Source organism: Limimaricola soesokkakensis (assembly GCF_900172345.1).
Classification (GTDB): domain Bacteria; phylum Pseudomonadota; class Alphaproteobacteria; order Rhodobacterales; family Rhodobacteraceae; genus Limimaricola; species Limimaricola soesokkakensis.
The window spans coordinates 1-109,925 of sequence record NZ_FWFY01000006.1 but is presented as its reverse complement, the minus strand read 5'-3'; the positions used below and the strand labels follow the sequence as shown (position 1 = coordinate 109,925).

The 109,925-nt window shown below is 66.0% G+C and carries 112 protein-coding genes, 1 tRNA gene and 3 pseudogenes (1 of these 116 running past the window's edge); 62 read left to right on the top strand and 54 right to left on the bottom strand.

Annotated elements, in window-relative coordinates:
• The 4 genes in view from mfd to LOS8367_RS11275 are tightly spaced (at most 35 nt apart) and all read left to right on the top strand, a layout consistent with a single transcriptional unit that may run on beyond the window.
• Positions 1-3,067: the 3' portion of a transcription-repair coupling factor gene (mfd, locus tag LOS8367_RS11290; protein ID WP_085896624.1), read on the top strand. The gene continues 398 nt to the left of window position 1, outside the view; the window shows 3,067 of its 3,465 coding nt (coding positions 399-3,465); its start codon lies beyond the left edge, outside the window; its stop codon occupies positions 3,065-3,067.
• A 35-nt stretch (positions 3,068-3,102) separates the two neighbouring features.
• On the top strand, positions 3,103-3,810 hold the full coding sequence (locus LOS8367_RS11285; RefSeq protein ID WP_085896623.1) for a glycosyltransferase family 2 protein: 708 nt from the start codon (positions 3,103-3,105) through the stop codon (positions 3,808-3,810).
• A 2-nt stretch (positions 3,811-3,812) separates the two neighbouring features.
• Positions 3,813-4,127: a lipid-A-disaccharide synthase N-terminal domain-containing protein gene (locus LOS8367_RS11280; RefSeq protein WP_085896622.1), complete on the top strand. Its 315-nt coding sequence runs from the start codon at positions 3,813-3,815 to the stop codon at positions 4,125-4,127.
• Positions 4,117-5,499: an ArnT family glycosyltransferase gene (locus LOS8367_RS11275; protein WP_165761453.1), complete on the top strand. Its 1,383-nt coding sequence runs from the start codon at positions 4,117-4,119 to the stop codon at positions 5,497-5,499. Before LOS8367_RS11280 ends, LOS8367_RS11275 begins: the two co-directional genes overlap by 11 nt.
• Before the next feature lie 3 nt (positions 5,500-5,502).
• On the opposite strand, the gene LOS8367_RS11270 is transcribed toward LOS8367_RS11275, so the two are convergent.
• The gene (locus LOS8367_RS11270; protein ID WP_085896620.1) at positions 5,503-6,144 is read right to left on the bottom strand and encodes a DsbA family oxidoreductase; all 642 of its coding nucleotides are present in this window, start codon (positions 6,142-6,144) and stop codon (positions 5,503-5,505) included.
• Between the two features lie 89 nt (positions 6,145-6,233).
• Here LOS8367_RS11270 and LOS8367_RS11265 point away from each other — a divergent pair, with 89 nt between their 5' ends.
• A complete protein-coding gene (locus tag LOS8367_RS11265) occupies positions 6,234-6,866 on the top strand; it encodes a helix-turn-helix domain-containing protein (protein ID WP_106535058.1) in 633 nt (210 codons plus the stop codon).
• 40 nt (positions 6,867-6,906) lie between these two features.
• Here the strand turns inward: LOS8367_RS11265 and LOS8367_RS11260 are convergent, their stop codons facing one another.
• The 3 genes from LOS8367_RS11260 to LOS8367_RS11255 form a co-directional block, all read right to left on the bottom strand.
• Positions 6,907-7,248, bottom strand: coding sequence for a hypothetical protein (locus LOS8367_RS11260; protein ID WP_085896618.1), 342 nt, complete (start codon positions 7,246-7,248; stop codon positions 6,907-6,909).
• 100 nt (positions 7,249-7,348) lie between these two features.
• The gene (locus tag LOS8367_RS19380; RefSeq protein WP_278247965.1) at positions 7,349-7,477 is read right to left on the bottom strand and encodes a hypothetical protein; all 129 of its coding nucleotides are present in this window, start codon (positions 7,475-7,477) and stop codon (positions 7,349-7,351) included.
• Entirely contained in the window at positions 7,474-9,375 is a 1,902-nt protein-coding gene (locus LOS8367_RS11255) for an extracellular solute-binding protein (RefSeq protein WP_085896617.1), read from the bottom strand. The genes LOS8367_RS19380 and LOS8367_RS11255 overlap by 4 nt, the downstream gene beginning before the upstream one ends.
• 355 nt (positions 9,376-9,730) lie before the next feature.
• Here LOS8367_RS11255 and LOS8367_RS11250 point away from each other — a divergent pair, with 355 nt between their 5' ends.
• Positions 9,731-10,504, top strand: coding sequence for a 3-hydroxybutyrate dehydrogenase (locus LOS8367_RS11250; protein WP_085896616.1), 774 nt, complete (start codon positions 9,731-9,733; stop codon positions 10,502-10,504).
• Positions 10,501-11,532, top strand: a complete 1,032-nt coding sequence (locus LOS8367_RS11245; protein WP_085896615.1) for a patatin-like phospholipase family protein — start codon at positions 10,501-10,503, stop codon at positions 11,530-11,532. The genes LOS8367_RS11250 and LOS8367_RS11245 overlap by 4 nt, the downstream gene beginning before the upstream one ends.
• Before the next feature lie 12 nt (positions 11,533-11,544).
• On the opposite strand, the gene LOS8367_RS11240 is transcribed toward LOS8367_RS11245, so the two are convergent.
• From LOS8367_RS11240 to LOS8367_RS11225, 4 genes are all read right to left on the bottom strand, one after another.
• Positions 11,545-12,270, bottom strand: a complete 726-nt coding sequence (locus LOS8367_RS11240; RefSeq protein ID WP_085896614.1) for a DUF502 domain-containing protein — start codon at positions 12,268-12,270, stop codon at positions 11,545-11,547.
• A gap of 85 nt (positions 12,271-12,355) precedes the next feature.
• The gene (locus LOS8367_RS11235; RefSeq protein WP_085896613.1) at positions 12,356-13,270 is read right to left on the bottom strand and encodes a pseudouridine-5'-phosphate glycosidase; all 915 of its coding nucleotides are present in this window, start codon (positions 13,268-13,270) and stop codon (positions 12,356-12,358) included.
• Positions 13,267-14,160: a PfkB family carbohydrate kinase gene (locus LOS8367_RS11230; RefSeq protein ID WP_085896612.1), complete on the bottom strand. Its 894-nt coding sequence runs from the start codon at positions 14,158-14,160 to the stop codon at positions 13,267-13,269. Before LOS8367_RS11230 ends, LOS8367_RS11235 begins: the two co-directional genes overlap by 4 nt.
• Before the next feature lie 32 nt (positions 14,161-14,192).
• Positions 14,193-14,993 carry a DUF4198 domain-containing protein gene (locus tag LOS8367_RS11225; RefSeq protein WP_085896611.1) on the bottom strand — a complete coding sequence of 267 codons (801 nt, stop codon included), beginning with the start codon at positions 14,991-14,993 and terminating at the stop codon, positions 14,193-14,195.
• Here LOS8367_RS11225 and LOS8367_RS11220 point away from each other — a divergent pair.
• Positions 14,983-16,137, top strand: a complete 1,155-nt coding sequence (locus LOS8367_RS11220; RefSeq protein WP_165761452.1) for a HupE/UreJ family protein — start codon at positions 14,983-14,985, stop codon at positions 16,135-16,137. The genes LOS8367_RS11225 and LOS8367_RS11220 overlap by 11 nt on opposite strands.
• 78 nt (positions 16,138-16,215) lie before the next feature.
• Here the strand turns inward: LOS8367_RS11220 and LOS8367_RS11215 are convergent, their stop codons facing one another.
• The 6 genes from LOS8367_RS11215 to LOS8367_RS11190 form a co-directional block, all read right to left on the bottom strand.
• Positions 16,216-17,514: a branched-chain amino acid ABC transporter permease gene (locus LOS8367_RS11215; RefSeq protein WP_085896609.1), complete on the bottom strand. Its 1,299-nt coding sequence runs from the start codon at positions 17,512-17,514 to the stop codon at positions 16,216-16,218.
• Positions 17,511-18,524, bottom strand: a complete 1,014-nt coding sequence (locus LOS8367_RS11210) for a branched-chain amino acid ABC transporter permease (RefSeq protein ID WP_085896608.1) — start codon at positions 18,522-18,524, stop codon at positions 17,511-17,513. Before LOS8367_RS11210 ends, LOS8367_RS11215 begins: the two co-directional genes overlap by 4 nt.
• A 1-nt stretch (position 18,525) precedes the next feature.
• A complete protein-coding gene (locus LOS8367_RS11205) occupies positions 18,526-19,239 on the bottom strand; it encodes an ABC transporter ATP-binding protein (RefSeq protein WP_085896607.1) in 714 nt (237 codons plus the stop codon).
• Between the two features lie 39 nt (positions 19,240-19,278).
• Entirely contained in the window at positions 19,279-20,064 is a 786-nt protein-coding gene (locus LOS8367_RS11200) for an ABC transporter ATP-binding protein (RefSeq protein ID WP_085896606.1), read from the bottom strand.
• A 100-nt stretch (positions 20,065-20,164) separates the two neighbouring features.
• Entirely contained in the window at positions 20,165-21,361 is a 1,197-nt protein-coding gene (locus LOS8367_RS11195) for an ABC transporter substrate-binding protein (RefSeq protein ID WP_085896605.1), read from the bottom strand.
• Between the two features lie 186 nt (positions 21,362-21,547).
• The gene (locus LOS8367_RS11190; protein WP_085896604.1) at positions 21,548-22,558 is read right to left on the bottom strand and encodes a GlxA family transcriptional regulator; all 1,011 of its coding nucleotides are present in this window, start codon (positions 22,556-22,558) and stop codon (positions 21,548-21,550) included.
• A gap of 220 nt (positions 22,559-22,778) precedes the next feature.
• Between LOS8367_RS11190 and LOS8367_RS11185 the strand changes: the two genes are divergently transcribed.
• Positions 22,779-24,149 (top strand): class II 3-deoxy-7-phosphoheptulonate synthase, encoded by a 1,371-nt coding sequence (locus LOS8367_RS11185; RefSeq protein WP_085896716.1) that lies wholly within the window; start codon positions 22,779-22,781, stop codon positions 24,147-24,149.
• A gap of 68 nt (positions 24,150-24,217) precedes the next feature.
• Here LOS8367_RS11185 and LOS8367_RS11180 read toward each other — a convergent pair whose 3' ends face one another.
• Complete coding sequence (locus tag LOS8367_RS11180) at positions 24,218-24,793, bottom strand: PAS domain-containing protein (protein WP_165761451.1); 576 nt, start codon at positions 24,791-24,793, stop codon at positions 24,218-24,220.
• Positions 24,794-24,974: 181 nt separating this feature from the next.
• Here LOS8367_RS11180 and gmk point away from each other — a divergent pair, with 181 nt between their 5' ends.
• Both gmk and LOS8367_RS11170 read left to right on the top strand, forming a co-directional pair.
• Positions 24,975-25,613 carry a guanylate kinase gene (gmk, locus tag LOS8367_RS11175; protein WP_085896602.1) on the top strand — a complete coding sequence of 213 codons (639 nt, stop codon included), beginning with the start codon at positions 24,975-24,977 and terminating at the stop codon, positions 25,611-25,613.
• Positions 25,610-26,131 (top strand): gamma carbonic anhydrase family protein, encoded by a 522-nt coding sequence (locus LOS8367_RS11170; protein ID WP_085896601.1) that lies wholly within the window; start codon positions 25,610-25,612, stop codon positions 26,129-26,131. Before gmk ends, LOS8367_RS11170 begins: the two co-directional genes overlap by 4 nt.
• On the opposite strand, the gene LOS8367_RS11165 is transcribed toward LOS8367_RS11170, so the two are convergent.
• On the bottom strand, positions 26,128-26,493 hold the full coding sequence (locus tag LOS8367_RS11165; protein WP_085896600.1) for a hypothetical protein: 366 nt from the start codon (positions 26,491-26,493) through the stop codon (positions 26,128-26,130). The genes LOS8367_RS11170 and LOS8367_RS11165 overlap by 4 nt on opposite strands.
• A 122-nt stretch (positions 26,494-26,615) precedes the next feature.
• On the opposite strand from LOS8367_RS11165, the gene LOS8367_RS11160 reads away from it, so the two are divergent.
• The 8 genes from LOS8367_RS11160 (at position 26,616) to LOS8367_RS11125 (ending at position 34,948) form a co-directional block, all read left to right on the top strand.
• Positions 26,616-27,683, top strand: a complete 1,068-nt coding sequence (locus LOS8367_RS11160) for an ATP-binding protein (RefSeq protein ID WP_242665570.1) — start codon at positions 26,616-26,618, stop codon at positions 27,681-27,683.
• Positions 27,684-27,830: 147 nt separating this feature from the next.
• Positions 27,831-28,874: a substrate-binding domain-containing protein gene (locus LOS8367_RS11155; RefSeq protein WP_085896599.1), complete on the top strand. Its 1,044-nt coding sequence runs from the start codon at positions 27,831-27,833 to the stop codon at positions 28,872-28,874.
• A gap of 126 nt (positions 28,875-29,000) precedes the next feature.
• On the top strand, positions 29,001-30,464 hold the full coding sequence (pstC, locus tag LOS8367_RS11150) for a phosphate ABC transporter permease subunit PstC (protein ID WP_085896598.1): 1,464 nt from the start codon (positions 29,001-29,003) through the stop codon (positions 30,462-30,464).
• Complete coding sequence (gene pstA, locus LOS8367_RS11145) at positions 30,461-31,825, top strand: phosphate ABC transporter permease PstA (RefSeq protein ID WP_085896597.1); 1,365 nt, start codon at positions 30,461-30,463, stop codon at positions 31,823-31,825. Before pstC ends, pstA begins: the two co-directional genes overlap by 4 nt.
• A 26-nt stretch (positions 31,826-31,851) precedes the next feature.
• Entirely contained in the window at positions 31,852-32,646 is a 795-nt protein-coding gene (pstB, locus tag LOS8367_RS11140) for a phosphate ABC transporter ATP-binding protein PstB (RefSeq protein ID WP_085896596.1), read from the top strand.
• Between the two features lie 13 nt (positions 32,647-32,659).
• Complete coding sequence (gene phoU, locus LOS8367_RS11135; protein WP_085896595.1) at positions 32,660-33,373, top strand: phosphate signaling complex protein PhoU; 714 nt, start codon at positions 32,660-32,662, stop codon at positions 33,371-33,373.
• Between the two features lie 4 nt (positions 33,374-33,377).
• The gene (gene phoB, locus LOS8367_RS11130) at positions 33,378-34,067 is read left to right on the top strand and encodes a phosphate regulon transcriptional regulator PhoB (RefSeq protein WP_085896594.1); all 690 of its coding nucleotides are present in this window, start codon (positions 33,378-33,380) and stop codon (positions 34,065-34,067) included.
• Between the two features lie 122 nt (positions 34,068-34,189).
• Positions 34,190-34,948, top strand: a complete 759-nt coding sequence (locus LOS8367_RS11125; protein WP_165761450.1) for a helix-turn-helix transcriptional regulator — start codon at positions 34,190-34,192, stop codon at positions 34,946-34,948.
• 355 nt (positions 34,949-35,303) lie between these two features.
• Here the strand turns inward: LOS8367_RS11125 and tsf are convergent, their stop codons facing one another.
• From tsf to LOS8367_RS11110, 3 genes are all read right to left on the bottom strand, one after another.
• A complete protein-coding gene (gene tsf, locus LOS8367_RS11120) occupies positions 35,304-36,179 on the bottom strand; it encodes a translation elongation factor Ts (protein ID WP_085896592.1) in 876 nt (291 codons plus the stop codon).
• A gap of 76 nt (positions 36,180-36,255) precedes the next feature.
• On the bottom strand, positions 36,256-37,032 hold the full coding sequence (rpsB, locus tag LOS8367_RS11115) for a 30S ribosomal protein S2 (RefSeq protein ID WP_085896591.1): 777 nt from the start codon (positions 37,030-37,032) through the stop codon (positions 36,256-36,258).
• A gap of 162 nt (positions 37,033-37,194) precedes the next feature.
• Positions 37,195-38,064 (bottom strand): NAD(P)-dependent oxidoreductase, encoded by an 870-nt coding sequence (locus LOS8367_RS11110; protein ID WP_085896590.1) that lies wholly within the window; start codon positions 38,062-38,064, stop codon positions 37,195-37,197.
• Between the two features lie 103 nt (positions 38,065-38,167).
• Here LOS8367_RS11110 and LOS8367_RS11105 point away from each other — a divergent pair, with 103 nt between their 5' ends.
• Positions 38,168-40,633, top strand: coding sequence for a penicillin acylase family protein (locus LOS8367_RS11105; RefSeq protein ID WP_085896589.1), 2,466 nt, complete (start codon positions 38,168-38,170; stop codon positions 40,631-40,633).
• A 56-nt stretch (positions 40,634-40,689) separates the two neighbouring features.
• On the top strand, positions 40,690-41,025 hold the full coding sequence (locus LOS8367_RS11100) for a DUF3140 domain-containing protein (protein ID WP_085896588.1): 336 nt from the start codon (positions 40,690-40,692) through the stop codon (positions 41,023-41,025).
• Positions 41,026-41,029: 4 nt separating this feature from the next.
• Here the strand turns inward: LOS8367_RS11100 and LOS8367_RS11095 are convergent, their stop codons facing one another.
• From LOS8367_RS11095 to dusB, 12 genes are all read right to left on the bottom strand, one after another.
• On the bottom strand, positions 41,030-41,389 hold the full coding sequence (locus tag LOS8367_RS11095; protein ID WP_085896587.1) for a VOC family protein: 360 nt from the start codon (positions 41,387-41,389) through the stop codon (positions 41,030-41,032).
• 43 nt (positions 41,390-41,432) lie between these two features.
• The gene (locus tag LOS8367_RS11090; protein ID WP_085896586.1) at positions 41,433-42,005 is read right to left on the bottom strand and encodes a helix-turn-helix transcriptional regulator; all 573 of its coding nucleotides are present in this window, start codon (positions 42,003-42,005) and stop codon (positions 41,433-41,435) included.
• Positions 42,006-42,082: 77 nt separating this feature from the next.
• Positions 42,083-42,847 (bottom strand): fibronectin type III domain-containing protein, encoded by a 765-nt coding sequence (locus LOS8367_RS11085; RefSeq protein ID WP_085896585.1) that lies wholly within the window; start codon positions 42,845-42,847, stop codon positions 42,083-42,085.
• Between the two features lie 94 nt (positions 42,848-42,941).
• Positions 42,942-44,225, bottom strand: a complete 1,284-nt coding sequence (hflX, locus tag LOS8367_RS11080; protein WP_085896584.1) for a GTPase HflX — start codon at positions 44,223-44,225, stop codon at positions 42,942-42,944.
• Entirely contained in the window at positions 44,222-44,455 is a 234-nt protein-coding gene (gene hfq / locus LOS8367_RS11075; RefSeq protein WP_017928544.1) for an RNA chaperone Hfq, read from the bottom strand. The genes hflX and hfq overlap by 4 nt, the downstream gene beginning before the upstream one ends.
• Positions 44,456-44,580: 125 nt before the next feature.
• Positions 44,581-46,101, bottom strand: a complete 1,521-nt coding sequence (locus tag LOS8367_RS11070) for a TrkH family potassium uptake protein (protein ID WP_085896583.1) — start codon at positions 46,099-46,101, stop codon at positions 44,581-44,583.
• Between the two features lie 5 nt (positions 46,102-46,106).
• Positions 46,107-47,483, bottom strand: a complete 1,377-nt coding sequence (gene trkA / locus LOS8367_RS11065; RefSeq protein ID WP_085896582.1) for a Trk system potassium transporter TrkA — start codon at positions 47,481-47,483, stop codon at positions 46,107-46,109.
• Between the two features lie 80 nt (positions 47,484-47,563).
• Positions 47,564-48,958, bottom strand: a complete 1,395-nt coding sequence (ntrX, locus tag LOS8367_RS11060; protein WP_085896581.1) for a nitrogen assimilation response regulator NtrX — start codon at positions 48,956-48,958, stop codon at positions 47,564-47,566.
• An 8-nt stretch (positions 48,959-48,966) separates the two neighbouring features.
• Entirely contained in the window at positions 48,967-51,249 is a 2,283-nt protein-coding gene (locus tag LOS8367_RS11055) for a sensor histidine kinase NtrY-like (RefSeq protein WP_375342209.1), read from the bottom strand.
• A 97-nt stretch (positions 51,250-51,346) separates the two neighbouring features.
• Positions 51,347-52,717, bottom strand: coding sequence for a response regulator (locus LOS8367_RS11050; RefSeq protein WP_085896579.1), 1,371 nt, complete (start codon positions 52,715-52,717; stop codon positions 51,347-51,349).
• Positions 52,717-53,793 carry a two-component system sensor histidine kinase NtrB gene (locus tag LOS8367_RS11045; protein ID WP_085896578.1) on the bottom strand — a complete coding sequence of 359 codons (1,077 nt, stop codon included), beginning with the start codon at positions 53,791-53,793 and terminating at the stop codon, positions 52,717-52,719. Before LOS8367_RS11045 ends, LOS8367_RS11050 begins: the two co-directional genes overlap by 1 nt.
• Positions 53,790-54,788 carry a tRNA dihydrouridine synthase DusB gene (gene dusB / locus LOS8367_RS11040; RefSeq protein WP_085896577.1) on the bottom strand — a complete coding sequence of 333 codons (999 nt, stop codon included), beginning with the start codon at positions 54,786-54,788 and terminating at the stop codon, positions 53,790-53,792. Before dusB ends, LOS8367_RS11045 begins: the two co-directional genes overlap by 4 nt.
• Positions 54,789-54,987: 199 nt before the next feature.
• Here dusB and LOS8367_RS11035 point away from each other — a divergent pair, with 199 nt between their 5' ends.
• Genes LOS8367_RS11035 through LOS8367_RS11025 form a run of 3 tightly spaced genes read left to right on the top strand, consistent with a single transcriptional unit; the run spans position 54,988 to position 57,118 of the window.
• Positions 54,988-56,139: a bifunctional 2-C-methyl-D-erythritol 4-phosphate cytidylyltransferase/2-C-methyl-D-erythritol 2,4-cyclodiphosphate synthase gene (locus LOS8367_RS11035; protein ID WP_165761449.1), complete on the top strand. Its 1,152-nt coding sequence runs from the start codon at positions 54,988-54,990 to the stop codon at positions 56,137-56,139.
• On the top strand, positions 56,136-56,633 hold the full coding sequence (locus tag LOS8367_RS11030) for a phosphatidylglycerophosphatase A family protein (protein ID WP_085896576.1): 498 nt from the start codon (positions 56,136-56,138) through the stop codon (positions 56,631-56,633). Before LOS8367_RS11035 ends, LOS8367_RS11030 begins: the two co-directional genes overlap by 4 nt.
• Before the next feature lie 2 nt (positions 56,634-56,635).
• Positions 56,636-57,118: a CinA family protein gene (locus LOS8367_RS11025; protein ID WP_085896575.1), complete on the top strand. Its 483-nt coding sequence runs from the start codon at positions 56,636-56,638 to the stop codon at positions 57,116-57,118.
• Here the strand turns inward: LOS8367_RS11025 and LOS8367_RS11020 are convergent.
• Positions 57,103-57,552: a type II toxin-antitoxin system RatA family toxin gene (locus LOS8367_RS11020; RefSeq protein ID WP_085896574.1), complete on the bottom strand. Its 450-nt coding sequence runs from the start codon at positions 57,550-57,552 to the stop codon at positions 57,103-57,105. The genes LOS8367_RS11025 and LOS8367_RS11020 overlap by 16 nt on opposite strands.
• A 122-nt stretch (positions 57,553-57,674) precedes the next feature.
• On the opposite strand from LOS8367_RS11020, the gene LOS8367_RS11015 reads away from it, so the two are divergent.
• From LOS8367_RS11015 to LOS8367_RS11005, 3 genes are all read left to right on the top strand, one after another.
• Positions 57,675-57,857, top strand: a complete 183-nt coding sequence (locus LOS8367_RS11015) for a hypothetical protein (RefSeq protein WP_085896573.1) — start codon at positions 57,675-57,677, stop codon at positions 57,855-57,857.
• A gap of 91 nt (positions 57,858-57,948) precedes the next feature.
• Positions 57,949-58,419: a c-type cytochrome gene (locus LOS8367_RS11010; RefSeq protein ID WP_085896572.1), complete on the top strand. Its 471-nt coding sequence runs from the start codon at positions 57,949-57,951 to the stop codon at positions 58,417-58,419.
• Positions 58,416-59,318, top strand: a complete 903-nt coding sequence (locus LOS8367_RS11005; protein ID WP_085896571.1) for a cytochrome c — start codon at positions 58,416-58,418, stop codon at positions 59,316-59,318. Before LOS8367_RS11010 ends, LOS8367_RS11005 begins: the two co-directional genes overlap by 4 nt.
• 30 nt (positions 59,319-59,348) lie before the next feature.
• On the opposite strand, the gene lipA is transcribed toward LOS8367_RS11005, so the two are convergent.
• Positions 59,349-60,305, bottom strand: a complete 957-nt coding sequence (gene lipA, locus LOS8367_RS11000) for a lipoyl synthase (RefSeq protein ID WP_085896570.1) — start codon at positions 60,303-60,305, stop codon at positions 59,349-59,351.
• Between the two features lie 203 nt (positions 60,306-60,508).
• Here lipA and LOS8367_RS10995 point away from each other — a divergent pair, with 203 nt between their 5' ends.
• On the top strand, positions 60,509-61,057 hold the full coding sequence (locus LOS8367_RS10995; RefSeq protein ID WP_085896569.1) for a peroxiredoxin: 549 nt from the start codon (positions 60,509-60,511) through the stop codon (positions 61,055-61,057).
• 83 nt (positions 61,058-61,140) lie between these two features.
• Here the strand turns inward: LOS8367_RS10995 and LOS8367_RS10990 are convergent, their stop codons facing one another.
• A complete protein-coding gene (locus tag LOS8367_RS10990; protein WP_085896568.1) occupies positions 61,141-62,067 on the bottom strand; it encodes a hydrogen peroxide-inducible genes activator in 927 nt (308 codons plus the stop codon).
• 106 nt (positions 62,068-62,173) lie between these two features.
• On the opposite strand from LOS8367_RS10990, the gene LOS8367_RS10985 reads away from it, so the two are divergent.
• Both LOS8367_RS10985 and LOS8367_RS10980 read left to right on the top strand, forming a co-directional pair.
• Complete coding sequence (locus tag LOS8367_RS10985) at positions 62,174-63,664, top strand: catalase (protein WP_085896567.1); 1,491 nt, start codon at positions 62,174-62,176, stop codon at positions 63,662-63,664.
• Between the two features lie 122 nt (positions 63,665-63,786).
• Positions 63,787-64,497, top strand: a complete 711-nt coding sequence (locus LOS8367_RS10980; RefSeq protein ID WP_085896566.1) for a glutathione S-transferase family protein — start codon at positions 63,787-63,789, stop codon at positions 64,495-64,497.
• Here the strand turns inward: LOS8367_RS10980 and LOS8367_RS10975 are convergent.
• Positions 64,494-65,492, bottom strand: coding sequence for a DUF6456 domain-containing protein (locus tag LOS8367_RS10975; RefSeq protein ID WP_242665569.1), 999 nt, complete (start codon positions 65,490-65,492; stop codon positions 64,494-64,496). The two genes, LOS8367_RS10980 and LOS8367_RS10975, sit on opposite strands and share 4 nt — an antisense overlap.
• A gap of 285 nt (positions 65,493-65,777) precedes the next feature.
• On the opposite strand from LOS8367_RS10975, the gene LOS8367_RS10970 reads away from it, so the two are divergent.
• Positions 65,778-66,065, top strand: coding sequence for a DUF6477 family protein (locus LOS8367_RS10970; protein WP_085896564.1), 288 nt, complete (start codon positions 65,778-65,780; stop codon positions 66,063-66,065).
• Here LOS8367_RS10970 and LOS8367_RS10965 read toward each other — a convergent pair.
• Complete coding sequence (locus tag LOS8367_RS10965) at positions 66,058-67,620, bottom strand: trimethylamine methyltransferase family protein (RefSeq protein WP_085896563.1); 1,563 nt, start codon at positions 67,618-67,620, stop codon at positions 66,058-66,060. The two genes, LOS8367_RS10970 and LOS8367_RS10965, sit on opposite strands and share 8 nt — an antisense overlap.
• Before the next feature lie 170 nt (positions 67,621-67,790).
• Here LOS8367_RS10965 and guaA point away from each other — a divergent pair, with 170 nt between their 5' ends.
• The 10 genes from guaA to LOS8367_RS10915 all read left to right on the top strand — a co-directional run bounded on the left by guaA (position 67,791) and on the right by LOS8367_RS10915 (position 78,028).
• The gene (guaA, locus tag LOS8367_RS10960) at positions 67,791-69,359 is read left to right on the top strand and encodes a glutamine-hydrolyzing GMP synthase (protein WP_085896562.1); all 1,569 of its coding nucleotides are present in this window, start codon (positions 67,791-67,793) and stop codon (positions 69,357-69,359) included.
• A gap of 196 nt (positions 69,360-69,555) precedes the next feature.
• Positions 69,556-70,713 carry an OmpP1/FadL family transporter gene (locus LOS8367_RS10955; protein ID WP_085896713.1) on the top strand — a complete coding sequence of 386 codons (1,158 nt, stop codon included), beginning with the start codon at positions 69,556-69,558 and terminating at the stop codon, positions 70,711-70,713.
• Between the two features lie 114 nt (positions 70,714-70,827).
• Positions 70,828-71,760 (top strand): DMT family transporter, encoded by a 933-nt coding sequence (locus LOS8367_RS10950; RefSeq protein ID WP_207569258.1) that lies wholly within the window; start codon positions 70,828-70,830, stop codon positions 71,758-71,760.
• Between the two features lie 51 nt (positions 71,761-71,811).
• On the top strand, positions 71,812-72,696 hold the full coding sequence (locus tag LOS8367_RS10945) for an ATPase (protein ID WP_085896560.1): 885 nt from the start codon (positions 71,812-71,814) through the stop codon (positions 72,694-72,696).
• A 29-nt stretch (positions 72,697-72,725) separates the two neighbouring features.
• Complete coding sequence (gene metA, locus LOS8367_RS10940; protein WP_085896559.1) at positions 72,726-73,649, top strand: homoserine O-acetyltransferase MetA; 924 nt, start codon at positions 72,726-72,728, stop codon at positions 73,647-73,649.
• On the top strand, positions 73,639-74,616 hold the full coding sequence (locus tag LOS8367_RS10935) for an alpha/beta fold hydrolase (protein ID WP_085896558.1): 978 nt from the start codon (positions 73,639-73,641) through the stop codon (positions 74,614-74,616). Before metA ends, LOS8367_RS10935 begins: the two co-directional genes overlap by 11 nt.
• A 36-nt stretch (positions 74,617-74,652) precedes the next feature.
• The gene (gene ppk2 / locus LOS8367_RS10930) at positions 74,653-75,525 is read left to right on the top strand and encodes a polyphosphate kinase 2 (RefSeq protein WP_085896557.1); all 873 of its coding nucleotides are present in this window, start codon (positions 74,653-74,655) and stop codon (positions 75,523-75,525) included.
• Position 75,526: 1 nt separating this feature from the next.
• Positions 75,527-76,144, top strand: a complete 618-nt coding sequence (locus LOS8367_RS10925) for a TetR/AcrR family transcriptional regulator (protein WP_085896556.1) — start codon at positions 75,527-75,529, stop codon at positions 76,142-76,144.
• Between the two features lie 141 nt (positions 76,145-76,285).
• Complete coding sequence (locus LOS8367_RS10920; protein ID WP_085896555.1) at positions 76,286-77,413, top strand: helix-turn-helix transcriptional regulator; 1,128 nt, start codon at positions 76,286-76,288, stop codon at positions 77,411-77,413.
• Positions 77,414-77,512: 99 nt separating this feature from the next.
• Positions 77,513-78,028: an acyloxyacyl hydrolase gene (locus LOS8367_RS10915; protein ID WP_085896554.1), complete on the top strand. Its 516-nt coding sequence runs from the start codon at positions 77,513-77,515 to the stop codon at positions 78,026-78,028.
• Here LOS8367_RS10915 and LOS8367_RS10910 read toward each other — a convergent pair whose 3' ends face one another.
• From LOS8367_RS10910 to LOS8367_RS10885, 6 genes are all read right to left on the bottom strand, one after another.
• Complete coding sequence (locus LOS8367_RS10910) at positions 78,029-79,105, bottom strand: ABC transporter ATP-binding protein (RefSeq protein WP_085896553.1); 1,077 nt, start codon at positions 79,103-79,105, stop codon at positions 78,029-78,031.
• Positions 79,102-79,911: an ABC transporter permease gene (locus tag LOS8367_RS10905; protein WP_085896552.1), complete on the bottom strand. Its 810-nt coding sequence runs from the start codon at positions 79,909-79,911 to the stop codon at positions 79,102-79,104. The genes LOS8367_RS10910 and LOS8367_RS10905 overlap by 4 nt, the downstream gene beginning before the upstream one ends.
• A gap of 11 nt (positions 79,912-79,922) precedes the next feature.
• Positions 79,923-80,798, bottom strand: coding sequence for an ABC transporter permease (locus LOS8367_RS10900; protein WP_085896712.1), 876 nt, complete (start codon positions 80,796-80,798; stop codon positions 79,923-79,925).
• Positions 80,799-81,006: 208 nt separating this feature from the next.
• Positions 81,007-81,498, bottom strand: coding sequence for a 30S ribosomal protein S9 (gene rpsI / locus LOS8367_RS10895; RefSeq protein WP_085896551.1), 492 nt, complete (start codon positions 81,496-81,498; stop codon positions 81,007-81,009).
• Positions 81,498-81,959, bottom strand: a complete 462-nt coding sequence (gene rplM, locus LOS8367_RS10890; RefSeq protein WP_085896550.1) for a 50S ribosomal protein L13 — start codon at positions 81,957-81,959, stop codon at positions 81,498-81,500. Before rplM ends, rpsI begins: the two co-directional genes overlap by 1 nt.
• A gap of 173 nt (positions 81,960-82,132) precedes the next feature.
• The gene (locus tag LOS8367_RS10885; protein WP_085896549.1) at positions 82,133-83,530 is read right to left on the bottom strand and encodes an aminotransferase-like domain-containing protein; all 1,398 of its coding nucleotides are present in this window, start codon (positions 83,528-83,530) and stop codon (positions 82,133-82,135) included.
• Between the two features lie 89 nt (positions 83,531-83,619).
• Between LOS8367_RS10885 and LOS8367_RS10880 the strand changes: the two genes are divergently transcribed.
• Complete coding sequence (locus LOS8367_RS10880; RefSeq protein ID WP_085896548.1) at positions 83,620-83,841, top strand: DUF1127 domain-containing protein; 222 nt, start codon at positions 83,620-83,622, stop codon at positions 83,839-83,841.
• Positions 83,842-83,910: 69 nt separating this feature from the next.
• On the opposite strand, the gene LOS8367_RS10875 is transcribed toward LOS8367_RS10880, so the two are convergent.
• Positions 83,911-84,348, bottom strand: coding sequence for a PaaI family thioesterase (locus LOS8367_RS10875; RefSeq protein WP_370737700.1), 438 nt, complete (start codon positions 84,346-84,348; stop codon positions 83,911-83,913).
• Positions 84,349-84,560: 212 nt separating this feature from the next.
• Here LOS8367_RS10875 and LOS8367_RS10870 point away from each other — a divergent pair, with 212 nt between their 5' ends.
• Entirely contained in the window at positions 84,561-85,268 is a 708-nt protein-coding gene (locus tag LOS8367_RS10870) for a cobalamin B12-binding domain-containing protein (protein ID WP_085896547.1), read from the top strand.
• 8 nt (positions 85,269-85,276) lie between these two features.
• Positions 85,277-85,903, top strand: coding sequence for a DUF1638 domain-containing protein (locus LOS8367_RS10865; RefSeq protein WP_085896546.1), 627 nt, complete (start codon positions 85,277-85,279; stop codon positions 85,901-85,903).
• A gap of 5 nt (positions 85,904-85,908) precedes the next feature.
• Here LOS8367_RS10865 and LOS8367_RS10860 read toward each other — a convergent pair whose 3' ends face one another.
• From LOS8367_RS10860 to purM, 4 genes are all read right to left on the bottom strand, one after another.
• Complete coding sequence (locus tag LOS8367_RS10860) at positions 85,909-86,319, bottom strand: SufE family protein (RefSeq protein ID WP_085896545.1); 411 nt, start codon at positions 86,317-86,319, stop codon at positions 85,909-85,911.
• A gap of 113 nt (positions 86,320-86,432) precedes the next feature.
• Positions 86,433-87,605, bottom strand: coding sequence for a ribonuclease D (gene rnd, locus LOS8367_RS10855; protein WP_085896544.1), 1,173 nt, complete (start codon positions 87,603-87,605; stop codon positions 86,433-86,435).
• Positions 87,606-87,694: 89 nt separating this feature from the next.
• Entirely contained in the window at positions 87,695-88,291 is a 597-nt protein-coding gene (gene purN, locus LOS8367_RS10850) for a phosphoribosylglycinamide formyltransferase (RefSeq protein ID WP_085896543.1), read from the bottom strand.
• The gene (gene purM, locus LOS8367_RS10845) at positions 88,288-89,328 is read right to left on the bottom strand and encodes a phosphoribosylformylglycinamidine cyclo-ligase (RefSeq protein WP_085896542.1); all 1,041 of its coding nucleotides are present in this window, start codon (positions 89,326-89,328) and stop codon (positions 88,288-88,290) included. The genes purN and purM overlap by 4 nt, the downstream gene beginning before the upstream one ends.
• A gap of 108 nt (positions 89,329-89,436) precedes the next feature.
• Between purM and LOS8367_RS10840 the strand changes: the two genes are divergently transcribed.
• The 4 genes from LOS8367_RS10840 to LOS8367_RS18830 all read left to right on the top strand — a co-directional run bounded on the left by LOS8367_RS10840 (position 89,437) and on the right by LOS8367_RS18830 (position 94,327).
• Positions 89,437-89,512 (top strand) — tRNA-Ile (locus tag LOS8367_RS10840).
• A gap of 402 nt (positions 89,513-89,914) precedes the next feature.
• Complete coding sequence (locus LOS8367_RS10835; protein WP_278247964.1) at positions 89,915-91,255, top strand: metallophosphoesterase family protein; 1,341 nt, start codon at positions 89,915-89,917, stop codon at positions 91,253-91,255.
• The gene (locus LOS8367_RS18835; protein WP_133056318.1) at positions 91,230-93,278 is read left to right on the top strand and encodes an ORC-CDC6 family AAA ATPase; all 2,049 of its coding nucleotides are present in this window, start codon (positions 91,230-91,232) and stop codon (positions 93,276-93,278) included. The genes LOS8367_RS10835 and LOS8367_RS18835 overlap by 26 nt, the downstream gene beginning before the upstream one ends.
• The gene (locus LOS8367_RS18830) at positions 93,275-94,327 is read left to right on the top strand and encodes a hypothetical protein (protein ID WP_133056317.1); all 1,053 of its coding nucleotides are present in this window, start codon (positions 93,275-93,277) and stop codon (positions 94,325-94,327) included. Before LOS8367_RS18835 ends, LOS8367_RS18830 begins: the two co-directional genes overlap by 4 nt.
• Before the next feature lie 498 nt (positions 94,328-94,825).
• On the opposite strand, the gene LOS8367_RS18825 is transcribed toward LOS8367_RS18830, so the two are convergent.
• From LOS8367_RS18825 to LOS8367_RS19475, 3 genes are all read right to left on the bottom strand, one after another.
• A complete protein-coding gene (locus tag LOS8367_RS18825; protein ID WP_133056316.1) occupies positions 94,826-95,215 on the bottom strand; it encodes a hypothetical protein in 390 nt (129 codons plus the stop codon).
• A 257-nt stretch (positions 95,216-95,472) separates the two neighbouring features.
• Positions 95,473-96,576, bottom strand: coding sequence for a tyrosine-type recombinase/integrase (locus LOS8367_RS10830; protein ID WP_165761447.1), 1,104 nt, complete (start codon positions 96,574-96,576; stop codon positions 95,473-95,475).
• A 37-nt stretch (positions 96,577-96,613) separates the two neighbouring features.
• Complete coding sequence (locus tag LOS8367_RS19475; RefSeq protein WP_370737702.1) at positions 96,614-96,787, bottom strand: helix-turn-helix domain-containing protein; 174 nt, start codon at positions 96,785-96,787, stop codon at positions 96,614-96,616.
• Positions 96,788-98,031: 1,244 nt separating this feature from the next.
• On the opposite strand from LOS8367_RS19475, the gene LOS8367_RS19055 reads away from it, so the two are divergent.
• Both LOS8367_RS19055 and LOS8367_RS18820 read left to right on the top strand, forming a co-directional pair.
• Complete coding sequence (locus tag LOS8367_RS19055) at positions 98,032-98,187, top strand: hypothetical protein (RefSeq protein WP_165761446.1); 156 nt, start codon at positions 98,032-98,034, stop codon at positions 98,185-98,187.
• A 27-nt stretch (positions 98,188-98,214) separates the two neighbouring features.
• Entirely contained in the window at positions 98,215-98,625 is a 411-nt protein-coding gene (locus LOS8367_RS18820; protein WP_133056315.1) for a hypothetical protein, read from the top strand.
• A 139-nt stretch (positions 98,626-98,764) separates the two neighbouring features.
• On the opposite strand, the gene LOS8367_RS10825 is transcribed toward LOS8367_RS18820, so the two are convergent.
• Positions 98,765-99,142 (bottom strand): winged helix-turn-helix transcriptional regulator, encoded by a 378-nt coding sequence (locus tag LOS8367_RS10825; RefSeq protein ID WP_085896539.1) that lies wholly within the window; start codon positions 99,140-99,142, stop codon positions 98,765-98,767.
• 128 nt (positions 99,143-99,270) lie between these two features.
• On the opposite strand from LOS8367_RS10825, the gene LOS8367_RS10820 reads away from it, so the two are divergent.
• The 6 genes and pseudogenes from LOS8367_RS10820 to LOS8367_RS19285 form a co-directional block, all read left to right on the top strand.
• The gene (locus LOS8367_RS10820; RefSeq protein WP_085896538.1) at positions 99,271-99,879 is read left to right on the top strand and encodes an NAD(P)H-dependent oxidoreductase; all 609 of its coding nucleotides are present in this window, start codon (positions 99,271-99,273) and stop codon (positions 99,877-99,879) included.
• Entirely contained in the window at positions 99,866-100,573 is a 708-nt protein-coding gene (locus LOS8367_RS10815) for a glutathione S-transferase family protein (protein WP_085896537.1), read from the top strand. The genes LOS8367_RS10820 and LOS8367_RS10815 overlap by 14 nt, the downstream gene beginning before the upstream one ends.
• Positions 100,574-100,628: 55 nt before the next feature.
• Positions 100,629-101,222 (top strand): DsbA family oxidoreductase, encoded by a 594-nt coding sequence (locus LOS8367_RS10810; protein ID WP_242665568.1) that lies wholly within the window; start codon positions 100,629-100,631, stop codon positions 101,220-101,222.
• Positions 101,219-101,518, top strand: a complete 300-nt coding sequence (locus tag LOS8367_RS10805) for a GNAT family N-acetyltransferase (RefSeq protein WP_085896536.1) — start codon at positions 101,219-101,221, stop codon at positions 101,516-101,518. Before LOS8367_RS10810 ends, LOS8367_RS10805 begins: the two co-directional genes overlap by 4 nt.
• Before the next feature lie 180 nt (positions 101,519-101,698).
• A pseudogene (locus LOS8367_RS18690) lies at positions 101,699-101,797 on the top strand (transposase); the annotation flags it as partial.
• 74 nt (positions 101,798-101,871) lie between these two features.
• Positions 101,872-102,242, top strand: a pseudogene (locus tag LOS8367_RS19285) (integrase core domain-containing protein); the annotation flags it as partial.
• Between the two features lie 99 nt (positions 102,243-102,341).
• Here LOS8367_RS19285 and LOS8367_RS18685 read toward each other — a convergent pair.
• Entirely contained in the window at positions 102,342-102,467 is a 126-nt protein-coding gene (locus LOS8367_RS18685; RefSeq protein ID WP_106535056.1) for a benzoate/H(+) symporter BenE family transporter, read from the bottom strand.
• Between LOS8367_RS18685 and LOS8367_RS18815 the strand changes: the two genes are divergently transcribed.
• The 5 genes from LOS8367_RS18815 (at position 102,445) to gcvP (ending at position 108,454) form a co-directional block, all read left to right on the top strand.
• Positions 102,445-102,630 carry a hypothetical protein gene (locus tag LOS8367_RS18815; RefSeq protein WP_133056314.1) on the top strand — a complete coding sequence of 62 codons (186 nt, stop codon included), beginning with the start codon at positions 102,445-102,447 and terminating at the stop codon, positions 102,628-102,630. The two genes, LOS8367_RS18685 and LOS8367_RS18815, sit on opposite strands and share 23 nt — an antisense overlap.
• Positions 102,627-103,946 carry a TRAP transporter large permease gene (locus LOS8367_RS10795; RefSeq protein WP_085896534.1) on the top strand — a complete coding sequence of 440 codons (1,320 nt, stop codon included), beginning with the start codon at positions 102,627-102,629 and terminating at the stop codon, positions 103,944-103,946. Before LOS8367_RS18815 ends, LOS8367_RS10795 begins: the two co-directional genes overlap by 4 nt.
• A gap of 149 nt (positions 103,947-104,095) precedes the next feature.
• Positions 104,096-105,217: a glycine cleavage system aminomethyltransferase GcvT gene (gene gcvT / locus LOS8367_RS10790; protein WP_085896533.1), complete on the top strand. Its 1,122-nt coding sequence runs from the start codon at positions 104,096-104,098 to the stop codon at positions 105,215-105,217.
• Positions 105,218-105,234: 17 nt separating this feature from the next.
• The gene (gcvH, locus tag LOS8367_RS10785; protein WP_085896532.1) at positions 105,235-105,594 is read left to right on the top strand and encodes a glycine cleavage system protein GcvH; all 360 of its coding nucleotides are present in this window, start codon (positions 105,235-105,237) and stop codon (positions 105,592-105,594) included.
• Positions 105,595-105,610: 16 nt separating this feature from the next.
• Positions 105,611-108,454 carry an aminomethyl-transferring glycine dehydrogenase gene (gene gcvP, locus LOS8367_RS10780; protein ID WP_085896531.1) on the top strand — a complete coding sequence of 948 codons (2,844 nt, stop codon included), beginning with the start codon at positions 105,611-105,613 and terminating at the stop codon, positions 108,452-108,454.
• 79 nt (positions 108,455-108,533) lie between these two features.
• Here gcvP and LOS8367_RS18810 read toward each other — a convergent pair whose 3' ends face one another.
• Positions 108,534-108,731 (bottom strand): hypothetical protein, encoded by a 198-nt coding sequence (locus LOS8367_RS18810; RefSeq protein WP_133056313.1) that lies wholly within the window; start codon positions 108,729-108,731, stop codon positions 108,534-108,536.
• A 95-nt stretch (positions 108,732-108,826) separates the two neighbouring features.
• Between LOS8367_RS18810 and LOS8367_RS10775 the strand changes: the two are divergent.
• Positions 108,827-109,680 (top strand): annotated as a pseudogene (locus LOS8367_RS10775) (IS5 family transposase).
• 72 nt (positions 109,681-109,752) lie between these two features.
• Here the strand turns inward: LOS8367_RS10775 and LOS8367_RS10770 are convergent.
• Positions 109,753-109,925: flagellar basal body rod C-terminal domain-containing protein (locus tag LOS8367_RS10770; protein WP_278247967.1), on the bottom strand; the 173-nt coding region annotated here is incomplete at its 5' end.

Sequence of the window (109,925 nt, the reverse complement as noted above, 5' to 3'; positions counted from 1 at the left end):
AGCGGCGCTGCGCGCCTTTCTCGTGCGCATGGGCTTCACCCAGAGCCCGACCGTGACCGAACCGGGCGATTACGCGATCCGTGGCGGCATCATCGACATTTATGCCCCCGGTCAGGGCGGCCCGGTGCGGCTCGACATGTTCGGCGACGTGCTCGATGGCGCGCGCCGCTTCGACCCGGCCACTCAGCGCACCACCGAAAAGCTCGACCGGGTCGAGCTGGCTCCGGTCTCTGAGGTGATCCTCGACGAGGAGGCGATCACCCGGTTCCGGCAATCCTACCGCATCGAATTCGGCGCGGCCGGCACCGACGACCCGCTCTACGAAGCGGTCTCGGCCGGGCGCAAGCAGGCCGGGATGGAGCATTGGCTCGGCTTCTTCCAGGACGATCTGGAAACGCTGTTCGATTACCTCCCCGGCGCGCCTGTGACGCTGGACGACCAGATCGCGCCGCAGCGTGATGCGCGCTGGACGCTGGTCTCCGATGCCTACGAGACCCGCCGTCACGCGCTGGCGCAGAAAGGACGGATGGATTCGGTCTACAAGCCGAGCCCGCCGCAGCTGCTCTATCTTGACGACGACGCCTGGATCAAAGCCACCGAGGGCCGCAGGGTGCTGCGCTTCGCGCCGTTGCCGCAGGCCACGGGGCCCGGCGTGATCGACGCGGGCGGGCGCATCGGCCGCAACTTCTCGCCGGAACGGCAGCAGGAGAGCATCAGCCTCTTCGCCGCGCTAGCCGCACATGTGAAGGATCGCATGAAGGCCGGCCCGGTGGTCATCGCCTCCTATTCCGAGGGCGCACGCGAGCGCTTGTCGGGGTTGATCGAGGATGAGGGTCTGGTCGAGACGATTCATGTGCGCGACTGGAGCGGCGTCGGCAAGCGTGGGCTGTATCTCGCGGTTTGGCCGCTGGAGCACGGCTTCCAGACCGAGGATGTCACGGTCATCTCCGAGCAGGACGTGCTGGGCGAACGGCTGATCCGCCGCGCCCGCAAGAAACGCCGGGCCGACAACTTCCTTACCGAGGCGCAGTCGCTGAGCGCCGGCGATCTCGTCGTGCATGTCGATCACGGCGTCGGACGCTATCACGGGCTCGAGGTGGTGACGGCGGCCGGCGCCGCGCATGAATGCCTGCTGATCGAATACGCCGAGAACGCGAAGCTCTATCTGCCGGTCGAGAACGTCGAACTCCTAAGCCGCTTTGGCCATGAAGAGGGGCTGCTCGACAAGTTGGGCGGCGGCGCGTGGCAGGCCAAGAAAGCCAAGTTGAAGGAGCGTATCCGTCAGGCTGCCGACCGGCTGATCCGCATCGCCGCCGAGCGCGCGCTTCGCACCGCGCCACGGCTCGAGCCGCAGGACAGCATCTGGGAGCAGTTCCTCGCGCGGTTCCCCTATGACGAGACCGAGGACCAGCTTCAGGCGATCGAGGACGTGCTCAACGACCTCGAATCCGGGCATCCGATGGACCGGCTGATCTGCGGCGATGTCGGTTTCGGAAAGACCGAAGTGGCGATCCGTGCCGCCTTCGTCGCCGCGATGTCGGGGGTGCAAGTGGCCGTCATCGCCCCGACCACGCTGCTGGCGCGCCAGCACTACAAGAATTTCGCCGAGCGTTTCCGGGGCTTTCCGATCAACGTGCGGCCGCTGTCGCGCTTCGTCTCCGCCAAGGAGGCCTCCGATACCCGCGCGGGCCTGACCGATGGCAAGGTCGACATCGTCATCGGCACCCATGCACTCCTGTCGAAAAGCGTGAAGTTCCGCGATCTGGGCCTGCTGATCATCGACGAGGAGCAGCATTTCGGCGTGAACCATAAGGAACGGCTGAAATCGCTGCGCACCGATGTGCACGTGCTGACGCTCACCGCGACGCCGATTCCGCGCACGCTGCAGATGTCGCTCACCGGGGTGCGCGACCTGTCGATCATCGGCACGCCCCCCGTCGACCGTCTCGCGATCCGCACCTATGTCAGCGAGTTCGACACCGTGACCGTGCGGGAGGCGCTCCTGCGCGAGCGTTTCCGGGGCGGGCAGAGCTTCTTCGTGGTGCCGCGCGTCAGCGATCTGCCGGAGATCGAGGAGTTCCTCAAGACCGAGGTACCCGAGGTGTCCTACGTCGTGGCGCATGGCCAGATGGCGGCGGGCGAACTCGATGATCGGATGAACGCCTTCTATGACGGCCGCTACGACGTGCTACTGGCGACCACCATCGTCGAGAGCGGTCTTGATATCCCGACCGCCAACACGATGATCGTGCACCGCGCCGACATGTTCGGCTTGGCGCAGCTTTACCAGATCCGCGGGCGCGTCGGCCGCTCCAAGACCCGCGCCTATGCCTATCTCACCACCAAGCCACGTGCGCCACTGACGCCCGGCGCCGAAAAACGGCTGCGGGTACTGGGCAGCATCGACAGCCTCGGCGCCGGTTTCACGCTGGCGAGCCAGGATCTCGACATCCGGGGCGCGGGCAACCTGCTAGGCGAGGAGCAGTCGGGGCAGATGCGCGAGGTCGGTTTCGAGCTGTACCAGCAGATGCTCGAGGAGCAGATCGCCAAGATCCGCTCCGGCGAGGCCGAAGGACTGGCCGAGGAAGAGGGCCAATGGGCGCCGCAGATCAATCTCGGTGTGCCGGTGCTGATCCCCGAGGAATACGTCCCCGATCTCGACGTGCGGCTCGGCCTCTACCGGCGCCTGTCGGAGCTGACCACCAAGGTCGAGCTCGAGGGCTTCGCCGCCGAGCTGATCGATCGCTTCGGGCCGCTGCCTAAGGAGGTCAACACGCTCTTGCTGGTGGTACGGATCAAGGCGATGTGCCTGAAAGCCGGGATCAGCCAGCTCGATGGCGGGCCCAAGGGCGCGACCATTCGTTTCCACAATGACAAGTTCGTCTCGCCCGAGGGGCTGGTCGAGTTCATCCAGGACCAGAAGGGCCAGGCCAAGGTGAAAGACAACAAGATCGTCGTCATGCGCGACTGGACCAAGGAGGCGGACAAGATCCGCGGCGCCTTCGGCATCGCTCGCGACCTCGCCGAGAAGGTCAAGGCGAAGAAGAAGGCGAAGGCCGCTGTCTGATGGCCGAAGTGACTTTAGATACGACTTCCAAGCGGATGATAAGCTTGGTCATTCCGGCCTTCAACGAGGCTGGAAACATTGAGGTTCTGGTGCAGGAGGCGCTTGATCTTCTGCCCGATGACCTGCTGGGCGAGGTGATCGTCGTGGACGATTGCTCCACCGATGACGGTGTGGCGCGTCTGCGGGCGCTGAGCGCGCGCGAGCCGCGGCTTCGGGTGCTGCGCCACGCGGTCAATGCCGGGCAGAGCGCCAGCGTGCGTAGCGGCGTCGCCGCCGCGCGCTATCCGTTGATTGCGACGCTGGACGGCGACGGGCAGAACCCGCCGGGCGACATTCCGGCGCTGGTCGCGGCCTATGATCCGGCCGGGCCGCAACTGGTGGGCGGTGTCCGCGCCAAGCGGCGCGATACCTGGTCCAAGCGCACCGCATCGCGGCTGGCCAACGCGCTGCGCCGCCGTATCCTGCATGACGACTGCCCGGATACGGGCTGTGGGCTCAAGGTGTTCGAACGCGACCGGCATCTTGCCTTGCCGTTCTTCCATGGCCAGCATCGCTATCTCCCGGCGCTGTTCCGCGCCTATGGCGCCGCCACCGCCTATGTGCCGATCGGCGACCGGCCCCGGCAGCACGGCGCGTCGAAATATACCAACTGGCGGCGCGGCCTTCAGGGCGTACCCGACCTGATGGGGGTGCGTTGGCTGGTGATGCGGGCGCGTCCCGTGGGCGCGCAGGAGGTATCGTGACCATGCTCTCCAACTGGTTCGCCCAGAACGGCTGGGCCGAGATCGTCTGGCTCACCATCGGCTTCATGGCGCAGGCGATGTTCTCGGCCCGGTTCCTCGTGCAGTGGATCGCAAGCGAGCGCGTGCGCAAGTCGATCGTGCCCGAAGCCTTCTGGTACTTCTCGGCGGCGGGCGGCGCGATGCTGCTGGCCTATGCGATCTATCGGCAGGACCCGGTCTTCATCCTTGGCCAGGCCTTCGGCCTCGTGGTCTATGCGCGCAACATCTACTTCATCTGGACCGAGCGTCGCGCCGGCGAGCCGGGGCATGAAGGCTGATCGCCACTGGATCGCGGCGATCCTGCTCTGGGCCGTCGCGCAGGTCGCGTGGCGATTTGCGCAAGGGCCCTCGCTCGAACTCGACGAGGCCGAAGCTTTCTATCACGCGCGCCATCTGGCACTTGGCTATAACGCGCAGCCGCCACTCTATTTCTGGCTGCAATGGGCGGTCTTCCAAGTGGCGGGCGAAGGCATCCTCGCACTTGCCCTCCTGAAGAACGCGCTCCTGGCCGTGGGCGGGCTGGCCCTCTACGCCATGCTACGGCGTTTGCGCCCGCCCTTCGAGGCCGGGCTCGCGGTGATGGCGCTTGGCCTTTTGCCGCAGGTGCTGTGGGAGGCGCAGCGCGCGCTGACCCATTCGGTGCTGGCGATCTCGCTGTCGCTCGTGATCCTCGCGCTGGCCGACCGGGCGCTGCGCGGTCCGGGGCGGGCAAGCCCGGGCGTCTGGCTGGCCTTCGGCATCGCCGCGGGGCTCGGCGTGATCTCCAAGTGGAACGTGGCGCTGCTGCCGGCGGCCATCGCGGTGGCGGCGCTGATACGAGCCGAATGGCGGGCCCGAATCTCGCCCGCTGGCGCGCTCCTTGCGATAGCGGCGGCGTCCGCCGTCGTGGCAGCGCCGCTATGGTGGGTGACAGGCAACCTCGCTACCGCCAGCGGTTCGCTACACAAGCTCGGGATCGAGGCGACGGCGCCGCTGCTGCGCGCGTTCGAGGGTCTGGGCAGTCTCGCGGCGGCGTGGCTGGCCTTTTGCGGCCTCGTGATCCTCGTGATGATCGGCATCGCGATCGCCACGCGCAGGCGACCATGTTGGCGACCGGACGAGCAGGCGCGGCTGATGATCGCGGTGATGCTGACCGGCGCGGCGCTGCTCGCGGTCGGGCTGGTCGCGGGCGGTGCCACGGAGGTCAAGGATCGCTGGCTGTTGCCGGTCGCGCTCTTCGCGGGGCCCTTGGCGGCGCTTTGGGCGATCGACCGGCTCGGCCCCTCAGGCCAGCGGCGCCTTGGTATCGGCCTGGCCGGGCTATGGACGCTAGCCTTCGCCTTGCTGCCGGTCTCCGGCTGGGTCGATCCGGGCTATCGGGGCGCCGATTTTCCCGACTGGGCCGCGGAGATCGAGGCGGCGCATCCTGATCTGCCGATCGTTACCGACAGCATGTGGGCCGCCGGCAATCTCGCAATGATGCTGCCCGGCCGCGAGGTTCGGCTCGCAGCCGATGCGGATGAGCGCGACGGCGCGCACCTGTTGATCTCGGAAGCGGACGAGGCGACGGCTTTGTCGCAGCGACTGGGGCGCGATGCGACTCCGCAGGGGCGTCGCGAGATCGCGCATGGTGACGAGATTGCGGTCTTCCGCCTCGCCATCGGCGAGTGAGGCTCAGCCCTCCGCGATCTGCTCGCGGATCTCGCCGATCACCTTGACCCACATCTCTTTCGTCTGGGCGCCGGGTACGGCGTGGCGTTGCGCCACGATGAAGGTCGGCACGCTGGTCACGCCCATCTCGCGGCTATGCGCGTCGCGCCGCTGGATATCCTCAAGATCGGCGTCGCTGCCCAGAAGGCGGCGCACCACCGCGGCGTCCATCTCGATCCCGTCGGCGATGTCGGCCAGCACGTCGTGGTCGCCGATGTCGCGGCCCTCGGTGAAATAGGCCTTGAACAAGGCGCTAACGGCGGCGGTCTGCCGCCCCTCGATCCCGGCCCAGTGGATCAGCCGGTGCGCGTCGAGCGTATTGGGCGTTGTCTCGATCTGGTCGAGATTGAGCGCGAGCCCCGCCTCTTCGGCGCGCTCGACGATCGGGGCATAGGCCCGCGCCGCGCCGTCGCGACCGCCGAACTTGGCTTCGAGATAGGCGCGCCGGTCCATGCCCCCGGCCGGCATGTCGGGGTTGAGCTGGAACGGGTGCCATTCGATGGTGAAGGGGTGGTCGGGAATTTCCGCCAACGCCGCATCGAGACCGGCCTTGCCGATCCAGCACCACGGGCAGATCGGGTCCGAGAGGATGTCGAGTTTCACCATTGGCCGCGCCCCTTCCTTGTGCAGCCCCGCAGCTAGCCCCCCGGGCGCGCTGTTGCAAGGCCGCGCCGCGCGCGTATATGTCCAGCGGCATGACCGCCTCCTCGAAAACCCGCCCCGGCTCCCTGATCCGCATCGCCCGAGAGAACGGCGCCACCGAGACCGCGCCGCCGCTCGATCTGGGGGCCCGCGTGCGCGAGTTGCGCCAGGCTCAGGGTTGGACGCTGGAGCAGGCGTCGATCCGCGCCGGGCTGGCGCGGTCGACGCTGTCGAAGATCGAGAACGGGCAGATGTCGCCCACCTATGACGCGCTCAAGAAGCTGGCGCAGGGCATGGGCATCTCGGTGCCGCAACTGTTCACACCGCCGCGTCGCGATCAGGTGATGGGCCGGATGGTGACCACGCGCTCGGGCGAGGGTACCGGGCAGATCACCACTACATACGAGCACGAGCTCCTGGCCGAGGGGCTGAGATCGAAGAAGATGCTGCCCTACCGCGCGCGGATCCGGGCGCGGGCCTTCGAGGAGTTCGATGGCTGGGTGCGCCATGACGGCGAAGAGTTCCTCTACGTGCTTACGGGCACGATCCGCCTGCTGACCGAGTTCTACGAGCCGGTCGAGATGAAGCGCGGCGACAGTGCATATTACGATGCCGCCATGGGCCACAACGTGATCTCGACCAGCCCCGAGGACGCGACCATCCTGTGGGTCACGTCGCTGGAGTGAACCGCCAAGCGGCGACTAAGAGAGGCTCCGAGAGCCGCCCTCAGCTGTCGTCGCGGCCCTCCTTGCTGTCGTCGTCGCCGAAGGCCGCGTCGTCGCTGTAGACGTCCTCCGAGGGGTGGATCGAGCGCGCCGAGGCGATGATGCGCTCGTTGTCGCGGGTCTCGTCCATCATCGCATCGGCGGGATCGGTTCCTTCGAGCCATTCCGACACCTCGTCGCGCGCATCCTCGCGGCTCATCCCGGTGACCTCGCAAAGATGGTCGAGGAACGGGCCCAGCTCACCCTCGGTGGCCTCGACCTCGTCGCTGTCGAGATCCGGCCACTGGGTAAGGATGTTGGGCACGAAGGCGTGCCAGTGCTTGGCCACATGGCTCCATTTCATTGCGGGTCTCCTCATGCTGCCCGATGTCTCGAAGCGGCAACGGAAAGGGGGCGGACCGGGTTCCGGTCCGCCCCCAAGGGTCGTCGCTGGCAGGGCCCGGTCAGAGCGCCATGTCGACCACGCCGAGGCCGAGCTGCGCGGTGCCCACCGCGGCGTTGCCCACGACCCGCACCGGTGTGCAAGCTGCGATCAGGCCCAGCGCCGCAAGGAGCAGGAGCGCGCGCCTCACTGGGCGGTCTCCTCGGGGGACTCGCCCGGCTCCGCATTCGCGGACGTCTCGTCCGCTTCGGCACCGGCCCGCGTTTCGCCCTCGGCCACCTCCTCGTACCACCAGACGTCGGGCTGCCAGCCCGGCCAGTCGCCGAAGACCGGGATGGTCTCGGGGTGGTGCAGATCGGCGTCATAGGCGATGCGGCTGATGTTCCACTGGTAGATCGAAATTGCGTAGCGCCCGGTGGTCAGCACCCGGTCCAGCGCCTTGGCGGCGGCGATAAAATCGTCCTGGCTCTCGGAGGTGAGCAGCAGGTCGATCAGACCGTCGACGGCCGGGCTCTTCACGCCCATGGCGTTGCGCCCGCCCGGCGTGTCGGCGGCCTCCGAGCCCCAATAGGCATACTGCTCGTTGCCGGGGCTGAGCGACAACCCGCGCCGGAAATAGGTCATGTCGAAATCATACGCGTCGGTGCGTTCCTTGAACTGGGCGCTGTCGACGGTGGAGATGGTCGGGGTGATGCCGATCCGTTCGAGCGCTTGCACATACATGTCGATGATCGCCGCGTTCTCCGAGCTCCCCTGTTCGAGCAGGATCTCGAAGGCGAAGGCTTCACCCGTGGCCTCGTTGGTGAGCACGCCGTTGTCGATCACCCAGCCCGCGCTCGACAGCAGCGACAGCGCCGAGGCGGTGCCGGCGCGGTTGCGCTCTGTGCCGTCGCCCACCGGCAGCGCGTAACCTTCGAGCGCGCCGGGCAGAAGATCCTCCTCCCAGCGCATCAGGAATTCCCTGACGCGGCCCTCGGCGGGGCCTTCCTCCATGCCCAGCGGCGAGTTCGAGAAATAGGAGGTGATGCGCGGCTGCGCACCGCCGGTCATCGCATCGTTGATGAATTCGAAGTTGAACGCCTCGATCATCGCCTGGCGCACGCGCCAATCCTCGAAGACCGGACGACGGGTGTTCATCACGAAGCCGGTCATGCCGGTGGGGCGGCCATGCGGCAGCTCCTCGAGCACCACCTCGCCATCGCGGGCGCGCGGGAAGTCGTACTGGCTCTCCCAGCGGGCGACGTTGAACTCGCGGGTGAAGTTGGTCTCGCCGGTCTTGAAGGCCTCGAAGGCGGCGGTCTCGTCGCCGAAGAACTCGAGCCGGATCTCGTCGAGCACGTTGGTGCCGCGCCGGAACGGGATGTCGGCACCCCAGTAATCCTCGTCACGCTTGAGCGAGATGTAGCGGCCCGCCTCGAAATCCTCGATCACGTAAGGTGCCGAGGTGATCGGGACGACGTCGAGGCCGCTCTCGGCAAAAGCCTCGCCCTCCCATTGTGCCTTCTTGAGGATTGGCCGAAGGCCAGCCAGCAGCGCCAGCTCGCGGTCCGGCGTGTTGAAGGTCAGGCGCACCTTGCGCTCGCCGGTTTCCTCGATGCTCTCGACCTTTTCCCAAAAGCCGAGGTAACGCGGGTGGCCTTCGGTGCCGAGCGTCTCGAAGGACCAGATCACGTCCTCGACCGTGACCGGGCTGCCATCGGAGAATTTCGCCTCGGGATGCAGGGTGAACTCGACCCAGGAACGATCCTCGGCGGTCTCTACCGATTCGGCGAGCAAGCCGTAAAGCGTGAAGGGCTCGTCGAGCGTACGCCCCAGCAGGCTTTCGCCGATCAGGTAGCTCAGCTGCCACGGCACCGAGCCCTTCAGGATGTAGGGATTCAAGCTATCGAATCCGCCGACTTCGGCGGTCGCCATCCGGCCGCCCGTGGGGGCCTCGGGATTGGCATAGGGCAGGGAGGTGAAGTCTGCGGGCAGGGCAGGTTCGCCATACATCGCAATGCCATGCGCAGGCTCGGCGAGGCCCGCCCCGGTGCCGAGCAGCAATGCAAGCGTGCCGTTACGCAAGCTGTTAAAAATAGATGAAGTCATCTCGACGGAAGCCCCCTGTCGGTTCGGTTTTCTGACCAGACTTATAGTTGAAGAAGACCGTATAGCCCCCCCTGATCTTTATCAAACTTTTAGCTTGGAGGAGCGCGGGGAAAGGCTTATAAGAGAGTCACTGCTCGATAGGTTTCTTGCCTGTATGAAACCTGCCTCATAACTCAGCGCCCGCCTTGTGCGGGCGTTTTTTTTGCCCTTGCATCGGGCGTATTCGGGGATGAGCGCGCAACGGGCGGTACCTTGCAAAAGCGTTTTTATCAAGGGTTTATCATCGATTACCCCTCGCTTTTCCGAGGTATCGCTGCACAATCCGGGCCAGACGCCAGAAGCGAGGACAAGCATCATGCAGCTCAAGGGCAAGACCGCGATCGTCACGGGATCGAATTCGGGAATCGGGTTGGGAATCGCCCGGGAGCTGGCGCGCGCCGGCGCCGACGTGGTTCTCAACTCCTTCACCGATCGCGATGAGGACCATGCGCTCGCGCAAGAAATCGCCGATGCCCATGGTGTGGGCGCCCGCTACATCGCCGCCGATCTCTCGGATGGCGACGCCGCGCGGGGGCTGATCGAGGCTGCCGGGCGCTGCGATATCCTCGTCAACAACGCCGGAATCCAGCACGTCGCGCCGATCGACGAGTTCCCAGCCGCCAAGTGGGAGGCGATCATCGCGATCAACCTCACCTCGGCGTTCCACACCACCGCCGCCGCGCTGCCGATGATGCGTAAGGCGGGATGGGGCCGGGTGATCAACATCGCCAGCGCCCATGGTCTCACCGCGTCGCCCTACAAGGGCGCCTATGTCGCGGCCAAGCACGGCATCGTCGGTTTCACCAAGGTGACCGCGCTCGAAACCGCGCGCGAACCGATCACGGCCAACGCGATCTGCCCGGGCTACGTGCTGACGCCGCTCGTTGAAGCGCAGATCCCCGACACCATGCAGAAATACGGCATGGACCGCGAGGAGGTGATCGAGAAGGTCATGCTTGAGCGCCAGCCCTCCAAGGAGTTCGCCACGACCGAGCAGCTCGGCGGGACGGCGGTGTTCCTGTGTTCAGACGCCGCGGCGCAGATCACCGGCACCACCATCAGCGTCGATGGTGGCTGGACCGCGCTGTGATCCGGATCAGCCTCGCGCTGCAGGGCGGAGGCGCGCATGGCGCCTTCACCTGGGGCGCGCTGGACCGCATGCTCTGCGAGGAGGATGTCGAGATCGCCGGGATCTCGGGCACCTCCGCCGGGGCGATGAACGCGGTGGCGCTCAAGGCTGGCCTGGTGCGGGGCGGGCGCGAGGGCGCACGGGAGAACCTTGCCTGGTTTTGGGGCCGCGTCGGGGCCGTCACGGATGCGCGCTGGTCCGACTGGATCTCGGCGCTGGCGCCGACGGCCCCGGCGCTGGCCCGCGCGATCGAATGGTCACCGGCCTTCCGTGCCATGGAGGCCGCGACCAAGCTGCTCTCGCCCTATGCCTACGGGCCGATGCTGCGCAATCCGCTGGAGCGCATCCTTGAAGAGATCCATTTCGAACACGTGCGCGACGCCGTCGGACCACAGATTTTCGTCGGCGCCACCAATGTCCGTTCGGGCAAGATCCGCGTGTTCTCGGGGCCGGAGTTGTCGGCAAAGGCCGTGCTGGCCTCGGCCTGTTTGCCGACGCTGTTCCGCGCGGTCGAGATGGACGATCCGGCCACTGGCCGGCGCGAGGCATATTGGGACGGTGGATACACCGGTAACCCCGCGCTTTTTCCGTTGTTCGAGAAGGGTTTGCCGGACGATCTTCTGATCGTGAACATCAACCCGCTCTACCGCGAAGACCTGCCGGATGACAGCCTCTCGATCCAGAATCGGATCAACGAGATCAGCTTCAATTCGTCGCTTCTGCGCGAACTGCGCGCCATCGATTTCGTGCGTCGCCTGATCGCGACCGACCGACTGCCGGAGGGCAGCATGAAGCGAGTGCTGGTGCACATGGTCGGGGACGATGCGCTGATGAACGATCTCAACACCGCGACCAAGACGATCCCGGCACCGGTGATCCTCGCCCGGCTGCGCGCCGCAGGCGAGGCGGCGATGGACAGGTTTCTCGCCGCGCACAAGGCGGATATCGGCAAGCGCGAGACGGTCGATCTGCGGGCGATGTTCAGTTGAGGACGGCGCGCTTCAGCGGCCGGTGCCGGTCAGGAGCGTTGGCTGTTCCCCCAGATCCTCGGGGCGGCCGCGATCGGCCGGCGTGACGAGGCCTGCCGAGATCACCAGCTTGGCCGCATCCTCGACCGTCATGTCGAGCACGATCACGTCCGAACGCGGCAGGAACAGCAGAAAGCCCGAGGTCGGATTCGGCGTGGTCGGCAGGAACACTGTGACGATGTCGCCATCGGTGGGCAACTTGCGCGCCACCTCGCCCTTGGCGGTGGTCGAGATAAAGGCGAGCGCCCAGAGCCCCTTGCGCGGATATTCGATCAGGCAGGCCTGGTCGAAGCTGGTCTCGGTCTGCGCAAACACGGTTTCGGCGATCTGCTTGAGCCCGGAATAGACAGAGCGCACCACCGGCATCCGCGCCACGAGGCTCTCGCCGATCCGCAGCAGGCTGCGTCCGACGAAGCCCTTGGCCAGCGCGCCGACCAGAAAGGTGAAGAGAATGAAGAAGATGACGCCAACGCCGCGCAGGTTGATGCCGATATACTGCTCGGGGTTGAAGCGGTCGGGAACGAAGGGCAGTACCCAGCCGTCGATCCAGCCGACCACGGCCCAGATCAGCCAGACGGTCAGGCCGATCGGCGCGATGACGACGACACCGGCGATGAAGTTGTTGCGCAGGATGCCGATCAGGCGACGGCGCCGCGGCGGTTCGTTCGGATTGGGCGGCAGGATCGGCGGGCGTGTCACGGGGGGCTCGTCCTAATAGCGCGGGGCTGCTGCCTATCTAGGCTCCCGCGCGGGTCCCGGCAATGGGGCACGCGCGGGCCGGGGCTCAACCCCGTCGCTTGCCCAGCGCCACGGCGATCGCCGCGCCAAGCCGCGCATTGTTGAGCACCAGCGCGATGTTCGCCTCGAGCGAACGGCCATCGGTCAACTCGAAGATCCGACCCAGCAGGAACGGCGTCACCGCCTTGGCGGCGATGCCTTGCGCCTCGGCCTCCGACAGGGCCTGCTCGATCACCGGACGCAGTTCTTCGGCGGGGATTTCTGCCTCTGACGGGATCGGGTTGGCGACCAACTGGCCGCCCTCGAGCCCCATCGCGGCGCGCATCCGGGCGGCGGCGGCAATCTCGGCGGCGCTGTCCATCCTGAGCGGCGCGGGCATCTCGGAGGTCGCGGACCAGAAGGCCGGCAGCACGTCCTGCCCATAGGCGATCACCGGCACGCCGAGCGTTTCCAGCACCTCGAAGGTCTTGGGCAGGTCGAGGATCGCCTTGGCGCCCGCTGCCACCACGGTCACCGGTGTCTTGGCCATCTCTTGCAAATCGGCCGAGATGTCGAAGCTGTCCTCGGCGCCGCGATGCACGCCGCCGATGCCACCCGTCGCGAAGACCTCGATGCCTGCGAGCCGCGCCGCGATCATCGTGGCAGCCACCGTGGTCGCGCCGTCGCCACCGCGCGCAAGGCAGGCCGCGAAATCGGCGCGCGACAGCTTGGCCACGTCCTGCGCCTGCCCCAGCCGGTCGAGCTGCTCGTCGGTCAGGCCGACATGCAAGCGGCCACCCAGCACCGCGATGGTGGCGGGCACGGCACCATGGGCGCGGATCTCGGCCTCGACCCGGCGCGCCGTCTCGACGTTTTGCGGAAACGGCATGCCGTGGGTGATGATCGTGCTTTCGAGCGCGACGAGCGGGCGGCCCTCGGCGCGCGCATCGGCAACCTCGGGCGAATATTGGATATCGATCACAGCGGGTTGTCTCCGGATACGTAGGTGGCGGCGGCGGCCAGCGCACGCGCGAGCGCCGCCTCGGGCGCCATGCCCTCGGCCTCGGACGCGATATGCGCCGCCATGAAGGTGTCGCCCGCGCCGGTGACGCGTGTGACCAGCACCTCCGGCGGGGCCTGGGTGAAGATGGCTTCGGCCGTGGCCACGGTCGCGGCGCGCCCGCCATCGGTGACAAGGGCGCGATGCGCGCCACGCGCGACCAATGCGCGGGCCGCGGCCTCCGAGGTCTCGAAGGTGGCGTGGCACAGCAGACCGGCCTCTTCGAGGTTCACGTAAAGCGTCGCCGTCGGGTGGCCCATCAGCGCCAGCAGCCGCTCGGCCTTGCCGGGGCTGGCCGGGGCTACACGCAGATCGGCGCGGGCGAAGAGCGGCGACCGGGCGATCTGCGCCAGCAGGTCGGTTGTCAGATTGCCATCGAGCGCGACCAGGCCGGTCCAGGGCGCCTCGGTCGAGCCCAGCCGCCCGTCCGCCAGCGGGCGCAGGATCTTGTCACCCGCCTGTTCGAGCGAATGCGCGTCGGCGATGGCCGCGATCAGGCCATTGGCGCCTTCAATCGCCATGTAGATGTCGGTGGGCAGATCGTCGGAGCGGTAGATGTGATCCACCTCCATGCCCATGCGCGCTGCCTCGGCGGCCAGCTCGTCGCCCTCGGCATCGCGGCCCAGCGCGCTCAGAAGCGACGGGCGCAGCCCGAAGCGCACCAGCGTCATAGCGATGTTCATGGCGACGCCGCCAGGCAGCCGGTGGATGCGGCCGGGCACGTCCGAGCCCACGCGCATGTGGCTCGCGGTGCGGCCGATCACGTCCCACAGCACGGAGCCGATGCACAGGATGTCAGGTGTCTTGTTCATGGGCTCCGGTCTGCCGCAGCCCCGCGCCCCGGTCAATCGGGGATGGTGAAGGTCAGCGCTGCCCAGAGGCTTTCCCAAACGGCACCCGTGGCGATCGCCATGGCGTTGTCGGGTTCGCGCAGCACCACCGCGTTGACGAGGTAGTCGTGCCCCGGGACGACCGGGAGCCGCGCCACGCCCTCGGCATCGGTGCGGTGCAGCGTCAGTTCGACGTCGCCATCGGCATCGCGGGCGAAGAGTTCGACCTGCGCGTTGGCGCGGGGCGCGTCATCATAGAAGAGCTGGACCCGCAGCCCCTGCGAGGGGTCGTCGGTATAGGGGTTGTCCAGCGCCACCAGCTCGGTCGCGAGGCCGAGGCGGCTATCCGCGCCCTGCGCCGCGCCGACGCCGAACAGGGCTTTGGAGTAGCGCGTGAAGACCTCCCTGAAGCCTGCCTCGGGCAGGCCCCGCGCTGCGTGAACGGCCGCGACCGCTCCGAGATCCTTGTGCGCGACGAAACGCTCGAACACCGCCCGATCGTCATATGTCACGATGCTCGGTTTGGAGACGTAGGACGCGACCAGCAGCCCTTCCTCGGGGGCGGACATGTCGAGTGCGGGGCGGGCGCCGAGCCGTCCCTCGACCGGGCGCGCCTCACCGTTCATGTGCAGATCGAAGCTTTCGAAGCGCTGCGGCAGATAGGCGTAGCGGATGCCTTCGAAGAGGTCGCCGTTGACAAGCTCGGCCCTGACCATATCGTCCGCCGCGATCTGCCATTCGAGCGGTTCGATCCAGAATTCATGCGCCGCGACAGGCGTGGACAGCAAGAAGAGGCAGGCAGTTATGACGCGCATTCGAAGGCTCCCGAAATTCGAGGGCAGGGTGATCCTTGGCCTCGTCTTGTCAAGCATCGCGATGTTCTGGGCGGCCTTGGCGACGGCGCATGAGGTGCTGCCCGCCATCGCCGATATGGAGAGGCGGGGCGATCGGCTCGACTTCGTGGTCGAGACGCCGCTCGAGGGGTTCGTTGCCGGGATCGACCTCGGCGAAGTCGCCGACACCGACGCCGCCCCCGAGGCCGAGGCCGAAAGCTACGACGCGTTGCGCGCGCTCGACCCCGAGGAGATGGGGGCAAGGTTCCGCGCCTTCTGGCCCGAGATGGCCGAGGGGATCGATATCCTCGTCGACGGGGCCCGCGTAGCGCCCGAACTGGAGGCGGTCGAAGTGCCCGCGCCCGGCGATGTGTCGCTGCCGCGCCCGGCGCTGTTGCGCTTTTCCGCGCCGCTGGCGGCGGGGGCGCAGACAGTTCAGGTTGGCTGGGACGCAGCTTATGGCACGCTGGTGCTGCGCCAGCAGGGGGTCGAGGCGCCCTATGACGGTTACCTGGAAGGCGGCGCGCTGTCCGATCCGATCCGCCTGTCGGGCGGCGATCAGGCCAGCAACTGGCAGTATTTCCTTCGCTACATCCCGGTCGGCTTCGACCACATCCTGCCAAAGGGGCTCGATCATATCCTTTTCGTGCTGGGGCTGTTCTTCCTCGCAGCGCGGCTCAAGCCGCTGCTGTGGCAGGTCTCGGCCTTCACGCTGGCGCATACGGTGACGCTGGCGCTCGCGGCTCTGGGCTACGTCTCGGTGCCCGCCGCGATCGTCGAGCCGCTGATCGCCGCCTCGATCGCCTTCGTGGCGCTGGAGAACATCTTCTTCCCACGCCTCGGCCTCTGGCGGCCGATCGTCGTCTTCGGCTTCGGCCTGCTGCACGGCCTTGGCTTCGCGAGCGTCCTGGGCGAATTCGGCCTGCCCGCTGGCTCCTTCGTCCCGGCGCTGATCGGCTTCAACATCGGCGTCGAGCTGGGCCAGCTCACCGTGATCGCCATCGCTTTCCTCGTGGTCGGGCTGGCCTGGAAGCGCAACTGGTACCGCCAGGTCGTCGCGATACCGGCCTCTGCGGCGATCGCCCTGATCGGCGCTTATTGGGTGGTCGAGCGGACGATGCTCTGATCCCGACGGCCAGCGCATGAAAAAGGGCGGCGACCATGTCCGGTCGCCGCCCTTTCTCGTTCTCGCGGACCCCGCCTCTCAGCGTTCCGGCATCAGGCCCTTGGGGCTGAAGCGCAGCACCGCCAGCAGGATGATCCCCATGGTCATCAGTCGCATCTGCGCCGCCGAGTCCGTGAGATGCCCCCGGAGCCAGCTGTCCGGCGACATGCCCGAGGTGATCAGCTCCATCGCCCAGAGGCCGAGCGGTTCGACCATCACCCAGAGCCACCAGATCAGGAAGCCGCCCAGCACGGCCCCGTAATTGTTGCCCGAGCCGCCGACGATCACCATCACCCAGACGAGGAAGGTGAAGCGCAGCGGCTGGTAGGAGCCGGGGGTGAGCTGCCCGTCCAGCGTGGTCATCATCGCGCCGGCGATGCCGCAGACGGCCGAGCCGAGGATGAAGACCTGCAGATGCCGCGCGGTGACGTTCTTGCCCATGGCGGCGGCGGCGACCTCGTTGTCGCGGATCGCGCGCATCATTCGGCCCCAAGGGGAGGCCAGCGCCCGCTGCGCGAGGAACAGGATCGCGATCAGAACCACGGCGAAGAGGCCGGAATAGAGGATCTTGACCCAGAGCGTCGAAGCGGTGACCGGGTCGAGCCCGTAGCCCGCCGCAGCCTCGACGAAGCCCGGATCGCGCTGCAGATCGACCTCGTAGGGCACGGGCCGGGGCAGGCCGACCACGTTCTTGACGCCGCGCGACAGCCAGTCCTCGTTCTTGAGCACCGCGATCACGATCTCGGCGATGCCCAGCGTCGCGATGGCGAGATAGTCCGAACGCAGGCCCAAGGCTGCCTTGCCGATGATCCACGCGGCACCGGCGGCCAGAAGACCGCCCACCGGCCAGGCGATGATGATCGGCAGGCCCAGGCCCCCCAGATAGCCCGAGAGCGAGGGGTTGATCGCCTCGATCGCGTTCACCGCCGGATCGAGCGACGCGCGGAACAGGAAGAAGCCGCCGATCAGCAGCGCCAGCATCACCAGCGCGCGCATCCGCCCGCCAATCTTGCGTTTCCAGACCTGCACGGCCGCGACGAGGATCGCGGCGCCCAGCGCCAGCGCGCCCAGAAGCCGCAGCCCGCCGGCGTTCCAGCCCTCGGCCACGGGCGGCATCGACACCAGTACCGCCGCGAGGCCGCCGAGCGCCACGAAGCCCATGACGCCGACGTTGAACAGCCCGGCAAAGCCCCATTGCAGGTTCACGCCGAGCGACATGATCGCCGAGATCAGCCCCATGTTGAGGATCGTCAGCGCCAGGTTCCAGCCCTGAACGAAGCCGGTCAGGACGATCAGCAGCGCCATCCCGGCATAGAGAAGATAGCCACGCGCGGTCATACGGACTGTCCCTTGAAGAGGCCGGTGGGCTTGAACAGCAGCACGATGATCAGGATCGCGAAGCTCACGGCGAATTTGTAGTCGGTGGAGAGGAGCTGCACGAGGCTGGAAGGCTCGAGGTTCTCAGGCAGCAGGTATTCCAGCACCTTCTTCCAGGCGTAGGTGACCAACACCTCGGAAAAGGCGATCACAAAGCCCCCCGCGATCGCGCCCAGCGGGTTGCCGAGGCCGCCGACGATGGCGGCGGCGAAGATTGGCAGCAGCAACTGGAAATAGGTGAAGGCCTTGAACGATTTGTCGAGGCCGTAGAGGACGCCCGCAGTGGTCGCCAGCGCCGCGATGATCAGCCAGGTCACGGCGACGACGCGCTCGGGGTTGATGCCCGACAGCAGCGCCAGATCCTCGTTGTCCGAGAAGGCGCGCATCGACTTGCCGGTGCGGGTCTTGTTGAGGAACCAGAACAGCAGCGCCACGGCGATCGCCGCAGTGATCAGCGTGATCAGCGTGGTCGAGCGGATCGCGAGACCCTCGTCGAGGCCGGTCATCTCCCTGAACTGGCGGGCGTTGATCACGAAGCGCGCGCCATCGGCGAAGTTGACGTCTCCGACGCCGATGATGAAGCGCACGAGGCCGTTCATCACGAACATCACGCCGATCGAGACGATCACCAGCACCACCGGCGCGGCCTTTTGCTTGCGATAGAAGCGATAGACCGCGCGGTCGGTGCCCAGAAGCAGCAGCCCGGTGATGGCGATGCCGACGGGCAGCGCGATCAGCGCGGTGGGCAGGAAGCCGAAGCTGACGCCCATCGATTGCAGCCCCCAGGTGACGAGGATCGTCGCCATCGTGCCGAAGGCCATGGTATCGCCATGGGCGAAGTTGGAGAACCGCAGGATGCCGTAGATCAGCGTCACCCCGAGCGCGCCGAGCGCCAGCTGCGCGCCATAGGCGGCGCCGGGGATCAGCACGAAGTTCGAGAGCGCGACGATGGCGTTGAGGATATCGGTCATGTCAGCCCCCCAGGAAGGTGCGGCGCACCTCGTCATCGGCCATCAGCTCGGCCCCGGTGCCGGTATAGGCGTTGCACCCCTGCACGAGCACATAGCCCTTGTCGGCGATCTCCAGTGCCTGGCGCGCGTTCTGCTCGACCATCAGGATGGTGATGCCTGCCCGGGCGACCTCGATGATGCGGTCGAACAGCTCGTCCATGACGATGGGCGACACGCCCGCCGTCGGCTCGTCGAGCATCAGCACCGAGGGCTGGGTCATCAGCGCCCGGCCCACCGCGACCTGCTGGCGCTGGCCGCCGGACAATTCGCCCGCCGCCTGCCTGCGCTTGTCGCGCAGGATCGGGAACAGGTCATAGACCTGCTCGATGGTCGGGCGGATGTCGTCGCGGCGCAGGAAGGCGCCCATCTCGAGATTTTCCTCGACCGTCATCGACGGGAAGATGTTCGAGGTCTGCGGCACGAAGGCCATGCCCTTGGCGACGCGGTCCTGCGGGCTCAGATGGGTGATGTCCTCGCCGCCGATGCGCACCGAGCCCGAACGCAGGTTCAGCATGCCGAACACGGCCTTCATCGCGGTCGACTTGCCGGCGCCGTTGGGGCCGACGATCACCGCGATCTGGCCCTTGTCGACCGAGAGCGTGCAGCCTTGCAGGATGTCGGCGCCGCGCCCGTAGCCGCCGGTCATCGCCTCGCCGATCAGATGCGGCTCAGCCATGGCGCGTCACCATTGAGTATATACGCAAATTTCGTCCCCTCATGCCGTCTCCCCGACGGTCTTGTTCTTGAGACCGGTGCCGAGATAGGCCTCGATCACCGCCTCGTTCTTCATGATGCTGTCGGCCGAGCCCTGGGCCAGCACCTTGCCCTCGGCCATGACGATCACCGGGTCGCAGAGGCGGCCGATGAAATCCATGTCGTGCTCGATCACGCAGAAGGTATAGCCGCGCTCCTTGTTGAGCCGGACGATCGCATCGCCGATGGTGTTCAGAAGCGTCCGGTTCACGCCCGCGCCGACCTCGTCGAGGAACACGATCTTGGCATCGACCATCATCGTGCGGCCCAGCTCCAGAAGCTTTTTCTGGCCGCCCGAGAGATTGCCCGCGCGCTCGTCCGCGAGATGCGAAATCGTCAGGAATTCAAGGACCTCATCGGCCTTCTTCGCAAGCTCCCGCTCCTGAGCGGCAATCTTGCCGCGACCGAACCACGCGTTCCACAGCGTTTCGCCATGCTGGCCCTCGGGGACCATCATCAGGTTCTCGCGCACTGTCATCGAAGAGAATTCATGCGCGATCTGGAAGGTGCGCAGAAGCCCCTTGTGAAACAACGCGTGCGGCGGCAGGCCGGTGATGTCCTCGCCGTCCATGGTGACGCGGCCCGATGTCGGTGGAAGTCTGCCCGCTATCACGTTGAACAGCGTGGTCTTTCCGGCGCCGTTGGGGCCTATGAGCCCGGTGATCGAGCCGGTCTCGATCTTGAGGCTCGCCCCATCAACAGCATGAAAACCGCCAAAGTGGCGGTGAAGGTTCTCGACGGTGATCATTGGTCCCCGATCGGCCCGGTTTCCCTTTTTTGTCAGGGGTCTGGGCCATGTTCTTGTTACGGGATGCGCCGCGCCCGACCGGGGCGCGGCGCGGTGTGTCTCAGCGGAAGCCGACCGTTTCGATCGCGCCGTCCTTGATCTCGATCTCCTTGAAGGTGCCGGCGCTTTCGCCCGGCTCGATCAGCTCGACGGCGGTGGCGCCGACATAGTCGATCTCCTCGCCAGCTTCGATCAGCTCCAGCGCCTTGGCCAGCTCGCCCGGCAGGATCTGCTCGCCCGGGGCATTGGCGATGTCCATGATCTCGCCCGCGTAGTCGGCGGCCGAGGTCGAACCGGCTTTGGCCATGGCGAGGATCATCAGCGCCGCGGCGTCGTAGCTCTCGCCCGTATAGATGCCAGTCGGGTTGATGCCCGCCTCGGTCGCCATCTCCTGGAAGATGGCCGAGCCTTCGCTGTCGGAACCCGGCAGTTGGCCGAAGGAGCCGTCGAGGCCCGAGCCCAGATCGTCGACGATCTGCTGGCCGATCATGCCGTCGGGCAGCACGAAGGTGTCGAAGGCGCCCGAGTCGAGCGAGGCCTGGATGATGCCCTTGCCGCCCTGGTCGGTGTAGCCCGCGACGACGAGCACTTCGCCGCCCGCGGAGGCGAGCGAGGCGACCTCGGCCGAGTAGTCGGCCTTGCCATCTTCATGCGCGGCCGAGATGGTCACGGTGCCGCCATCGGCCTCGAAGGCCTTCTGGAAGCTGTCGGCGAGACCCTTGCCGTAGTCGTTGTTGGTGTAGGTCAGCGCGACTTCGGAGATGCCGCGATCCATGATCACCTGGCTCATGATCTCGCCCTGACGCGCGTCGGAGGGCGCGGTGCGGAAGAACATGCCGTCATCCTCGGCCTCGCTGAGCGCGGGCGAGGTGGCGGAGGGCGAGATCATCACCACGCCGTTGGCGCGGGCGACGTTCTGCAGGATCGCACCGGTGACGCCGGAGCAGTCCGCGCCCATGATGCCGGCAACCCCGTCATTGGTGACGAGACGCTCGGCCGCGGCGGTGGCGGCGGCGCTGTCGATGCAGGTGCTGTCGGCGCGCACCGCCTCGATCTGCGTGCCATCCATGAAGGCGCCGGATTCATTGACTTCGTTGATCGCGAGCTCGGCGCCGCCCGCCATGTCGGGGGTGATCGACTCGAGCGGACCGGTGAAGCCCAGAATGATGCCGATCTTGACCGGACCCATGTGGCTTTCGGCCATGGCGGTGCCCGCGACGAGCGCGGTCGCGGCGGAAGCCAGCAGCAGTTTCTTCATCTTCGTCTCCCTGACGATTGATTATTATGAAGGCAGGCTAGACCCCGCTCATGCGAAAAGAAAGTGGTTGCGCGAACTTGCCGTAGCGCCAAGGACGCGCCGTTCCGGGCTGCGATATGCTTGCCACGGCACGGCTCCCGCTACGCGAGAAACCGCGTCGTTTCCTGCGCTTTGCGGTGGCGGGGCTCAGCCTACCGCGGGCCGCGCGCCGTGGCTGCCGCGCTCGCGGTAAGGGGTGGTCTGGTAATGCGCGCGGTAGCATTTCGAGAAATGCGATGGGCTCGCGAAGCCGCAGGCCAGCGCCACGTTGATCACGCTCATGTCCGTCTGCATCAGCAGGTTGCGGGCCCGGCTCAGACGTAACTCCATGTAGTAGCGCTTGGGGCTGCGGTTCAGGTAGCGGCGGAACAGCCGTTCCAGCTGTCGCGTCGACATGCCCGCCCGTTCCGCGAGGACCGCGGGGCTCACAGGGTCCTCGATTGCCTTCTCCATCGCCTGGATCACCTGGGCGAGCTTGGGATGACGCACGCCGATCCGGGTCGGCGTCGAGAGGCGCTGCGTGTCCTGATCGGTGCGGATCGCGGTATAGATCAGCTGATCCGCCACCGCGTTGGCGAGATCCTCGCCGTGATGATCCGCGATCAGCTTGAGCATCAGGTCGATCGAGGCGGTGCCGCCCGCGGTGGTGATGCGGTTGCCGTCGATCACGAAGACCGACCGGGTCAGCGTCACCTCCTCGAACTCCTCGGCAAAGCTGTCCTGGTTCTCCCAGTGGATCGTGGCGCGCTTGCCGTCGAGCAGCCCGGCCTTTGCCAGCGTGTAGCCCGCAGTGCACAGCCCGCCCATCACCGCGCCGCGCCGCGCCTCGCGCCGCAGCCAGTTTAACATCCGCTTGGTGCTGGCCGCCTGCACGTCGATGCCGCCGCAGACCATGACCATGTCGTCACGTGTCAGCTCGTCGAGATCCATGTCCAGCTTGAACACCGTGCCGTTGGAGCAGGTGGCGGTCTCGCCGCCATCGCCGGCCAGAACCCAGCTGTAGATCTCGCGCCCGGCCATCCGGTTGGCGATCCTGAGCGCTTCCACCGCACAGGCAAAACAGAGCATGGTGAAATTCGGCAGCAGCACGAAGACGAAGCGCCGGGTCCGGATCTGGTCGCCGGAGGGCAGGGGGATTGTCTGGATTTCGACTGTCATGGCGCGCCTGCGAAGCCCGCGGCGCCGTGCCGCGTTCGTTTCGACCGAAACAGGTTTGCGCGTCCGCATCAAGAGGCGCGGTCCGGTCGCATGAGCGCCGCGCTCCGGGCCATGGATGGGCCGAGGACATGCCGCAAAGCGGCATTTCGCGTTGGCCCTGCGCGTCATGCGCGCTATAGAGGCCGCCGAGATCCCCGAAGCCTCCATGGGAGCGAAGACCATGACCGAGTGGAAAAAGGCCGATTGGCGCGCCAAGCCGCGGGTGCAGATGCCCGATTATACCGACGCGGAGCGTCTCTCCGCCGTCGAGGCGCGTCTTGCCTCCTATCCGCCGCTGGTCTTTGCGGGCGAAGCGCGCCGCCTCAAGGCCAAGCTGGCCGCTGCCGGTCGCGGCGAAGCGTTCCTGCTGCAGGGTGGTGATTGCGCCGAGAGCTTCGCGGCCTTCAACGCCGACCATATCCGCGACACCTTCAAGGTGATGCTGCAGATGGCTGTGGTGCTGACCTTCGGCGCCAAGGTCGAGGTGGTGAAGGTCGGCCGCATGGCCGGCCAGTTCGCCAAGCCGCGCTCCGCACCGACCGAGACGGTGAACGGCGTCGAGCTGCCCTCCTACCGCGGCGACATCATCAACGGCTTCGACTTCACCCCCGAGGCCCGGATCCCCGAGCCCGAGCGGATGCTGCAGGCCTATACCCAAGCCGCCGGCACGCTGAACCTGCTGCGTGCCTTTTCGACCGGCGGCTATGCCGACGTGCACAAGGTCCACGCCTGGACGCTGGGCTTCATCGGCGCGCCCGAGGCCGAGAAGTACCGCGACATGGCCAACCGCATCACCGACGCGCTCGACTTCATGGAGGCCGCCGGCATCCGTGACGAGGCGGCGCATGCGCTGCAGACGGTGGAGTTCTTCACCTCGCACGAGGCGCTGCTGCTGGAATACGAGGAGGCGCTGACCCGCGTCGACTCCACCTCCGGCAAGTGGCTCGCGGGCTCGGGCCACATGATCTGGATCGGCGACCGCACCCGCCAGCCCGACGGCGCGCATGTCGAGTTCGCTAGCGGCGTGCAGAACCCGATCGGCCTGAAATGCGGCCCCTCGATGACCACCGGTCACCTAAAGGCGCTGATGGCCAAGCTGAACCCGCGCAACGAGGAAGGGCGGCTGACCCTGATCGCGCGCTTCGGCGCGGGCAACGTGGCCGAGCATCTGCCGCGGCTGATCAAGGCAGTGCAGGAAGAGGGCGCCAAGGTGACCTGGTCCTGCGACCCGATGCATGGCAACACGATCAAATCCTCCTCGGGCTACAAGACCCGCCCCTTCGAGAGCGTGCTGCGCGAGGTGCGCGAGTTCTTCGGCGTGCACAACGCCGAAGGCACGATCCCCGGCGGCGTGCATTTCGAGATGACCGGCGCCGACGTGACCGAGTGCACCGGCGGCGTCCGCGCCGTCACCGACGAGGATCTCTCGGATCGCTACCACACCGCCTGCGACCCGCGCCTCAACGCCTCGCAGTCGCTGGAGCTGGCCTTCCTCGTGGCCGAGGAGCTGTCGGCGCGGCGCGCCGGGATGCAGACCGCCGCCGCGGTCTGACGTCACCTGCCAGAGTTCGGAAAAGGGGAGCCTTGGGCTCCCCTTTTTATTGGTCGAATGGTGGTGTTTCAGCGGTCGGAATGGCTATTCTCGTTCGACACGACGAGCCGCAGATTCGATCGCGCGTCGCGCGCTTTTGCGGGAGGCGCCCCGATCCGCGCCGGCCCGGCAAGGCCGAAGCGACGCGGCCGCCCGGGCGGCAGGTCATGCAACAGCGCCCCGATCATCTGCGGCGCGGCGCCGAGCCTCTGCCGCAGGGGCAGCAGCGCCAGCCCGCCGATCGGGCCGGGCCCGCCTTCGACTAGCAGCGGCGCCCGGCAGGGGTGCAGTTCCGCGAAGCACCGCTCCAGCAGCGCCGCGAGCCGAATGTGATCGGCGCGTCGGAACAGGCGCGACAGCGGCAGGCCGCGTGCCTCGGTGCCGACGATCTCGCACAGCGCCCGTCCAGCCACCCGCAGCCGGGCCTGTCCCGGCGCGATCCGGTCGAGCACGAAGGCGCCGGGCAGCGCCGCGCCGATGCGGTCCGGATCGATCTCGTCGCGCGATGGCGGCAGGCCGCGAAGCGCGAGGCTGCGCCAGTAGCGCTCCAGCTGCGCCAACCGTGCCCCCGCGTCGTCTCCGGCGGGGACTGTCTCGTCACGCATTTCCATCCGAGTCCTCCACGATTTTGCCCTGTTTCCGCCATGATCTTACGGCGCGGCGGGCCGTTCGCGGCTTAATATCGGGTAAACTGATTAACGCGGGCCGGGGCCGCTCTTGCCCAGCGGGCGCGATGCGCCTAGTCCCGACGGACCGGAGCGGCACATCACGGGAGCAGCAGACACCATGCAAAGGCGCGGCCTACTCATCATCCTTTCCTCGCCCTCCGGCGCCGGGAAATCGACGCTGGCGCGGCGGCTGCGCGACTGGGACCCAACGCTCGGCTTTTCGGTCTCGGCCACGACCCGCGCGCCGCGTCCCGGCGAAACCGACGGCGTCGATTACCACTTCGTCACCGAAGAGCGGTTCAAGCATCTGGTGGCCGAGGGCGAGATGCTCGAGCACGCGCGGGTCTTCGAGAACTACTACGGCAGCCCGCGCGGCCCGGTGGCCGAGGCGACCGAGGCCGGGCGCGACGTGCTCTTCGACGTCGACTGGCAGGGTGCGCAGCAGATCTCCAACAGCCACATGGCCGATCAGGTGCTGTCGATCTTCATCCTGCCGCCCTCGATCGCCGAACTGCATCGCCGCCTTGTCGGCCGGGCACAGGACAGCGCCGAGGTGATCGAGCGGCGCATGCTCAAGAGCTGGGACGAGATCAGCCATTGGGACGGCTACGACTACGTGCTGGTCAATGACGACCTTGACGCGACCGAGGCGCGGCTCAAGATCATCATCGAGGCGGAGCGCCTGCGCCGCAGCCAGCAGCCTTGGCTGCTCGACCATGTCCGGTCGCTGCAGGCCGAGTTCGAGGAGAGATCATGACCCTGTATTCGCTCGACGGCGAGGCCCCCGAGATCGACGCGACCGCTTGGGTCGCACCCGGCGCGCATGTGATCGGCCGCGTGACGCTGGCCCCCGGCAGCTCGGTCTGGTTCGGCACGACGATCCGCGGCGATAACGAACGCATCACGCTGGGCGAGAACACCAACGTGCAGGAAAACTGCGTGCTGCACACCGACATGGGTTTTCCGCTCGAGATCGGCGCTGGCGTCACGGTGGGCCACAAGGCGATGCTGCATGGTTGCACGATCGGCGAGAACTCCCTGATCGGCATGGGCGCGACCGTGCTCAACGGCGCGAAGATCGGCCGCGACTGCCTGATCGGCGCCGGCGCGCTGATCACCGAGGGCAAGGAGATTCCCGATGGCAGCCTGGTGATGGGCGCGCCGGGCAAGGTGATCCGACAGCTCGATGCGGATGCGATCGAGAAACTGCGGCAATCGGCGCTGAACTACCGCGACAATGCCGCGCGCTTCCGCGACGGGCTCGCGGCGCTCTAGATACTTCCAGCGCCAGGCTGCGGCGCGCAGCTCAGTCGCACCTCGAGTTCCGGCACCGCCGCGGCGATCTCGTCTCGTACCATCGCGGGATGGGGTAGGGCGTCGGCGATGATCCGGTAGCTGCCGCGATAGCCCAGCTCCACAAGGCGCCAGGCCACTTCAAGCGCGTCGAAACCCGGCCCGCTCAGCGCCGAAAGCACGATGCGCGGAGACATCTTCCTGAGGATTTCGGAATCCAGCACCTCGAAGCCGCAGCGGGTGGCCGGGCTTCCGGGTCCGCCGACCGGTCGCGTGCCGGTGCCGCCGGTGATCAGGAGCATCGCAAGATCCTGATCGTTTGGTCTGGCGGTGATTTCGAGCATCGAGCAGTTCCGGAATTCGGGAGGGCGGCGCCCCGTGGCGCGGTGTCGCAGCCCCGCATACTGCGGTGCGTCGGGAAATGAAACGGGAAATTGGCTTTTCGTACAGGTTGGGACTGTGCCGAATGGCGATCGCGCGCTACGACCGCGATATGAACACCTCCTTGCTCGAATCTTTTGCAGGCGCCCTGCCGATCCCCGTGCTGCTCATCGATCCGAGCGAGCGGATCGCTGCGGCGAACCCGCCCGCGCTGCGGCTCTTCGGCGCCGCCCAAGTCGGTCGGCACTACATCACCGCGCTGCGCCAGCCCGCCGTGCTCGACGCGGTCGAGGCCTGCCTGCGCGACGGCGTGACGGGGCAGGCGCGCTATCTGGGGCGCGAGGGCAGCCGCGACACCAGCTGGACCGTGACGGCGGGGGCGGTGGCGCTGCCGCACGGGCGCGGCGCGGTGCTGAGCTTCGAGGATATCACCGCCGTCGAAGCGGCCGAGGCGATGCGCCGCGACTTCGTCGCCAATGTCAGCCACGAGCTGCGCACGCCGATCACCGCGCTGTCGGGCTTCATCGAGACGCTGCGGGGGGCCGCGCGCGACGACCCGGCGGCGCGCGAGCGATTTTTGTCGATCATGGAGCGCGAGGCCGGGCGCATGTCGCAACTGGTGGCCGACCTGCTGTCGCTCGGCCGGGTCGAGCAAGAAGAGCGACAGCGTCCCACCGGAACCGTCGATCTCTCGGCGCTGGTCGCGCAGGTGGCGGCGCTTCTGGAGCCGGTCGCGGCGCGCGACCGCGTGCGCATCCGTCTGGAATTGCCCGAGGCGCCGGTCTCCGTACCGGGCGACGAGGAACAGCTCAGACAGGTGCTGAGCAACCTCGTCGGCAACGCCATCAAGTATGGCGGCGCCGATCGCGACGTGACGCTATCCTTAGGCGCGCCGGCGCAACACCGGGAGCTGCGCGGGGCCGGCGTGCGGCTGAGCGTCACCGACCAGGGCGAGGGCATCGCCCCCCATCATATCCCGCGTCTGACCGAGCGCTTCTACCGCGTCGACTCGCACCGTTCGCGCGCGGTCGGCGGCACCGGTCTGGGCCTCGCCATCGTCAAGCATATCGTGAATCGTCATCGCGGCAGGCTCAGGATCGAAAGCGCGCCGGGGCAGGGCAGCAGCTTCTCCGTGATCCTTCCGGCGTCCTGACCCCTTGCCGCATGGTCATCCGAGCTAGATCGCCGGGTGTCATGAAAGTTTTACACAACTGTCACAGAACCGAGTTCCCGAAGGCCTAAGTCGGCCGCAACGGAGCGCCGGTAGGGGCTCCGGGGGAATGAACAACAGGAGCGATCCATGTCTCTCGTCAAGCTGACCGCCTCGAGCGCGGCCCTTATCGCCGCCACCGCCGGCTTCGCCACGGCCCAGAGCCGCGACAACGTTCAGATCGCCGGGTCGTCGACCGTGCTGCCCTATGCCTCGATCGTGGCCGAGGCCTTTGGCGAGAACTTCGACTTCCCGACCCCGGTGGTGGAATCGGGCGGCTCCTCGGCCGGTCTCGCGCGGTTCTGCGAGGGCGTGGGCGAGAACACCATCGACATCGCCAATGCGTCGCGCGCGATCCGCGAGGGCGAGGTCGAGAGCTGCGCCGCCAACGGCGTAAACGAGATCATCGAGGTGCGGATCGGCTATGACGGCATCGTCTTCGCCTCCGACATCGACGGCGAAACCTTCGCCTTCACCCCGGCCGACTGGTATCAGGCGCTGGCCGCCGAGATCCCGCAGGACGGCGCCATGGTCGCCAACCCGAACGCCTCCTGGGCCGACGTGAATTCCGAGCTGCCGGACCAGGAGATCCTGGCCTTCATCCCGGGCACCAAGCACGGCACCCGTGAGGTGTTCGAGGAGAAGGTCCTGCTCGCGGGCTGCGAAGAAACCGGCGCCTATGAGCAGATCCTCGAGATCAACGGCGGCGACGAGGATGCGGCCGAGGCGGCCTGCATGGAGACCCGCACCGACGGCGTCTCCGTGGACATCGACGGCGACTACACCGAGACCCTGGCCCGCATCGAGGCCAATCCGCAGGGCATCGGCGTGTTCGGCCTGTCCTTCTACGAGAACAACACCGACAGCCTGCAGGTCGCGACCATGTCCGGCGTCGAGCCCTCGACCGAGACCATCGCCAGCGGTGAATACCCGGTGTCGCGCCCGCTCTACTTCTACATCAAGAAGGCGCATCTGGGCGTGATCCCCGGCCTGCAGGAGTTCGCCGAGTTCTTCGTCGCCGACGAGATCGCCGGCCCTGACGGCCCGCTCTCGGCCTACGGTCTCGTCGCCGATCCCGAGCTTGCCGCGACGCAAGAGGCCGTCGCCAACGGCACCACCATGGACGCGATGTAACCCAGCCGTTATCGGAAAGGGGCGGCGCCAGCGCCGCCCCCACCGGCGCCTCCGGGTGCAAGACAGACAGACACCGCCCGGCCCGACGCGACCCCGCCTCGGGCCTCGACAATTGAAGGCCCTGCCATGACCCCGTCCTGGATCGCCCTGATCGTCCTGGCCATCGCTGCCGCCGGCTTCGTGCTGGCCCGCGCAAGGGCGCAGGCGGCGGCACGCCGCGAGGCGCGCAGGCTCCACTCCCTTCCGAATTACTATGGCTGGACCGCGGCGATCTATGCCGCCGGTCCCGCGCTGCTGCTGCTTGCCATCTGGCTCGTGGCCCAACCCATCGCCACCCGCAGCCTGACTTGGCCGGTGCTCGCCGCCGAGGCGGGCGAGAACGCCGTGCCCTCGCTGATGATGGCCGATGTGCAGCGTCTCGCCTCCGGGCTCGACGCGGCGGTCGCGACCGGGCGCCTGACCGCCGAAGAGGCGCGCGCCCTGCCGCCCGAGGAACTGCGCGCCGCCATGGCCGCCCAAGGTGTGGCGCTCGGCTCCGAGGTGACGCCGGCCACCCGCGACGCGGCGCTGCGCTGGCGCCGCCTGTCGGGCACCGGCGACCTGCTGCGCGGCATCGTCGTGATCGGCCTCGCCTTGGCGGGGGCGGCCTGGGGCGTGTCCCGGGCCAAGCCCGATTTCCGTGCCCGCAACGCGGTCGAACAGGCGATGCGCGGCGTGCTGGTCTCGGCCGCGCTGCTCGCGATCCTGACCACGGTCGGCATCGTGCTGGCGCTGATCTTCAACACGATCGAGTTCTTCCGCCTCTACCCGGCGGCCGAGTTCTTCTTCGGCACGACCTGGAGTCCGAGCTTCGGCGGCGGCTCCGAGCTGGGCATCCTGCCGCTGCTGTGGGGCACGCTCTACATCTCGATCATCGCGTTGCTGGTCGCGGTGCCGATCGGCCTCTTCGCGGCCATCTACCTCGCCGAATACGCGCATCGCAACGTGCGGTCCTGGGCCAAGCCGATGCTGGAGATGCTGGCCGGCATCCCGACCATCGTCTACGGCCTGTTCGCTTTGCTGACCGTCGGCCCGCTGCTGGTCGAAGCCTTCGGGCGCGGCGGTTATCTGGGTCTGGGCTGGATGCAGGGCGGCACTGCGGTGATGACCGCCGGTCTGGTGATGGGCATCATGCTCATTCCCTTCGTCTCCTCGCTCTCGGACGACATCATCAACGCCGTGCCGCAGAGCCTGCGTGACGGCAGCCTCGGCCTCGGCGCGACCCGCTCCGAGACGATCCGCCAGGTGGTGCTGCCCGCGGCGCTGCCGGGCATCGTCGGCGCGGTGCTGCTGGCAGCCTCCCGCGCCATCGGCGAGACGATGATCGTCGTGCTCGGGGCAGGGGCCGCGGCCCGGCTGTCGATGAACCCGTTCGACGCCATGACCACGGTGACCGCCAAGATCGTGAGCCAGCTCACCGGCGACGCCGATTTCTCCTCGCCCGAGGCGCTGGTCGCCTTCGCCCTCGGCATGACCCTCTTCGTGATCACGCTGGCGCTGAACGTCGTCGCGCTGTGGATCGTGCGCCGCTACAGGGAGCAATACGAATGACCGATATCCCGCAATCCGGCGCGACCCCGGTCGAACCTCCCGCGCCCAAGGGCGACTCGCTGCTCGTCACGGATGCGCGCACCAAGCGCCGCAACCGCGCCGAGCGCCGGTTCAAGGCCTACGGCATCGCAGCACTCGGCGTCGGCATGGCGTTCCTCGTGGCGCTTCTCTGGGCGATCCTGTCGAACGGGCTGACCGCCTTCACCCAGAGCTACGTGCAGCTCGACGTGCCGTTGCTTGAGGAAAAGCTCGACAAGGACGGCGACCGCGACCCGGCCAAGATCGCCAAGGTCTCGACTTTCGGCTATGCGCCTCTGATCGAGGCGGGGCTGGTGGATCTGGTCGAGAAGACCGGGGTCGAGACCGAGCTTGAACCCAAGGCGCTGACCAAGATCCTGTCCTCCTCGGCGGCCGCGCAGCTGCGCGACCGGGTGCTCGCCAACCCGGAACTGATCGGCCAGACCGTCTCGGTCGAACTGCTCGCCTCGAGCCGCGTCGACGGCTATCTCAAGGGTCGCGTCAGCCGCGCCAGCCTCGCGCGGGACAAGAACCTCGACGCCGAGCATCTCGACCTGATCGACGCCTGGCGCGACGCGGGGCTGGTCGAAAAGCGCTTCAACTGGGATTTCATCACCGGGGCCGACGCCTCAGACTCGCGCCCCGAGCAGGCGGGCATCGGCGTCGCGATGCTGGGCTCGCTGTTCATGATGCTGGTGGTGCTGATCCTGTCGCTGCCGATTGGCGTCGCGGCCTCGATCTATCTCGAGGAATTCGCGCCGCAGAACCGGCTCACCGACATCATCGAAGTCAACATCTCGAACCTTGCCGCCGTGCCGTCGATCGTCTTCGGTATCCTCGGCCTCGCGGTCTTCATCCAGTTCATGCATCTGCCGCAATCGGCGCCGCTGGTCGGTGGTCTGGTGCTGACGCTGATGACGCTGCCCACGATCATCATCTCGACCCGCGCCTCGCTCAAATCCGTGCCACCGTCGATCCGCAACGCTGCTCTCGGCGTTGGCGCGTCGAAGATGCAGGCGGTGACGCATCACGTGCTGCCGTTGGCGATGCCGGGCATCCTGACCGGCACCATCCTCGGCCTCGCGCAGGCCTTGGGCGAAACCGCGCCGCTCTTGCTGATCGGCATGGTGGGCTACATCGCGACCAACTATCCCGACGGCGTGGCCGAGGGCTTTCTCGCGCCCAACTCGGCGATGCCGGCGCAGATCTACGAATGGGCCAAGCGGGCCGATCCGGCCTTCTACGAGCGCGCCTGGGGCGGCATCATCGTGCTGCTGGTGTTCCTGCTGGCCATGAATCTCATCGCGGTGCTCCTGCGCCGCCGCTTCGAGCGGCGCTGGTGAGCGCTCAAAGGGCAGGGGGCCCGGACATGAACGACATGCGAACCATGGACAACACCGTGTTGAACGAAACCAAGATCACCGCGCGCGACGTGAACGTGCATTACGGCACCACCCACGCCATCAAGGGCGTCGACGTGGACATCGCCGACCGCACAGTCACTGCCTTCATCGGGCCGTCGGGCTGCGGCAAGTCGACCTTTCTGCGCTGCCTGAACCGGATGAACGACACCATCCCCGGCGCCGTGGTGACCGGCGAGATCAAGATCGACGAGGCTGACATCTACGACAGCCGCGTCGACCCGGTGCAGCTGCGCGCCAAGGTCGGCATGGTGTTCCAGAAGCCGAACCCGTTTCCCAAGTCGATCTACGACAACGTAGCCTACGGCCCCAAGATCCACGGGCTCGCGAAGAACAAGACCGAGCTCGACGAGATCGTCGAGAAGGCGCTGCGCCGCGGTGCGATCTGGGACGAGGTCAAGGACCGGCTGCACGCGCCCGGCACTGGATTGTCGGGCGGCCAGCAGCAGCGGCTCTGCATCGCCCGCGCCGTGGCGACCGAGCCCGAGATCCTGCTGATGGACGAGCCGTGCTCGGCCCTCGACCCGATCGCCACCGCGCAGGTCGAGGAGCTGATTGACGAGCTTCGCCAGAACTTCTCGGTGGTGATCGTCACACACTCGATGCAGCAGGCCGCGCGGGTGAGCCAGCGCACCGCCTTCTTCCATCTGGGCAACCTCGTCGAATACGGCGAGACCGGCAAGATTTTCACCAACCCCGAGGACAGCCGCACCGAGAGCTACATCTCGGGCCGGATCGGGTAAGGGAGCTAGGACCATGCAGGAAAAGCAGCACATCGCCTCGGCCTTCGACCGCGATCTCGAATCGATCCAGGCGCTGATCCTGAAGATGGGCGGCCTCGTCGAGGCGGCGATCATCGACGGCGCCCAGAGTCTCGCCGACCGCGACATCGAGAACGCCGAGCGGGTCCGGCGTGGCGACAAGGCGATCGACGCGCTCGAGGAGCAGCTCAACGAGGAAGCCGCCCGTGTCATCGCGATCCGTGCCCCGGTTAGCCGCGATCTGCGGGTGATCCTTTCGGTGCTGCGGCTTGCCGCCAGCCTCGAGCGGATCGGCGACTATGCCAAGAACATGGCCAAGCGCACGAGCGTGCTGGCCGAGCTGAGCCCGATCGAGGGCTCCGACGCTGCGCTCAAGCGGATGGCCCGCGAAGTGCAGAACATGCTCAAGGACACGCTCGACGCCTTCGTCAACCGCGACGCGGCGCTGGCGCATGAGGTGCTGCTGCGCGACCAAGACGTGGACCAGATGTACAACGCGCTGTTCCGCGAATTCCTGACCCACATGATGGAAGACCCGCGCGCGATCACCGCCTGCATGCACCTGCATTTCATCGCAAAGAACATCGAGCGGATGGGCGACCTGGTGACCAACATGGCCGAGCAGGTGATCTATCTCATCACCGGTCAGATGCCCGACGAGGATCGTCCGAAGGGCGACAACACCTCCTACGTGGCGAGCCCGGAGTGAGAGAATGCGCCAGGTGCAGCCCCATGTCCTGATCGTCGAGGACGAGCCGTCGCAGCGCGCGGTTCTGAGCTACAACCTTGAATCCGAAGGGTTTCGTATCTCCGAGGCCGAGGATGGCGATGCGGCGCTCTTGATGGTGTCCGAGGAGGTTCCGGACCTGATCGTGCTCGATTGGATGCTGCCCGGCGTCACCGGTATCGAGATTTGCCGGCGCATCAAGTCGCGGCCCGAAACCCGCGACGTGCCGATCATCATGCTCTCGGCGCGCTCCGAGGAGGTCGACCGGGTGCGCGGGCTCGAAACAGGCGCCGATGATTATGTCGTGAAGCCGTATTCGGTGACCGAGCTGATGGCGCGGGTGAAGGGCCAGCTGCGCCGGTCGCGACCGGCGGGCGTGGGCGAGACGCTGAGCTACGAGGACATCACGCTCGACGCCGAAACGCACCGGGTGCATCGCGACGGCCATCTCCTGAAGCTGGGTCCGACCGAGTTCCGGCTGCTCGCGACCTTCATGGAAAAGCCGGGGCGGGTCTGGAGCCGCGAACAGCTTCTGGACCGGGTCTGGGGCCGGGACGTCTATGTCGACACCCGGACTGTCGACGTGCATATCGGCCGGCTGCGCAAGGTGCTCTGCGCCCATGGCGGAGATGACCCGCTGCGCACGGTGCGCGGCGCGGGTTACGCGCTGGGATGATCGGATCGAAAGGGAAGCCGCATATCATGGCTTCCCACGTCCCATAACGATTAACTCATAATGAAGATTATGTAATTTACTGGATCGTTGCCGGTTCGAGATTTCGAATGATAGGTTTGGACATGTCCCACCTGTCGGAAATCCCGCAACCTGCCTTGAGGTTTGTGTCGCGCGTCGCGCAATGCGGCGAAAGCGAAGAGCTTTGGCATCTGCTTTGCGTAAGAATGAAGGATTACGGCTTCGATCGTCTCACCTATGCGATCACCCACCTATTTGATTCCGGCCCCGCCGATCCTACCAGTTGGGTCGTTCTCCATACACATGACGAAGGCTATGCGCGCCGCCTCTTCGGCGGCGGCGGCATGCTGCGCGGGACGCGGATCGCCGACTGGGCTTTCACCGAAAGCGGCGCTCTTCCGTGGAGCCGGTCCGATGAACTGCCGTCTGGAGATCCGACCGCCGAATTCCGTCTGCGGGAACTGGATCGTGCCTATAGGGTGTGCTCCGGGGTCACCATAAGTTTTCCGCCGCTGCCGCGACGCACCAAGGGCGTGCTCTGGCTTACAGCAAAGCCAAGCCTCGACCAGCAGCGCATCGACCGAATGTGGTACGAGCGCGCCGCCGAGATCGAGGCGCAACTCCACGTGTTTCACCTGCGCTTCCTGTCGCTGCCCTTCGGGCCCTACAAGCTGACCGCTCGTCAGAGACAGGTGCTCGAACTCGTGGCCTGCGGGCATACCACGCATCACATGGCGGAAGAGCTGGATCTCACACCGGCCACCATCGACAAGCATCTCAAGCTGGCCCGCGAGACCCTGGAAGTTGCCACGACGGCGCAGGCTGTGTTGAAGGCGTCACTCTTTAACCAGATTTTCAGTTGAGTTCGTTTTCGTACTTGTGTGGGTCAGGAATACCAGACTTCCAACGCGGCCCGCGCCATGAGATGGTCATTATGTTGACGAGTGAAGGCCGGTTTGGCCAAGTGATGCAGCCCTGGGAAGTGTTTGATCTGGCGCATGTATCAAACCGACAGCAGCAGGTCGGTATCCAGTATGAGATCGCCGCGTCCGTCACCGCCGCCGGGCGCGGCACTCTTTTGTAGCGACCCCTGCCCTTTGCGATCACGGTCGATTTCAGAATCGCACGGCTTTTCACAATCGCACGGCTTGGACGGCAGAACGAAGAACGCCGCCCGCAAATTGCGGACGGCGTCATTGTCGACATTGTGGAGCCGGATCAGCCCTTGGCGACCTTGGCCACTTCGGCGGCGAAATCCTCTTCCACCTTCTCGATGCCTTCGCCCACGGCGAGACGCACGAAACCGGTGATCGTGGCGCCGGCCTCTTTCGCGGCGGCTTCGACGGTCAGGTCGGGGTTCACGACGAACGCCTGACCAAGCAGGGTCGACTCGGCCATGAACTTCTTCATGCGGCCTTCGATCATCTTCTCGATGACCTGCTCGGGCTTGCCGCTTTCGCGGGCGATGTCCATCTGGACCTGCTTTTCCTTCTCGACGATCGCGGGGTCGAGATCGGCCTCGCCGAGCGCGGCGGGGTTGGCGGCGGCGATGTGCATCGCGACCTGACGGCCGAAGGCCTCGTCACCACCCGAAAGCGCAACCAGCACGCCGATGGTGCCCATGTCGGCAGCGGCGGCGTTGTGGACGTAGGTCACGACCTTCTCGCCCTCGATCGCGGCCATCCGGCGAAGGGTCATGTTCTCGCCGATCTTGGCGATCGCGTCGGTGATCAGCGTGTCGACCGGCTTGCCGTCGACCTCGGTGGTCTTCAGCTCCTCGAGGCTCGACGCCTTGACGCCGGCCTGCGCGATCTTCGAGACGAGGTTCTGGAAGTCGGCGTTCTTGGCGACGAAGTCGGTTTCCGAGTTCAGCTCGATCGCGACGCCACGGCCACCCTCGACGGCGACGGCCACGAGACCCTCGGCGGCGGTGCGGCCGGATTTCTTGGCGGCCTTGGCCAGGCCCTTGGTGCGCAGCCAGTCGACCGCGGCTTCCATGTCGCCGTCGGTTTCGGTCAGCGCCTTCTTGGCGTCCATCATGCCTGCGCCGGTGCTCTCGCGCAGTTCCTTGACCATGCTCGCGGTGATCGCCATCGCGTCTCTCCTAGAATTTGAATGGATTCCGGGCGCGGCATATCCGCGCCCGGCAACCGTGATGTGACGGTGCGCCTTATTCGGCGGTGGCGGCTTCGGCGTCGGCGGCGAGCTGCTCTTCGGTGAACTGCTCCATCGCCCCCATGTCGACGCCGGCGGCGCCGAGCTGCGCGCTCATGCCGTCGAGCGCGGCGCGGGCGGCGAGGTCACAGTAGAGCGCGATCGCGCGGGCGGCGTCGTCGTTGCCCGGGATCACGTAGTCCACGCCCTCGGGCGAGCAGTTGGTGTCGACGACGGCGACGACCGGGATGCCGAGCTTCTTGGCCTCGAGGATCGCCAGGTCTTCCTTGTTGACGTCGATCACGAACAGCAGGTCAGGCACGCCGCCCATCTCGCGGATACCGCCGAGCGAGGCCTGCAGCTTGATCTGCTCGCGCTCCATACCAAGACGCTCTTTCTTGGTCAGGCCGGCAAAGCCCTGCTCGGCGGCTTCGTCGATGGCGCGCAGACGGTTGATCGACTGCGACACGGTCTGCCAGTTGGTCAGCGTGCCACCGAGCCAGCGGTGGTTCATGTAGAACTGGGCCGACTTCTCGGCGGCGTCGGCGATCGGCTGGGCAGCCTGGCGCTTGGTGCCGACGAACAGCACGCGGCCGCCCTTGGCGACGGTGTCACGGATGACCTGCAGAGCCTTGTCCAGCATCGGGACGGTCTGGGTCAGGTCCATGATGTGGATGCCGTTGCGGGCGCCGTAGATGTACTCGGACATCCGCGGGTTCCAACGGGCGGTCTGGTGGCCGAAGTGGACGCCGGCCTCGAGCAGCTGGCGCATGGAGAACTCGGGAAGAGCCATGTCTCTATACCTTTCCGGTTTTGCCTCGACGGGGGATCAGGGCGGCTGCCCCAACCGGTGGACCTCGGGGGATTTCTCCCCCCGATAGGCCCGCCCCCGCCTGCGGGATTGATCGTGCGCTGCCCTTAGCGCCACCGCTCCGGAAAAGCAAGACCGGTCAGGTCACGGCTTTCGGAGCCGCTTGATCAGCGAGGAGGTATCCCAGCGGCCGCCGCCCATCTGCTGCACCTCCTTGTAGAATTGGTCGACCAGCGCCGTCACCGGCAAGCTGACCGACAGCTCGTCGGCCGCGTCGAGACAGATGCCCAGATCCTTGCGCATCCAGTCCACCGCGAAGCCGTGCTCGAAATGATCGTCGAGCATGGTGGAGTGACGATTGACCATCTGCCAGCTTCCGGCGGCGCCCTGACTGATCACCTCCACGAGCGCGCGACCGTCGAGCCCGGCCTTCTCGGCGAAGGCCAGCGATTCCGACAGGCCCTGTACCAGCCCGGCGATGGCGATCTGGTTGGCCATCTTGGCAAGCTGCCCGGCGCCGCTTTCGCCCAATCGGCGGCAGATCTTCGCATAGGCATCGATCACCGGTTCGGCCCGGTCGAAATGATCCTGCGCGCCGCCGCACATCACCGAAAGCTGGCCATTCTCGGCCCCGGCCTGCCCGCCCGAAACCGGCGCATCGACGAAACCGACGCCCTTCGCATCGGCGGCGGCGGCCAACTCGCGCGTCACGGCGGCGCTGACCGTGGTGTGATCGACGAAGAGCGCGCCCGCCTCCATCCCCGCGAAGGCGCCGTCATCGCCCGCGCAGACCGACCGCAGATCGTCGTCATTGCCCACGCAGGCAAAGACGATCTCGGCGCCCTGGGCGGCCTCGCGCGGTGTCGCGGCGTGCTGGCCGCCATGCTCGCGGGCCCAGGCCTCGGCCTTGGCGGTAGTCCGATTGTAGACCGTCACCTTGTGCCCGGCCTTCGCCAGATGTCCCGCCATGGGGTATCCCATCACGCCCAGTCCCAGAAACGTCAGCTTCGCCATGATGCTCTCCCTGCCTCCCGGGGCTTTCGTTCGCCCCCGAGGCGCGATACTCACCATGCCCAACCGGCCCGTCAAGCACGGGCGACTGCCCCCCGGAGGATCGATGGCCACTCTGTTTCGCTGGCTCCTGCGCCTGACCGTCGGCGTGATCCTCCTCGGCCTTGCCGCGACGGTGCTGGTCTACTGGTTCTTCGCCCGCTCCCTGCCCGACTACGACGCCCGCGCCCGTGTCGCGGGGATTTCCGCGCCCGTGGAGATCGTGCGCGATCACGCCAACGTGCCGCACATCTTCGGCGACGCGGATCGCGACGTGTTCTTCGGGCTCGGATACGCCCATGCGCAGGACCGGCTGTGGCAAATGACGCTGCTGCGCCGCACCGTGCAGGGACGCCTGTCCGAGCTGTTCGGCCGCCGCACCGCCGAGAGCGATATCCTGATGCGGCGGCTCGACCTCTACCGCGCCGCCACCGCCTCGGTCGAGGATCAGGACGGCCAGACGCGTTCGGCGCTCGAAGCCTATGCGGCGGGCGTTAACGCCTGGGTCGGCGAAGTCAATGCCGGGGCGCGGGGCCGCGGCGCGCCCGAGATGTGGCTGTTCAACCAGCCGCTGGCGCCGTGGCAGCCGGCCGACAGCATCGCGATCCTCAAGCTGATGGCCTGGCAGCAGAGCGACCACCTGCAGGCCGAGGTGTTGCGCGCGCGCAGCTCGCTGCTGCTCGAGGAAGAGCGGCTGCGCGACATCCTGCCCGATGTGCCCGGGCCGGGGCTGACCGCCCTGCCCCGCTACGCCGATCTGATGCCCGCGATCCCCGAGCGTCACGCCGCCGCCGAGGCGCCGTTCGACCCGCTCGCCGCGAGCCTGCCCGCGGCGCTGTCGGGTGCCTCGAACGCCTGGGCCGCCGGACCCTCGCGCTCGGCCACCGGCGCGACGCTTCTGGCCAATGACCCGCACCGGCTGCTCACCGCGCCCTCGATCTGGTACCTGGCGCGGCTGGAACTGCGCTCGGGCGGCGTCATCGGCGCGACGATCCCCGGCATCCCGCTGGTGCTGGCGGGCCGCAGCAACGATCTCGGCTGGGGTATCACTGCCTCCTTCGCCGACGATCTCGACCTCTATGCCGAGGAGGTGAACCCGCAGAATGCGGGCGAATACCGCACGGAGGATGGCTGGGCCCGGTTCGAGGCGCGCGACAGCATCGTCGAGATCAGGGATGCCGCCGCCGTCACGCTGCGGCTGCAACGCACCGCCAACGGGCCGGTCCTGCCGCCTGAGCAGTTCGCGCTCGACACGATCCGCCCGCGCGGCCACGTGATGACGCTGGCCTGGTCGGGACTGTCGGACAACGACACCTCGATGACCGCCGGGCTGAGGCTGATGCAGGCCCGCTCGATCGAGGAAGGCATCCGCGCCGGTCGGCTACAGGTGGCGCCGAACCAGAACCTGATCCTCGCCGACCGCAACCGCGTCGCGTTCAAGACCGTGGGCGCGGTGCCGCTGCGCGACCCCGATCACCAGAGCAAGGGCCGGCTTCCGACGCTGGGCTACATGGCCGAGAACCGCTGGCAGGGCTGGCTGCCCTATGTCGACCTGCCAGAGTCCACCGAGCCGGTCGGCGGTCTCGTCGGCAACACCAACAACAAGACCGTCGACCGAGCCTTTCCCGAGCATGTCTCCTACCATTGGGGCGACACCCAGCGGATCGCTCGCTGGCGCGGGTTGATGCAGTCGCGCGAGGTGCATACCCGCGACAGCTTCATCGAGGCGCAGCTTGATACGGTGAGCCCCACCGCCCGGGCGCTGCTACCGATCGTCGGCGCGGATCTGTGGTTCACCGGCGAACCGGCCCCCGAGGGCACGCCGGCCCGGCGCCGTCAGCGCGCGCTCGAACTGCTGGGCGAATGGAACGGCGAGATGAACGAGCACCTGCCCGAGCCGCTGATCTACGCCGCCTGGATGCGGGCCTTGCAGGAGCGGCTGATCCGCGACGATCTCGGCCCCCTCGCCAACGCCTATACCCATGTCCGTCCGCTCTTCATCGACCGAGTGTTCCGCGATATCGACGGCGCCAGCGCCTGGTGCGACATCCGCCAGTCGGCGGCCGAGGAAAGCTGCGCCGACATCGCGCGGATGGCGCTCGACGACGCGCTGATCTGGATCACCGAGACTCATGGCGCCAATCTCGACGCGCTGCGCTGGGGCGACGCGCACGAGGCGCGGCAGGATCACCCGGTGCTGGGCCAAGCCCCGTTCATCAACTGGTTCGTCAATATCCGTCAGAGCACCTCGGGCGGCGACAACACGCTGAGGCGCGGCCTGACCGACGGGCATGCCCCGAACCCGTTCCACAACGTCCATGCGGCGGGCTATCGCGGCGTCTACGACTTTGCCGACCCCGACAGCTCGGTCTTCATCATATCCACCGGCCAGTCGGGCCACCCGCTGTCGCGCCATTACGACGATCTGGGCGAGCTGTGGCGGCGCGGTGAATACATCCCGATGTCGCTCGACCCCAGCCTCGCACGCGGTGCGGCGGTGGGCATCACCCAGCTCCTGCCCGCCCGGCCCTGACGCGGAACCGCCGCGCCGCGCACCGGTTGCCCCTCCGAACCGACACGGAGGATCGCATGAGCGGCAAGTCGCATGAGCAGGTCTGGGACGAATTCCGGGATCTGGTGAACATGGCTCCCAAGGAGATCGAGGATTTCCTCGATACCGAGGAGAGCAGGTCGGTCGGCGATACCGGCGGCGATGGCGAGAGCACCGGCCACAAATCGGGCAAGCGCATCGTCGTGATCAAGCGCACCAACAAGGCCGATCTCTCGGAGGATCAGTGGGACCACATGGCCAAGGTCGTGGGCTACATCAAGCGTCACAAGGCACAGGGCGGCCCCAAGGACGACATGGAGCATTCCAAGTGGCGCTATTCGCTGATGAATTGGGGCCACGACCCGCTGAAGTGACGCCTCAGACCGTCTCGCAGATCTCGATGCGGTTGCCGAACGGGTCCGACACGTAGAACCGTCTGAGCCCCGGCAGCTCGGTATCGGTGCGAACCGCGATGTCATGCGCGTCGAGGTGATAGCGCATGGCCGCGAGATCGGCGACGCGAAAGGCAGGATGCGCCTTGCGCGCAGGCGCGAAGGGCGTCTCGACACCCAGATGCAGCCGCAAGCTGCGCCCCTCGAACCAGACCCCGCCCCGGCCGGCCAGCATCTCGGGCTTGGCCACCTCCGCGAGGCCCAGCACGCTACCATAGAACTCGCGCGCCGCATCCTCGCCACCTTCGGGCATGGCAAGCTGGATATGGTGGAGGTCGAGGATCATCTGCGGCGTCCCGTGATTGTCATGCCGCACTCTGATAGCGCTATCAGGACGAGGCGTCATCCCCCTGTGCGGGCGACGACGTGACGACATGCAACCCGCCCCGCGCCTGCAGCGGCGCCAGCAGATCCTCGAGAAAGAAACCGGTGAGCTGCGACCGGCTGGTCAGCCCGGACTTGCGGTAGACGGCGGTAGCGTGCTGGCGCACCGTGGCGCTCGAACAATCGCGCAGCGTGGCGATCTCCTTGTGGCTGAGCCCCTTGAGCATCAGCAGCGCGATCTCGCTCTCGGTCCCGGTCAGGCCCCACTCCGCGAACTGCGCCGCGATCGCGCGGCTCAGCCCGTCGACATGCGCCCGGCTGGCCTGCCGCCATTGCTCGCCCTCGCGCCGGGCACGGTCGAGATCGCCCAGAAGACGCGCCCTTTCGCGCCGCATCTCTCGGCTGGCCTGCGAGCCGAAGGCCGTGAAGACGACGGCTCCGGCGAGAAGCGCGGTTTCGAACAGATCGACCGCGAAGGTGCCCCAGGTGAACGGCTCATCGGCCTGCACGACCTCGAGCACCACCAGCAGGCCGAATAGGCCGGCGGCAGCGGTGGCGTATATGACGATGCGGGACATGGCCGTCCTCCCGGACAGTGGCGCCCTCCCAGACAACGGAAGGATGCCACGGTTTTCGTTCCGTGGCACCCGTGATCTCAGTTGTCGGTGGCGAAGAAGCCCAAGGCAATGGTCTGGTTGCCGGAGGCTTCCAGCGCCAGAACCTCGACCTCGTAGAGCCTGCCGGGGCGCAGGAAGGCCGCTGGCACAGTAAAGCCGGTGGTCCCCGGCCCCAGATGCACGTCGAGCTCTGGCTTCGAGAACCCGTCCGGGTCCTCGTACTCCTCGTCGGTGACGATCAGCTCGTAACCGGTGATCTCGGGCGTCCGGTCGTCGAGCGAGGCCGTTACCGGCTCCCAGGTTACTTCAAGATCGGCGACGGCCACTCGCGGTGCGTCGTCTTCCTCGTCCTCGACCAACTCGGGCGCGGTGATGACGGGTGGCTGCGGGACTAGCGTGGTGAAGCGCGCAACGCCCTCCCGCCCGGTGCCGTCGAAGAGCTTGGCACGCACCGCGTAATCGCCCTCGGGAAAGGCGGCCTTCAGTGCCGCATAGTCCCAGACCTCTTCGGGTGGCTCTCGGCTTTCGAAAAAGAATGAGCCGAGGCCCAGCTCGCCAAGCTGCGCCTGCGGGTCGATGTGCAGGACCAGCGCGCCCGAGGGGTCGAAGACGCACAGCTCGCTCCAGCCGTCGTCATCGCCGTAGCCATGCACGCCGATATCGCCGTCGGTATGATTGTACTCGATGATCAGCCGCGCTGCCGCGATCTGGCCGGTCTCGGCGGGCATCTCGCCGCAGGGCTCCTGCGCCAAGGCCGGCGAGGCGGCAATGACGAGAGCGGGGATCAGGATGTGGGGTCTCATGGCGTCTCTCCCTGTCTTGAACACGGGGAAAGTCTGCGCCGGGCGAATGGCCGCGCCCATCCGACAGGGCGCGGCCATCGCATCTGTCAGGGCATCAGAGCCGTTCGAAGCGGGCTTTCTGCGCGGCCGACCAGCGAACCTGCATCCTGTGGCCCTCTTCGGTCGGCGTGTCCTCCTCGACGAGGCCCTGCTCGAACAGCCAGGCCCGCTTGCGGCCCGCGGCGAAGGGCACGACCAGCGCCTCGACATGCTTCACGCCGCCGAGCGCCTCGGAGACCTCGGTCAGGAGCGCATCCATGCCCTCGCCGGTGATGGCCGAGACGGCCGAGACGTTCTTGGTCCGCGCCGCCCGCTCCAGCGCCGCCTCGTGGGCATCCGGCGCCAGCGTGTCGATCTTGTTCCAGACCTCGATCTTCGGGGTGTCGTCGGGCAAGCCGAGGCTCGACAGGATGCTCTCGACCTCGCGCGCCTGCTCCACCGTCTGCGCATGGCCGATGTCGCGCACATGCAGCACCAGATCGGCGTCGAGCACCTCTTCCAGCGTGGCGCGGAACGCCGCGACCAGCTCGGTCGGCAGGTCCGAAATGAAGCCCACCGTGTCCGATAGGATCACCTCGTCGCCGGTGGGCAGCACCACGCGCCGCATCGTCGGGTCGAGCGTCGCGAAGAGCATGTCCTTGGCCATGACCTCGGCCCCGGTCAACCGGTTGAACAGCGTCGATTTCCCGGCATTGGTGTAGCCCACCAGCGCCACGATCGGGAACGGCACCTTGGCGCGCGAGGCGCGGTGCAGCGCCCGGGTTTTGACCACCTTGTCGAGCTGGCGCTTGAGCCGCACCAGCTGTTCGTCGATGGCGCGGCGGTCCGCCTCGATCTGCGTCTCGCCGGGGCCGCCGACGAAGCCAAGCCCGCCGCGCTGCCGCTCGAGGTGGGTCCAGGCGCGGACCAACCGCGTTCGCTGGTAGGACAGCGCCGCCATCTCGACCTGCAATACGCCCTCGCGGGTCGCAGCGCGGTCGCCGAAGATCTCGAGAATGAGCCCGGTCCGATCAAGGATCTTGACCTTCCACTCTTTCTCGAGATTGCGCTGCTGCACCGGGCCGACATGGCCGTCGATGAGCACCAGTTCGACCTCGTTGGCCTGCAGGCGCTGCTTCAGCTCCTCGATCTTGCCGGTGCCGAACAGCATGCCGGGATGGCGCTTTGGCAGGCGCACGATCTCGGAGCCCAGCACGTCGAGGCCGGGCAGCGCATCGGCCAACGCCACGGCCTCGGCCAGCGCGGCCACGGGCTCACGCCGGTCGTTGTCGTTCTTGATCTCGGGGTGGATCACCCATGCTCGGGTGTCCGGGGCCTCGGGGATGTAATAGTCGGTCAATCTTCACCGTCATAGAGGTTCACGGGCTGTGACGGCATGATGGTCGAGATCGCGCTCTTGTAGACGAGCTGGGATTGACCATCGCGGCGCAGCAGCACGCAGAAATTGTCGAACCAGGTGATGACGCCCTGCAGCTTCACGCCGTTGATCAGGAAGATCGTCACCGGCACCTTGATCTTGCGCACATGGTTCAGGAAGGCGTCCTGAAGGTTCTGCTTGTCACCGGCCATCACGGTCCCTTTGTTCTTGCGGCCGCGTACCGGCCTTTTCCCTCGTTGGAAAGGAGTATGTCGCGCCGCAGGTGGAGTTTCCAGCCCGGAAATAGGTGCAAAGGCGCAGGGCGGAGGCGCGTGTCTCAACTGCGCCAGCTGGAGGGGTTCAAAAGCGCGATGATCGCCAGCGTTTCGAGCCGGCCCAGCACCATCGCCGCGGCGAGGATCGTCTTGGCCATGTCGGGAATGCCGGCATAGGAGATCGGGTATTGCGCGCCGATCTCGGCCAGCGGCCCGGTGGTCGAGAGCGCTGCCACGGTCAGCGTCATCGCCACCTCGAACTGCACGCCCGTGAGCGACAGCGCCAGCATCACTGCCGTCACCGACAGCGCGAAAAGCATGAAGAAGATCCACGAGATGAAGGCGCCCTCGCGACGGATCCGCCGCGCCTCGACGCCGTCGCCGCCGATCGAGTGCGGATGCACCAGCCGCTCCAGCTCGCGCTTGCCGTGCATCCACAGCGCATAGACGCGCAGCAGCTTCACCCCGCCCGCCGTGGTCGCCACGCCGCCGCCGATCAGCGCAAGCCCGACGAGGATCAGCCCCGGCGTCTCGAGGCCGGACCAGTCGGCGGCACCGAGCCAGTAGCGGCTCTCGAAGCCGGTGGTGGTGAGAAAGGACGAGACGGTGAACAACGCGCCCCACAGCGCCGAGAAGGCCTGCGGCAGGTCCGCCTCGACCCGGTCCTCGACCGCACCGAAAAAATGCCGCATGAACAGCAGCCCCGGCACGATCAGCACCAGCGCAAGGCCCATGCGCAGCTCGGGATCGCGCATCAGCCGACCGCCCTGATCGCCGAAGAGGTTGCGCGCGAAGGTAAGCCGCGACAGCGCGAAGACCGAGAAGAGCACGATCAGCATCTCGCCCAGCAGCCCGGAATTCGCGTAGCGCAGCCCGCCCACCGGGCTGATGCCGCTGGTGGCGAGGGTCGACATCGCGTGGCAGAAAGCCACGAAGGGTCGGTCGCCCGCCGCCACGAGGCCAAGCCAGAGCAGCCCCGTGAGCCCGGCATAGATCGGCAGTAGCCGCGTGGCGTAGCGCACCAGCCGCTCGGAGGGGTCGGCGATGCGGGTGATCTGGCTCAGCCGCGCGCCGCCCTCGCCGATGATCGAGGGGCTGCGTACCTCGAAGCCACCGAGGTTCATCGGCGCCAGGATCGACACCGCCGTCACCCAGATCAGCAGCCCGCCGAGCCAGCCCACCGTGGCGCGCCACAGATGCAGGCTGTCATTGAGCCGCACCACGTTGTCGTAGACCGAGGCGCCGGTGGTGGTGAAGCTCGACACCATCTCGAACCACGCGTTGAGGAAAGAGGTCGTCCCCAGCGCCTCGTGGAACGGGATCGCGAACATGACCGGCAGCACCGTGAAGGCCGCGACCAGCGCCGAGAGCTGGCTGCGCGGCACGCTGGCGGGCCGGTAATTCGCGGTGGCGAGGCCGATCAGCAGCGACAGCATCAGCCCGAGTATCGCGCCGTAGAGAAAGGTGCGCGACGTGAGCCATTCCTCGCGCACCAAAGCGTGGATCGCCGGCAGCATCATCGCCGCCGAACCGATCGCCATCAGCAGCACGAAGAACGGGATGCGGGTGAGACGGTGCTCCATGCGGCTCAGAAGAAATCGATCGAGACCTGGAGCAGCCGTTCGACCTCCGGCACGTCCGAGGCCATGGCGAAGAGCGCGACCATGTCGCCCTCCTCGATCCGAAGCGCGCCGTGGATCTTCATCATCCGCCCGTCCTTGACCACGCCGCCGACCAGCACGCCCTCCGGGAAGGCGATGTCGCGGATACGCTGGCCCGCGATCGGCGAGGTGCCCAAGACCTGCGCCTCGATCAGCTCGGCCTCGGCGTCGCCGATCGAATAGACGCCGCGCACCCGCCCGTGGCGGATATGGCGCAGGATCGAGCTCACCGTCGTGGCGCGTGGGTTGATGTAGGCGTCGATGTCCATCGCCTGCATCAGCGGCACCAGCGTCGGATCGTTGACCAGACAGATCGCGAGCGGGCAGCCAAGCGCCTTGGCGCGCACCGAGGCCAAAAGATTGGTCTTGTCGTCGTCGGTGACCACAAGCACAGCGTCGGCGGTACCGATCTGCGCCTCTTCGAGCAGCGCCGCGTCGAGGCCGTCGCCGTTGAGCACGATGGTCCGGTCGAGCTGGTCGGCGGCGCGCTCGGCGGCAAGGCGGTCGCGCTCGATCATCTTGACGCGCAGCCGGTCGGCGCGGCCTTCCAGCGCCCGCGCCACGCCGAGGCCCACATTGCCGCCGCCGATCACCACGATCCGCTCCTGCTTGGCGGGCCGCTTGCCGAAGATCTCCAGCGTCCGGACCATGTCGGAGGTGTCGGTGAAGACGTAGATCGCGTCGCCCGGAAAGATCTGGTCCTCGGGGCTCGGCGCGAAGAGACGGCCGCGCCGGCGGATGCCCACCACGATGGCGCGCAAAGTCGAGAACAGGTCGGTGAGCTGCCGCAGCGGCGTGTTAATGACCGGGCAATCCTCGTCGATCGAGATGCCCAGAAGATGCGCGCGCCCGTCAAGAAAGCTTTCCGCGTCGAAAGCCGATGGCGCGGCGAGCCGCTGCAACGCCGCCTCGGCCACTTCCTTTTCGGGCGAGATCACCACGTCGATCGGCATGTGATCGCGCCGGTAGAGATCGGAATAGATCGCGTCGAGATAGGATTGCGCCCGGAGCCGCGCGATCTTGCGCTGAATCGAGAATACCGAATGCGCCACCTGGCAGGTCACCATGTTGACCTCGTCGCTATGGGTGGCGGCGATGATCATGTCGGCGTCGCGCGCCCCGGCGCGATCGAGCACGTCGGGATAGCTGGCGAAGCCGGTGATGCCCTGCACGTCGAGCGTGTCGGTGGCGCGGCGCACCAAGTCGGGATTGCTGTCGACGACGGTGACGTCGTTGCGCTCGCCCGACAGGTGTCGGGCGATCTGCCAGCCGACCTGCCCGGCGCCGCAGATGATGACCTTCATCTTCGTTCCCGGTCCTTTGGGGCGCGCCCGTGGCGGCGCTCATGCCGCCACGGAGTGCCAGAGCCCGAAGGGGCGGTCAATCAGTCCTCGACATGCGCCACGCGCGCGCCCGCCTTGGACGAGGTGACGACGCCGAGGCTCTTGAGCTTGCGGTGCAGCGCCGAGCGCTCCATGCCAACGAAGGCCGCGGTGCGGGAGATGTTGCCGCCGAAGCGGTTGATCTGGGTCAGCAGGTATTCCCGCTCGAACAGCTCGCGCGCCTCGCGCAACGGCAGGGTCGCAAGCCCGCCCGACAGCACCACGCGCCCTTCCTCGGCGCCCGGATCCTCGAGACCCGGCAGTTCCTTGGCGGTGATCTCGCCGGAGGAATCTCCAAGGATCAGAACGCGTTCGATGACGTTCTTCAACTGGCGGATATTGCCCGGCCAGAGCATGGTCTGCAGCAAGGCGCGGGCATCCTCGCCCAAGGGACGCAGCGGCAGGCCCTGGCTCCTGTTCAGCTCGGCTATGAAGTGCTCGGCCAGGAGCGGGATGTCCTCGCGCCGTTCCTCGAGACCGGGGACGTGGATCGGTACGACGTTCAGGCGGTGGTAGAGCTCCTGACGGAACGAGCCGCCCTGGATCGCCGCCTGCAGATCGCGGTTGGTTGAGGAGATCACCCGCAGATCGACCTGCACCTTCTCCGAGCCGCCGACGCGGTGGAACGACTGGTCGACCAGCACCCGCAGGATCTTCGACTGGGTGCCGAGCGGCATGTCCGCCACCTCGTCGAAATAGATCACGCCGCCATTGGCCTGCTCGAGGAGGCCCTTCTCGATGCCCTTTTCGGGGCTTTCACGGCCGAACAGCACCTCTTCCATCCGGTTCGGCTCGATGGTGATCGAGTTGACGGTGACGAAGGGTGCGTCGGCGCGGTTCGAATTGGCATGGATGTAGCGCGCGGCGACCTCCTTGCCGGAGCCGGGGTGGCCCGACAGCATCACCCGACCGTTCGAGCGGGTCACCTTGTCGAGTTGGCTGCGCAGCGAGCGGAACGCGGCGCTGTCGCCCAGCATCTCGGCGGGGGCGGTATCGCCGCGTCGCAGTTCGCTGTTCTCGCGCCGCAGTCGCGAGGTTTCCATCGCGCGCTTGATGACCACGAGCAGCTGGTCGATGTTGAACGGCTTTTCGATGAAGTCGTATGCGCCCTGCTTGATCGCGGCCACCGCGATCTCGATGTTGCCATGGCCCGAAATGATGACGATCGGCACGCCGGGATGTTCGCGCTTCACCGCCTTGAGGATGTCGATCCCGTCCATTCGGCTGTCCTTGAGCCAGATGTCGAGGATCATCAGCGCCGGGACTTCGTCCTCGATCGCGCTCATGCATTCGTCGGAGGTGCCCGCGAGCCGGGTGGAATAGCCCTCGTCGCGCAGGATGTCCGAGATCAGTTCGCGGATGTCGCGCTCGTCGTCGGTAATCAGGATGTCGCCCATCTCATGCCTCATGCTGTTGCCTGCAATGCCGGTTGCCCGGTCTTCTCGATGTCCCCCGATTCGCCATGACCCTGGCCCAGAACGGGAAGGGTGATGACCGCCATGGCGCCTTTGCGGGCGCCCTCCTCGAAGGCTGGCGCGTCGACGAGGGACAGGCTGCCGCCATGCTCCTCGATGATCTTCTTCACGATGGGCAGGCCGAGGCCAGTGCCCTTGTCGCGGGTCGTCACGTAAGGCTCGAACAGCCGTGCCCGATCCTCGGGCAGGCCGATGCCGTTGTCGGCGATGCTGATGCGCGCTTCGGCGGCATCGGTCTGCATCGTCACGCGGATGGTCGGGGTGAGCCCCTCACCCATGCCTTTTTCAATTGCGCTTTCAATGGCTTCACCGGCGTTCTTGATTAGGTTCGTGAAGGCCTGCGTGATCATGGTGGCGTCAATCTCGGCGGGCACGGCTTGTGCCGGCAGATCCACCTCGAAGCGCACGTCCGGCTGTCCGGCCTCCTGAAGCGTCACCGCGTCGCGCAAGAGCGCAGCCAGGTCGTTGCGGCTGCGATCGGGCTCGGGCATGCGCGCGAATTTCGAGAACTCGTCGACGATGCGGCGCAGATCGCCGGTCTGCCGCACGATCACCTCGGTCATCTGCGCCAGTGCCTGCGCATCCGCCTCGCCGAGCTGGCGGCCGAACTTGCGCTGGATTCGCTCGGCCGAAAGCCGGATCGGCGTCAGCGGGTTCTTAATCTCATGCGCGATACGCCGCGCCACGTCGCCCCAGGCGGCCATGCGCTGCGCCGAAACGAGATCGCTGACATCGTCGAAGGCCACGACATAGCCCTCGAGCGCGCCGTCATCGGCCCGCCGTGGCGCCATCCGCACCAGGAGCACCTCCTGGCTGCCGTCGCGGACCAGCCGCAGCTGTTCCTGCACCGCGTCGCGCCCCTCGTCGCGCAACGATCCGAACAGCGGCTCGAACTCGGGCACCAGCATCGCCAGCGTCGCCGCCTCGGGCAGCACCGTGATGCCCAGAAGCCGCAGCGCCGAGCGGTTGGCGAAATCCACGCGGCCCTCGGCATCGAGGCCGATCACGCCGGAGGTCACCGAGCCCAGCACGCTGTCGAACAGCCGGCGCCGTGCCTCGATCTGGCGCGTGTTGTCGAGCAGCCGGTCGCGCTGAGCCTTCAGCTCGGTGGTCATCTGGTTGAAATAGGTGCCGAGCTGGGCGATCTCGTCGTCGCCCTCCTCCTCGATCACCCGCACGTCGAGATCGCCCGCGCCGACGCGCTGGCTGGCCGAGACGAGCCGGCCCACCGGTTTGGACAGCCGCTCGGCGAACCAGAGCCCGAGCCAGATCGCCGCGAGGATCAGGATCACCGCGAAGCCGAGATAAAGCAGGCCGAACTCGAACAGCAGCCGGCCGCGCTCGGCCTCGAGCTGCTGGTACAGCTCGACCGTCTGCTGCGTGTCGTCCAGAAGCGCGAGGATGCCGCCATCGACCTCGCGCGTCACGTAGAGATAACGGTCGGTGAAATTCTCGAGCGGGATCAGCGCGCGGAACTCGTTGTTGACCCAGTCCTCGACGATGGCGATGCCCTGCGCGTCGGCGCGGCGGAAGATCTCCCGCGCCGGACGCTCGAAATCGAACTCGTAGCTGCGCGCGCCGCGAGCGCGGATCTCGCCCGTCCCGTTGATCACGAAGGCCTCGGTTAGCCCCCTCTCGATCTGGCTCTGCACCCGGCCAAGCGCTTGGCGCACTTCGCCATCCGACAGGAAGGGCTGCGCCTCGCGCTCGGCGTCGAGGAAGGCGGCAAGCTCGAGCCCGTCGCGCGACAGATCCTGCCGATGCTCCTCCTCATAGGCCTGGGCGGCGGTGAGCGAAGCGCCGAGCACGGTGCGCACCCGCTCCGAGAACCAGCCCTCGAGACCGACATTGATGGTGAGCACCGAGAACACGGCGACCAGCACCGTGGGGATCAGCGCGATCAGCGCGAACACGCCGGTAAGCCGCAGGTGCAGCCGCGAGCCCGCCGAGCGCGCGCGCCGAGCCGAGATCATCCGCGCCACGCGGAACGACACCAGCGCCGCCACGACCAGCGCGTAGACCAGATCGCCCAGAAGCACGAGGCGCAGCATCGGCGAGCTGGCACCCTGGTCGAGCGGCCCCAGCACCCAGAAGGTGGCGAAGGCCAGCAACGGCCCGAGAACGACCAGCGACAAGGTCGCAGCGTTCTGCACCCGCCGCTGGCGTCGCCAGCGCGTTACGCGAGAGAATCGGGAGGTCGATAACCGCCTCAAGCACCCTGCCCCGTTGATGGGAACGCAAGTTCCGCCGCCTCATTGCCATGATCTCATCCCGGCCATGCGTCCGGGGGGTCACGGTTCTGTTGCGGTTTTACATCAACTTACGGCGTCGTGTCACGCGAATATCGAGGTCGGTGATCTTCTTGCGCAACGTATTGCGATTGATGCCCAAAAGATCGGCGCATTTCGCCTGATTTCCGCCGGTCGCATCCAGCGCGATCTCGATCAGCGGCGTCTCGATCTCCTTGAGAATCCTCTGATAAAGTCCGACCGGCGGCAGCTGCCCGCCATGCAGGTCGAAATAACGTCGCAGGTGCCGCTCGACGCTGGCCGAGAGCTTTTCCCCCTCGCCGCCGCCGCGCAGCGGCTCTGCCGCGGGCTGTCCGCCCAGCACAGTCTCGACGTCGGCGCGGGTGATTTCCTCCTCGGTCGAGGTGACCACGAGTCGGCGCACCGCGTTCTCGAGCTGGCGCACATTGCCGGGCCAGGAATAGGCGCGGATCATCTCGGTGGCCTGCGGCGACAGGCGGCGGGGCCCGAGCCCGTCGCGCTCGGCGCGCAGCAGGAAATGCTCGGCCAGAAGCGGGATGTCATCGACCCGCTCGCGCAGCGACGGCACAGCGATGGTGACGCCGGCGAGGCGGTAGTAGAGATCCTCGCGGAAATCGCCCGCCTCGATGCGCCGCGCCAGATCGCCCTGCGAGCTGGCCATGATGCGCGGCGCGCTGTCGCCCATCGCGTCGAGCATGCGCACGATCCGGGCCTGCGCGTCGCCATCGAGATCGCCGACCTCGTCGAACAGGATCGACCCGCCGCGCGCCCGGCTGAGCACCGCGCCGGGGCCGTCCATGCCCGACAGATCGCTGGCCGAGACGGTGACGAATGGCAGCGAACGGCGGTCCGAGAAATCGTGGATCGCCCGCGCGATCAGCGACTTGCCGGTGCCGCTTTCACCGGTGATCAGCACTGGGAGCGCGGTGTTCATCACCCGCGCCACCAGCCGGTAGAGCGCCTGCATCGCCTGGGTGCGGCCCACCAGCGGCAGGTCGCCGCCCGCCGCCGTTTCGGTCGGCGTTTCGCGCGGCGCGGGCGCGCGGCGCTTGGCCTCCAAGGCGCGCGAGGCGCGCTTCATCAGGTCCGGCAGGTCGAAGGGCTTGGGGAGATAGTCATAGGCCTCGGCCTCGGCGGCCTGGATCGCGGTCATGATCGTGTTCTGCGCCGAGATCACGATCACCGGCAGACCGGGCCGCGCCTCGGAGATCTTGGGCAGCTGCTCGATGCCGTTGCCATCCGGCATGACCACGTCCGAGATCACCAGGTCGCCCTTGCCCTCCTCGACCCAGCGCATCAGCGTGACCAGCGAAGAGGTCGCATGCACCTTGCAGCCGGCGCGGGTCAGCGCCTGGGTCAGCACGGTGCGGATGGTGCGGTCGTCATCGGCGACCAGGATCGTTCCGTCCATCAGTTTTCTCCGCTTGGTAAGGCTTCTTTGGCGCGTGGTAGCGAGATCCGGAACACGGTCCGGCCGGGCGCGGAATCGACCGAGATCCAGCCGCCATTCTCGGCCACGAGCTTGGAAACCAGTGCGAGGCCGAGCCCGGTGCCGTTCTCGCGCCCCGACACGAAGGGCTCGAACACCTCGGCCGCGATCTCGGGCGGCAGTCCCGGTCCGTCATCCTGGATCTCGATCTGCAAGGGCAGTCGCGCCTGGCTGCCATCGGGCTGGCGCACCCGCAGCGACGGCTCGTAGAAGCTGCGCAGACGGATCTTGCCGCCGCGCCTGCCCGCCTCGCAGGCGTTCTTGACGAGGTTCAGTACCACCTGCAGCAGCTGGTCGCCATCGACCATAGCACGCGGCAGCGAGGGGTCGTAATCCTCGATGAATTCCATGTGGGCGCCAAATCCCACCGCCGCCGATTGCCGCGCTCGGTCGAGCACGTCATGCACGTTGACCGGTCGACGCGCGGGGGGGCGCAGATTGCCGAACTGCTCGACCTGTTCGAGCAGCTTCACGATGCGGCGGCTTTCCTCGACGATCAGGTCGGTCAGTTCGCGATCCTCGGCCGAAAGCCCCATCGACAGCAGCTGCGCCGCGCCGGTGATGCCCGCCAGCGGGTTCTTGATCTCATGCGCCAGCATCTCGGCCATGCCGATTGCAGATTTCGCGGCCTTGCCGGTGGCCTGGTGCTGGGTCAGGCGATTGGCCATCTCGCGCGGCGAGATCATCATCAGCATCATGCCGTCCGATCCGGTGAGCGGCGCGAACAGGATCGAGCACTGCATCGCCGGGCGCTCGCCCGAGCCGACATCGACGTCGTTGACGAAAAGCGAGCTTTTCTGCGACCGGGCGCGGGCAAAGGCCTCCGCGAGCGGCGCGTCGATCGAAACCTTGTCCCAGACCGGCGCCCCGACGAGACTGCGCTGCGAGAGGTTCAGGAACAGCTCGGCCGCCGAATTCGCGTCCGAGATGGCATCGCTGGAATCCAGCAGCAGCGCCGGCACCGGCAGCGAGTTCCACAGCGCGGTATCGTGGATCATGCCGCCCGCCTTTCGCCATCGAGCGCCAGCCCGAGAAGCCCCAGCACCCGTTCCGGCGCGGCGGTCAACACTTCGCGGCGCAGCGCTTCGGGCGTGCCCGACTCGTCCATGTACCAGCCCAGATGCTTCCGCGCGACACGGCCGCCGAGCGTGCTGCCATAGAACGCGAGCATCGCCTCGTAATGTCCTGAAACCATGTCGATGAAGTCGCGTCCCTGCGGGACATTCGGGCCCGGCGTGCCGCGCAGCGCCGCGATGACCTGCGCCGGCAACCAGGGGCGTCCCTGCGCGCCGCGGCCGATCATCACTCCGGATGCGCCAGATTGCGCCAGCGCCTGCCGTGCCGTGGCCGCGTCGGTGATGTCGCCATTGGCGATCACCGGGATCGACACCGCTTCGCGCACCGCCCGGATCGCGGCCCAATCGGCCGATCCCTTGTAGAACTGGCAGCGAGTGCGCCCGTGAATCGTCACCATACGCACGCCTGCGCTTTCGGCGCGCCGCGCGATCTCGGGCGCGTTCAGCATGTCGTCATCCCAGCCCAGCCGGGTCTTCAGGGTGACCGGCACCGAGACCGCGCCGACCACCGCCTCGATCAGCCGCAGCGCATGGTCCGGCGTCTTCATCAGCGCCGAGCCCGACAGCCCGCCCGTGACCTTCTTGGCCGGGCAGCCCATGTTGATGTCGATGAGCTTCGCGCCGTTCGCCTCGACCATGCGGGCGGCCTCGGCGATCCAGTAAGGATCGCGCCCGGCGAGCTGCACAGCCGTGTCGGCGCGCTCGAAGCCCAGCTCGGCCCGCTCCCGCACGCCCGGCTTGGCCTGCACCATCTCCTGGCTCGCCACCATCTCCGAGACCACCCAGCCGGCGCCGAACGAGCCGACAAGGCTGCGGAACGGCAGGTCGGTGATCCCCGCCAGCGGCGCCAGCGCCGCCGGTGCGTCCAGCGACACGCCGGAACCGAGATCGATGGGGGAAAGCGGGGCGGGTGTCATTTGCCTAAAACCTGTGCGTCTGGGAGTGATCTACGGGTCGCCACGAGGCGCCACAATCGCAGGGGGTACAAGACTGCCTCAGCATATCGCGTTTGCACAAAATATATGCAGATGTTTGCCGAAAAGGATGGAATTGCACCGCCTCATGCCAGCCCCTACACAAGCCCGACGGCCGCGTGAAGGAGACAAAGTGCCCCCGATGACACCAACTTCTCGGGCCGAAGGCCTGGCCATCGTGATCGTGGCGGCGGGACGCGGCCTGCGCGCGGGCGGCGGACTGCCCAAGCAATGGCGCGATCTCGGCGGCCGCATGGTGCTGGCGCGCACGATCGAGGCCTTTGCCGGTTTCGGTCCGATCTGCCTGGTGCTGCACCCCGAGGCGATGGGCCGCTACCCGGCGGTCGAGGCGATGGCCGAGCTCGTGGTGCCGGGCGGCGCCGAGCGGGCGCATTCGGTGCGCGCCGGGCTCGAGGCGCTGGCGCCGCTGGCGCCGGACCGGGTGCTGATCCACGACGCCGCGCGGCCGCTGGTCCCGCGCGAAACGATCGAGGCGGTGATCGCCGCGCTCGATCACGGCCTGGCCGCCGCGCCGGGGCTGGTGCTCACCGACGCGCTGTGGCGGGTGGAGGCCGGCGCGGTGGCCGAAGCCCCCTCGCGCGAGGGGCTGGTGCGGGCGCAAACCCCGCAGGGGTTCGATTTCAAGGCGATCCTCGCGGCGCATCAGGCGCATGAGGGTCCGCCCGCCGCGGACGACGTCGCGGTGGCCCGCGCCGCCGGGCTTGCGGTCAAGGTCGTGCCAGGCCACGAGAACAATCTGAAGATCACCGATGCGCAGGATTTCATCCGCGCCGAGAGGATATTGGGGTGCGACATGGATGTAAGAACGGGCAACGGATTCGACGTGCACGCCTTCGAGCCGGGCGAGAGCCTTTGGCTCTGCGGCGTCGAGATCGCGCATGACCGCGGGCTGAAGGGCCATTCCGACGCCGATGTCGGCATGCATGCGCTGACCGACGCGATCTATGGCGCCTTGGCCCATGGCGATATCGGCCAGCATTTCCCGCCCTCCGATCCGCAGTGGAAGGGCGCCCGCTCAGAGATCTTTCTGGCCCATGCCGCCGATCTCGCCCGGGTTGAAGGCTTTGCCATAACTCATTGCGATGTCACGCTGATCTGCGAACGGCCCAAGATCGGCCCGCATGCCGAGGCGATGCGCGCGGAACTGGCGCGGATCATGCAGATCGAGCCGGGCCGGGTCAGCGTCAAGGCGACCACATCCGAGCGTCTGGGCTTTCCGGGCCGCGAAGAGGGCATCGCCGCCATGGCCACTGCGACGCTGGTGAAGGCATGAGCCGGCTGATCGCCACCTTCTTCTACAGCGGGTTGATCCGCCCGGCCCCCGGCACCTGGGGCTCGCTCGCGGCACTCGCGGCGGCGCTGCCGATCCATTGGATCGGCGGGCCATGGCTGATGCTCGCCATGATCGCCCTGGCGCTGGGGCTGGGCTTTCCCGCCGCCCGCGCCGAAGCCGCGCGGTCGGGCGACCACGACCCCTCTCACGTCGTGATCGACGAGGTGGTGGGCCAGTGGATCGCGATCTGGCCGGTGCTGTTCGGCGCAGCCCATGTCGGCGCGCCGGTGCTCGACCTTTGGCCCGGCTGGATCGCGGCCTTCGTGCTGTTCCGGCTGTTCGACATCTGGAAGCCCGGGCTCGTCGGCCGCATGGACCGGCGCGGCGACGTGACCGGGCTGATGCTGGACGACGTCGTCGCCGGGATCTTCGCGGCGCTCGGCGTCGTTGTGCTCGCGGTGCTGGCGCATGGCGTCATGATCTTCGGAGGCTGAGCATGGGCGACACGGCGAGACTGGTGAACGGCGCGCGCGAGGCGGGGCTGCGCGTCGCCACCGCCGAGAGCTGCACCGGCGGCATGGTGGCCGCCGCGATCACCGAGACGCCGGGCGCCTCGAACGTCTTCGACTGGGGCGTCGTCACCTATTCCAACGCGGCCAAGCAGGCGCTGCTCGGCGTCAGCGCCGAGAGCCTCGAAGCGCATGGCGCGGTGAGCGAGCAGGTCGCGGACGAGATGGCGCGCGGTGCACTGGAGCGTTCCGGCGCCGACATCGCCGTCGCGATCACCGGCATCGCCGGGCCCGGCGCCTCCGAGCACAAGCCAGAGGGTCGCGTCTGTTTCGGGGTGGCGACCGCCTCGGGCTGCGAGACCGAGACGGTCGAATTCGGGGCGCGCGGCCGCGACACGGTGCGCAGCCTCGCGCGCGATCACGCCATCGCGGCGGTGATCGGGGCGATCAAGGCTCAGCGGCGGCCGTAAAGCTCCTGCGCGCGCCGCTCGAAGGCGCGCACCACGCGCTGCATCGCCTCGTTGAAGAAGAGCCCCGCCGCGCCCTGCAAGAGCCTGTTGCGGAACTCGAAATCGACGTCGAAATGCACCTCCGAGCCACCTTCGACGTCGTGGAAGTTCCAGTTGCTGACGAGGTGGTGGAACGGCCCGTCGATATATTCGGTGTGGATCTTCTTCTGCTCGGGCCAGAGCGTCACCCGGCTGCCGAAGCGTTCGCGGAACACCTTGAAAGAGATCACCATGTCGGCGAGCATCACCTCGTGATCGCCTTCGGGCGTCACCGACCGGACCCGCGCGGCGGCGGTCCATGGCAGGAACTTGGGATAGTTGCCGACATCCGCGACCAGGTCGTACATCTGCTGCGAGCTGTAGGGCAGCGTGCGGGTCTCGGAATGTGTCGGCATCGATCTTTCCTTCCTGTCTGGTCCCATCTCGCCCCGGCGGTGGTGGAGATCAACCCCGCCGGTCATGCGGCACCTCGTCTCGGCACCGATCTGGGGCACGGAATCGACAGGGAAAGAGCGCGATGAACATCCATTGGCTGTTGCGGCTGGCGCATTGGGCACGGCATCCCTCCTCGCCGCGCCAGATGGCGCTGATCGCCGGGGTGATCCTGCTGTGCCTGCTGCTGGTCGGCATCGAGCGAACCTGGGGCTGGCCCGAGGCGCTGACCGTAACGCCCGGTGGGCGCACATCTTTCATGCGGTAATGCAGATAACGGGCGCGTGATTCAGCTTTGGAGTGAGGCGTTCTTACGTTACGGTAGCCCGCACGATCACCGGAAGTTTTGGAGTACCGTTATGACACGTTCGTTCCGTCTTCTCGCCGGCAGCCTCGTCATTGCCGCTCTTGCCCCGATGGCGCTGGCCCAGGGCCTCGACCCCGAGCGGGCGCAATCGCTGCGCGAGGGTCACATGAAGCTCATGGGTCTCAATATCGGCATGCTCGGCGCGATGGCCAAGGAAGAGCAGCCCTATGACGCCGAGATGGCCGCCGCCGCCGCCGGCAACCTCGCGGCGCTCGGCTCCATCGATCAGAGGTTCTACTGGGTCGAGGGCTCTTCGAGCGAGGATCTCGAGGAGAGCCGCGCGCTTCCCGCCATCTGGGAGAACATGGACGACTTCAACTCCAAGACCGAGGCGCTGCACGAGGCCGCGATGAAGATGGAGGAGGCCGCCGGCACTGATCTGGCATCCCTCCAGGCGGCCATGGGTCCACTGGGCGAGGCCTGCGGTAGCTGCCACGAAGATTACCGCAAACCCGAAGAATGATCGGACGCGCGCTCGGGGCGGCGATCGCCATCATCCTGTTGGCGGGCGGGGTGGGCTGGATGCTCACCTCGCCCGAGCCGCTTCCTGCCTCGGCGGTCGAAGGGCCGCCGGGCGATCCCGAGCGCGGCGCGCTGGTCTTCGCGGCCGCAGGCTGCGCCTCGTGCCACGTCGCGCCCGATACGGATATCGGCGAGGCCCCCCTGTTGGCGGGGGGCATGGCCTTCGACTCGCCCTTCGGGACCTTCCATGCGCCCAACATCTCGCCATCGCCGCAGGGCGTGGGGGACTGGTCCGATGCCGAGATCATGGATGCGGTGATGCGCGGGGTGTCGCCCTCGGGCGCGCATTACTATCCCGCCCTGCCCTATGCCGCCTATGCCATGGCCGATCCGCAGGACATGCGCGACCTCGTGGCGCATCTGCGAACCCTGCCGCCCTCCTCGCAGGAAAACCTGCCGCACGAGGTGCCGTTTCCCTTCTCGATCCGGCGCGGTGTCGGGCTGTGGAAGGCGCTCAACCTGCGACAAGCCTGGGTGATCGAGGATGACCTGCCGGAGACCGCGGCGCGCGGCCGCTACCTTGCCGAGGCGCTGGGCCATTGCGGCGAATGCCACACGCCGCGCGGGCCCTTGGGCGGGCTCGATCACGCGCAGTGGCTCGGTGGCGCACCCAACCCCTCGGGCGATGGACGCATTCCCAACATCACCCCCGGCGGGCTCAAGTGGTCCGAGGGAGAGATCGCCTATTACCTCGGCACCGGCTTCACGCCGGAATTCGATACCGCGGGCGGCGAGATGGCGGCGGTGGTGTCCGAACTCGCGAAGCTGCCCGACGAGGACCGCGCGGCCATTGCCGCCTATCTCAAGGCGGTGCCGGCGATCGAACCCGCCGCCGAGTGATCGGCGGCGGATTTCTCGATACGACCGAAATCAGGCGCCCAGACGGGCCAGTCGCGCCGCGCGCAGCTGCGCGAAATCCTCGCCCGCGTGATAAGACGACCGGGTGAGCGGCGTCGCCGACACCATCAGGAAGCCCTTGCCGCGCGCCGCCTTCTCGTAGCTTGCGAATTCGTCGGGCGTGACGAAACGGTCCACCGCGTGGTGCTTGGGCGTCGGCTGCAGATATTGGCCGATGGTCAGGAAATCGATGTCGGCGGCGCGCATGTCGTCCATCACCTGATGCACGGCCTGCTTGTCCTCGCCCAGACCCACCATGATGCCCGATTTGGTGAACATCGACGGGTCCAGCTCCTTGACCCGCTGCAACAGCCGCAGGCTGTGGAAATAGCGCGCGCCGGGCCGCACCTCCGGGTAGAGGCCGGGCACGGTTTCGAGGTTGTGGTTGAACACGTCCGGCTTCGCCTCGACCACCACCTCCAGCGATCCCGGCTTCGCGCGCAGGAAATCCGGGGTCAGGATCTCGATCGTGGTGCCGGGCGATTGGCGCCGCACCGCGCGGATCGTCTGCGCGAAATGCGCGGCCCCGCCGTCATCGACGTCGTCGCGATCGACGGAGGTGATCACCACGTGGTTCAGACCGAGCTTCTTCACCGCGTCGGCGACACGGCCCGGTTCGAACACGTCGAGCGCGTCGGGCCGCCCCGTCGCCACGTTGCAAAAGGTGCAGCCGCGGGTGCAGATCTCGCCCATGATCATCATGGTGGCGTGGCCTTGGCTCCAGCATTCGCCGACATTGGGGCAACCCGCCTCCTCGCAGACCGTCACCAGCTTGTGCTCGCGCATGATGTCGCGGGTCTGCTTGTAGCCTTCCGAGGTCGGCGCCTTGACCCGGATCCATTCCGGCTTCTTGGGCTGCGGCGCGCTGTCGGCGCGGCGCGCCTTTTCGGGGTGGCGGTCGCCGGGGATCTTCAGGTCGCGCACGATCATGCCTTTCCTCTTGGCCTCGTCGATACATAGGCCCCATGACGTACGGGCGCAACGCGGCTCGGGCCGCTGGCCCGGCAGTTGCTGCAACCCCGCCATGCATCCAAGCTCCAGCGCCGATCTGCTGCATTGCAGCATTGCGTAGCCGTGCCCGATTTCTTAGATCGGGCTCCGAAATCAACGAACCGACAGACAGGAGCATGCCCATGCAGCCCGGCGCCCGTATTCCCGACGTGACCTTCCGCACCCGCGTCCGCGACGAGAGCATCGAAGGCCCCAACCCGTTCCGCTGGGAAGAGCGCGACACCGCCTCCTATTTCGCGGGCAAGCGCGTGGTGCTGTTCTCGCTGCCCGGCGCCTTCACCCCGACCTGCTCGACCTACCAGCTGCCGGGCTTCGAGAAGAACGTCGAGGCGTTCCGCGACCATGGCATCGACGCGATTTACTGCATGTCGGTCAACGACGCCTTCGTGATGAACCAGTGGGCCCGCGCCCAGAACCTCGAGAATGTGGAGGTGATCCCCGACGGCTCCGGCGAGTTCACCCGCCGCGCCGGCATGCTGGTGCGCAAGGACAATCTGGGCTTCGGGCTGCGCTCCTGGCGCTATGCCGCCGTGATCAATGATGGCCGCGTCGAGGCGTGGTTCGAGGAGCCGGGCCTGTGCGACAACCACCCCGAGGACCCCTACGGCGTCTCCTCGCCGGAAAACGTCCTCGCCTGGCTCGAAGAGGCCTCGCGCGAGCAGGCCGCCTGATCTCCCACGGGTAGATCGCGCGGAGCGCGCGTTAGGCACAGATCGCGCGGAACGCGCGTTGCTTCCAGATCGCAGAACGCGCGTTACGGACAGACGGTGCGGGCCGAGCCCATAAGCTCGGCCCCCGCCTCGCGCAGCAGATCGGCCAAGGGCGCGGCCCAGCCGCCATCGCCCCCGGCCCGGCGTACCAGCGCCAGCTCGCGCGCGGGCTCCGGCGTCGCAAAGCGCATCAGCGCCAGGCCCGGCGCCGCCGCGGTTTCGGCCCGAAGCGCGATCTCGGGCAGCAATGTGAGCCCGAAGCCCTCGGCCACCAGCCCCGACAAGGTGGCCAGCGACGAGGCCCCCAGATCGACCCGGCCGCGCCCCCGGAGACCGCAGACCTCCAGCGCCTGATCGGCAAGGCAATGCCCCTCGTCGAGCAGAAGCAGTTGATCCGGCGCCAGCGAGGTCGGCCGCAGCGCTTCGGGATCACCGACCCAGCGTGCCAGCCGCGCCGCCGTCCCGGCCAGCACGAAGCGGTCCGAGATCAGTGGCTCGACCGCGAGACCGGCCACCGGCAGCGGCAGCGCCGCCACCACCGCATCCACCCGCCCCGCCTCCAGATCGTCGAGAAGCTTTTCGGTCTGCGCCTCGCGCACCCGGATGTCGAGCGTCAGGTCGCGCGCCCGCAGCCGCGTCAGGGCGATCGGCAGCAGATAGGGCGCGACGGTCGGGATCACCCCCAACCGCAGCCGCCCCGTCAGCCCGCGCGACAGCCGCGCCGCGCGCTCCAGCTCGGCCACCTCGCCCAGGATCCGGCGCGACCGCTCCAGCACCTCGCGCCCGGCGCGGGTCAGCCGGATGCCGCGCGGCAGCCGCTCGACCAGCTCGACCCCGAGGATCGTTTCCAGCTCCTTGATCTGCTGGCTCAGCGCCGGTTGCGACACGAAAACGGTCTCCGCGGCGCGGCCGAAGCCACCGGTTTCGGCCAGCGCCACGAAGTAGCGCAACTGTTTCAGTGATGGATTCATGACGGACCCATAACCCGGCCTTATGGGAAGGGCCAGAAAATCCGATTTTGCCTTCTCGGGCGACCGGGTCATATTGCGCCGCGAAGCCACCCCCCGGAGGACAGCCATGACCGACAGACCCCGCCTGACAACTTCCGCCGGCGCGCCCGTCGCCGACAACCAGAACTCCAAGACCGTCGGCCCGCGCGGCCCCGTCCTGCTCGAGGACTACCAGCTGATCGAGAAGCTGGCGCACCAGAACCGCGAGCGGATCCCCGAGCGCGTTGTCCACGCCAAGGGTTGGGGTGCCTATGGCACCCTGCGCGTCACCGAGGACATCACCAAGTATTCCCGCGCCGCCGTGTTCAAGCCGGGCACCGAGACCGAGATGCTCGCCCGCTTTTCCACCGTGGCCGGTGAACAGGGTGCCGCCGACGCCGAGCGTGACGTGCGCGGCTTCGCGCTGAAGTTCTACACCGAGGAAGGCAACTGGGATCTCGTGGGCAACAATACGCCCGTGTTCTTCGTGGCCGACCCTTACAAGTTCCCGGACTTCATCCACACGCAAAAGCGCCACCCGCAGACCAACCTGCGCTCGGCCACCGCGATGTGGGACTTCTGGTCGCTTTGCCCCGAGAGCCTGCACCAGGTGACGATCCTGATGTCGGATCGCGGCCTGCCGCAGACGCCGATGCACATGAACGGCTACGGCAGCCACACCTTCTCGCTGTGGAACGACCAGGGCGAGCGGTTCTGGGTGAAGTTCCACTTCAAGACCCAGCAGGGCCACAAGCACTTTACCAATGACGAGGCGGTGCAGGTCATCGGCAAGAGCCGCGAGACCTATCAGGAGGCGCTGTTCGGCACGATTGCGGGCGGGCATTTCCCGAAATGGGACATGTTCATCCAGGTGATGCCCGAGATGGAAGCGATCGAGTTCGAAAAGAAGACCGGCTGGTCGGCTTTTGATCTCACCAAGGTCTGGCCGCATGGCGACTACCCGCTGATCAAGGTCGGCGAGATGGAGCTGAACCGCAACGCCGAGAACTACTTCACCGAGATCGAGCAGTCGGCCTTCAACCCGTCCAACGTGGTGCCGGGTATCGGCTTCTCGCCCGACAAGATGCTGCAGGGCCGTCTGTTCTCCTACCCGGACGCGCATCGCTACCGGATCGGCACGCATTACGAGAGCCTTGAGGTCAACAAGCCGAAATGCCCGGTGCACCACTATCACCGCGACGGCACCATGCCCTTCGGCCTGCGCACCAACCCCGACGCCTATTACGAGCCGAACTCCTTCGGCGGGCCGGTCGAGGATCCGTCGGTGGCCGAGCCGCCGCACCGCTACGAGGGTGAGGTCGGCCGCTACGACTTCCGCTCGGAGGCGGATCACTACAGCCAGCCGCGGGCGCTGTTCAACCTGTTCGACGAGGGCCAGAAGAGCCGGCTGTTCTCGAACATCGCTACCGCCATGACCGGCGTGCCGCAGGAGATCATCGACCGCCAGCTGGCGCATTTCGACAAGGTCGACCAGGCTTACGGCGACGGCATCCGCGCGGCGCTCAAGCACCAGAACGCCGAGAATGTCGGCGTCGACACCAGCCACGCAGCCGAATGATCGGCTGAGGCCAGTACGTCTTTCGGACGGCGGCGGGGAGACCCGCCGCCGTTTTTGTTGTGGGACTCCCCGAAGCGCGTCAGCATGGCGCTCATGTCGTTTCCAGTTCCGGGACTTTCGCCATGACCCCTGCAACGATCTACGGTTTCTCCCCGGCCTTCGGCCTGCCGACCTCCGGCCCCTTCGCGCTCAAGCTTCTGTGCTGGTGCGCGCTGAACGGCGTGCCCTATGAGTTCGCGGTCGAGAACAACCCCGCCAAGGGCCCGCTGAAGAAAAGCCCATGGGCCGTCATCGACGGCGAGACCGTGGCCGACAGCGACGCGATCATCGCGCTTCTGGCGCGCCGGCACGGCATCCCGCCCCCCGTGGCCGACACCGCCCCCGCCGCCGCGGGTCGCGGCTGGAAGATGGCCGCCGAGGAAGGGCTGCACCAGATCTTCGAATGGGAGCTGATCATGCTGCCCGAAGGCTCGGCCTGGTTCCGCGAGCTGCTGCGCTCCGAGATGTCGGCTCCGCTGGCGGTGCTGGTGCACCGGATGTCGCGGCGCTCGCTGGGGCGGCAGTTGCACGCGCGCGGGCTGGTACGGCTCGGCCCCGAACAGATCGCGGCGCGTGGACGCGATCTGCTCGACGCGCTCGATCTTTGGCTCGGCGTGCATGACTTCGTCGAAGGCCCCGCCCCCGGCATCGCCGACGCAACGATGTACGGCATGCTGGCGCCGATGCTGGGCTGGCCGATGGACACGCCGGTGGCGCGGCATGCGAAGACGCTGCCCGCCATCGGCGCCTGGTCCGACACGATCGCCCGGCGCTGCGGCTTCGCGCCGGCCTAGCCGATCATCTCGCCGCCGCCGCTGGCGTCGTAGTGACGCCTGAGCCGTTCCAGCGCGATCCGCAGCACGATCTTGCCCGATCGGGCCGACCAGCCCATGCGCCGCTCGAGGCTTTCCATGCCCTCGAGATAGCAGCAGCAGCGCAGCGCCACGTCGCCGAGCCCCGGCCCCAGATCCGCCAGCGCCGCCGCCAGCCGGTCGCGCGCCCCGGACGGGGCCTGCCCGCACCCCGCGCCGCCCTCGCAGCCGCCGGTGAGATAGCGTGACCAGTCCTGCGTTACCCTCGGCCCGACCTGGGTCAGCTCGAAATCCTCGCGCAGCCGCTCCCCGGCGGCGACCAGTTCGCGGCCGAGGAACGGCCGCCCGTCGCGGTCGCGCCGCCGCGCCAGAAGTGTCAACGGTCCCTCGAACGGCGCCATGCGGGAGGCGCCGGGTGCCGGCTCGAAGCCGGTCGCGGCCTCGGCGAAGCCCGCCTGCATTTCGGCCCCGGCGCCCCTGAGAGCGGCGCGGCCCTGCGCGGTGATGCGGTAGCGCGCCACGCGTCCCGTATCCTCCTGAGCGGCGATCCAGCCGCGCAGCGCCAAAGTCTCTGCCAGCGCCCGGTCGAGCCGCGCCAATCGTTGCGTTGCGCCCTGCGGCCCCTCGCGCAGCACCGCCGCGATCTGCATCTCGGGCGCCAGCGCCAGCACCGCGCCGGGCTCGGCCATGCGCCGGAGCACGCGCATCGCCTCGGCCGGGCCGTTCTCCTCGCCGGTCTGCGGGCGCGGGCCCTTCGGGTCGTGACAGCTCATTGCATTCTCCTCGGGAGGGGCAGGCTTGAATCGGCGGGACAGGCGGCGCAGCGCGGCATCGATCAGCGGATCGTCGCGCCGGTTTTCCAGCTGGCGCACCTGGCGCAGCACGGTCGAGGCATGCACCTCGGACCGGCGTGCCAGTACCCGGATCGGGGCCCCGCCCTCGACATGTTCGAGATAATGCCGCACCGCTTGCGGCACCCATTCGGGCAATGGTTCCGGCCCGTGGTTGCGGTCTCGTGCCGCGATCCCGGACGGTGGACATGGCGTCCGCGACCGGCTCTCCCTGACGTCCCCAAGATTCACGATCTCAACTCTCAGTTGCCCCGGTTAGCGAGGCGTTAATCCGCCCCGAACCTGTTCAGCTTGATTGAAGAATCCCAAACAAGGCTGAAGCCACCGCGCGTCGCGCGCCGGTCTCACGCAACGCGGGCCGGGGTGTGAGACAACTATGGCGATTGGAGCAGATCACGAGGAGGACAGGCCATGCAGGACCCGCTGAGCAGGCTCGCGACGCTGAGGCGGCCACCGCTACTGGTCGAGGCCGCGCGGTTCGGAGTCGACGCCTATGACCGGACGGCGGCGCTGCCACGGCTGATCGGGGCGGCGGCCCGCGGCCCGGCGCAGGCGCTCATGGCGCTGATCGAGCGCGAGGCCGATCTGGAGGCGCGGCGGCGGGCCGGGACCGGCGACTACCGCCCCGCCCGCCATGTCGAGCTGATCGTGGCCTTGATGGGCGAGGCGCGGCTGTTGCGCGCCGCCGCTCTCAGCTGAAGCTGTCGGCCATCGAGGCCTTCTTGGCCTCGACATAGTCGTTCAGCCGCTGCGCGATCTCGGGGTCGAGCGGCGGCTGGCGGTAGGTGTCGAGCAGCTTCGCCACCCGCGCCGAGGCGAGCGCCTGCGTGTCGCGCGCGCCTTCCTCGTCCCAGGTCTCGAACGGCTTGTAGTCGAACAGATCGCTGCGCCAGAACGCGGTCTTGAAATTGGCCTGGGTGTGTGCGCAGCCGAGGTAGTGGCCGCCCGGCCCGACCTCGCGGATCGCGTCCATCGCCTGCATCTCCTCGGAGATGTCGACGCCCTTGGCCATCTGGTGCAGCGCGCCGAGCTGGTCGGCATCCATCACGAACTTTTCGTAGGAGGCGACGAGCCCGCCTTCGAGCCAGCCGCAGGCGTGCAGCATGAAGTTGACGCCGGACATCAACCCCATGTTCAGGCTGTTCGCGCTCTCGTAGCCGGCCTGCGCGTCGGGGAGCTTGGAGCCGCAGAACCCGCCAGCCGAGCGGTAGGGCAGCCCCATCCGCCGCGCCAGCTGGCCCATCCCGTAGGTGATGAGCGAGGCCTCGGGGGTGCCGAAGGTCGGCGCGCCCGAATTCATGTCGATCGAGGTGACGAAGGCGCCGACGATCACCGGCGCGCCGGGGCGCACGAGCTGGCTGTAGGCGACGCCCGCCAGCGCCTCGGCCAGCACCTGCGTCAGCGTGCCCGCGACCGAGACCGGCGCCATCGCGCCGCCGACGATGAAGGGCGAGATGATGCAGGCCTGGTTGGCCTTCGCATAGACCTCGAGCGCCCCCATCATGATGCCGTCGAAGGTCAGCGGCGAGTTGATGTTGATCAGCGAGGTCATCACCGTGTTCTCGGCGACGAAGTCCTTTCCGAACAGGATCTCGCACATCTCGACGCAGTCCTGCGCCCGCTCGGGTGCGGTGACCGAGCCCATGAAGGGCTTGTCGGAATAGACCATGTGCGCCAGCAGCATGTCGAGATGGCGCTTGTTCACCGCCACGTCCGTCGGCTCGCAGACCGTGCCGCCCGAGTGGTGCAGCCATTTCGACATGTAGCCGAGCTTCACGAAATTCCGGAAATCCTCGATCGTCGCATAGCGCCGGCCGCCATCGGCGTCGCGCACGAAAGGCGGGCCGTAGACCGGCGCCAGCACGAGGTTGCGGCCACCGATCTCGACGTTGCGGGCGGGGTTGCGCGCGTGCTGGGTGAAACTCGCGGGCGCGGTGGCGCCGAGCTTGCGGGCGAGCCCGCGCGGTATCCGCACCCGATCGCCATCGACATTGGCCCCGGCCTGCCGCCAGAGGTCGAGCGCGCCGGGATTGTCGGAAAACACCACGCCGATCTCTTGGAGCACGGTCTCGGCGTTGCGTTCGATCACCTCGATGGCGGCGGCGTCGAGCACCTCGAAATCGGGGATGTTGCGCTCGATGTAGCGCGCGGTCTCGACGCTGACCGCGGTGCGCTCGGCGCGTCGCGCGGCACCTCCGCCGGACCGGCCGCGCCGCCCTGCCCGCTCTCCGGCCATCTGTGCCGCTTCCGTCATCGCCCGCTCCCCGTGATGCATCCTTGCGCCCCGTGATAGCGGTGCGCGGCGCGCGCGCTTGGCCGGATTGCGCCGCCTCAGGTGTGAAAGCGACATGTCGCCCGGAGCGGCGCGATTTTTCGCCCTCGTCGCTCTTGCGCGGATGGGCGGGCGGGCCTATTCGCTGGGCCATGACCGAGCATAGCCAACAGCACCAGCGCCTTCTCATCGTCGATTTCGGCTCTCAGGTGACGCAGCTTATCGCGCGCCGCCTCCGCGAGCTGAACGTCTACTGCGAGATCCATCCCTTCAACGCGGTGGACGAGGCGTTCCTCGACCGCTTCGAACCGCAGGCGGTGATCCTGTCGGGCGGCCCCGCGAGCGTGCCCGACGAGGGCAGCCCGCGCCCGCCGATGCGGATCTTCGAATTGGAGGTGCCAGTCTTGGGCATCTGCTACGGCCAGCAGGTGATGATGCAGATGCTGGGTGGCGAAGTGCTGCGCGGCGACGGCACCGCCGAGTTCGGCCGCGCCTATGTCGAGCCCGAGGGCGAGGCCACCGACCTGCTGCGCGGCTGGTTCATCGAGGGCCGCGAGCAGGTCTGGATGAGCCATGGCGACCATGTCAGCAAGCTGGCGCCGGGCTTCGAGGTCTGCGGCACCTCGCCCGGTGCGCCCTATGCGATCACCGCCGATCTGGAGCGGCGCTTCTACGCGGTTCAGTTCCACCCGGAGGTGCACCACACCCCGCATGGGAAGACCTTCCTCGAAAACTTCCTGCACATCGCGGGCTTTACCGGCGACTGGACCATGGGCGCCTATCGCGAGGAGGCGATCCGCCTGATCCGCGAGCAGGTTGGCGACCAGAAGGTGATCTGCGGCCTCTCGGGCGGCGTCGACAGCTCGGTCGCGGCCGTGCTGATCCACGAGGCGATCGGCGACCAGCTGACCTGCGTCTTCGTCGATCACGGCCTGCTGCGCGAGGGCGAGGCCGAGCAGGTCGTGACCATGTTCCGCGACCACTACAACATGCCACTGATCCACGCGCAGGAGCAGGACCTGTTCCTCGACGCGCTGGAGGGGGTCTCGGACCCCGAGGTCAAGCGCAAGACCATCGGCAAGCTGTTCATCGACGTGTTCCAGAAGCACGCCTCCGAGGTCGGCGGCGCCACCTTCCTCGCCCAGGGCACGCTCTATCCGGACGTGATCGAGAGCGTCAGCTTCTCTGGCGGGCCGAGCGTCACGATCAAGAGCCACCACAATGTCGGCGGCCTGCCCGAGAAGATGGGCCTGAAGCTGGTCGAGCCGCTGCGCGAGCTGTTCAAGGACGAGGTCCGGGCTCTGGGCCGCGAACTCGGCCTGCCCGACAGCTTCATCGGCCGCCACCCCTTCCCCGGGCCCGGCCTCGCGATCCGCTGCCCCGGCGAGATCACCCGCGAGAAGCTGGCGATCCTGCGCCGTGCCGACGCGGTATTCATCGACCAGATCCGCAAGCACGGCCTCTACGACGAGATCTGGCAGGCCTTCGTGGCGCTCCTGCCGGTGCGCACGGTCGGCGTGATGGGCGACGGGCGGACCTACGACTACGCCTGCGCGATGCGCGCGGTGACGAGCGTGGACGGCATGACCGCCGACTACTACCCGTTCAGTCATGAGTTCCTCGGCGAGACCGCGACGCGGATCATCAACGAGGTGCGCGGCATCAACCGCGTCACCTATGACGTGACCTCGAAGCCGCCGGGAACCATCGAGTGGGAATGACCCGCCGGCCCGGCGGGATATGAGCAAGATCTGCCACGGGCCCCTTTGGGGGCCCTTCGCGTATCCGCCCCCCGGTGATGCGTGAAGGTGACGCCGTGACGTCCACGTCAAGCTGCCGCGACGTCACAGATTGTAGGAAGCTGCGGTGCTGTTTCTCCTGCGTGGCGGAGGACGCATCATGCGACAGGGAGACATCATGAAACTGCATTACGGCGCCACGAGCGCCTTGGCGCTGGCGACGGCGCTGATGGCCAGCGGCGCGGGAGCCGTCGGGCTCGATCGCTCGAACCAGGACATCACGGCGATCTTCGAGGAAGGCAACGTCCTCGAGCTGAGCTTCGGCAAGGTGTTCCCGGAACTCTCGGGTAAGGACGTCGCCGTGTTCGGTGGCGGCGAATACGACAATGTCGGCGAGGATTTCCTCAACGTATCGACCAGCGCGAAGATGGATTTCGGCAACGGCTTTTCCGGTGCCGTCATCATCGACCAGCCGTTTGGCGCCGACATCGACTACCCGACCACCGCGCTTGCCTTGGGCGGCACGATGGCGCAGCTCGACGGCCACACGATCACGGCGGTGGGCCGCTACCAGTTCAACGAGAACGTCAGTGTCCATGCCGGCGTCCGGCGCCAGACCCTCGAGGGGGACATCACCCTGTCGGGTGCGGCCTATGGCCCGTTGAACGGTTACTCAGTGGCGCTGGAGGAGAACGACGCCACCGGCTACCTCGTCGGCGTGGCCTACGAGATCCCCGAAATCGCGCTGCGCGCGGCGCTGACCTACAATTCGGCGATCGAGCACGACTTCGACACGGTCGAATCGATTCCCGCCGCGTTGCAGGCCGGTCTCGGTCTGCCCGCGCAGGTGCCCAGCACCACCACGGTCGAGACACCCGAAAGCTGGAACCTCGACCTGCAGACGGGGATCGCCCCCGACACGCTGGCCTTCGCCAACTTTCGCTACGCCGCCTATGAGGACACTCTGGTGTCGCCGCAGGTCTTCAGCGCCGCCACCGGCGGCGCCAGCCTGACCAATATCGACGACAACTATCAGGTGCAGGTCGGCGTCGGACGCAAGTTCTCGGACATGTTCGCGGCCCAGGTCGCGGTGGGCTTCGAGCCGGAGGGCGACGAGCGCATCTCGCCGCTCGACCCGACCAACGGCAAGCGATGGATCAGTCTGGGCGGTGCCTACAACATGGAAACGGTGACCCTTTCGGGCGGCATCCGTTACACCATGCTGGGCGATGCCAACCCCGAAACCCGCAACCCCGATGGCAGCATCTCCGACCGGGCAGAGTTCTCCGACAACTCGGCCGTCGCGATCGGCATGAGCGTCGCCTACCGTTTCTGATCCCGCCGGGGGTCACGCGCGAGGGGCCGGCCGCAGGGCCGGCCCCTTTCGCATTTCCATGCAAAGCGCATGTTTCGGATTGCGCCGATCCCGGCCGCGTGCACAGTGCCGGTCATGACCGTTCAGAAGACCATGACCAACGCCGCCTGGGCCCAACTCGGCCTGCTCGCCCTGATCTGGGGCGGCTCGTTCCTCTCGGTGCGCGTGGCGCTGGACGAGGTGGGGCCGATGTGGATCGTCGGCCACCGCGCCGTCTGGGCGGCGCTGGTGCTGTGGCCGGTGGTGATGCTGCGGCGCCTGCCCCTGCCCCGGAGCTGGCGGCTCTGGGCCGTGCTGGTGGTGATGGGCGCGCTCAACAACGCCATTCCCTTCGGGCTGCTGGCCTGGGGGCAGCAGCATGTCGAGACCGGTCTGATCGCGATCCTCAACGCCGCCACGGCGATCTTCGGCGTGCTCTTCGCCGCGATCTTCTTCGCCGATGAGCGGCTCTCGGCGCGCAAGGCGCTGGGCGTGGCGCTCGGCTTCTCGGGCGTGGTCTGGGTGGTCGGCCCGGCGGCGCTGTCGGGCTTCGATCCCGGCGCGCTGGGTCAGGTCGCGGCGATCGGCGCCACCATCTCCTATGCGCTGGCCGGGGTCTGGGCGCGCAAGAAGATGGGCGGGCTGCCACCGCTCACCGCCGCGGCGGGCATGACCACCGGCGCGGCGCTGATCATGGTGCCGCTGGCCTGGCTGCTCGAAGGCGCGCCGCGGCTCGACCTCGCCCCGGCCACTATTGCGGGGCTGGCCTATGTCTCGATCGGCTCTACCGCGCTGGCCTACATCATCTACTACCGGGTCATCGCCATCGCCGGGAGCGGCAACGTCCTGCTGGTGACCTTGATGGTCGCGCCGGTGGCGATCCTCTTGGGCGTGGTGGTGCTCGACGAGACGCTGCCGGTGCGCGCCTATGCCGGCTTCGCGGCGCTGGCGGCGGGGCTCGTGGTGCTCGACGGGCGGCTACTGCGGCGCGCCCGGGCCCGGGGGGCGGCGCCCGCCCCGAAGTTCTGAGGCCGAAGTTCAGACTGGACCGTGTCGCAAGGCTTGTTTAGCGATGCGCCCATGATCCATTCCTCCGCCTCGGACTGGCTGTCCGCCCCGCGCAAACGCATCCTGTTGTTCGGCATGTCGGGCCTCGGCAAGACGCATGTGTCGAACCTCCTGCGCCGCTCGGGCGACTGGTTCCACTACTCGATCGATTACCGCATCGGCACCCGCCACATGGGCGAGCTGATCGCCGACAACGCCAAGCGCGAGGCGATGAAGGTGCCGTTCCTGCGCGAGCTGCTGCTCTCGGACAGCATCTATATCGGCTCCAACATCACCTTCGACAATCTCGCCCCGGTCTCGACCTATCTCGGCAAGCCGGGCGACCCGGAGAAGGGTGGCCTGCCCTTCGAGACCTACCGGCAGCGGCAGGAGCAGTTCCGCCGCGCCGAGATCGCGGCGCTGGAGGACACGCCGTGGTTCATCGACCGGGCCGAGGCGCTCTACGGCTATCCACATTTCGTCTGCGACACCGGCGGCTCGATCTGCGAATGGGTCGATCCCGACGACCCGCAGGACCCGCTGATGACGCTCTTGTCCGAGCGGATGCTGATGATCTGGATCGAGGGTTCCGAGGCGCATACCGAGGAGCTGATCCGCCGCTTCGACCGCGCGCCCAAGCCGATGGCCTACAGCCCCGACTTCCTGCTCCAAGCCTGGAACGACTATCTGGCCGAGACCGGCCTGATCGAGACGCGCGTCGATCCCGACGCCTTCATCCGCTGGACCTATGGCCGGGCGCTGGCGCATCGGCAGCCGCGCTATGCGAAGATGGCCGAGCGCTGGGGGCTCGCGATTCCGGCCGAGGCGCTGTCGGGCCTTGAATCTGCCCGTGATTTCGACGCCGTGGTGGCCGAGGCACTCGATGCGCGGCTTGGCAAACACCGTCGAGAAGCCTAGATCAGCCCTCCCTACGAGAAGGTCGAACCATGCCCATCAAGATCCCCGAAGCCCTCCCTGCCTACACCGTGCTGACGCGCGAGGGCGTGATGGTGATGTCGGAGGATCAGGCGGCGCGGCAGGACATCCGCCCGTTGAAGATCGGCCTGCTCAACCTGATGCCCAAGAAGATCCAGACCGAGACGCAGTTCGCGCGGCTGATCGGCGCGACGCCGCTGCAGATCGAGCTGACGTTGATCCGCATGTCGGATCATGAATCGCGCAACACCGCCGCCGAGCACATGGAGACCTTCTACCACTCGTTCTCCGAGATCGAGGCCTCGGGGCAGAAGTTCGACGGTTTCCTCGTCACCGGCGCGCCGGTCGAGCATCTCGATTTCGACGAGGTGACCTATTGGGACGAGCTGCGCCGCCTCTTCGACTGGACCGAGACCCATGCGCATTCGACCTTCGGCGTCTGCTGGGGCGGCATGGCGATGATCGCGCATCAGCACGGCATCGCCAAGCACCTGCTCGACAGCAAGGCCTTCGGCTGCTTCCGGCACCGCAACCTCAAGCCCGACAGCCCCTATCTGCGCGGCTTTTCCGACGATTGCACCGTGCCGGTGAGCCGTTGGACCGAGATCCGGCAGGAGGATATCGACGCGCGGCCCGAGCTGGTGACGCTTCTGGCCTCGGACGAGGTCGGCCCCTGTCTGGTCGAGGATCCGGGGCGCCGCACGCTCTATATCTTCAACCATTTCGAATATGACAGCCACACGCTGAAGGAAGAGTACGACCGCGACGTGGCCTCGGGCGCGGCGATCTCGGTCCCGGCGAACTACTATCCCGGCGACGATCCGACCAAGCCGCCCTCGAACCGCTGGCGCAGCCACGCGCATCTGCTCTACGGCAACTGGATCAACGAGATCTACCAAACCACCCCCTACGATCTGAACGACATTGGCCGCTAGGATCGCCGCGGTGCTCGCGATCGGCGCGCTGGCGGGCTGCGCGCTGGTCGATCACCGCGCCGGGCGGCGCGAGGCGCAGGCCATGGCCGCGCACCCGCCGCTCGGCCAGTTCGTCGAAATCGAGGGGCGCCGCGTGCACGCGCTGGTCTCAGGCAGCGGCCCCGACCTCGTGCTGATCCACGGCGCCTCCGGCAACTTGCGCGACATGGCCTTCGATTTTCTCGATCGGCTCGACGACGATTACCGCGTCATTGCCTTCGACCGCCCGGGGCTTGGCTATTCCGACCCGATCGACCCGGCCGCCGACGACGCCTTCACCACCCATGCCGACAGCCTCGCCGCGCAGGCGCGGCTGCTGCAGGCCGCCGCCGCCGAGCTCGGCGCCGAGAAGCCCATCGTGCTGGGCCATTCCTTCGGCGGCGCGGTGGCCATGGCCTGGGCGCTGGAGCGGCCCGACAACCTCGCGGCGCTGGTCGATCTCGCTGGTGCGACGATGCCATGGGAAACCGGGCTCGCCACGCTCTACAGGGTCAACGGTTCGGCCCTTGGCGGCGCGGCGGTGGTGCCGCTCATCACCGCCTTCGCCCCCGAACGGATGGTCGATGAGACGGTCGAGGCGGTCTTCGCTCCGAACCCGGTGCCAGAGGGCTATGCCGATTTCGTCGGCGCCGGGCTGGCGGTCCGCCGCGACAGCCTGCGGGTCAACGCACGGCAGGTGAACGGGCTGCTGCCGCAGGTCACCGAGATGCGCGCGCGCTACCCTTCGATCGATGTGCCGGTCGAGATCGTGCACGGCGTCGCCGATACCATCGTGCCGCTCGAGGTGCATTCGGCCCGACTTGCCGAGCTGATCCCCGGGGCGAACCTGACGGTGCTGGAAAACGTTGGCCATATGCCGCACCATACCGTGCCCGACGAGGTGGTGGCGGCGATCGACCGGGCCGCGGCGCGCGCCGGCCTGCGCTGAACGCCGTCGCGGGCCGGGCCGCTTGAGGAGAGACAGATGGACAAGCCGTTCGACGGGGCGATCAGCCGCTTTCGCGACGAGGAGGCGCCCGAGGAGATCCGCCGCATGCTGCACGAGGCGGGCAAGGACGGCATCGTCAGCACGCGCTTTCCCTATCCTTCGAAATGGAAGCGCAAGGATTACGCCGCCGCGATGGCGGATCTGCAGATCGAGCTGGTGAAGATGCAGGCCTGGGTCAAGGCGACCGGGCAGCGCGTCGTGGTGATCTTCGAGGGGCGCGACGCCGCCGGAAAGGGCGGCACCATCGCGCGGTTCCGCGAGAACCTGAACCCGCGCGGCGCCCGGGTCGTGGCGCTGGCCAAGCCCTCGGAGGTCGAGGCGGGCCAGTGGTATTTCCAGCGCTACGTGCGCGAGCTGCCCACCGCCGGCGAGATCGTGTTTCTCGACCGCTCCTGGTACAACCGCGCCGTGGTCGAGCCGGTTTTCGGTTTTGCCGACGAGGAACAGGTGGCCCGGTTCTACGACCAGGTCGAGCCGTTCGAGAAGATGCTCGCCGATGACGGCATCCGGCTCTTCAAGCTGTGGATTAATGTCGGCCGCGCCACCCAGCTCGAACGATTTCTCAAGCGCGAGAGCGATCCGCTCAAGCAATGGAAGCTGTCTTGGGTCGATGTCGAGGGGCTGCGAAAATGGGACGCCTATACCCACCGCATCGGTACCATGTTCACGCGGACGGATTTCGACTTTGCGCCGTGGACGGTGATCCGCGGCGACGACAAGCGCCGTGCCCGGGTCAACGCGATCCGCAGCGTGCTGGCGCGGCTCGACTATCCCGACAAGGACGAGGACGCCGTCTGTGCCCTCGATCCGAGGATCGCGGGTGGTCCGGAACTGTGGCCGCGCGACTGACGTGGCAAAACAGGGATATCATCACGGCAATCTGCGTCAGGCGCTGGTCGAGGCCAGCCTGAAGCTGATCGAGGAAAAGGGGCCGACGGGCTTTACCCTGTCGGAGGCGGCGCGCGAGGCGGGCGTTACGCCCGCCGCCGTCTATCGTCACTTCGCGGGGCGCGAGGACCTGATCGCCGAAGCCGCGCGTCAAGGCTACGAGATCTTCGCCGACCTTCTGGAATACGCCTATGACGAGGGGCGGCCCTCGGTGCTCGCGGCCTTCGAAAAGACCGGGCGCGCCTATCTCGCCTTCGCGCGAAAGCACCCCGGCCACTACGTCGCGATGTTCGAGAGCGGCATCTCGATGCAGCGCAACCCCGAACTCGCCGCCGCCTCACGCCGTGCGCTCGGCGTACTGGAGCGTGCGGCCGAGGCGCTGTCGGAGCGCATTCCCGAGGGCCGCCGCCCGCCGCCGCAGATGTTCGCGGCGCATGTCTGGGCGATGAGTCACGGCGTGGTGGAGCTGTTCGCGCGCGGCTCTCCGGGAACGCGGGCGCCGTTCCCGCCGGAGGATCTGCTGGAGAGCGGTATCGGTGTCTACCTGCGCGGCCTGGGGTTGATCGCGCCGGACGAGTAGCCGGTGGCGGGCCCTGCCCTATACTTGGGAAACTCGGGGAACGGCAAAACTGACAGGACCCGCCTGAATACTCAGTGTCATGCCGCACCTAACCGTGCATGGTGCGAATGAACTAAACCTATAATTGTTTCGAGGATTTCCATGCCACCGCTGCCGCATAATGCTGCGATTGCAGGGTTGCTCGACGAAATCTACCATAGCGTGATTTCGCCCGAGCGTTGGGGCACCCTTCCGGAACGATTGGCCGCGGCGGTCGGCGGTGGCGCATGGGCCCTGCAACTGGTCCGCCCGGGGCAGCCGCGCCGTGCCGACCTGCATGGCTGCAACTTCGATCCCAAGCTGGTCGCGCTCTATCCGGATCGCTACGCGGCGCTTAATCCCTGGCTCGCCTCGCTGCTGCAACGGCCCGCATTGCAGTTGACCCACGACCACCATGTCATTCAACGAAAAGGATTTTTCCGAAGCGAGTTCTATACTGAGTTTCTCAGGCCGCAGGGCGACATCCATCGCACCTTCGGCACGATCATCACGCGCGGCGACACCGGCAGCCTCGTGGTGAGCTGCAATTACGCCCCCTCGGAGGCCGAGGCGGTCGGCGTGACCGGCAGCCAGCTGCTCGCGACGCTGGCCCCGCATCTGCGCCGGGCTTTCGATCTGACGAAGATGGCGGGTCACAGCACCCTGCAGGCGGGAACGCGCCTGATCGACGGGCTGGGCCTGCCGCATGCCTGCTATGCCATCGATTCGCGGGGCCGGCTCGTCGCCTGCGATTCGCGCGGTGCGGCATTGCTCGAGCGCGGGGATGCGCTGTGTCTTGGCGACGAGCGCCGGCTCCGCTTTGCGGATGCGGAGGCGAATGCCGCGCTGGACGACCGACTGCTGCAGGAGGGACGCGTCGGCGGGAGCTTCGTAGTCGATGACAGGGCCCCGCAGCGGATGCTGGCGCGACTGTCGCATCTGCCCCGGCCTCTCGCCAGCTCGCCGATCGAGAGCCTGTTCCGCGGCGAGCGTGCGATCGCGGTGCTGACGGTGATCGAGCCGGGTGCGCCCGGCGCGCTGGACGAGGATCTCACCAAGCTCTTCGAACTTACCCCCACCGAAACGCTGGTGTTGCGGCGGCTGTGCGAGGGGCTTTCGATGGCCGAGATCGCCGCCATGCGCGAGGTCAGCGTCAACACGGTGCGCAACCAGATCCGCAGCCTGTTCGAGAAGACCGGCACGCGGCGGCAGGCCGAACTCGTGGCGCTGGTGGCACGGCTGGGGGGCTGAGAGCGCCCGACCGGTTGACCGGCCCGCGATCGCGCAGCCTACTCGATCGCGGGTGCGGCCCTCCTGCATGGCGGCGCCACGACCTTCGCAGGAGATTCCATGGACGGATCACTCGCCGCGCTTTTCGCCCTCGTCGCCGCCGCCGATCTCGTCTTCGGGGCACGGGGCTGCGGCCTCGATGGCTGCGATGCCCTCGAGACAACACGGGCCCGTACCGCCCTGCAATATGGCGAGGTGCTGTATCAGGGCGAACGACAGGGGGGCGAGTTGTACCTGCAGCAGATGCTGCCCCGGCGCTTCGGCGGGCTGGAACCGGTGCTGGGTCTGTCGATATCCGCCGATGGCGACACTTGGGTCGGCGCGGGGCTGCAATGGACCGGGGCGCTGCCGCATGACAGCTTCGTGCAGCTGTCGCTGCTGCCGGGCTTTCACGCGCAGACCGACGGCCCGGATCTGGGCCACATGATCGAGTTCCGCTCCTCGATCGGCGTTGGCTATGCCTTCGACAACGGCGCGCGGCTGTCGCTGCAATTCGATCATCGCTCGAATGCCGAGCTGTCGGATCCCAATCCGGGGCTGGAAACCTTCGGGCTGCGCGTCGCGTTGCCCTTGTGATCAGCCGGGCAGCAGCACCAGTGCGCGCTCGTCCCAAGCCAGCCGCGCGGCCGCGCCGACATCGAGCACCGGGCGACCGATCAGGTTCTTCATCGACACGGTGAGCGGCCGGTCGATCCCGTCCACCCGCACGTCGTAATAGGTCATGTCGCCGTAATAGACGACCTCGCTCACCACGCCCTGCACTTCGCGGCGCGGCGCGGTTTCGCCCTCGAACAGGATCGCCAGCGTTTCGGGGCGGATGCCGACCGAGACGGCCCCGTCGATCTCGCCGGAGGTGGCAAGATCGGCGGTGGCGACGCGCCCCAGACCGGCGATGTCGATCTCGCGGCGATCGGCCGAAAGCGCGCCGGGCAGGAAGTTCATCTTGCCGATGAACTGCGCCACCCGCTTGGTGGCGGGACGGCGGTAGAGCGTCTCCGGGTCGGCGAGCTGACCGATCTCGCCCTCGAACATCACGGCGATGCGGTCGGACATCACCAGCGCCTCCTCCTGGTCATGGGTGACGAGGATGAAGGTGATACCGACCTGCCGCTGCAGCCGGATCAGTTCGAGCTGCATCTGCTCGCGCATCAGCCGGTCGAGCGCAGAGAGCGGCTCGTCCAGGAGCAGCACCTTGGGCTTGAGGATCAGCGCGCGGGCCAGCGCCACGCGCTGCCGCTGCCCGCCCGAAAGCGCATGGGCGCGGCGCTTGCCGTAGCCTGCGAGGCCGACCATATCGAGCGCCTCCTCGACCGCCCGCGCCTTTTCAGACTTGCCGCGCGGATCGCGGCGCAGGCCGAAGCCCACATTCTCCGCCACCGTCAGATGCGGGAACACGGCATAGGATTGGAACACCATGTTGGTGGGCCGGTGGTTGGCGGCAACGCCCTTCATGTCGCGCCCGTCGATGCGGATCGAGCCCGAGGAGACCTCTTCGAGACCGGCGATGGTGCGCAAAAGCGTGGTCTTGCCGCAGCCCGAGGGGCCCAAGAGCGAGAAAAATTCGCCGGCGCGGATCTCCAGATCTATGCCGCGCAGCGCGTGGTAGTCGCCGTAGTGCTTCTCGACGCCTTTGAGTTCGATGAGAGCGGTCACAGGAAGCCTCCGGTATCCTTGATCCCGGCACGCGCGAGGCCGCGGCGGCGGAACAGTTCTGCGATGATAAGAAGCGTGACCGACAGCGCCACGAGGATCGTGCCGAGCGCCATGACCACGGGCAACTGCGCCGGAAAGCGCAGGAGGCCCCAGATATAGACCGGCATGGTCGGGTTCGCGCCGGTCAGGAAGAAGGCGATGATGAATTCATCGAGGCTGATCGTGAAGGCAATCAGCATCGAGGAAATGATGCCCGGCATCACCAGCGGCAGCGTCACGAGACGAAAGGCCGAGAACCGGCTTTCGCCCAGATCCATCGCCGCCTCCTCGATCGATGGATCGAGGTTCTGGAACGCGCCGTTGAGGATCGCGATGGAGAACGGCGTGCAGATCAGCACATGCGCCGAGATCACGGTCCAGTTGTTGAGGTTCAGCCCCAGCACCTGCCGCAGCACGATCAGGAGCGACACTGCGACGATGATCTCGGGCAGCACCAGTGGCAGCATCACGAAGCCGATGATCCCGCCCTTGCCCGGAAACCGCGCCATCGCGCCCGCGCGCGCGGCGCAAAGCCCCAAGAGCGTCGCGAAGATCGCGGTCATGGCGGCGATGAAGAGCGAGTTGCCCACCGCCTGCCGCAGCGCCGCGTTGGCCACGAGATCGGTGAACCAATGGGTGGTGAAGCCCGACAATGGAAAGGCGATGATCGTCGCGTCGTTGAAGGCGAAAAGCGGCAGCAGAGTGATCGGCGCATAGAGGAAAAGCAGATAGAGGATCGCATAGACCCTGAGCGGCGCGCCTCTCATCCCCGCCCTCCTCATCCTCGCCCCCTGAGCCAGCGGCGGTTGAGCGCGACGAAGACCAGCGCGATGGCGGTGACGCAGACCATCGCCACCATGGCGATGGCCGCGCCCATCGGCGCGTTGTTGAGCTGCAGGAACTGGGTCTGGATCATGTTGGCGATCAGCTTTCCGCCGGCGCCGCCCATCAGCTCGGGCGTGACGTAGTCGCCGATGGTCGGGATGAAGACGATGAGCACCGCGGCCACCAGCCCCGGCATCGAGAGCGGTAGGGTGACGCGGAAGAAGGTGGTGAGGCGGGTCTCGCCCAGATCGCGGCTGGCCTCGATCAGCGATCGGTCGATCTTTTCCAGCGCGACGAAGATCGGCAGGATCGCGAAGGGCGCGAAGGCGTGCGCCAGCGTGATGATCACCGCGTTGACGTTGTAGAGGATGAAGCTCAGCGGCTCGTCGATGATCCCGGCGCCGACGAGGCCGGAATTGATCACGCCGTTATAGCCCAGGATCACCTTCCACAGGAACACGCGGATCAAATAGCTGGTCCAGAACGGGATGGTGATCAGGAACAGCCAGAGCGACTTGCGGTGGCTGGGCACGTGGAAGGACAGGAAATACGCCACCGGATAGGCCAGCAGCACGGTCACCAGCGTGACGATGCCCGACACCATCAGCGACCGGCCGAGCAGCACGCCATAGATCGGTTTGTCGAAGAACTCGCGGTAGTTGGCCAGCGTGAACCGCGTGTCGATCGTCATGAAGTCCTGCGTCCAGAAGCTGAACAGCACGACCGCGAGAATCGGCAGGGCCAGCAGCGCCAACGCGTAGAGGAATGGCGGCGCGAGCAGCGTGGCCGCGCGGCCGCCTTCGGATTTCGCGAAACTTCCCAGACCCATGGCCGCCCCTTCATGCCCCGCCGCGATGCTTGACCGCGCGGCGGCAAAGATCAACCGCGCGCGCGCCTTTTGCCCCAAACCGGGCGCGACGCAAGTGGTCTCGTGCGATCCGGCCACATTGCTCAGCGCGCCCGGAGTTCACGCCGCCACACGTGAAAAGGGCGGCCCCGCGGGACCGCCCTTTCCTGTCGCATGATCTGCGAAGATATCAGCGCTTCGAGAACTGGAAGCTACGACGCGCCTTGCGCTTGCCGTACTTCTTACGCTCGACGACGCGGCTGTCGCGGGTCAGGAAGCCGGCGGCCTTGAGCGCGCCGCGCAGCGAGGGATCGTAGAGCTGCAGCGCCTTGGAGACGCCGTGCTTCACGGCACCGGCCTGGCCCGAGAGGCCGCCGCCGGCGACGGTCGCGAAGACGTCGAACTGACCGGCGACGCCGGCCACCTGGAACGGCTGGCGCAGGATCATCTGCAGCACCGGACGCGCGAAGTAGGTGTCGATGTCCTTGCCGTTCACCACGACCTTGCCGGTGCCCGGCTTGATCCAGACGCGGGCGACCGCGTCCTTCCGCTTGCCGGTGGCGTAGGAGCGGCCCAGCTCGTCGCGGACCGGCTCGCGCGGGGCGAGGGCTTCGGTGTTGACCTGACCTTCGGTCGAGACGGCCGAGCCCAGCTCTTCGAGCGAATTGATCTGATCGGCCATTATGCGGTCCTCGTGTTCTTCTTGTTCATGGACGCGACGTCCAGAACCTCGGGCTTCTGCGCCTCCATGCCGTGCTCGGCACCTGCGAAGACGCGCAGATGGGTCATCTGCTGACGCGACAGGCGGTTGCCCGGCAGCATCCGCTTGACGGCCTGCATAACGACGCGCTCGGGGTGCGCACCCTCGAGGATCTGCTGCTTGGTGCGCGACTTGATGCCGCCCGGGTGGCCGGTGTGCCAGTAGAAGTGCTCTTCGCGCTTCTTGCCGGTCATCTGCACCTTGTCCGCGTTGATCACGATGACGTTGTCACCCATGTCCATGTGCGGGGTGAAGGAGGCCTTGTGCTTGCCGCGCAGGCGCATGGCGATGATCGAGGCGAGGCGGCCCAGAACGACGCCCTCGGCGTCGATCAGGATCCACTTCTTCTCGATATCCGCCGGGGTAGCGGTGAAGGTTTTCATGGTTCTGCCCTTGATCTGCAACGCGCACCGCCCCGTACGGGCCGCCCGCGCAAATTCGATGGGCGGGTTCTAAACGAAGCAGTGGCGCAGTCAAGCGCACACCTCTGTAAATAACCATGTGAAATCAGTGACTTGAAATTAAGGTATCATAATACCCCACAGAATTGGCGGATTCAGACCTCCATCACCTGCGGCGGTGCGGCGAGAAGCGCCGCCAACCGGTCGATCGCCATCTCGAAGGCGGCGTCCTCGCGCAGGCCCGTCAGGGCGATGCGCACCGCCGAAGGGGCGCGCCCGTCGATCAGGGCGAATTCATCGGCGGGCTTGAGCCGGATGCCCTCGGCCTCGGCGGCGCGGCTCAGGGATGAGGGCCGCCAGCCGCGCGGCAGGTCGAGCCACGCGAAGGGCACGCCCTCGCGGGTGCGCGGCTGCCACGGCGCGAGGCGCGAACGCAGGATGGCGAGCCGCCTGCCCTGCACCTCCAGCACCGCATCGCGCACCCGCTCGGCGAGCCCGCCCGACAATGCCGCCTCGGCCAGGGACACGGTCGGCCGCGACAGGCCGAAGAACTGCTGTTGCGCCGCGACCCGCGGCAACGCCACCCTGCCCGGCGCGGCGAGGATCGCGCCGAGCCGCAGATCCGGGCTCAGCGTCTTCGACAACGTGGTCACGACCCATGAGCGTTCGGGCGCGAGGCGGCGATAGCTTGCATCCTCTCCTGCATCCGACCGGAAGCAGTCATCATCGATGATCTGCAGATTGTACTGGCGAGCTATGGATACAATTTGGGCCCGCCGCTCCGGCGAGGTGCGGATCGTCGTCGGATTGTGTGCCTCTGCACTGGTACAAAGTAGCTGCGCCCCGGTCTCGCGGCAGGCCCGATCGAGTGCCTCGGGCAGCAGCCCCTCGCCATCGAAGGCGATCCCGGTGATCTCGGCCCGCACCAGCGCCGCGGCGTGGCGAAATCCGGGATAGGCCAGCTCCTCGGTGAGCACCACCGGGCGCGGACCGTGCAGCAGCGCCTGCAGCAGCACCACCATGCCGTGCTGCGCCCCGGAGGTGAGCACCACGTCCTCGGGATCGACCGGCCCATGCGCAGGCGCGGCGAACCATTCCGCCAGAAGCCCGCGCAGCTTGGCGTCGGCCTCGGGGCCGGGATAGCTGACATAGGCACCGGGCGGCGGATCGGGCAGGTTTTTCAGCAAATCATGGAGCATCTTGCCTTGGCCGACATCGGCCACCTGCGCTGTGCGCAGGTTCAGCATGCGCCCATCTTGGCCCGTGCCGCTGGCATCGATGAGCGCCGGTAGCGGGGCCGGCAGGTCCGGCTCGGCCACGAAGGTGCCGCGCCCGACCACGGCGCGCAGCACCTCCTGTTCGACGAGATCCTTGTAGGCTCGCGCCACCGTGCCGGGCGTCACGCCGAGCCGCCAAGCCACCTCGCGCACCGGCGGCAAACGGTAGCCGGGCGCGATCACCCCCGAACCGATCGCCTCCTGGATCGAGCGCTTCAGCGCCTGGTGCTTGACCGGGCCGCCCTTGTCGAGGCTGGGCCACCAGATTGTATCCATGACAAAACTTCCGTGGACGTCATTTGCGCGGCATTGTATGCGTATTGGGCAGCATATAGCTAGATTGTACCAATACAAGAGAGATCGACATGACCACGCTCGCCCCGACCGCCACGCCCTTCGAGGCCGCTCTCGACCAGGGGGCCATTTCCGCGCTTCTCGTCGGCTTGGCCCGGCGCGTGGCGCTGTGGGAGCGGCGTGCCCGCACCCGTCGCGCGCTGGCGCATCTCGATGCGCGGGCGCTGCGCGATCTCGGGCTCGATCCCATCGCCGCGCAGGCCGAGGCCGCGCGCCCGTTCTGGAAGGGCTGATCCCCGGCCCGACCATGCCTCTGGGGCCGGAGCGATCCGGCCCCTTTTTTCATGCGGCCTTTTGGATCGTCAGGCCGGTGCCGCGCCTTGCGCCGCCCCGGGCGGGATCGAATAGGTCATCGAGGCCCGCGCCACTGGCGCCGCCTGCCCTTCGCTGAACAGCAGCGCCTCGCCCACAGCGAGGCGGCGCCCGAGCTTCAAAAGCCGGGTTTCGGCCAGCAGGTCTACCCCGGCCTCGGGCCGGCGCAAGAAATCGATCGAGGCGCCGGTGGTGACCGCCTGCGCCACCGCGCCGATCTCCGAGAGGATCGCGAGATAAATCGCCACGTCTGCAAGCCCGAACATCGCGGGCCCCGACACCGTGCCGCCCGGGCGCAGATGCATCTCGGCCACCCTGAGCCGCAGCACGAGTCGGCCGTCCTCGACGCTCTCGACCGCGAACTGCGCCGCCACCTGCGCGAAGTCCCGCGCGAGAAATGCGGTCAGTGCCGCTCGGTCCATCTTCATCCCGATCTCCTCCCCTGTAGCGCCCACGCTTCCGCAAGCCAGGATAGGGGGCAAGCCCCCAGTTGAGCCGGGCTCATATTCGTCGTGGGTCCTTTTCATTTGCATCCTCGTCGGTTGCGATGCAGGCAGTGTCGGAAACGGCCGCGACCCGTGCGCCGATCCGGGCGTTGATCCGCCCCAAGACCCATCGCCCGCCCCAGGAGCCCCGAGACATGGCTGACGAAGATGACGACCTGATCCTCTCCGAACTCGACGATGAAGAGCTCGTCGCGCAGATGTTCGACGACCTCTATGACGGTCTGCGGGACGAGATCATGGAGGCGACGCAGATCCTGCTCGATCGCGGCTGGCAGCCCTATGACGTGCTGACCAAGGCTCTGGTCGGCGGCATGACCATTGTCGGCAACGATTTCCGAGACGGCATCCTCTTCGTGCCCGAGGTGCTGCTCGCGGCCAACGCCATGAAGGGCGGCATGTCGATCCTCAAGCCGCTGCTCGCGGAGACCGACGCGCCGCGCATGGGCAAGATGGTGATCGGCACCGTCAAGGGCGACATTCACGACATCGGCAAGAACCTCGTCGCGATGATGATGGAGGGCGCGGGCTTCGAGATCGTCGATCTCGGCATAAACAACGCGGTCGAGAGCTATCTCGAGGCGCTGGCCCGCGAGAAGGCCGACATTCTGGGTATGTCGGCGCTGCTGACCACCACCATGCCCTACATGAAGGTCGTGATCGACACGATGAAGGAGCAGGGCATCCGCGACGACTACATCGTGCTGGTGGGCGGCGCGCCGCTCAACGAGGAATTCGGCCGCGCGATCGGTGCCGACGCCTATTGCCGCGACGCCGCCGTCGCGGTCGAGACGGCCAAGGACTGGATCTCGCGCCGCCACAACCAGATGCAGGCGGGCGCCTGAGCAAGACGATGCAACCAGATGACGCGACGCTGACGCGCGACGGTCTCGCCCCTTCGGGGCGGGGCCGCGTGCTGCTCATCGCCTGCGGCGCGCTGGCGCGCGAGATCCTGGCGCTGATCGGCCGGAACGGCTGGGATCATCTCGACCTGCACTGCCTGCCCGCGCTCCTGCACAACCGGCCCGACAGGATCGCGCCCGCCGTCGAGGCGGCGGTGGCCGCGCGCGGCGCGGGCTACGAGCGGGTCTTCGCGGTCTATGCCGATTGCGGTACGGGCGGCGATCTGGCCCGGACCTGCGAACGTCTCGGCATCGGCATGGTCGAGGGGCCGCATTGCTACGCCTTCTACGACGGCGTCGAGGCCTTTGCCGAAAAGGGCGAGGTCACCTGCTTCTACCTCACCGACTTCCTGGTGCGGCAGTTCGACGCTTTCGTGTGGACGCCGCTCGGCCTCGACCGGCACTCGGAGCTGCGCGAGATGTATTTCGGGAATTACACGACGCTGGTCTACCAGGCGCAGACCGACGATCCGGCGCTCACCGCCCTCGCCCGCGCCCATGCCGACCGGCTGGGGCTTGGGTTCGAGCGGCGGCTGACCGGCTATGGCGATTTGGAACGGGCACTAGCCCGCGCCTGACGCGGTCAGGCCGCGGTAAGCGCGGTTTCGCGAATCCGTTCGACCATGGCGCGCAGGCCGTTGGAGCGCTGCGCCGAAAGATGGTCATTGAGGCCGAGCCGCGCCAGTTCGCCGCCCGCGTCGATCTTCGGCACTTCGGACACCGGCGCCCCGTCATAGAGCGCGTGCAGCACCGCGATCAGCCCGCGCACGATCATCGCGTCGCTGTCGCCCCGGAAATGATAGGTACCGCCCTTTGGCGAAGGCACCAGCCAGACCTGACTGGCGCAGCCATGTACCTTGGTCGCGGGCACCTTCAACGCCTCCTCGAGCGGCTCCATCGCCTTGCCCAGCTCGATCACGTGCCGGTAGCGATCCTCCCAGTCGTCGAGAAACTCGAAGGTTTCGGCGATCTCCTCGAAGGCGGGTTGAGCCATTTGCGTCTCCTGTGGTCTGGACCTGTTCCCTAGGTAAGCACGATGCCCGGATTTGCCAGTGGGCGCGACCGCATGCCGTGACCCTTGGCCTGTCCGGGAACCGGCGCGGCGGCTCAGAGCTCCACCGTCACCACCTGCGCGCCCTTCGCGGCGAGCGCCACGCGGCCCTCGCACAGCGCCAGCGCCTGCTCGCCGAACACCTCGCGGCGCCAGCCATAAAGCGCATGCACCTCGCGCTCGCCCGCAGCCAGCGCATCGAGCTCGGCGGAGGAGGCGATCAGCTTCGGCGCCACCCCTTCGGCTTCCGAGCGCGCCTTGAGCAGCACCCGCAGCAGGTCGGCCAGGGCCGGGTTCACCTGCAGCTGGTCGCGCGGCTTCTCGGCCTTGGGCATCTGGTCGGCGGGCAGGTTTGCGGCGCGCTCGATCGCGGCGAGAATGCCGTCGGCGATCTCGCCCTTGCGGGCCTCGCGCAAGAGCAGCCGCGACCGCCCGAGATCCTTCTCGGAGGCCGGGCGCGTCGAGGCCAGTTCGACCAGCGCGTCATCCTTGAAGACGCGCGAGCGCGGCACGTCGCGCTCCTGCGCATAGGCCTCGCGGAACTGCGCCAGCTCGCGCAGCGCGGCGATGAACTTCGGCGAGTTGGAGCGCGTCTTGACCCGCTGCCAGGCCTCGGCCGGATCGACGCGGTAGGTGGAGGGATCGTTGAGCACCGCCATCTCCTCGGCGACCCAGCGGGCACGTCCCGACTTCTTGAGCTGCGCCGCGAGCCATTCGTAGATCACGCGCAGATGCGTCACATCGGCCAGTGCGTAGGCCTTTTGCGCCTCCGACAACGGCCGACGCGACCAGTCGGTGAAGCGCGATGACTTGTCGATCTCCGCCTTGGCGATCTTGCGCGCCAGCGTCTCGTAGCCCGCCTGCTCGCCGAAGCCGCAGACCATCGCCGCGACCTGCGTGTCGAACAGCGGCGCCGGGATCAGACCGGCCTCGACCTGGAAGATCTCCAGATCCTGTCGTGCCGCGTGGAACACCTTGACCACGCCCGGATCGCGAAACAGCGTATAGAGCGGCGCCAGATCGAGCCCTTCGACCAGCGGGTCGACCAGTACGGCGCTGCCCTCGCCGCCATCCGGGCCGTCCTTGCCGGGATGGGCGAGCTGGATCAGGCAGAGCTTGGAATAATAGGTCCGCTCCCGCAGGAACTCCGTATCCACCGTGACATAGGCGTGCTTTGCGGCCCTCTCGCAATAGGCGGCGAGGTCTTCGGTGGTGGTGATGGTCTGCATGTCGTCCCGTGCTTGCGGAATAAGGGGCGGCGCGCGGCGCCGATCCCCGACCTCTTAGGCGATGGGCGCGCGGATGGAAAGCATGAGCCTCAGAGCCGGATCGGCGTCCGGTCGCCCATGGCGAAGCGGCGCAGCACCATCGGGTAGAGGATATGTTCCTTCTCGAGCACCCGCGCGGCCAGCCGCTCGGGCGTGTCGTCGGGATGCACCGGCACCCGCGCCTGGCCCAGCACCGGGCCGCCATCCAGTTCGGCGGTCACCTCGTGCACCGAGACGCCGTGCTCGGCATCGCCCGCCTCGATGGCCCGCGCATGGGTGTGCAGGCCGCGATATTTCGGCAGCAGCGAGGGATGGATGTTGAGCATCCGCCCCTCCCAGCGCGCGATGAAGGACGGCGTCAGGATCCGCATGAAGCCCGCGAGGCAGATGATGTCGGGCCGCGCCGCCTCGAGCCGTTCGGTCAGGGCCGCCTCGAACGCCTCGCGGTCGCGGCCGAAGGGCCGGTGATCCACCGCTGCCGTATCGATTCCCAACGCCGCCGCGCGAGCGAGACCGCTCGCCGCCGGATCGTTCGAAGCCACGAGCACCGGGCGGCACGGATGGTCGGGACCCATGTCCCGGACCAAGGCAAGCATGTTCGAGCCGCCACCCGAGATCAGGATGGCGACGCGCTTCTTGTCGCTCACGACAGCTGGCCCGTATAGGCGACCCCCTGCCCGGCCTTGACCCGGCCGAGCCGGTGCACGGTCTCGCCCTCGCCCGCCAGCAGCGCCTCGATCGCCTCGGCGCGTTCGGCAGAGACGACGACGACCATGCCGATGCCGGAATTGAAGGTCTTGAGCATCTCGGCCTGCTCCAGCCCGCCCTCGCGCATCAGCCAGTCGAAGACCGGCGGCAGCGACCATGCGTCCAGATCGATCTCGGCGCCCAAGCCCTCGGGCAGCACCCGCGGCAGGTTCTCGGTCAGGCCACCGCCGGTGATATGGGCCAGCGCATGCACGCCGCCCGCCCGGATCGCCGCCAGCACCGGCTTCACGTAGAGCCGGGTCGGGGCCAGCAGCGCCGCGCCGAGGCTGCCTTCCGCGAAGGGCGCCTTGTCGTCCCAGCCCAGCCCCGCGCGCTCGACGATGCGACGCACGAGGGAATAGCCGTTCGAATGCACGCCGTCCGAGGCGAGGCCCAGGAGCACGTCGCCCTCGGCCACGCCATCGGGCAGCGCCGAGCCACGCTCCATCGCGCCCACGGCGAAACCGGCGAGATCGAAATCCCCGGCCGGGTACATGCCGGGCATCTCCGCGGTCTCGCCGCCGATCAGCGCAGCGCCAGAGGCCTCGCAGCCCGCGGCGATGCCCTCGATTACCCGCGCCGCCTCGTCGAGCGCCAGCTTGCCGGTGGCGAAGTAGTCGAGGAAGAACAGCGGCTCGGCGCCCTGGCAGACGAGGTCATTGACGCACATCGCCACGAGGTCGATGCCGACCCCGTCGAGATGGCCGGTGTCGATGGCGATCCGCAGTTTGGTGCCGACGCCGTCGGTAGCCGCGACCAGCACCGGGTCGGTGTAGCCCGCGGCCTTGAGGTCGAACAGCGCGCCGAAGCCGCCCAAGCCGGACATGGTGCCGGGGCGGTCGGTGCGTTTCGCCGCGGGCTTGATCCGTTCCACCAGCGCGTTGCCCGCATCGATATCCACCCCCGCCTGCGCGTAAGTGAGCCCGTCCTTCTGCATCGCGTCCCCCGAATGCCGGTTTGTGAAGTGACGCCGCGATACCTCAGACCCCCCGCGAGGGCCAGCGCCAACTTGACCCGCCCCTCCGGTCTGCTAGGAGGAACGCGGGGGCCCGTAGCTCAACGGTCAGAGCAGACCGCTCATAACGGTTTGGTTGGGGGTTCAAATCCCTCCGGGCCTACCAAACTATCAAGCACTTAGGTCGCAGGACCAATGAGCTTGTTGGTTCAGTGAACCCAAGCTCAGGGTCCGCGAGGACTTGCCACCCTCAAGCAGTTGCGAAACCGACCTGGTTTGAGGAGCTCTTAGGCAAGAAGCACCCTCACGCGACGTGATGCACCATTGTTCGACGTGTGACTGAGCTCAATGGGCCCAATACCCACGCCGCATGCTCGCATACTGACTGAGCATATCAGGCACAGCAGCCAGCGGTCCGATGCGCCATGATAGCATGTATTCCAGAAAACGAATAGCTAGCGATGTGAATCGCCTATAGATTGCGAAGCCCCCAAAGGTTATCAAGCAACAAGGAAGCCTCGGTCGAACGGGCAAACAAGCAAAGACTAAAGAGTGGGGCAGGAAACAAGTGCCAACCGTATGCAGAATCCTACAGATCGGCGATCTTCACTTGCCCGACTGGCAGGAGAAAGAAGTCGCTTTAGATGTCAAAGACGGCGCCTTCTCAAAAAAGATCACGCGCGACCTTCGGCCAGCTCGAATACGAAATATCCTCAAGCGAATTCATGAACTTTCTACATCTGGAGATGTCGACTGCATTGCGGTAATGGGTGATCTGACATCCATGGGCAAGCAGGAATACATATCACCAGCAATAGAAATACTCGACAGTCTAACTCGCGATATCTCTGGCAAGCGCCCTCCAATAGTATGCGTCCCTGGAAACCACGATGTCAATAAGGATGAAGCTTTGCGATTGGGGAAGAACGGTAAGTTCTCCAAACTAGCAAACGAAGCACAATCAGTTGACTGGGTCACCATTCCGATTGATGAGGTGGTCCGCCATAGAATTGGCGGGACGGAAAATGGGATAGATGCGATCCTATGTAACTCCAGTGTAGGTTCATGGTCGCCCCACATGCTGCCGCAAGGATTGGCCGAAAAGTTCGAGACAACGGAACTTGAACTGCCGCCAATTGCTGCGTCAGCGAGCGAAGATTACGCGGTGGGAGAAGCAAATGTTGAAGGCGAAGCTGAAAGTCGCAGCGAGCAACTCTTCCAGCAGCTAGACACGCCATATTTCTCTCGCCGGACGTTGGAAACTTTAGCGGATAGTTTCTCAGACTCAGAAAGCACCTCGTGCATCCTGATCGCACACCACAATATTCTACCGCAGCGAACCCCGCGCATTCTTGCGTATGGTGAGATGCTAAACGCCGGACATGTAAGGCAATTCCTAATGGAGTCCGAGCGCAACATCGTCTATCTGCACGGCCATATACATGAAGATCCGATTGAAGTGATAAGCAGTCCCGCCCCCGGCAGCAGCGGCTTCGCCAAGGCCACAATTGTTAGCATTTCCGCACCCAAGATCGAAGACGGCTTCAACGAAGTAACCGTCTTTCTCACCGACGCCAACGAGATATATTTGGTGAGGGTGGCGAAGTTCAGACCCAATTCGTCGAATGCTGTCGGCAACTATTCCGACCAAGAAGTGACCTACATCCCCATGGGGATGAACCCCGCCGAGTTGTTGTCAAGCGCCACCCGAAAACTGTGGCAGATCGTCAGGGAGATGAAGCGTGTAAACTGGCACGAGCTAAATGAGAGACCTGAGATCTCCGGAATGCCAGAGGCAGATATCGAAGAGTCACTAATGAGGTTGTTCTGTGCCCGCATGGTAAGAATTGATCAACTCGGGAGAAGCAAAACGAAATGGTCAATTGAGGCGATGGCTGATGTTAATTAATAATCCATTCCGACCAACGAAATTTGAATGGGAAAAGCGCCCTATCATTTGGCTTTCTCGCCGGGCCAGAGACCTCATTCCCAGCATCAAGCCAGTATATATCAGCGGCTCGCGAGGCAGCGGAAAGACCACAATCCTGAGGTCTCTCTCTAGCCGCCAGATTGCCACCGACCCCAACCTGCGCAAACAACATGGGAAGCGAAAGCTTTCATGGTATGGTCAGTATCTTCAATTCAACAGCACATTCCAAGAGCAGACTGATGGAATAATTGAAGCCGCAGGCCTAAACGGCGACCCACAATCACAGTATCGGCTCTTCACTACCTATTTCGAAATAACTCTCCTGTCATCATTTCTCAACGACCTGATCCACTTTCAGGAAATAGACTATCTTCATTTTAGCGCTGCTGATGAAGGCAGGGCTTGCGAAGAGCTGACCTCCCTTCTCCGAAAGTTTCCTTGGGCGAACTCTAGGAACATGCATAGCTTCCATGACGCTCGCCGGCTGGCGAGGGAACTGCAAACCGAATTCCTTCGCCCTTCGTGGGACCTCGATCAAGAAAGTGTTCGCGAAGCCATTGGGGCGATATTACCGGGAAGCGTCATCAAATTTATTAAGGATTTTGCGCTTCGATCAGTTAGGTCTAAAGAGTTTGACGACAGCGGCGTGGAGTTTTTTATCCTCCTGGACGACTGCGAAGCATTATCCGCCCCTCAACAGGTTGCACTCAATACATACATCCGAAGAACGGAAGGAGTGGCGAAATGGGTCGTGAGCTTTCTGTCGGGGCGCTTTAATACCTCGGACACGTCGATAAATAATACTTTCCTAACCGAAGACGATCGTGACCTTATTCTTATGAACAAGATGTCCGAATCGGAATTCACGACATTCTCCGAACAAGTCGCGAATTTGCGCCTAACCACATTCTTGGGGCAGCTACCGACTTACTCGAAAACAGGAAAGCCCGGATCCTTCAACCTAGAGAAGACCTTCGGTAGATCAGAGCCTTACAACGACTTAATCGCGCAGATCATTAAAGGCAGCGAGAAAAGAGAGCTTAGCGCTTTCAAGTCTGAAGTCGCGAGCACCAAGGGGATGTTACTTAAGTATGTCAATGCGAATTTTATTGACAGATTCTCATGCGGCAAAGACCAACTCCCCTATATAGAACACATTGTTCTTCAGGCTTTAGATGTCCGCGTCGAACAGTATTCGTCGCCGGAAGCTCAGTCCTCCTTAGCGAAGACGATCGACGGGAAACAGGCTGCGGCCTATATCGCATTCTGTGCGCGCTACGGAGTTAAGCCGATTTACTGCGGCGCTAATTACATCAAAGCCGTCAGCGACCGCAGTATAAGGGATTTCCTAGATGTCATGGCAGAGTTATTCGATGTTCTTTCCAACCCTCGCCAGTCTCAGAGCGCTGACGTCTTCCCTCGCGGGCTGCATGATACCGCGCACAGATTTTTAAGTGGTGACCGGATACCTAACTCTGCGCAGAGCAGTGCAATCCTATTAGCAAGCCAAGCGAAATACAAAAACTTGTCCCAACTCCGCAGCTCTGAGCCTCAGATTGAGCGACTGGTCCTGTCGTTAGCGCATCTCCAAGCTGAGATCGAGAGGGATCACAATGACTGGTTCGCAGTAAAGACACCCACGAGGGGTCGCTTTCTTGTAGAGATACCCTCTCAAACCACGGTTGAAGAGACTTACTCGCCAGGAAAGAGAATTCTCGAACTAATTTGGAGATTGGAATTCGATCGCTACATCAAGGTTGTTAGCAACGAGGAGAAGAGCAACTTCGTCGAGGTGACATTTGCACTGCACCGGAGGCTTAGACCACATGTTTCTTGCGGCTATACTGGACCTTACGATCCTCTAATTCCCCTGCAGCTAAATTGGCTATCTGACATACTAGGTGCAGGGGATACATTCGATCCGGAGAAGTGGGGGCGGGAGAAATATGCCGCATTAAAGCGCACAAACGGCTCCTCTAATCAGATGTTCTTGCCCCTATGAGAAACAATGAGATTTACCTGGGCGGACACAAGATCTCGGACTGCAAGCTGAGGCCCCCATACGAACAGTTCATGCAGGTTGATGCGTTCATCGCCATTATCGGCTGGGAGACTAGAAGCCTCAATGTGGTGAGTAGTGGCTCCTTCTACGGGGAACGTTGCTACCTCATCCGATTTGACGGCGACGATCTCGAACCGCACATAGTCGAGCAAGCACATACAGAGGCGAAGAAGCACTTTAAAAGGGTCGAAATACTCGATTTTCCGAATGCCCTTGATTATGAGGAGGTAATGACTCGCACCGAGGAGTTCACATCACAGATTGCCGATCATGGTCTTGGCACATGTGTCGTCGACTACACCTCGATGCCGAGATCGATTACACAGATGATCTTTCGAAAGTTCATGGTTGATGGATTTTGTCCGTATACCCTATGGGCCTACAGTCCGGGACTATACGATCAAACGGAATTGGTTGCCTCCGGGCTTAGTCAGGGAGCCTCTAAGTTTTTCTCCATTAGAGGCGCTCTAGGTAACGGTGGAATGGCATCTGAGCGTGTCGCCGTTCTTGCGCTTGGCGCGGATCGCAGTCTTGTTCGATCGTTTATTCGAGAGCACTCCTTTGATAGGTTCCACTTCCTCGATGCTAGATCTTCTCATTCTCCGGCGCTCGGTGGACGTATCGACGAGCAGAGGCTTTGGCTTCAAAGCGATCTAGGCATTCTTCCAGAGTCCTTTATATCGTGCGATGCTGAATCAGTTGTGCAGACGATCAAAGTATTTCTGGAGATTGCCAATGGCTATCCTGCGGAGTCTGGGGTTTCGATCGAGCTGTTTAGCTCAGGCCCAAAAACGCATTCAGTCGCAGCCGCCACACTGTTAACCTCCTTCAAGAATATTAGGCTCGTTGGACGGCGTCCCGACCGATATATTCGAATGGACGTCAAAAGTGCCGAAGAGATAGCACTCACGACAGTGATCGACTATACGAATCCTCGTGTATTCAAGGAGTTGCTCCGCCTCAGGGCTGGCGGAACTAACCCGCAATGAAAGATGCAGCCGCCCCAAGGGCGGCTGCACCGCTAGAGTTAACGTTCTCTACAATTCATCAATCTAGCAAAGAGCGATTACTGCGTAATTCTTCTACGAGGAGCTGTGCATCCATTATATCGTTAGCCGCTCTAATCGCCTCGGCGAGGTCAATTAGGTTTCGGCACGCCGCATATATTACCCAACCTAATGGTGTATAGCCTTGGGCTGCATAGGACCCAGACACGCACCCTTCGTCCGCGATGATCTCCGTGACCTTTTCCAGTTCGGAAGCTTGGTGAAGCGTCCGTATGGTTGCCTCGACACGATCCAATGTCCTCGGGCAGAAGAGCTGGTCTCTGTTCAGTCGACGATCTAGATCTACTATTTGCCGGCGTTGCAGTTTATCGGGTGTCCAGGATCTGCATGCGGCATGTAGGCCCTCGATAGCGATGCGGGCTGCTTCCAACGCGATTGCCACCCCAGTTGAGGGATCGACTTGGGCTCGCCAGTTACCGTTCATGAAGTTTCCTTTCCGGCTGCTCCTACTTCGCCCGCCTCGGTAGGGCGAACGTTATTAATGGTATTCAATGCATCCAGCAGACCATCTGCCAGCAAGCAAATGTCCTCGACATACGGCTGGCATGGATCTAATGATGCAAAGAAGCCCGCTTCGGGGCGATCCGGGTCATGAACGTTTTCGAGACAAAGTAGCCGCAATACGGACTCCGCTTCAGCGCGCATTCGCCTCGTCACGACGGTGCAGGATTGCAGATCGGCAAATAGCCGTGAGACCTGTTCGGCCCTCCGCTTGCCGCCGAGTAGAAATGCCGCACTCAGTAGGCCATTAATATTTTCGCCCACGAAAAGTTGCAGCCCAGTGGCGTTGCCCTGGGGATAATCGAACATGGGGTTCTCCCATTCAGACCCAATACACAATGCATTGGGTTCACAAGGCCAGCCGTTCCATTGCATAAGTTCGTGGCATGAAACGGCTGGTCGAAGGCTAGAAAAAATGCCGAAGTTAGAACCGGTCTCGATCCGGAGAGCCCCAGCATCTGCACAGGGCTCAAAGGAAAGTTGCGGTTTATGCATTCACATTTTTCGTATCCGACCGCTAGAACAATGGATCATTATATTGAGCGCCCACCCTCAGATGTTAGGCGCTATTTTCGTGGGATTTCTGATGCAGCGTGAACTCGACTTCTGACCCGCACCCTAGTTCCACGGCGTTCATTCACCGCCAGTTTTACCAAGTGGCCAACGTCGACTGCGTCTGCCTCCATCCTCAAATGGTCTGGTGAAAACCTAGCGTAGACTTTCCTAGTAATCGCAGGATCCGAGTGTCCGAGATAGGCTGCAATTCTTTCCATAGGGCAACCTGCCGCTGCCATTCGCACTGCTGCCGTATGTCTCATAACATGCGGAGTTACATCCACGAGGCCGGCTCGCTTGGCAGCATGGTTGAAGGCGGTCTTTATTGATTTGATCGGCTTTCCGTGCCATTCCACAACATGATCGCATGTAGACCTCGACTTAGCGTCGGTTAATAGCTTCCTTAGTGCCTTCGTGATCGGAACGCTCGCGCGTTTCTTTTGACGCTTGTCTGTAACAACGCGTAGATCAATATAATTCTCGACGAAATTGACCCTGTCCCATGTCAGCTCGAGGACAGCCGTTACCCGGCCCGCAGTTGCCAGCATTAGGTGAACTGCCAAATATAGGTGCGGTTGATTCATCGTTTCTCGAAAGAGGAAAACAATTTCCGGATCTCGGAGCCACCTATCTCGGGGTTCGGGCTTGCTTGGACGAGGGATGTATGTGATTTCGCTGGATTTTATCCAGTTTCGCTTCCTGGCGTATTGCAGCGCATCGCGCAGTCGTCCGAGTTCGGTCCACAGCGTGCCGTCGCTTACCGGCTTTCCCGTTCGAAGATTTACTCTTGTTGAGATGTAGGTTTGAACCAATTCCTCAGTAATGTCCGACGGGCGCAAACCCCCAAAGAACGGAAGTATGGACTTCCCTTCTGACAGCATATTTCGGCCCGAAGACCTGTCGCCCAGGTGCTTCTTGTAGCCGCACCATATTTCCGAAATGCTCCATTCTCGGTCTTTTTCGATTTTATCCCAATACTCCCTGTATACCTTGTATCCCTCTACGGCGGCGCTCTCGATGCTCGTCGCACTCAAGCGTATCCTTCTTCTTGCGCCATTGTTATCATTAAAGGTAACCACCTTCCGGCCATTTAGCGTTCCGATTCTATAGGTCACGGCTTGGCTCCTTTGCGTTGCACTCCAGCCCGTTGTGTCAGCATGTTGACCAGCGCCTCTCATATTCAATGACGCACTCGGTCGGAATGCCATATCTCCTTTCCCCGATGCGAAATGCCTTCAGCTTCCCTCTGATAATCTCATTTCTCACTGTATTTGAGCAGCAGTTCCACCTTCTCGCGACCTGCTCTAGGGTAAGAATTTTGTCCATCTGTAGCGCCCTCATTTACTTCCTCCGATTACATGCGTTGGTGAATGATCTCACTTTTCACATCTTGACCTCTCCCTATTTCCTTCGCTCACATGTGTCCTGATTAGATCTCAAAGAGCCTTATGTAATCCTTTTGTCAGTGCTCATATTGGCCAAAGCGCACGAAACCAAAGTCCTGCCGAAATTTTTTTTCGGCAGGCTGCATTTGAGAGCAAAGCCCTATACTACTGAGATGTTAGGGAATCATACGTGCCCCCCGATACAACCACGACGCTGGGAGTAGCTCCCTCGTCCATTTCATTGACCGAAGATTGCCGTCTTCAGGTCGCTCAACTTATCGAAATGTGGTTGGTCGTATTGGACGGACCTGTCCTGCGCGTTTTAGCGGGACTTGATATATATAGCAGATTTTTTGCGTTTAGTGAAGTCGCAGCTTTTATGCGTAGCTGTCTCCGCTAGTGGCCGACTTCCTGTTAGAGTGGAGACTTCGTTGTCGTCACATCTGCGGCGAGCTTTACGCATTATCATGCGATTTCGCTCGCTCGATTATTTCGAAGATGCGTAGTGACGGTTTGCTCATGGTTCGCTGAACCATGAGGTGTGGCAAATGGTGTTTATTTGACTAAATTCGGTGATCTTAACTATTCGAGATGCGTTAAAAGTCAGCAACTTAGGGGCTCGACTCCTCGCTCATAACGGTTTGGTTGGGGGTTCAAATCCCTCCGGGCCTACCAAGACACCCGTCGTCGCGCTGATGTTCCGGCGGAAGCAATTCCGCCAAATGGAGCGTTTTGGCGAGTTTGTTTCGGGGCATTTTCTTCCACTTGGCCGTAAGTCCCTGTTTAAAAAGAGCGCTGGGGCCGTCGAGGTGCGTTAAAAAAATCAAGTTCAGCCGACTACCTACTTCATGGCTTGTTTGAAGAGCTTATCGCGGTGCCAGACAAGGCGAGTACGGTGCTTATCCGTCAACGTGGTCGGCTCCTCCCAGCGAAGCTCGGAGCGTGCCACTTTGCCTAAGACAGGAGAGAGGAGCAGCTGCCCCACGTCGTCGAAGCTCCCAAGGCCGCGATCGAATGCGGCGTCTTAAAGGGCCGATAGAAGCAATCCGTTATGTACATCGAGGCGTTCCGTGGCGAGAACAGCCGCCCAAAATGAGAAGAGACTTGATCCCGCGCCCCTATCGGCGTGCGGTGTGCAGCAGGCTGCACTTCAGTTGAAGCCGCCGGACAGGAAGCCGCTTGCCAATGATCGACACGACCACGCAAAAGATCACTCTGCAGGACGAGCGGACATGGTTCATCGCCGATCCCCACTTCGGCCATGATGCGATCCGCCGGCATTGCCACCGGCCGTTTCCCTCGGTCGAAGCGATGGACGCGGAAATCTGGAAGAACCTCTAACGCGTGGGGGCGGAGGATACTCTGGTCGTGCTGCGCGACCTGACCTGGAACAACACCAGCGACATCGACGTGAAACGGCTGTCGGGGAAGCACCGGCTGCTGGTCCGAGGCAACCACGATAAGCAGGTCGTGGTGAAGTTCCGCAAGTGGGCCCGCGTCTGCGACTATCTCGGGGCAACCGTTCTGATGCCGGACGGCGGAAAACGGACGCTGGTGTTGTCGCACTACCCGATGGCCTCATGGGTGGGCGCCCGCTACATACAGCATCCACCTGTAAGGTCACACGCATGGCTCGGTGCCGCCGATGGCCACAGAGTTCGGGGGCCGGGTCGATGCGGGCGTAGATATCTGGCATTTCCGCCCCATCCGGCGGAGCGAGGTGATCGTGCATTTCGACGAGATCAGGCGCAGTGGCTTTGCGGTTCCGGGGATTACTGACGACTCAGGAAAAATGCGCAGTCTATAGTGTAAAAAATTAACACCTTAGGCGGCGCTTCTTTGTGACAAGTGTTTGGTCATCAACATGTAATACAACCAGCGCTTGAACTGCCTCAACTCTGGCCCGGCCTTAGGCCCTTCAGCGGCTCGGCACCGCCGGCCGGTCCGGCAGGCTCTCGCTCCAGGCCCGCAGCGCGTCGAGGCAGTCGAGCGCGGTGCGGCCGAGATCGGTGACCTCGTACTGCACCGAGACCGGGGAGGTTTCAAGCACCTCGCGCGAGATGAGACCCTGCGCTTCGAGATGGCGCAGTCGCTCGGTGATCATCTTCTTGCTGGCACCGCCGATCATCCGCGCGAGGTCGTTGAACCGCACCGGCCCGTCCTTCAGGTGCCACAGGATCGAGCCGGTCCACTTGCCGCCAATGATCCGCATGCCGCGCTCGATCGCGCAGGGCTCAAAGCAGGCGTCGCGCGCCTGCCGCCGGCCGGCCTCGTCCTGTTCGACATGGGCACGCATTGTCGCACTCCTTCTCGGTCGCACTAGGTTACGAAAAGTATACTGGTTGATATCGGTTCCCTGCAAGGCCAGTTTCCCCGGCACGACCGCATGGGGCGGCCCGACAGATCGCAGAAAGGACCATGACCATGAGCAAGATCCTCATCCTGAACGGCGCCCAGCCCTACGGCTTCTCCCCCGGCAAGCTCAACGCCACCTTGGCCGGACGCGCCCGCGAGCGGCTGACCGCCATGGGCCACAACGTGCGTCTGACCACCGTCGCCGAGGGCTACGACGTCGAGGCCGAGGTCGAGAACCACCGCTGGGCCGACACCGTGATCCTGCAGTTCCCGGTGAACTGGATGGGCGTGCCATGGTCGTTCAAGAAGTACATGGACGAGGTCTACACCGCCGGCATGGACGGGCGGCTGACCGCGGGCGACGGCCGCGGCCCCGAGGCGCCGAAGAAGAACTACGGCATGGGTGGGACACTGACCGGCACACGCTACATGGTCTCGGCGACCTTCAACGCGCCGGCCGAGGCCTTCGACGACCCGGCCGAGCCCTTCTTCGAGGGATTGTCGATGGACGACCTGCTGCGGCCCGTGCATCTCAGCGCCAAGTTCTTCGGCATGAGCCCGCTGCCGAGCTTCGGCGCCTTCGACGTGATGAAGAACCCCGAGATCGAGAGCGACCTCGCCCGCTTCGATGCGCATCTGCGCCAGACCTTCGCGGAGGCGGACCATGTCGCGGCCTGACATCCTGCTCTACACCGCCAACACGATGAACGGTTGGAAGCCGCTCATCTTCCTGCACGAGGCGGAGATCGACTACGAGCTCCGGCCGGTCGCTCTCGGCCGCCGCGAGCAGAAATCGCCCGACTACCTCGCGCTCAACCCCAACGGCCGCATCCCGACCATCGTCGACCGCGGCAACGACGACTTCGCGGTCTTCGAGTCCGGCGCGATCCTCTGGTATCTCGCCGAGAAATACGACCGCTTCCTCAGCCACGACCCGAAGGAGCGCTCGGAGACGATGCAGTGGCTGATGTTCCAGATGGGCGGCATCGGCCCGATGATGGGGCAGGCCATGTTCTTCCAGCGCATCGCCAAGCCCAACGGCGAAGAGGTGCCCTACGCCATCGAGCGCTACGTCAACGAGAGCCGGAGGCTGCTGGAAGTGCTCGACGCCCGGCTGAGGGGGCGCGACTGGCTGGTGGGTGACGCGCTGTCGATCGCCGACATCGCCACCTACCCTTGGGCGCGCAGCCATTTCTGGGCGACGGTAAGCGTCGAGGGCCTGCCGCACCTGCAAAGCTGGTTCGACCGGCTCGACGCCATGCCGCGCGTTCAGGCGGCGCTTCAGCTGCCCGAGCCGCGCCCCTCGGCCTTCGGCGAGGGTGACATCGAGGCGGCGGCGCGCGACAACGCCGCCAGGTTCAAGGAGCAATGACATGAACACCTCAATCCGCGTCGATATCGTCTCGGACGTGGTCTGCCCCTGATGCGTGATCGGCTACAGCCAGCTGGCTAGGGCCGCGGAGGAGATCGGCATCGCGATCGAGATCCACTGGCACCCGTTCGAGCTGAACCCGCAGATGGCCGAGGAAGGCGAGAACCTGCGCGAGCATCTCGCCGCGAAATACGGCACCTCGCCCGAGGACTCGGTCAAGGCGCGCGCGCGGCTGACCGAGATGGGCGCGGCGCTCGGCTTCACCTTCGACTACGCCGACGACATGCGCATGGTGAACACCTTCCGCGCTCACCGGCTGATCGACTGGGCGACCGAGCAGGGCCGCGGCCACGAGATGAACCTCGCGCTGTTCGAAGCCTTCTTCACCCGGCGCGAGGACCTGAACGACCCCGAGATGCTGGTCGCCGTAGCCGCCGGTCTCGGCTTCGACCGCGACGCCGCGCGCGCGGCGATCGAGGACGAGGCCCGGGCCGAATTGGTGCGCCGCAAGCAGGGCTTCTGGACCGCGCAGGGCATCAGCGGCGTGCCGGCGATGGTCATCGAGCGCCAGCATCTCGTGACCGGCGCGCAGGGCGAGGAGACCTACGCCCGCATCCTGCAGCACCTCGTCGAGGCGCGCGCGGCATGAGCGGCGGCCCGGAGATCGCGCGCGAGGAGGGTGAGAGCAAGGGCCGCTACTGGCTGGTGCTCGACGGGCACGAGGCCGAGCTGACCTATTCCCGGCTCGGCGCGGCGGCGATCATCATCGACCACACCGGCGTGCCCGACGCGCTGCGCGGCCGCGGCGCCGGACAGGCGATGGTCGCCCGCGCGGTCAAGGATGCCCGTGCCGAGGGCCGCAGCATCGTGCCGCTCTGCCCTTTCGCCAAGGCGCAGATCGCCAGCCACCCCGAATGGCAGGACGTGCTGCAGGGGCGGATCTGATGCACCGCGCGGCGCGGTTCCTCACCTTCGCCTCCCTTGCTCTGCTGGCTCCGATCGCCGCGCACGCTGCGGAGGCGACGGCGCCGCCGGCCTCACTGATCTTGAATTTGCCTTCGCCGAGGTCTGAATAGCCCTGTGTCTTGTGGGCGCCTTCTTCGTTAATTTTGAAGCAAGAAGGCCATGATGAGCAGCAGCAGGTTCAGCGACGAGTTCAAGCGTGACGCGATCGCGCAGATCACCGAGCGGGGCTACCCAATCAGAGAGGTGTCGCAGCGACTGACCTAGGCGCAGATGGCGTGCCTTGAGCCGTTTTCTCCCAAATCCTTCGGTAGGGCGCATGCGACGATCGCCGAAGGCCCCGGCTGCTCAGCGACAATGGCAGCGGCTACAACTCCGGGGAGCTGATCGATTGGCTCCGTAACAAGGGTATGGACCCTGTTCGCGGCGCCCCGCCTCCCCAGACCAAGGCAAGATCGAACGCTGGCACCAGGCCCTGAAGAACCGCATCCTGCTTGAGAACTAATACCTGCCCGGAGCGCTCGAGGAGCGCCGTGGCGCCCTTATCGACCACTACAACCATCACCCCTACCACGAGGGCCTCGGCAATCTCGCACCTGTCGACGTCTATCTCGGCAGGGCCGTAGCCATTCTCAGTCGACGAAAGGAGATCGAAGCCGGGGCCATCGAGAAGCGCCGCTTGTTGCATTGTCAGACAGCGGCATGAACCGAAGCCCGAACGAGCCAGACCCTCCGTTCGACATCAGGCCATCGTGTCCCAAATCATCTGACGGCGGACAGGCGTGCTTCGGCGGGTGTGACCGGATCAGGCGGCGCGGAAAGTCCGCGCCGCTGCCGCGCAGAGCCCGACCACGATACCCCAGAAGCTGCCGCCAAGGCCCCAAAGACTGGCGCCCGAGGCCGTGACAATGAAGGTCAGCAGCCCAGCCATCGTGGAAGTCAGCCAGGCGCTGCGCCTGCCGCGCGCGCCGCTCTACTTCTACATGAGCCTGTGCACCGCGCTCGCGGCCATTGCCGCGCTCGACAGCGCGCGAAGGGCGCTGACCGGGCGCGACACCGTGCTGCCGCCCGCACAGACGGAGACGCCGGCATGACCGTGGGATTCGTCGCCATGTTCGGCGCCATCGGCTTGGCGTTCCTGCGGGTGCCGCTGGCCATCGCCCTGTTGATCGCCTCGGTGCTAGGGCTCGGGCTGGCCGTGAACTGGAACGTGGCCTTCCGCCTGCTGCCGATGACCATCTCCGAGGCGGTGCTGTCCTACGAGCTGGCGGTGGTGCCGATGTTTATCTTGATGGGCAACGTCATCACCCGCACCGGCATCGCGCAGGACCTGTTCCGCGCGGCCCACGCCTTCGTCGGCCATCGCCGCGGCGGGCTGGCGCTCTCGACCATGGTCGCCTACTCGGGCTTCTCGGCGGTGTGCGGGTCGAGCTATGCCACGGCCGCGACCATGGCCAATGTCGCCTATCCCAGCATGCGCCGCTACGGCTATTCCGACGAATTGGCCGCCGGCTCGATCGCCGCCGGTGGCACGCTGGGCATCCTGATCCCGCCCTCGATCATCATGGTGGTGTTCGGCATCCTGACCCAGACGAATATCGGCCATCTGTTCATCGCGGGCGTACTGCCGGGGCTTCTGGGCCTCGCGCTCTACATGCTGGCGATCCGACTGGTCGCGGCCTGGCGGCCTGAGCAGGCACCGCGCGGCGAGAGAATTGGCTGGGCCGAGCGCGGTCGGGCACTGGCCGGGGTCTGGCCCTTCGAGCTGCTGTTCGGACTCATCATCGGCGGGCTCTATGCCAAATGGTTCACCCCCACCGAAGCTGCCGGCATCGGCGCGGGGCTGGCGATCGCCATCGCCGCGCTGAACCGCCGCCTCACCCTCACCGCGCTCAGAGAGGTGTTTCTCGATACCGCCCATACCTCGATCGGGCTCTATACGGTGCTGTTCGGCGCGCTAATGCTGTTGAAACTGCTGACGCTGTCGGGCCTCGCCGCAGGGCTGCTGGGGCTGGTGCAGGCGAGCGGGCTCGAAGGCACGGCGCTCATCCTCGTGATCCTCGCCGTGTTCCTGGTGCTGGGCTGCGTGATGGACAGCATGGCGATCATCCTGATCTTCGTGCCGCTCGTTGCGCCGATCATGGTGGCGCAGGGTTTCGATCTCGTCTGGTTCGGCATCATCGGCATCATCGGCATCATCGGCATCATCGGCATCGTCGCCTCCGAGATCGCCCTGACCACGCCGCCCGTGGGGATGAACGTGTTCGTGCTCAAGGCGGTGCTGCCGGAGGTTGCCGTGCTGCGGATCTCCCGCGGGCTGGTGCCATTCATCGCGGTCGATATCGCGCGCTTGGGGCTTCTGATGGCATTTCCGGCGATCTCGCTCTGGCTCGGCTCGACCATAGAATAAGCCACAGAAGCATGATCCGCTCCGCGAACAGCTCTATCGCCCCCGCTCGGTGGCGGTGGAGCAAACATTAGTGAAAATCGATCGTTCTCGCGCTAGGCTGCCCCCGTTGCGATGCCTCCCGCTTGACCGCCCCCCCCGAGGACACCGACATGACCGAACCGCGCCATACACCACTCCACGCGCTGCACCTCGAACTGGGGGCCAAGATGGTGCCCTTCGCTGGCTACGAGCTGCCGGTGCAGTACCCGATGAGCGTGATGCAGGAACACCAGCACACGCGCGCCCATGCCGGCCTGTTCGATGTGAGCCATATGGGCCAGATCGTGATCCGTGGCGACAACTATGCCGACGCGGCGCAAGCGCTCGAAGCGCTGATCCCGGCCGATGTCCTTGGGCTGGCAGAGAACCGGCAGCGTTACGGCCTGCTCACCTCCGAGGAGGGTGGCATTCTCGACGACCTGATGTTCGCCAACCGGGGCGATCACCTGTTTCTCGTCGTCAACGCCGCGCGCAAGGCCGACGATCTCGCGCATCTGCGCGCGCGGATGGATGGCGTCGCGATCACCGAGATCACCGACCGCGCGCTGCTCGCCCTGCAGGGGCCCTCGGCCGAGAAGGTGCTGGCGGCCCTCGCGCCTGAGGTCGCCGGGATGCGTTTCATGGATGTGGCCTCGCTGCGGATCGACGGGGTCGACTGCTGGGTGTCGCGCTCGGGCTATACCGGCGAGGACGGTTTCGAGCTCTCCGTTCCGGCAGACCGGTCGGAAGAGCTGGCGCGGAAGCTGCTGGCGCATGAGGAGGTGGCGCCGATCGGGCTGGGCGCGCGCGACAGTCTGCGGCTCGAGGCCGGGCTTTGCCTCCATGGCCACGACATCGACGAGGACACGACCCCGGTCGAGGCGGATCTCGGCTGGTCGATACAGAAGCTGCGGCGGCAGGGCGGCGTGCGCGAGGGCGGCTTTCCCGGGGCAGCAATCATCCTGTCGCAACTCGCTGAGGGCCCGTCCCGCAAACGCGTCGGCCTGCGCCCCGAGGGCCGCGCGCCGATGCGCGAAGGGGTGACGCTCTTTGCCGAGGCCGAGGCGGACACGCCGGTGGGTCGGATCACCTCCGGCGGCTTCGGCCCGACCGTCGGCGGCCCGGTGGCGATGGGCTACCTGCCCGTCGAACTGGCCACGCCGGGCACCACCATCCATGGCGAGCTGCGCGGCAGGCGGCTGCCGCTCACGGTGACCCCCCTGCCCTTCACCCCCGCGAATTTCAAACGCTGACCCTCAGGGAGACTTCGATGAAATACACCCAAGAGCACGAATGGCTGCGCCCCGAGGGCGACATCGTCACCGTAGGCATCACCAAGCACGCGACGACCCAGCTCGGCGACATCGTCTTCGTCGAACTGCCCGAGGTCGGCGCCACGGTCTCCAAGGGCGAGGAGATCGTGGTGATCGAGAGCGTCAAGGCGGCCTCCGAGATCATGGCGCCGATCGACGGCGAGATCGTCGAGGTCAACGAGGCGCTCGCCGCGAACCCGGCCCTCGCCAACCAGGACGCGACCGGTGCGGGGTGGTTCTTCAAGATCCGGCCTTCCGACCCGTCGCAGATGGACGATTGCATGGACGAAGCCGCCTATACCGCCCTGATCGGCTGAGCCCCGGGAGCCCGCGATGACCTTCACTCCGACCGATTACCTCCCCTACGACTTCGCCAACCGGCGCCATATCGGCCCCTCTCCGGCGGAGATGGCGCAGATGCTGGAGATCGTCGGGGCCGAGAGCCTCGAGGCGCTGATCGACGACACGCTGCCCGCCAAGATCCGGCAGGCCGAGCCGCTCGATTTCGGCAAGCCGCTGTCGGAGAGCGAGCTTCTGCACCGCATGAAGGTCACCGCGGGCAAGAACAGGGTGCTGACCTCATTGATCGGACAGGGCTATCACGGCACGGTCACGCCGCCGGCGATCCAGCGCAACATCCTCGAGAACCCGGCCTGGTACACCGCCTACACCCCCTACCAGCCCGAGATCAGCCAGGGCCGGCTGGAGGCGCTGCTGAACTTCCAGACCATGGTCTCGGACCTGACCGGGCTCGAGATCGCAAACGCCTCGCTGCTCGACGAGGCGACCGCCTGCGCCGAAGCGATGACCATGGCGCAGCGGGTCGCGAAGTCGAAGGCGCGCGGCTTCTTCGTCGACGAGAACTGCCACCCGCAGAACATCGCCGTGATGAAGACGCGGGCCGCGCCGCTGGGGATCGAGATCATCGTGGGCGACCCGGACGCGCTCGACCCTGAGGCGGTGTTCGGCGCGATCTTCCAGTATCCTGGCACCCATGGCCGGCTGCGCGACGTCTCGCCCCAGATGGAGCGGCTGCACGCCCATGCGGCCATCGGCATCGTCGCGGCCGATCCGCTGGCGCTGACCCTGCTCAAGGAGCCGGGCGCGATGGGCGCCGACATCGCGGTGGGCAGCACCCAGCGCTTCGGCGTGCCGGTGGGATACGGCGGCCCGCACGCCGCCTACATGGCGACGCGGCAGGCCTATACCCGGGCCATGCCCGGCCGCATCGTCGGCGTCTCAATCGACAGCCATGGCAACCGCGCCTACCGGCTGGCGCTGCAGACCCGCGAGCAGCATATCCGCCGCGAGAAGGCGACCTCCAACGTCTGCACGGCGCAGGCGCTCCTGGCGGTGATGGCGGGCTTCTACGCGGTCTTTCACGGGCCACAGGGCCTCAAGGCGATCGCCCAGCGGATCCACCGCAAGACGGTGCGCCTCGCCGAGGGGCTGCGCGAGGCGGGCTTCGAGGTGGAGCCCGAGAGCTTCTTCGACACGATCACCGTCGAAGTCGGCGCGCTGCAATCGGCGGTGCTCAAATCCGCGGTGGACGAGGGCATCAACCTGCGCCGCGTCGGCACCACGCGGATCGGCATCGCACTCGACGAGCGGACCCGCCCGGCCACCATTGAGGCGGTCTGGCGCGCCTTCGGCATCGAGCGCGCCGACACGAATTTTACGCCGCGCTATAGGTTGCCCGAGGCGCTGTTGCGCCAGTCCGACTACCTTACCCACCCGGTCTTTCACATGAACCGGGCCGAGACCGAGATGATGCGCTACATGCGACGCCTGTCGGATCGCGACCTCGCCCTCGACCGGGCGATGATCCCGCTCGGGTCATGCACCATGAAGCTCAACTCCGCGGCCGAGATGATGCCGGTGACGTGGGACGAGTTCGCGCTGATGCACCCCTACGCGCCCCGCGACCAGGCGGCGGGCTACATGGAGATGATCGAGGACCTTTCGGCCAAGCTCTGCGACGTGACCGGCTATGACGCGATCTCGATGCAGCCCAATTCCGGCGCACAGGGTGAATATGCCGGGCTGCTGACCATCGCCGGGTATCACCGCGCGCAGGGTGAGGGGCACCGCGACATCTGCCTGATCCCGATGTCGGCGCATGGCACCAACCCGGCCACGGCGCAGATGGTCGGCTGGCAGGTGGTGCCGGTCAAAACGGCCGCGAATGGCGACATCGATCTCGACGATTTCCGCGCCAAGTCCGAACAGCATGCCGACAGGCTCGCCGCCTGCATGATCACCTACCCCTCGACCCATGGCGTGTTCGAGGAGACCGTGACCGAGGTCTGCCGGATCACCCACGAGCATGGCGGACAGGTCTATATCGACGGCGCCAACATGAACGCCATGGTCGGCCTGTCGCGGCCCGGCGATCTGGGCGGCGATGTCAGCCATCTCAACCTGCACAAGACCTTCTGCATCCCGCATGGCGGCGGCGGCCCCGGCATGGGGCCGATCGGCGTCAGGCGCCACCTCGTCCACCACCTGCCCGGCGATCCGGTCAGCGGCGAGGGCGCGGTCTCGGCGGCGCCCTTCGGCTCGCCCTCCCTGCTGCCGATCTCATGGGCCTACTGCCTGATGATGGGCGGCGCCGGGCTGACCCAGGCGACCCGGGTCGCGATCCTCAACGCCAACTACATCGCCCGGCGGCTAGAAGGCGCGTTCGAGGTGCTCTACAAGGGCCCCTCGGGCCGGGTCGCGCATGAATGCATCATCGACACCCGCCCCTTCGCCAAGAGCGCCGACGTCACCGTCGACGACATCGCCAAGCGGCTGGTCGATTGCGGCTTTCATGCCCCGACCATGAGCTGGCCGGTGGCCGGCACGCTGATGATCGAGCCGACCGAGTCCGAGACCAAGGCCGAGCTCGACCGCTTCTGCGACGCGATGCTGGCGATCCGCGCCGAGATCGCCGAGATCGAAGCCGGGCGCGCCGACCGGACCAACAACCCGCTCAAGAACGCGCCGCACACGATGGAGGATCTGGTCCGCGACTGGGACCGGCCCTATTCGCGCGAGACCGGATGCTTCCCGCCCGGCGCCTTCAGGGTCGACAAGTACTGGCCCCCGGTGAACCGAGTCGACAACGCCTGGGGCGACCGCAACCTGAGCTGCACCTGTCCGCCGATGGAAAGCTATCTCGACGCCTCGCAGTAACACAAGGGCAGACCTCGGCGCCCGAAGGAGCCGGGGTTCCCCGGTTTGTCGTTCAAGGCATGATGCCGATTGTCCGTCGTCAGATGATTTGGGACAGGGTCGTGACTTCCGCACCCCTCGGGTGTCCGGCGAGATGCTTCTCGGCGACAAGCTGTGCAACAGTTTTGTCCTTTCCGAAAGCAGACGTCAGCGGCGCGGCAATCGAATAACCGCTTTGGACCGCGAGCGGCTCTGTTGCGCAAACGGACTGACGGGATTCATCTTCGGAATCCAGCATGGTAGCCGGAGCGCATGAGCAGCAGACCGACGCCGCCGAGCTACAGGACCAGGAAGTGGTCCGACTATAACGCGGCGCTGAAGAAGCGTGACTCCCTGACGATCTGGTTTGATCCCGACATGGACTGGACGCCGCCCCCGAGCGGCAAGAGGGGCCGCCAGCGAAGCTACAGCGATGCCGCCATCCAAGCCTGCCTGACGATGAAAGTGCTGTTCGGCATGGCGCTCCGCCAGACGACGGGCTTTGTCGAAAGTCTCTTGCAGTTGATCGGCTTGGACTGGTCTGTGCCGGACTTCAGCACCCTATGCCGACGCCAGAAGGCGCTGGCTGTAGACATCCCCTATCGCGGTTCACTGAGTCCGCTACACTTGCCGATCGACAGCACCGGGATCAAGGCTGAGGGGGAAGGTGAATGGCACGCGCGCAAACACGGCGGCCCAAAGCGGCGCCTGTGGCGCAAGATCCACCTCGGGATCGACGAGGAAACACTGGAGGTCCGGGCGGTCGAGATCACGGGGAGCCATGTCGGCGATGCGCCCATGCTTCCAGAACTGCTGACCAGATCCCCGGCAGCCAAGACATCGGCTCGGTCACGGCGGACGGTGCTTACGATACGCGCAAGTGCGATGACGCAGTTGCAGGCCGTGGCGCGCATGCGGTCATCCCGCCTCGCAAGAACGCGAGGCCTTGGAAGCCTCGCACTGCCGGTGCGCTCGCGCGCAACGAAGCGCTCAGGGCGTCGAAATACCTCGGCCGGTCCCTATGGCGCCATTGGAGCGGATATCACCGCCAAAGCCGCGTCGAGACGAAGATGCATTGTGTGAAGCTGTTGGGCCAAAGCCTCATGGCTCGGGACTTCGACCGTCAGGTGACCGAGATCCAAATCCGCATCGCCGTGCTCAACGGCTTCACTGCGCTCGGCATACCCGTCACAGAGGCTGTGGGATAAGTCCGTCCGGGGAAAGGGGCACTTCGGCCATTACCCGTTTTGCGCAACAGAGCCCCTTGGATCTTGCCATGATCAGCGCTTGAGGTTGGTGGTTTCCTGCAGCATTTCGTCGACGGTGGTGACGATCTTGGCGTTGGAGGAATAGGCGCGCTGGGTGCTGATCAGGTCGGTCAGCTCCTGGGCCACCTCGACGTTGGAGCTCTCCAGCGCCCCGGCGGTCAGCCCGCCGGCCGAGCCCTCGCCGG

Bases quoted from the DNA above. Each gene is read 5' to 3' on its own strand.
- ppk2 (WP_085896557.1), top strand. From the start codon at position 74,653: ATGGACAAGCCGTTCGACGGGGCGATCAGCCGCTTTCGCGACGAGGAG.
- LOS8367_RS10875 (WP_370737700.1), bottom strand. From the start codon at position 84,348: ATGAAGATGGACCGAGCGGCACTGACCGCATTTCTCGCGCGGGACTTC.
- gcvH (WP_085896532.1), top strand. From the start codon at position 105,235: ATGAAATACACCCAAGAGCACGAATGGCTGCGCCCCGAGGGCGACATC.
- LOS8367_RS11050 (WP_085896579.1), bottom strand. From the start codon at position 52,717: ATGGACGGAACGATCCTGGTCGCCGATGACGACCGCACCATCCGCACC.
- LOS8367_RS18685 (WP_106535056.1), bottom strand. From the start codon at position 102,467: ATGGCTGGGCTGCTGACCTTCATTGTCACGGCCTCGGGCGCCAGTCTT.
- LOS8367_RS11070 (WP_085896583.1), bottom strand. From the start codon at position 46,101: ATGGAGCACCGTCTCACCCGCATCCCGTTCTTCGTGCTGCTGATGGCG.
- LOS8367_RS11230 (WP_085896612.1), bottom strand. From the start codon at position 14,160: ATGAACAAGACACCTGACATCCTGTGCATCGGCTCCGTGCTGTGGGAC.
- gmk (WP_085896602.1), top strand. From the start codon at position 24,975: ATGCAAAGGCGCGGCCTACTCATCATCCTTTCCTCGCCCTCCGGCGCC.
- trkA (WP_085896582.1), bottom strand. From the start codon at position 47,483: ATGAAGGTCATCATCTGCGGCGCCGGGCAGGTCGGCTGGCAGATCGCC.
- LOS8367_RS11285 (WP_085896623.1), top strand. From the start codon at position 3,103: ATGATAAGCTTGGTCATTCCGGCCTTCAACGAGGCTGGAAACATTGAG.
- LOS8367_RS11170 (WP_085896601.1), top strand. From the start codon at position 25,610: ATGACCCTGTATTCGCTCGACGGCGAGGCCCCCGAGATCGACGCGACC.
- LOS8367_RS10980 (WP_085896566.1), top strand. From the start codon at position 63,787: ATGACCCCTGCAACGATCTACGGTTTCTCCCCGGCCTTCGGCCTGCCG.
- LOS8367_RS11270 (WP_085896620.1), bottom strand. From the start codon at position 6,144: ATGGTGAAACTCGACATCCTCTCGGACCCGATCTGCCCGTGGTGCTGG.
- LOS8367_RS10950 (WP_207569258.1), top strand. From the start codon at position 70,828: ATGACCGTTCAGAAGACCATGACCAACGCCGCCTGGGCCCAACTCGGC.
- LOS8367_RS11030 (WP_085896576.1), top strand. From the start codon at position 56,136: ATGAGCCGGCTGATCGCCACCTTCTTCTACAGCGGGTTGATCCGCCCG.
- LOS8367_RS11105 (WP_085896589.1), top strand. From the start codon at position 38,168: ATGGCCACTCTGTTTCGCTGGCTCCTGCGCCTGACCGTCGGCGTGATC.
- LOS8367_RS11125 (WP_165761450.1), top strand. From the start codon at position 34,190: ATGTCCCACCTGTCGGAAATCCCGCAACCTGCCTTGAGGTTTGTGTCG.
- LOS8367_RS11090 (WP_085896586.1), bottom strand. From the start codon at position 42,005: ATGTCCCGCATCGTCATATACGCCACCGCTGCCGCCGGCCTATTCGGC.
- LOS8367_RS10885 (WP_085896549.1), bottom strand. From the start codon at position 83,530: ATGGATACAATCTGGTGGCCCAGCCTCGACAAGGGCGGCCCGGTCAAG.
- LOS8367_RS10865 (WP_085896546.1), top strand. From the start codon at position 85,277: ATGCAACCAGATGACGCGACGCTGACGCGCGACGGTCTCGCCCCTTCG.
- LOS8367_RS11250 (WP_085896616.1), top strand. From the start codon at position 9,731: ATGCAGCTCAAGGGCAAGACCGCGATCGTCACGGGATCGAATTCGGGA.
- LOS8367_RS11025 (WP_085896575.1), top strand. From the start codon at position 56,636: ATGGGCGACACGGCGAGACTGGTGAACGGCGCGCGCGAGGCGGGGCTG.
- LOS8367_RS11220 (WP_165761452.1), top strand. From the start codon at position 14,983: ATGACGCGCATTCGAAGGCTCCCGAAATTCGAGGGCAGGGTGATCCTT.
- LOS8367_RS10795 (WP_085896534.1), top strand. From the start codon at position 102,627: ATGACCGTGGGATTCGTCGCCATGTTCGGCGCCATCGGCTTGGCGTTC.
- LOS8367_RS10905 (WP_085896552.1), bottom strand. From the start codon at position 79,911: ATGAGAGGCGCGCCGCTCAGGGTCTATGCGATCCTCTATCTGCTTTTC.
- LOS8367_RS11210 (WP_085896608.1), bottom strand. From the start codon at position 18,524: ATGACCGATATCCTCAACGCCATCGTCGCGCTCTCGAACTTCGTGCTG.
- LOS8367_RS11205 (WP_085896607.1), bottom strand. From the start codon at position 19,239: ATGGCTGAGCCGCATCTGATCGGCGAGGCGATGACCGGCGGCTACGGG.
- LOS8367_RS10860 (WP_085896545.1), bottom strand. From the start codon at position 86,319: ATGGCTCAACCCGCCTTCGAGGAGATCGCCGAAACCTTCGAGTTTCTC.
- LOS8367_RS10990 (WP_085896568.1), bottom strand. From the start codon at position 62,067: ATGAATCCATCACTGAAACAGTTGCGCTACTTCGTGGCGCTGGCCGAA.
- LOS8367_RS10995 (WP_085896569.1), top strand. From the start codon at position 60,509: ATGCAGCCCGGCGCCCGTATTCCCGACGTGACCTTCCGCACCCGCGTC.
- LOS8367_RS11180 (WP_165761451.1), bottom strand. From the start codon at position 24,793: ATGCGTGACGAGACAGTCCCCGCCGGAGACGACGCGGGGGCACGGTTG.
- LOS8367_RS11165 (WP_085896600.1), bottom strand. From the start codon at position 26,493: ATGCTCGAAATCACCGCCAGACCAAACGATCAGGATCTTGCGATGCTC.
- LOS8367_RS11110 (WP_085896590.1), bottom strand. From the start codon at position 38,064: ATGGCGAAGCTGACGTTTCTGGGACTGGGCGTGATGGGATACCCCATG.
- LOS8367_RS11010 (WP_085896572.1), top strand. From the start codon at position 57,949: ATGACACGTTCGTTCCGTCTTCTCGCCGGCAGCCTCGTCATTGCCGCT.
- LOS8367_RS18830 (WP_133056317.1), top strand. From the start codon at position 93,275: ATGAGAAACAATGAGATTTACCTGGGCGGACACAAGATCTCGGACTGC.
- LOS8367_RS18815 (WP_133056314.1), top strand. From the start codon at position 102,445: ATGAAGGTCAGCAGCCCAGCCATCGTGGAAGTCAGCCAGGCGCTGCGC.
- LOS8367_RS11255 (WP_085896617.1), bottom strand. From the start codon at position 9,375: ATGACTTCATCTATTTTTAACAGCTTGCGTAACGGCACGCTTGCATTG.
- pstA (WP_085896597.1), top strand. From the start codon at position 30,461: ATGACCGATATCCCGCAATCCGGCGCGACCCCGGTCGAACCTCCCGCG.
- gcvT (WP_085896533.1), top strand. From the start codon at position 104,096: ATGACCGAACCGCGCCATACACCACTCCACGCGCTGCACCTCGAACTG.
- LOS8367_RS10985 (WP_085896567.1), top strand. From the start codon at position 62,174: ATGACCGACAGACCCCGCCTGACAACTTCCGCCGGCGCGCCCGTCGCC.
- rpsI (WP_085896551.1), bottom strand. From the start codon at position 81,498: ATGGCCGATCAGATCAATTCGCTCGAAGAGCTGGGCTCGGCCGTCTCG.
- LOS8367_RS11020 (WP_085896574.1), bottom strand. From the start codon at position 57,552: ATGCCGACACATTCCGAGACCCGCACGCTGCCCTACAGCTCGCAGCAG.
- LOS8367_RS10920 (WP_085896555.1), top strand. From the start codon at position 76,286: ATGCCACCGCTGCCGCATAATGCTGCGATTGCAGGGTTGCTCGACGAA.
- LOS8367_RS11015 (WP_085896573.1), top strand. From the start codon at position 57,675: ATGAACATCCATTGGCTGTTGCGGCTGGCGCATTGGGCACGGCATCCC.
- rpsB (WP_085896591.1), bottom strand. From the start codon at position 37,032: ATGGCTCTTCCCGAGTTCTCCATGCGCCAGCTGCTCGAGGCCGGCGTC.
- LOS8367_RS10945 (WP_085896560.1), top strand. From the start codon at position 71,812: ATGATCCATTCCTCCGCCTCGGACTGGCTGTCCGCCCCGCGCAAACGC.
- LOS8367_RS10825 (WP_085896539.1), bottom strand. From the start codon at position 99,142: ATGCGTGCCCATGTCGAACAGGACGAGGCCGGCCGGCGGCAGGCGCGC.
- LOS8367_RS11190 (WP_085896604.1), bottom strand. From the start codon at position 22,558: ATGACAGTCGAAATCCAGACAATCCCCCTGCCCTCCGGCGACCAGATC.
- hfq (WP_017928544.1), bottom strand. From the start codon at position 44,455: ATGGCCGGTGACAAGCAGAACCTTCAGGACGCCTTCCTGAACCATGTG.
- LOS8367_RS11200 (WP_085896606.1), bottom strand. From the start codon at position 20,064: ATGATCACCGTCGAGAACCTTCACCGCCACTTTGGCGGTTTTCATGCT.
- dusB (WP_085896577.1), bottom strand. From the start codon at position 54,788: ATGACACCCGCCCCGCTTTCCCCCATCGATCTCGGTTCCGGCGTGTCG.
- purM (WP_085896542.1), bottom strand. From the start codon at position 89,328: ATGCAGAAGGACGGGCTCACTTACGCGCAGGCGGGGGTGGATATCGAT.
- lipA (WP_085896570.1), bottom strand. From the start codon at position 60,305: ATGATCGTGCGCGACCTGAAGATCCCCGGCGACCGCCACCCCGAAAAG.
- metA (WP_085896559.1), top strand. From the start codon at position 72,726: ATGCCCATCAAGATCCCCGAAGCCCTCCCTGCCTACACCGTGCTGACG.
- LOS8367_RS11035 (WP_165761449.1), top strand. From the start codon at position 54,988: ATGACACCAACTTCTCGGGCCGAAGGCCTGGCCATCGTGATCGTGGCG.
- LOS8367_RS11280 (WP_085896622.1), top strand. From the start codon at position 3,813: ATGCTCTCCAACTGGTTCGCCCAGAACGGCTGGGCCGAGATCGTCTGG.
- LOS8367_RS10870 (WP_085896547.1), top strand. From the start codon at position 84,561: ATGGCTGACGAAGATGACGACCTGATCCTCTCCGAACTCGACGATGAA.
- gcvP (WP_085896531.1), top strand. From the start codon at position 105,611: ATGACCTTCACTCCGACCGATTACCTCCCCTACGACTTCGCCAACCGG.
- LOS8367_RS10970 (WP_085896564.1), top strand. From the start codon at position 65,778: ATGCAGGACCCGCTGAGCAGGCTCGCGACGCTGAGGCGGCCACCGCTA.
- LOS8367_RS11215 (WP_085896609.1), bottom strand. From the start codon at position 17,514: ATGACCGCGCGTGGCTATCTTCTCTATGCCGGGATGGCGCTGCTGATC.
- LOS8367_RS10815 (WP_085896537.1), top strand. From the start codon at position 99,866: ATGTCGCGGCCTGACATCCTGCTCTACACCGCCAACACGATGAACGGT.
- LOS8367_RS11155 (WP_085896599.1), top strand. From the start codon at position 27,831: ATGTCTCTCGTCAAGCTGACCGCCTCGAGCGCGGCCCTTATCGCCGCC.
- LOS8367_RS11005 (WP_085896571.1), top strand. From the start codon at position 58,416: ATGATCGGACGCGCGCTCGGGGCGGCGATCGCCATCATCCTGTTGGCG.
- LOS8367_RS11275 (WP_165761453.1), top strand. From the start codon at position 4,117: ATGAAGGCTGATCGCCACTGGATCGCGGCGATCCTGCTCTGGGCCGTC.
- LOS8367_RS10965 (WP_085896563.1), bottom strand. From the start codon at position 67,620: ATGACGGAAGCGGCACAGATGGCCGGAGAGCGGGCAGGGCGGCGCGGC.
- LOS8367_RS10880 (WP_085896548.1), top strand. From the start codon at position 83,620: ATGACCACGCTCGCCCCGACCGCCACGCCCTTCGAGGCCGCTCTCGAC.
- phoB (WP_085896594.1), top strand. From the start codon at position 33,378: ATGCGCCAGGTGCAGCCCCATGTCCTGATCGTCGAGGACGAGCCGTCG.
- LOS8367_RS11260 (WP_085896618.1), bottom strand. From the start codon at position 7,248: ATGAAATGGAGCCATGTGGCCAAGCACTGGCACGCCTTCGTGCCCAAC.
- LOS8367_RS19055 (WP_165761446.1), top strand. From the start codon at position 98,032: ATGATCGACACGACCACGCAAAAGATCACTCTGCAGGACGAGCGGACA.
- pstB (WP_085896596.1), top strand. From the start codon at position 31,852: ATGAACGACATGCGAACCATGGACAACACCGTGTTGAACGAAACCAAG.
- LOS8367_RS11045 (WP_085896578.1), bottom strand. From the start codon at position 53,793: ATGATCCACGATACCGCGCTGTGGAACTCGCTGCCGGTGCCGGCGCTG.
- LOS8367_RS11095 (WP_085896587.1), bottom strand. From the start codon at position 41,389: ATGATCCTCGACCTCCACCATATCCAGCTTGCCATGCCCGAAGGTGGC.
- LOS8367_RS10900 (WP_085896712.1), bottom strand. From the start codon at position 80,798: ATGGGTCTGGGAAGTTTCGCGAAATCCGAAGGCGGCCGCGCGGCCACG.
- LOS8367_RS10915 (WP_085896554.1), top strand. From the start codon at position 77,513: ATGGACGGATCACTCGCCGCGCTTTTCGCCCTCGTCGCCGCCGCCGAT.
- phoU (WP_085896595.1), top strand. From the start codon at position 32,660: ATGCAGGAAAAGCAGCACATCGCCTCGGCCTTCGACCGCGATCTCGAA.
- LOS8367_RS11085 (WP_085896585.1), bottom strand. From the start codon at position 42,847: ATGAGACCCCACATCCTGATCCCCGCTCTCGTCATTGCCGCCTCGCCG.
- LOS8367_RS11100 (WP_085896588.1), top strand. From the start codon at position 40,690: ATGAGCGGCAAGTCGCATGAGCAGGTCTGGGACGAATTCCGGGATCTG.
- pstC (WP_085896598.1), top strand. From the start codon at position 29,001: ATGACCCCGTCCTGGATCGCCCTGATCGTCCTGGCCATCGCTGCCGCC.
- LOS8367_RS10805 (WP_085896536.1), top strand. From the start codon at position 101,219: ATGAGCGGCGGCCCGGAGATCGCGCGCGAGGAGGGTGAGAGCAAGGGC.
- LOS8367_RS10955 (WP_085896713.1), top strand. From the start codon at position 69,556: ATGAAACTGCATTACGGCGCCACGAGCGCCTTGGCGCTGGCGACGGCG.
- LOS8367_RS11160 (WP_242665570.1), top strand. From the start codon at position 26,616: ATGGCGATCGCGCGCTACGACCGCGATATGAACACCTCCTTGCTCGAA.
- LOS8367_RS18810 (WP_133056313.1), bottom strand. From the start codon at position 108,731: ATGCTGGATTCCGAAGATGAATCCCGTCAGTCCGTTTGCGCAACAGAG.
- LOS8367_RS11195 (WP_085896605.1), bottom strand. From the start codon at position 21,361: ATGAAGAAACTGCTGCTGGCTTCCGCCGCGACCGCGCTCGTCGCGGGC.
- ntrX (WP_085896581.1), bottom strand. From the start codon at position 48,958: ATGGGCGACATCCTGATTACCGACGACGAGCGCGACATCCGCGAACTG.
- LOS8367_RS10820 (WP_085896538.1), top strand. From the start codon at position 99,271: ATGAGCAAGATCCTCATCCTGAACGGCGCCCAGCCCTACGGCTTCTCC.
- LOS8367_RS11225 (WP_085896611.1), bottom strand. From the start codon at position 14,993: ATGCGCGTCATAACTGCCTGCCTCTTCTTGCTGTCCACGCCTGTCGCG.
- rplM (WP_085896550.1), bottom strand. From the start codon at position 81,959: ATGAAAACCTTCACCGCTACCCCGGCGGATATCGAGAAGAAGTGGATC.
- guaA (WP_085896562.1), top strand. From the start codon at position 67,791: ATGACCGAGCATAGCCAACAGCACCAGCGCCTTCTCATCGTCGATTTC.
- LOS8367_RS19475 (WP_370737702.1), bottom strand. From the start codon at position 96,787: ATGGACAAAATTCTTACCCTAGAGCAGGTCGCGAGAAGGTGGAACTGC.
- rnd (WP_085896544.1), bottom strand. From the start codon at position 87,605: ATGCAGACCATCACCACCACCGAAGACCTCGCCGCCTATTGCGAGAGG.
- LOS8367_RS11185 (WP_085896716.1), top strand. From the start codon at position 22,779: ATGACCGAGTGGAAAAAGGCCGATTGGCGCGCCAAGCCGCGGGTGCAG.
- tsf (WP_085896592.1), bottom strand. From the start codon at position 36,179: ATGGCGATCACCGCGAGCATGGTCAAGGAACTGCGCGAGAGCACCGGC.
- LOS8367_RS11265 (WP_106535058.1), top strand. From the start codon at position 6,234: ATGACCGCCTCCTCGAAAACCCGCCCCGGCTCCCTGATCCGCATCGCC.
- LOS8367_RS18825 (WP_133056316.1), bottom strand. From the start codon at position 95,215: ATGTTCGATTATCCCCAGGGCAACGCCACTGGGCTGCAACTTTTCGTG.